This window comes from Tenacibaculum sediminilitoris (genome assembly GCF_964513795.1).
Classification (GTDB): Bacteria; Bacteroidota; Bacteroidia; order Flavobacteriales; family Flavobacteriaceae; genus Polaribacter; species Polaribacter sediminilitoris.
On the sequence record NZ_CAZEQR010000049.1, the window covers coordinates 1 to 115343 of the forward strand.

At 31.3% G+C, this 115343-nt stretch carries 111 protein-coding genes, 1 tRNA gene and 3 pseudogenes (1 of these 115 running past the window's edge); 67 read left to right on the top strand and 48 right to left on the bottom strand.

The genetic code is table 11. The features are described from left to right. The 5 genes and pseudogenes from ACKTSW_RS12120 to ACKTSW_RS12140 all read right to left on the bottom strand — a co-directional run. A pseudogene (locus ACKTSW_RS12120) lies at positions 1–149 on the bottom strand (IS3 family transposase); the annotation flags it as partial. An 83-nt stretch (positions 150–232) separates the two neighbouring features. Continuing rightward, positions 233–1750 carry a glutamate--tRNA ligase gene (gene gltX, locus ACKTSW_RS12125; RefSeq protein ID WP_408025510.1) on the bottom strand — a complete coding sequence of 506 codons (1518 nt, stop codon included), beginning with the start codon at positions 1748–1750 and terminating at the stop codon, positions 233–235. Between the two features lie 268 nt (positions 1751–2018). After that, positions 2019–2204, bottom strand: coding sequence for a hypothetical protein (locus tag ACKTSW_RS12130; RefSeq protein ID WP_408025511.1), 186 nt, complete (start codon positions 2202–2204; stop codon positions 2019–2021). Between the two features lie 96 nt (positions 2205–2300). Beyond that, positions 2301–3146, bottom strand: coding sequence for a hypothetical protein (locus ACKTSW_RS12135; protein WP_408025512.1), 846 nt, complete (start codon positions 3144–3146; stop codon positions 2301–2303). Positions 3147–3286: 140 nt separating this feature from the next. Continuing rightward, a complete protein-coding gene (locus ACKTSW_RS12140) occupies positions 3287–3520 on the bottom strand; it encodes a hypothetical protein (protein ID WP_408025513.1) in 234 nt (77 codons plus the stop codon). A gap of 211 nt (positions 3521–3731) precedes the next feature. On the opposite strand from ACKTSW_RS12140, the gene ACKTSW_RS12145 reads away from it, so the two are divergent. The 4 genes from ACKTSW_RS12145 to ACKTSW_RS12160 all read left to right on the top strand — a co-directional run bounded on the left by ACKTSW_RS12145 (position 3732) and on the right by ACKTSW_RS12160 (position 10414). After that, positions 3732–7025, top strand: a complete 3294-nt coding sequence (locus ACKTSW_RS12145; protein ID WP_408025514.1) for a DUF4175 family protein — start codon at positions 3732–3734, stop codon at positions 7023–7025. Positions 7026–7114: 89 nt separating this feature from the next. Continuing rightward, positions 7115–7531, top strand: coding sequence for an rRNA maturation RNase YbeY (ybeY, locus tag ACKTSW_RS12150; protein ID WP_408025515.1), 417 nt, complete (start codon positions 7115–7117; stop codon positions 7529–7531). Positions 7532–7561: 30 nt separating this feature from the next. Then, positions 7562–9439, top strand: a complete 1878-nt coding sequence (mnmG, locus tag ACKTSW_RS12155) for a tRNA uridine-5-carboxymethylaminomethyl(34) synthesis enzyme MnmG (protein ID WP_408025516.1) — start codon at positions 7562–7564, stop codon at positions 9437–9439. A gap of 117 nt (positions 9440–9556) precedes the next feature. Next, a complete protein-coding gene (locus ACKTSW_RS12160) occupies positions 9557–10414 on the top strand; it encodes a class I SAM-dependent methyltransferase (protein WP_408025517.1) in 858 nt (285 codons plus the stop codon). 143 nt (positions 10415–10557) lie between these two features. Here the strand turns inward: ACKTSW_RS12160 and ACKTSW_RS12165 are convergent, their stop codons facing one another. Continuing rightward, positions 10558–10956, bottom strand: coding sequence for a DoxX family protein (locus ACKTSW_RS12165; protein WP_408025518.1), 399 nt, complete (start codon positions 10954–10956; stop codon positions 10558–10560). A gap of 136 nt (positions 10957–11092) precedes the next feature. Between ACKTSW_RS12165 and ACKTSW_RS12170 the strand changes: the two genes are divergently transcribed. Together ACKTSW_RS12170 and ACKTSW_RS12175 are read left to right on the top strand one after the other, a co-directional pair. Further along, positions 11093–12028, top strand: a complete 936-nt coding sequence (locus ACKTSW_RS12170) for an SPFH domain-containing protein (RefSeq protein WP_408025519.1) — start codon at positions 11093–11095, stop codon at positions 12026–12028. Between the two features lie 2 nt (positions 12029–12030). Then, entirely contained in the window at positions 12031–12348 is a 318-nt protein-coding gene (locus ACKTSW_RS12175) for a heavy metal-binding domain-containing protein (RefSeq protein WP_408025520.1), read from the top strand. 51 nt (positions 12349–12399) lie between these two features. Here ACKTSW_RS12175 and ACKTSW_RS12180 read toward each other — a convergent pair whose 3' ends face one another. The 3 genes from ACKTSW_RS12180 to rnr form a co-directional block, all read right to left on the bottom strand. After that, the gene (locus ACKTSW_RS12180) at positions 12400–12603 is read right to left on the bottom strand and encodes a Sec-independent protein translocase subunit TatA/TatB (protein ID WP_408025521.1); all 204 of its coding nucleotides are present in this window, start codon (positions 12601–12603) and stop codon (positions 12400–12402) included. Positions 12604–12637: 34 nt separating this feature from the next. Next, on the bottom strand, positions 12638–13315 hold the full coding sequence (locus tag ACKTSW_RS12185) for a head GIN domain-containing protein (protein WP_408025522.1): 678 nt from the start codon (positions 13313–13315) through the stop codon (positions 12638–12640). 91 nt (positions 13316–13406) lie between these two features. Further along, positions 13407–15602, bottom strand: coding sequence for a ribonuclease R (gene rnr, locus ACKTSW_RS12190; protein ID WP_408025523.1), 2196 nt, complete (start codon positions 15600–15602; stop codon positions 13407–13409). 119 nt (positions 15603–15721) lie between these two features. Between rnr and ACKTSW_RS12195 the strand changes: the two genes are divergently transcribed. The 4 genes from ACKTSW_RS12195 (at position 15722) to ACKTSW_RS12210 (ending at position 18459) form a co-directional block, all read left to right on the top strand. Then, entirely contained in the window at positions 15722–16633 is a 912-nt protein-coding gene (locus tag ACKTSW_RS12195; protein WP_408025524.1) for a diacylglycerol/lipid kinase family protein, read from the top strand. 72 nt (positions 16634–16705) lie between these two features. After that, positions 16706–16873, top strand: a complete 168-nt coding sequence (locus tag ACKTSW_RS12200) for a hypothetical protein (RefSeq protein ID WP_408025525.1) — start codon at positions 16706–16708, stop codon at positions 16871–16873. 714 nt (positions 16874–17587) lie between these two features. Beyond that, positions 17588–18019: a ribose 5-phosphate isomerase B gene (gene rpiB / locus ACKTSW_RS12205; protein WP_408025526.1), complete on the top strand. Its 432-nt coding sequence runs from the start codon at positions 17588–17590 to the stop codon at positions 18017–18019. Then, positions 18019–18459: a GNAT family N-acetyltransferase gene (locus tag ACKTSW_RS12210; RefSeq protein ID WP_408025527.1), complete on the top strand. Its 441-nt coding sequence runs from the start codon at positions 18019–18021 to the stop codon at positions 18457–18459. The genes rpiB and ACKTSW_RS12210 overlap by 1 nt, the downstream gene beginning before the upstream one ends. Positions 18460–18643: 184 nt before the next feature. On the opposite strand, the gene ACKTSW_RS12215 is transcribed toward ACKTSW_RS12210, so the two are convergent. Continuing rightward, positions 18644–19219, bottom strand: a complete 576-nt coding sequence (locus ACKTSW_RS12215; protein ID WP_408025528.1) for a pseudouridine synthase — start codon at positions 19217–19219, stop codon at positions 18644–18646. A gap of 114 nt (positions 19220–19333) precedes the next feature. Between ACKTSW_RS12215 and recA the strand changes: the two genes are divergently transcribed. Both recA and ACKTSW_RS12225 read left to right on the top strand, forming a co-directional pair. Beyond that, on the top strand, positions 19334–20341 hold the full coding sequence (recA, locus tag ACKTSW_RS12220; RefSeq protein WP_408025529.1) for a recombinase RecA: 1008 nt from the start codon (positions 19334–19336) through the stop codon (positions 20339–20341). A gap of 86 nt (positions 20342–20427) precedes the next feature. After that, a complete protein-coding gene (locus ACKTSW_RS12225; protein WP_408025530.1) occupies positions 20428–20967 on the top strand; it encodes a GNAT family N-acetyltransferase in 540 nt (179 codons plus the stop codon). Here ACKTSW_RS12225 and dut read toward each other — a convergent pair. After that, positions 20964–21395, bottom strand: coding sequence for a dUTP diphosphatase (dut, locus tag ACKTSW_RS12230; RefSeq protein WP_408025531.1), 432 nt, complete (start codon positions 21393–21395; stop codon positions 20964–20966). The genes ACKTSW_RS12225 and dut overlap by 4 nt on opposite strands. A gap of 94 nt (positions 21396–21489) precedes the next feature. Here dut and ACKTSW_RS12235 point away from each other — a divergent pair, with 94 nt between their 5' ends. The 3 genes from ACKTSW_RS12235 to ACKTSW_RS12245 all read left to right on the top strand — a co-directional run bounded on the left by ACKTSW_RS12235 (position 21490) and on the right by ACKTSW_RS12245 (position 24646). Next, on the top strand, positions 21490–22485 hold the full coding sequence (locus tag ACKTSW_RS12235; protein ID WP_408025532.1) for an NAD(P)H-dependent glycerol-3-phosphate dehydrogenase: 996 nt from the start codon (positions 21490–21492) through the stop codon (positions 22483–22485). Positions 22486–22714: 229 nt separating this feature from the next. Next, the gene (locus tag ACKTSW_RS12240; protein WP_408025533.1) at positions 22715–23374 is read left to right on the top strand and encodes a hypothetical protein; all 660 of its coding nucleotides are present in this window, start codon (positions 22715–22717) and stop codon (positions 23372–23374) included. A gap of 3 nt (positions 23375–23377) precedes the next feature. Beyond that, complete coding sequence (locus ACKTSW_RS12245; RefSeq protein WP_408025534.1) at positions 23378–24646, top strand: MFS transporter; 1269 nt, start codon at positions 23378–23380, stop codon at positions 24644–24646. 21 nt (positions 24647–24667) lie between these two features. Here ACKTSW_RS12245 and ACKTSW_RS12250 read toward each other — a convergent pair whose 3' ends face one another. The 7 genes from ACKTSW_RS12250 to ACKTSW_RS12280 all read right to left on the bottom strand — a co-directional run bounded on the left by ACKTSW_RS12250 (position 24668) and on the right by ACKTSW_RS12280 (position 31459). Further along, positions 24668–25159: a hypothetical protein gene (locus ACKTSW_RS12250; protein ID WP_408025535.1), complete on the bottom strand. Its 492-nt coding sequence runs from the start codon at positions 25157–25159 to the stop codon at positions 24668–24670. 91 nt (positions 25160–25250) lie between these two features. Then, positions 25251–26897, bottom strand: coding sequence for a glycerol-3-phosphate dehydrogenase/oxidase (locus tag ACKTSW_RS12255; RefSeq protein ID WP_408025536.1), 1647 nt, complete (start codon positions 26895–26897; stop codon positions 25251–25253). A gap of 113 nt (positions 26898–27010) precedes the next feature. Further along, a complete protein-coding gene (locus ACKTSW_RS12260; RefSeq protein ID WP_408025537.1) occupies positions 27011–27445 on the bottom strand; it encodes a YHS domain-containing (seleno)protein in 435 nt (144 codons plus the stop codon). Between the two features lies 1 nt (position 27446). Then, complete coding sequence (locus ACKTSW_RS12265) at positions 27447–27902, bottom strand: YHS domain-containing (seleno)protein (RefSeq protein WP_408025538.1); 456 nt, start codon at positions 27900–27902, stop codon at positions 27447–27449. A 54-nt stretch (positions 27903–27956) separates the two neighbouring features. Continuing rightward, positions 27957–29147, bottom strand: coding sequence for an alanine racemase (locus tag ACKTSW_RS12270; protein WP_408025539.1), 1191 nt, complete (start codon positions 29145–29147; stop codon positions 27957–27959). After that, the gene (locus ACKTSW_RS12275) at positions 29140–30426 is read right to left on the bottom strand and encodes a D-arabinono-1,4-lactone oxidase (protein WP_408025540.1); all 1287 of its coding nucleotides are present in this window, start codon (positions 30424–30426) and stop codon (positions 29140–29142) included. Before ACKTSW_RS12275 ends, ACKTSW_RS12270 begins: the two co-directional genes overlap by 8 nt. Positions 30427–30484: 58 nt before the next feature. Continuing rightward, on the bottom strand, positions 30485–31459 hold the full coding sequence (locus ACKTSW_RS12280) for a LuxE/PaaK family acyltransferase (RefSeq protein ID WP_408025541.1): 975 nt from the start codon (positions 31457–31459) through the stop codon (positions 30485–30487). A gap of 108 nt (positions 31460–31567) precedes the next feature. On the opposite strand from ACKTSW_RS12280, the pseudogene ACKTSW_RS14345 reads away from it, so the two are divergent. Next, positions 31568–32223: pseudogene (locus ACKTSW_RS14345) on the top strand (transposase); the annotation flags it as partial. A gap of 75 nt (positions 32224–32298) precedes the next feature. Here ACKTSW_RS14345 and ACKTSW_RS14350 read toward each other — a convergent pair. The 5 genes and pseudogenes from ACKTSW_RS14350 to ACKTSW_RS12305 all read right to left on the bottom strand — a co-directional run. After that, positions 32299–32532 (bottom strand): annotated as a pseudogene (locus tag ACKTSW_RS14350) (transposase); the annotation flags it as partial. Positions 32533–32667: 135 nt separating this feature from the next. Continuing rightward, positions 32668–32901 carry a hypothetical protein gene (locus ACKTSW_RS12290; protein WP_408025543.1) on the bottom strand — a complete coding sequence of 78 codons (234 nt, stop codon included), beginning with the start codon at positions 32899–32901 and terminating at the stop codon, positions 32668–32670. Next, on the bottom strand, positions 32891–33265 hold the full coding sequence (locus ACKTSW_RS12295; RefSeq protein WP_408025544.1) for a hypothetical protein: 375 nt from the start codon (positions 33263–33265) through the stop codon (positions 32891–32893). The genes ACKTSW_RS12290 and ACKTSW_RS12295 overlap by 11 nt, the downstream gene beginning before the upstream one ends. Before the next feature lie 35 nt (positions 33266–33300). Next, positions 33301–33633, bottom strand: coding sequence for a roadblock/LC7 domain-containing protein (locus ACKTSW_RS12300; protein WP_408025545.1), 333 nt, complete (start codon positions 33631–33633; stop codon positions 33301–33303). Positions 33634–33738: 105 nt separating this feature from the next. Further along, a complete protein-coding gene (locus ACKTSW_RS12305; RefSeq protein WP_408025546.1) occupies positions 33739–34788 on the bottom strand; it encodes an isoaspartyl peptidase/L-asparaginase family protein in 1050 nt (349 codons plus the stop codon). Between the two features lie 111 nt (positions 34789–34899). Here ACKTSW_RS12305 and amaB point away from each other — a divergent pair, with 111 nt between their 5' ends. Both amaB and ACKTSW_RS12315 read left to right on the top strand, forming a co-directional pair. After that, positions 34900–36441, top strand: coding sequence for an L-piperidine-6-carboxylate dehydrogenase (gene amaB, locus ACKTSW_RS12310; protein ID WP_408025547.1), 1542 nt, complete (start codon positions 34900–34902; stop codon positions 36439–36441). A 99-nt stretch (positions 36442–36540) separates the two neighbouring features. Continuing rightward, entirely contained in the window at positions 36541–37449 is a 909-nt protein-coding gene (locus ACKTSW_RS12315) for an OmpA family protein (protein WP_408025548.1), read from the top strand. Positions 37450–37526: 77 nt separating this feature from the next. Here the strand turns inward: ACKTSW_RS12315 and ACKTSW_RS12320 are convergent, their stop codons facing one another. Beyond that, positions 37527–37913: an ankyrin repeat domain-containing protein gene (locus ACKTSW_RS12320; RefSeq protein ID WP_408025549.1), complete on the bottom strand. Its 387-nt coding sequence runs from the start codon at positions 37911–37913 to the stop codon at positions 37527–37529. Between the two features lie 497 nt (positions 37914–38410). Between ACKTSW_RS12320 and ACKTSW_RS12325 the strand changes: the two genes are divergently transcribed. Together ACKTSW_RS12325 and ACKTSW_RS12330 are read left to right on the top strand one after the other, a co-directional pair. Beyond that, complete coding sequence (locus ACKTSW_RS12325) at positions 38411–39172, top strand: cyclase family protein (RefSeq protein ID WP_408025550.1); 762 nt, start codon at positions 38411–38413, stop codon at positions 39170–39172. A 5-nt stretch (positions 39173–39177) separates the two neighbouring features. After that, on the top strand, positions 39178–39909 hold the full coding sequence (locus tag ACKTSW_RS12330; RefSeq protein ID WP_408025551.1) for a sulfite exporter TauE/SafE family protein: 732 nt from the start codon (positions 39178–39180) through the stop codon (positions 39907–39909). A 23-nt stretch (positions 39910–39932) separates the two neighbouring features. On the opposite strand, the gene ACKTSW_RS12335 is transcribed toward ACKTSW_RS12330, so the two are convergent. The 4 genes from ACKTSW_RS12335 to ACKTSW_RS12350 form a co-directional block, all read right to left on the bottom strand. Beyond that, the gene (locus ACKTSW_RS12335; RefSeq protein WP_408025552.1) at positions 39933–41072 is read right to left on the bottom strand and encodes an ATP-binding protein; all 1140 of its coding nucleotides are present in this window, start codon (positions 41070–41072) and stop codon (positions 39933–39935) included. Positions 41073–41075: 3 nt separating this feature from the next. Beyond that, positions 41076–41831: an SDR family NAD(P)-dependent oxidoreductase gene (locus tag ACKTSW_RS12340; RefSeq protein WP_408025553.1), complete on the bottom strand. Its 756-nt coding sequence runs from the start codon at positions 41829–41831 to the stop codon at positions 41076–41078. A gap of 134 nt (positions 41832–41965) precedes the next feature. Beyond that, the gene (locus ACKTSW_RS12345) at positions 41966–42883 is read right to left on the bottom strand and encodes a hypothetical protein (protein WP_408025554.1); all 918 of its coding nucleotides are present in this window, start codon (positions 42881–42883) and stop codon (positions 41966–41968) included. A gap of 99 nt (positions 42884–42982) precedes the next feature. Continuing rightward, on the bottom strand, positions 42983–43447 hold the full coding sequence (locus ACKTSW_RS12350; protein WP_408025555.1) for a hypothetical protein: 465 nt from the start codon (positions 43445–43447) through the stop codon (positions 42983–42985). A gap of 78 nt (positions 43448–43525) precedes the next feature. Here ACKTSW_RS12350 and ACKTSW_RS12355 point away from each other — a divergent pair, with 78 nt between their 5' ends. Both ACKTSW_RS12355 and ACKTSW_RS12360 read left to right on the top strand, forming a co-directional pair. Then, positions 43526–44635 (top strand): NAD(P)/FAD-dependent oxidoreductase, encoded by a 1110-nt coding sequence (locus tag ACKTSW_RS12355; protein WP_408025661.1) that lies wholly within the window; start codon positions 43526–43528, stop codon positions 44633–44635. Between the two features lie 26 nt (positions 44636–44661). Then, positions 44662–45111 carry a 3-oxoacyl-ACP synthase gene (locus tag ACKTSW_RS12360; protein ID WP_408025556.1) on the top strand — a complete coding sequence of 150 codons (450 nt, stop codon included), beginning with the start codon at positions 44662–44664 and terminating at the stop codon, positions 45109–45111. A gap of 177 nt (positions 45112–45288) precedes the next feature. Here ACKTSW_RS12360 and ACKTSW_RS12365 read toward each other — a convergent pair whose 3' ends face one another. The 5 genes from ACKTSW_RS12365 to ACKTSW_RS12385 all read right to left on the bottom strand — a co-directional run bounded on the left by ACKTSW_RS12365 (position 45289) and on the right by ACKTSW_RS12385 (position 52060). Further along, a complete protein-coding gene (locus tag ACKTSW_RS12365; RefSeq protein ID WP_408025557.1) occupies positions 45289–46233 on the bottom strand; it encodes an ABC transporter ATP-binding protein in 945 nt (314 codons plus the stop codon). A gap of 62 nt (positions 46234–46295) precedes the next feature. Then, positions 46296–47168: a 30S ribosomal protein S6--L-glutamate ligase gene (rimK, locus tag ACKTSW_RS12370; protein WP_408025558.1), complete on the bottom strand. Its 873-nt coding sequence runs from the start codon at positions 47166–47168 to the stop codon at positions 46296–46298. 3 nt (positions 47169–47171) lie between these two features. Beyond that, positions 47172–47585: an ATP-dependent zinc protease family protein gene (locus ACKTSW_RS12375; RefSeq protein WP_408025559.1), complete on the bottom strand. Its 414-nt coding sequence runs from the start codon at positions 47583–47585 to the stop codon at positions 47172–47174. A 123-nt stretch (positions 47586–47708) separates the two neighbouring features. Then, positions 47709–49787 carry a M13 family metallopeptidase gene (locus tag ACKTSW_RS12380; RefSeq protein WP_408025560.1) on the bottom strand — a complete coding sequence of 693 codons (2079 nt, stop codon included), beginning with the start codon at positions 49785–49787 and terminating at the stop codon, positions 47709–47711. Between the two features lie 113 nt (positions 49788–49900). Next, on the bottom strand, positions 49901–52060 hold the full coding sequence (locus tag ACKTSW_RS12385; RefSeq protein WP_408025561.1) for a prolyl oligopeptidase family serine peptidase: 2160 nt from the start codon (positions 52058–52060) through the stop codon (positions 49901–49903). 146 nt (positions 52061–52206) lie between these two features. On the opposite strand from ACKTSW_RS12385, the gene trxA reads away from it, so the two are divergent. The 6 genes from trxA (at position 52207) to ACKTSW_RS12415 (ending at position 62647) form a co-directional block, all read left to right on the top strand. Next, positions 52207–52566: a thioredoxin gene (trxA, locus tag ACKTSW_RS12390; protein WP_408025562.1), complete on the top strand. Its 360-nt coding sequence runs from the start codon at positions 52207–52209 to the stop codon at positions 52564–52566. A gap of 304 nt (positions 52567–52870) precedes the next feature. After that, positions 52871–53842: a ribonucleotide-diphosphate reductase subunit beta gene (locus tag ACKTSW_RS12395; protein ID WP_408025563.1), complete on the top strand. Its 972-nt coding sequence runs from the start codon at positions 52871–52873 to the stop codon at positions 53840–53842. Positions 53843–54012: 170 nt separating this feature from the next. Beyond that, on the top strand, positions 54013–56397 hold the full coding sequence (locus tag ACKTSW_RS12400) for a ribonucleoside-diphosphate reductase subunit alpha (RefSeq protein ID WP_408025564.1): 2385 nt from the start codon (positions 54013–54015) through the stop codon (positions 56395–56397). A 158-nt stretch (positions 56398–56555) separates the two neighbouring features. After that, a complete protein-coding gene (locus ACKTSW_RS12405; protein ID WP_408025662.1) occupies positions 56556–57893 on the top strand; it encodes a deoxyguanosinetriphosphate triphosphohydrolase in 1338 nt (445 codons plus the stop codon). A gap of 120 nt (positions 57894–58013) precedes the next feature. Then, positions 58014–61943: a thrombospondin type 3 repeat-containing protein gene (locus ACKTSW_RS12410; RefSeq protein ID WP_408025565.1), complete on the top strand. Its 3930-nt coding sequence runs from the start codon at positions 58014–58016 to the stop codon at positions 61941–61943. Next, positions 61943–62647: a fibronectin type III domain-containing protein gene (locus tag ACKTSW_RS12415; protein ID WP_408025566.1), complete on the top strand. Its 705-nt coding sequence runs from the start codon at positions 61943–61945 to the stop codon at positions 62645–62647. The genes ACKTSW_RS12410 and ACKTSW_RS12415 overlap by 1 nt, the downstream gene beginning before the upstream one ends. Positions 62648–62709: 62 nt before the next feature. On the opposite strand, the gene ACKTSW_RS12420 is transcribed toward ACKTSW_RS12415, so the two are convergent. Further along, the gene (locus ACKTSW_RS12420; protein WP_408025567.1) at positions 62710–63282 is read right to left on the bottom strand and encodes a DUF3109 family protein; all 573 of its coding nucleotides are present in this window, start codon (positions 63280–63282) and stop codon (positions 62710–62712) included. Positions 63283–63392: 110 nt separating this feature from the next. Between ACKTSW_RS12420 and ACKTSW_RS12425 the strand changes: the two genes are divergently transcribed. From ACKTSW_RS12425 to ACKTSW_RS12435, 3 genes are read left to right on the top strand one after another with little or no spacing between them, the layout of a single operon-like run. Then, entirely contained in the window at positions 63393–63974 is a 582-nt protein-coding gene (locus ACKTSW_RS12425; protein ID WP_408025568.1) for a MarC family protein, read from the top strand. Positions 63975–63976: 2 nt separating this feature from the next. Next, complete coding sequence (locus ACKTSW_RS12430) at positions 63977–64591, top strand: FAD-dependent oxidoreductase (protein ID WP_408025569.1); 615 nt, start codon at positions 63977–63979, stop codon at positions 64589–64591. An 18-nt stretch (positions 64592–64609) separates the two neighbouring features. Continuing rightward, a complete protein-coding gene (locus tag ACKTSW_RS12435; RefSeq protein WP_408025570.1) occupies positions 64610–65749 on the top strand; it encodes an endonuclease in 1140 nt (379 codons plus the stop codon). Between the two features lie 65 nt (positions 65750–65814). Here the strand turns inward: ACKTSW_RS12435 and ACKTSW_RS12440 are convergent, their stop codons facing one another. The 3 genes from ACKTSW_RS12440 to ACKTSW_RS12450 are packed head-to-tail and all read right to left on the bottom strand — an operon-like array spanning position 65815 to position 69276. After that, positions 65815–66561 (bottom strand): succinate dehydrogenase/fumarate reductase iron-sulfur subunit, encoded by a 747-nt coding sequence (locus ACKTSW_RS12440; RefSeq protein ID WP_408025663.1) that lies wholly within the window; start codon positions 66559–66561, stop codon positions 65815–65817. 9 nt (positions 66562–66570) lie between these two features. Then, entirely contained in the window at positions 66571–68586 is a 2016-nt protein-coding gene (locus ACKTSW_RS12445; RefSeq protein ID WP_408025571.1) for a fumarate reductase/succinate dehydrogenase flavoprotein subunit, read from the bottom strand. Between the two features lie 12 nt (positions 68587–68598). Continuing rightward, positions 68599–69276, bottom strand: coding sequence for a succinate dehydrogenase cytochrome b subunit (locus tag ACKTSW_RS12450; RefSeq protein ID WP_408025572.1), 678 nt, complete (start codon positions 69274–69276; stop codon positions 68599–68601). 266 nt (positions 69277–69542) lie between these two features. Between ACKTSW_RS12450 and ACKTSW_RS12455 the strand changes: the two genes are divergently transcribed. Beyond that, positions 69543–69899, top strand: coding sequence for a hypothetical protein (locus tag ACKTSW_RS12455; RefSeq protein WP_408025573.1), 357 nt, complete (start codon positions 69543–69545; stop codon positions 69897–69899). 110 nt (positions 69900–70009) lie between these two features. On the opposite strand, the gene ACKTSW_RS12460 is transcribed toward ACKTSW_RS12455, so the two are convergent. From ACKTSW_RS12460 to ACKTSW_RS12470, 3 genes are read right to left on the bottom strand one after another with little or no spacing between them, the layout of a single operon-like run. After that, a complete protein-coding gene (locus tag ACKTSW_RS12460) occupies positions 70010–70594 on the bottom strand; it encodes an alpha-ketoglutarate-dependent dioxygenase AlkB (protein ID WP_408025574.1) in 585 nt (194 codons plus the stop codon). 9 nt (positions 70595–70603) lie between these two features. After that, a complete protein-coding gene (locus tag ACKTSW_RS12465) occupies positions 70604–71290 on the bottom strand; it encodes an alpha/beta fold hydrolase (RefSeq protein ID WP_408025575.1) in 687 nt (228 codons plus the stop codon). Continuing rightward, positions 71291–71911: a DUF6973 domain-containing protein gene (locus ACKTSW_RS12470; RefSeq protein WP_408025576.1), complete on the bottom strand. Its 621-nt coding sequence runs from the start codon at positions 71909–71911 to the stop codon at positions 71291–71293. Between the two features lie 82 nt (positions 71912–71993). Between ACKTSW_RS12470 and ACKTSW_RS12475 the strand changes: the two genes are divergently transcribed. From ACKTSW_RS12475 to ACKTSW_RS12485, 3 genes are all read left to right on the top strand, one after another. After that, positions 71994–72839 (top strand): helix-turn-helix domain-containing protein, encoded by an 846-nt coding sequence (locus ACKTSW_RS12475; RefSeq protein ID WP_408025577.1) that lies wholly within the window; start codon positions 71994–71996, stop codon positions 72837–72839. A 395-nt stretch (positions 72840–73234) separates the two neighbouring features. Beyond that, positions 73235–73792: a carboxymuconolactone decarboxylase family protein gene (locus tag ACKTSW_RS12480; RefSeq protein WP_408025578.1), complete on the top strand. Its 558-nt coding sequence runs from the start codon at positions 73235–73237 to the stop codon at positions 73790–73792. Positions 73793–73895: 103 nt separating this feature from the next. Then, positions 73896–74258 carry a cupredoxin domain-containing protein gene (locus tag ACKTSW_RS12485; protein WP_408025579.1) on the top strand — a complete coding sequence of 121 codons (363 nt, stop codon included), beginning with the start codon at positions 73896–73898 and terminating at the stop codon, positions 74256–74258. A gap of 103 nt (positions 74259–74361) precedes the next feature. Here the strand turns inward: ACKTSW_RS12485 and ACKTSW_RS12490 are convergent, their stop codons facing one another. The 8 genes from ACKTSW_RS12490 to ACKTSW_RS12525 form a co-directional block, all read right to left on the bottom strand. Beyond that, positions 74362–74550, bottom strand: coding sequence for a PLD nuclease N-terminal domain-containing protein (locus tag ACKTSW_RS12490; RefSeq protein ID WP_408025580.1), 189 nt, complete (start codon positions 74548–74550; stop codon positions 74362–74364). A gap of 163 nt (positions 74551–74713) precedes the next feature. After that, complete coding sequence (locus ACKTSW_RS12495; RefSeq protein WP_408025581.1) at positions 74714–76006, bottom strand: aminopeptidase P family protein; 1293 nt, start codon at positions 76004–76006, stop codon at positions 74714–74716. A gap of 73 nt (positions 76007–76079) precedes the next feature. After that, on the bottom strand, positions 76080–76664 hold the full coding sequence (locus ACKTSW_RS12500; RefSeq protein WP_408025582.1) for a Crp/Fnr family transcriptional regulator: 585 nt from the start codon (positions 76662–76664) through the stop codon (positions 76080–76082). Between the two features lie 80 nt (positions 76665–76744). Then, positions 76745–77524, bottom strand: a complete 780-nt coding sequence (locus tag ACKTSW_RS12505) for a DUF4382 domain-containing protein (protein WP_408025583.1) — start codon at positions 77522–77524, stop codon at positions 76745–76747. A gap of 109 nt (positions 77525–77633) precedes the next feature. Continuing rightward, positions 77634–78953 carry a DEAD/DEAH box helicase gene (locus ACKTSW_RS12510; protein ID WP_408025584.1) on the bottom strand — a complete coding sequence of 440 codons (1320 nt, stop codon included), beginning with the start codon at positions 78951–78953 and terminating at the stop codon, positions 77634–77636. Positions 78954–79084: 131 nt separating this feature from the next. Next, positions 79085–79339 carry a hypothetical protein gene (locus ACKTSW_RS12515; RefSeq protein ID WP_408025585.1) on the bottom strand — a complete coding sequence of 85 codons (255 nt, stop codon included), beginning with the start codon at positions 79337–79339 and terminating at the stop codon, positions 79085–79087. A 475-nt stretch (positions 79340–79814) separates the two neighbouring features. Next, positions 79815–80777: a succinylglutamate desuccinylase/aspartoacylase family protein gene (locus ACKTSW_RS12520; RefSeq protein WP_408025586.1), complete on the bottom strand. Its 963-nt coding sequence runs from the start codon at positions 80775–80777 to the stop codon at positions 79815–79817. Then, positions 80770–81645, bottom strand: a complete 876-nt coding sequence (locus tag ACKTSW_RS12525; RefSeq protein WP_408025587.1) for a RimK family alpha-L-glutamate ligase — start codon at positions 81643–81645, stop codon at positions 80770–80772. Before ACKTSW_RS12525 ends, ACKTSW_RS12520 begins: the two co-directional genes overlap by 8 nt. Positions 81646–81789: 144 nt before the next feature. On the opposite strand from ACKTSW_RS12525, the gene ACKTSW_RS12530 reads away from it, so the two are divergent. The 32 genes from ACKTSW_RS12530 to atpE all read left to right on the top strand — a co-directional run. Continuing rightward, positions 81790–84606 (top strand): VPS10 domain-containing protein, encoded by a 2817-nt coding sequence (locus ACKTSW_RS12530; RefSeq protein WP_408025588.1) that lies wholly within the window; start codon positions 81790–81792, stop codon positions 84604–84606. A 54-nt stretch (positions 84607–84660) separates the two neighbouring features. Next, positions 84661–84873 carry a zinc ribbon domain-containing protein gene (locus ACKTSW_RS12535; RefSeq protein ID WP_408025589.1) on the top strand — a complete coding sequence of 71 codons (213 nt, stop codon included), beginning with the start codon at positions 84661–84663 and terminating at the stop codon, positions 84871–84873. Between the two features lie 133 nt (positions 84874–85006). Further along, entirely contained in the window at positions 85007–85369 is a 363-nt protein-coding gene (gene folB / locus ACKTSW_RS12540; protein WP_408025590.1) for a dihydroneopterin aldolase, read from the top strand. Between the two features lie 55 nt (positions 85370–85424). After that, positions 85425–85495, top strand: a tRNA-Cys gene (locus tag ACKTSW_RS12545). A gap of 256 nt (positions 85496–85751) precedes the next feature. Next, positions 85752–86270: a helix-turn-helix domain-containing protein gene (locus ACKTSW_RS12550; RefSeq protein ID WP_408025591.1), complete on the top strand. Its 519-nt coding sequence runs from the start codon at positions 85752–85754 to the stop codon at positions 86268–86270. A gap of 143 nt (positions 86271–86413) precedes the next feature. Continuing rightward, the gene (locus ACKTSW_RS12555; RefSeq protein ID WP_408025592.1) at positions 86414–87259 is read left to right on the top strand and encodes an MBL fold metallo-hydrolase; all 846 of its coding nucleotides are present in this window, start codon (positions 86414–86416) and stop codon (positions 87257–87259) included. A gap of 11 nt (positions 87260–87270) precedes the next feature. After that, entirely contained in the window at positions 87271–88911 is a 1641-nt protein-coding gene (locus ACKTSW_RS12560) for a S8 family peptidase (protein ID WP_408025593.1), read from the top strand. 67 nt (positions 88912–88978) lie between these two features. Continuing rightward, positions 88979–89383, top strand: coding sequence for a hypothetical protein (locus ACKTSW_RS12565; protein WP_408025594.1), 405 nt, complete (start codon positions 88979–88981; stop codon positions 89381–89383). A gap of 1 nt (position 89384) precedes the next feature. Next, positions 89385–91235, top strand: coding sequence for a M1 family metallopeptidase (locus tag ACKTSW_RS12570; protein ID WP_408025595.1), 1851 nt, complete (start codon positions 89385–89387; stop codon positions 91233–91235). 215 nt (positions 91236–91450) lie between these two features. After that, positions 91451–93142: a glutamine--tRNA ligase/YqeY domain fusion protein gene (locus tag ACKTSW_RS12575; protein WP_408025596.1), complete on the top strand. Its 1692-nt coding sequence runs from the start codon at positions 91451–91453 to the stop codon at positions 93140–93142. Positions 93143–93490: 348 nt separating this feature from the next. Next, positions 93491–93715, top strand: coding sequence for a hypothetical protein (locus tag ACKTSW_RS12580; RefSeq protein ID WP_408025597.1), 225 nt, complete (start codon positions 93491–93493; stop codon positions 93713–93715). Between the two features lie 56 nt (positions 93716–93771). Then, positions 93772–94515, top strand: a complete 744-nt coding sequence (locus tag ACKTSW_RS12585) for a GLPGLI family protein (RefSeq protein WP_408025598.1) — start codon at positions 93772–93774, stop codon at positions 94513–94515. Positions 94516–94603: 88 nt separating this feature from the next. Beyond that, positions 94604–94921, top strand: a complete 318-nt coding sequence (locus tag ACKTSW_RS12590; RefSeq protein ID WP_408025664.1) for a carboxypeptidase-like regulatory domain-containing protein — start codon at positions 94604–94606, stop codon at positions 94919–94921. Positions 94922–94978: 57 nt separating this feature from the next. Further along, positions 94979–95701, top strand: coding sequence for a GLPGLI family protein (locus ACKTSW_RS12595; RefSeq protein WP_408025599.1), 723 nt, complete (start codon positions 94979–94981; stop codon positions 95699–95701). Between the two features lie 223 nt (positions 95702–95924). Continuing rightward, positions 95925–98594 carry a carboxypeptidase-like regulatory domain-containing protein gene (locus ACKTSW_RS12600; protein ID WP_408025600.1) on the top strand — a complete coding sequence of 890 codons (2670 nt, stop codon included), beginning with the start codon at positions 95925–95927 and terminating at the stop codon, positions 98592–98594. Positions 98595–98819: 225 nt separating this feature from the next. After that, a complete protein-coding gene (locus ACKTSW_RS12605; protein WP_408025601.1) occupies positions 98820–100244 on the top strand; it encodes a PSP1 domain-containing protein in 1425 nt (474 codons plus the stop codon). Then, positions 100234–100719, top strand: a complete 486-nt coding sequence (locus tag ACKTSW_RS12610; protein ID WP_408025602.1) for a gliding motility lipoprotein GldH — start codon at positions 100234–100236, stop codon at positions 100717–100719. The genes ACKTSW_RS12605 and ACKTSW_RS12610 overlap by 11 nt, the downstream gene beginning before the upstream one ends. Beyond that, entirely contained in the window at positions 100719–103001 is a 2283-nt protein-coding gene (locus tag ACKTSW_RS12615) for a penicillin-binding protein 1A (RefSeq protein ID WP_408025603.1), read from the top strand. Before ACKTSW_RS12610 ends, ACKTSW_RS12615 begins: the two co-directional genes overlap by 1 nt. 55 nt (positions 103002–103056) lie before the next feature. Next, positions 103057–103758, top strand: a complete 702-nt coding sequence (locus tag ACKTSW_RS12620; protein ID WP_408025604.1) for a CoA transferase subunit A — start codon at positions 103057–103059, stop codon at positions 103756–103758. A 2-nt stretch (positions 103759–103760) separates the two neighbouring features. Further along, positions 103761–104414 carry a 3-oxoacid CoA-transferase subunit B gene (locus ACKTSW_RS12625; RefSeq protein ID WP_408025605.1) on the top strand — a complete coding sequence of 218 codons (654 nt, stop codon included), beginning with the start codon at positions 103761–103763 and terminating at the stop codon, positions 104412–104414. A 66-nt stretch (positions 104415–104480) separates the two neighbouring features. Then, on the top strand, positions 104481–105242 hold the full coding sequence (locus tag ACKTSW_RS12630) for an exodeoxyribonuclease III (RefSeq protein WP_408025606.1): 762 nt from the start codon (positions 104481–104483) through the stop codon (positions 105240–105242). 6 nt (positions 105243–105248) lie between these two features. Continuing rightward, positions 105249–106760, top strand: a complete 1512-nt coding sequence (locus ACKTSW_RS12635) for a lytic transglycosylase domain-containing protein (RefSeq protein WP_408025607.1) — start codon at positions 105249–105251, stop codon at positions 106758–106760. A 25-nt stretch (positions 106761–106785) separates the two neighbouring features. Continuing rightward, entirely contained in the window at positions 106786–107778 is a 993-nt protein-coding gene (locus tag ACKTSW_RS12640; RefSeq protein WP_408025608.1) for a DUF4837 family protein, read from the top strand. Between the two features lie 94 nt (positions 107779–107872). Beyond that, a complete protein-coding gene (locus ACKTSW_RS12645; protein WP_408025609.1) occupies positions 107873–108373 on the top strand; it encodes a DUF1761 domain-containing protein in 501 nt (166 codons plus the stop codon). A 119-nt stretch (positions 108374–108492) separates the two neighbouring features. Beyond that, on the top strand, positions 108493–109965 hold the full coding sequence (locus ACKTSW_RS12650) for a DUF5687 family protein (RefSeq protein WP_408025610.1): 1473 nt from the start codon (positions 108493–108495) through the stop codon (positions 109963–109965). A gap of 17 nt (positions 109966–109982) precedes the next feature. Further along, positions 109983–110678: an ABC transporter ATP-binding protein gene (locus tag ACKTSW_RS12655; protein WP_408025611.1), complete on the top strand. Its 696-nt coding sequence runs from the start codon at positions 109983–109985 to the stop codon at positions 110676–110678. Between the two features lie 94 nt (positions 110679–110772). Next, complete coding sequence (porW, locus tag ACKTSW_RS12660) at positions 110773–113004, top strand: type IX secretion system periplasmic lipoprotein PorW/SprE (RefSeq protein WP_408025612.1); 2232 nt, start codon at positions 110773–110775, stop codon at positions 113002–113004. A 21-nt stretch (positions 113005–113025) separates the two neighbouring features. Further along, positions 113026–113433 (top strand): bactofilin family protein, encoded by a 408-nt coding sequence (locus tag ACKTSW_RS12665; protein WP_408025613.1) that lies wholly within the window; start codon positions 113026–113028, stop codon positions 113431–113433. After that, positions 113402–113629: an AtpZ/AtpI family protein gene (locus ACKTSW_RS12670; protein ID WP_408025614.1), complete on the top strand. Its 228-nt coding sequence runs from the start codon at positions 113402–113404 to the stop codon at positions 113627–113629. Before ACKTSW_RS12665 ends, ACKTSW_RS12670 begins: the two co-directional genes overlap by 32 nt. Continuing rightward, the gene (locus ACKTSW_RS12675) at positions 113622–114002 is read left to right on the top strand and encodes a DUF6168 family protein (RefSeq protein WP_408025615.1); all 381 of its coding nucleotides are present in this window, start codon (positions 113622–113624) and stop codon (positions 114000–114002) included. Before ACKTSW_RS12670 ends, ACKTSW_RS12675 begins: the two co-directional genes overlap by 8 nt. A gap of 130 nt (positions 114003–114132) precedes the next feature. Then, positions 114133–115284 (top strand): F0F1 ATP synthase subunit A, encoded by a 1152-nt coding sequence (atpB, locus tag ACKTSW_RS12680; RefSeq protein ID WP_408025616.1) that lies wholly within the window; start codon positions 114133–114135, stop codon positions 115282–115284. 44 nt (positions 115285–115328) lie between these two features. Then, positions 115329–115343 carry the beginning of an ATP synthase F0 subunit C gene (gene atpE, locus ACKTSW_RS12685; protein WP_136950250.1) on the top strand. It continues 174 nt past the right edge of the window, so 15 of the gene's 189 nt are visible here — the first part of the coding sequence; it begins with the start codon at positions 115329–115331; its stop codon lies off the right edge, out of view.

A 115343-nucleotide genomic window follows, 5' to 3' on the forward strand; every position in this document is an offset into this window, starting at 1 on the left:
ACAGTACTCCTACCTTGAATACCATAGACTTTTTGTACCTGCTTATAGGTGTAGTTGCCTTTTTCTACCTCGGCTACTAAGGCTAATTTAAAGCCTAAATTGTAATCGCGTTGGGTGCGCTTAACCCGCTTGTTTACTCCTTTACTCATAATAAGTCGATTTTGTGTCAACTTATTTCAGGACGGGACAAATTAATATCATAAAAAGCCGCTTTAAAAGCGGCTTTTTATTGTTATGATAGTGCTTTTATGGCATTTTGTATTCTTGTAATAGTGGTTTCTTTACCAATCATTGTCATAATATCAAACAAATCGGGTCCTGCTAATTTACCTACCAAACTTAAACGAAGAGGTTGCATTACTTTACCAAATCCTATTTCTTTTGAGGTAATCCATCCTTTGATTTCAATTTGTACATTTTCTATTGAAAAATCATCAATTTTAGAAATTACTTCGACTAATTCCTGCATTAATTCACCCGTATTATCTTTCCATTGCTTTTTAACTGCTTTTTCTTCATATACTGATGGATTTTCAAAGAAAAAGTTTGATAACTCCCAGAAATCAGCCACAAAAACAGCTCGTTCTTTAATTAACGAAACTACTTTTTCTGTAAAATTAACATCTGCATCAATTCCTTTTTCTGCTAAAATTGGAAGGTATAAATTGGTTAATTCTTTCTCTTCTTTTTGTTGTAAGTATTGCTGATTAAACCACTTGGCTTTATCTGGGCTAAACTTAGCTCCTGATTTACTTACTCGTGATAATTCAAATGCTGCAGTTAGCTCTTCTAAACTAAAAATTTCTTCTTCTGTTCCTGGGTTCCATCCTAAGAAAGCTAACATATTGATAAACGCATCAGCAAAATAACCATCTTCTTTGTATCCACGTGAAACATCACCTGTTTGCTCATTTGTGTATTCTAATGGAAATACTGGAAATCCTAATTTATCGCCATCACGCTTACTTAACTTTCCTTTTCCTACGGGTTTTAAGATTAGTGGTAAATGCGCAAATTTTGGTGCTTTCCAATCAAATGCACGATATAATAACTCATGGAGTGGGAGAGAAGGTAACCACTCTTCTCCACGAATTACATGTGAAATTTCCATTAAATGATCATCTACAATATTTGCTAAATGATACGTTGGCATTCCATCAGACTTAAATAATACTTTATCATCTAATGTATTTGTTTCTACTTTAATTGTACCACGAATTTCGTCTTGTAGAATTAAGGTTTCGTCTTGTGGAGTTTTAAAGCGGATTACGTATTTTTCTCCTGCACTAATCTTAGCCGCAACTTCATCAGCAGAAAGAGCCAACGAATTGTTTAACTTTAATCGATTGTGCCAGTTATAAATAAAGGTTTTTCCTTTTTCTTCATGATCTTTTCGGTGTGCATCTAGTTCTTCAGCTGTATCAAAAGCATAATATGCCCAACCGGTTTCAATTAATTGATCTGCATATTTTTTATACAAATCTTTACGTTCTGACTGACGATATGGTCCGAATTTTTCGTTTTTACCTGGGCCTTCATCAAACGGAATATTACACCATTCTAATGAATTGATGATATATTGTTCTGCATTGGCTACATAACGTGTTTGATCTGTATCTTCAATACGTAAAACAAAGGTTCCGTTATGTTTTTTAGCAAATAAATAATTGAATAAAGCAGTTCTTACACCGCCTATGTGTAAAGGTCCTGTTGGACTCGGAGCAAAGCGTACTCTTACGTTCTCAGTCATTTTTTTATTGATTTGAAAGCGCAAAGATAGTTGTATGTTAATAGAAAAGAAAAAAGAGGTAAGAGAAAAAAAGAAAAAAGCGAGTTAAACTCGCTTTCTTTAAATATTATTTATACTGGCAATAGCCATTGTAGCAAAAAGAATCCCAAGGTGGACAATCCTTGTCAGAGAAACATCTAATGTTTCTAAATCCTCCATTAATGTTTTTTTGCTCTTTTTTGTTCAGGGTAGTACCTAAGTTTGAAATGTTCTTTAACATAATATATTTTTAAGATATTTGACAATAACCCCAGAAACAAAAGAAACGTTCATTTTCCATCCCTGGGTAAGAATTAAGAATATCACAATCGCTATTTGAAGAGCATTGCATAGTTCCTCCGCCAAAACCACCATTAATATTTTTTTGTTCTTTTTTGTTTAGGGTAGCACCTAAATTTGAAATGTTTTTTAACATCTTTAAAGTTTTTAAAATTAGTACGAGCAATTTAATTCAACTTTAAAAACTCTTCGTTTATTTCGCCTTACAAAAAGTAAGTAAAAACCTTACTTTTTAAAGTTTATGGTACAACCCGAAACTCAATGCGGGGGCTTTGGCTACATTTCTTCCTGCAAAGGCACCTCCAAGTCCTATATTTGCACCAAAAGATTTATTAAACTCTCCAATAAACTTTAGTCCAAAAGCAGCGTAGCTTTGATCGTTTACATATAAGCCTGTTGCTAAGTTTTCTTGAGGCAATATAACGTCGCCATTTTTTAAAGAGGCAACACCGTCTAAAAAACCTGCTATCCATAACCAATTTAAAGCCTTGTAACCTATTTCTCCTCCTAATTTATAGTTAGAACTATAATCATTTGTTCTAATATCAAATCCTGTAAAAGCTTGAATGTACCATGAATCAAAACCTTTACCTGTTAAAAATAATGGAGTAAATGTCCATGCATCATATCCACTACGTATTCCTGAATTTTCCTTATAAGTACTTGTATTTGCTTCAATCGAAAACTGTCCTGAAAACAACCATTTGCTATTAGAAAAGTTATGTTTTATTCCTAGTTGAATGTTTCCTAATAAGTTTTCTGAAGCTTCATCAATAATAAAAGATGGAAAAATTGCTGACATGTCTTCTGTAAAATCACCTGTTTTTAATATTTTAAAAGGAATATTAGCGAATACTGTTGTTTTATCTGTAACACCATATTCTCCATATACTTGTAACGTATTATCTGTGATTTTTCGTTGTGGGGTGTAAACTGGATTTCCATATATTTTATCATAGCTACCTATTGTGGTAAATGATAACTGAACGTATCCTTCGTTTTTATTTTTTGTCCACGGACTTTGTGAAAAAGCATTAAGTGTAATTAAAAATAGTGTCGGTAAAATTAGTTGTTTCATGCTAAAAATATTTTGTAATTAGTTTACTAAAACTTTAGTTCCTTACAAAAAACTTACTTTTTAAGTACTTTTATAGTTTAATTATACTTCACATAAAGGTAGCATTTAAATAAATACTATTCTAATACATTTCTTGGGTCTTAACTTATACAACATAAACCATCTTGTATAATTCCTGAACAACTCATACCATAAGGTGTATCGAATGCACATGGGTTTCCTTCACCACGACCAATATATCCACTTCCTCCAGGATAACTTTCATGACATCCTGTTATATCACATTCGTTATTTCCTAAGAAAAAACCTCCGTTAATGTGTTTTTGATCTACCTTATTAAGTAGTGTGCCTAAATTTGAAATGTTTTTTATCATCATTAAAGTTTTTAAAATTAGTACTAGCAATTTAATTTAACTTTAAAAACTCATACCCTTTTTTACCTTACAATAGGTAAGGAAAACACGTATTTTTTCTTTCGATGATCTTTATTTTTTTAAAAATATAGTAAGAATTAAGAAAATATAAACGTTTAAATAAATCTTTAACTAATATTTCTTCATAAAACACGTATTTTTATACTTAGATATGGAAGATTTTAATAGAATACAACAAAAATTAAAGCAGTTTAGTAAGAAATTTTATACTAATGAACTTATCAAAGGAAGCATCTTATTTGTTTCATTAGGATTAATCTATTTATTTTTTACGCTGTTTATTGAATATTTTTTATGGTTACAACCCACAGCTAGAACTATTTTGTTTTGGTTGTTTATTGTTGTGGAAATCTTCTTGTTATTTCGTTTTATTTGCTTTCCTATTTTTAAAATTGTTGGCTTACAAAAAGGGATTTCTTTTGAAGAATCTTCTAAAATCATCGGGAGTCATTTTCCGGAGGTAAAAGATAAATTATTAAACGTTTTACAATTACAACAAAACAACCAGCAATCTGATTTATTATCTGCTAGTATTGAGCAAAAATCAAAAGAATTACAGCCTGTTTCTTTTAACAAGGCTATCGATTTTAAGGGAAATAAAAAATATATAAAATATACTTTTGTTCCTTTACTTATTTGGGGTATTTCTATGCTTACTGGAACTTCAAATAAACTTTCGCAAAGTTTTAACCGCGTAGTGAATTATTCGGTAGCTTACAATCCTCCAGCTCCTTTTTATTTTAATTTAACTGCAAAAGATTTAGGTGTTATTAAAGGAAAAGATATAACCATATATATGCAAACAGAAGGGGAGGTGGTACCTGAAGAAACCAAAATTCATTTTAATAAGCAACAATATTTTATGGAGAATGAAGGAAATGGTTTGTTTTCATATACGTTTTCTGAAGTTCAAAACCCCATTACTTTTTATGCTAGTGCTAACGGTATAGAATCTAAAGAGTATAATATTACTATTATTAAAACTCCTTCTATTCAAAATATTGCATTAAACTTAACATATCCGTCATACATACAAAAAGCTTCTGAAACGATAAACAATACTGGAAACCTAAATGTTCCACAAGGAACAATTATAAAATGGGACATTAAAACTTCTGAAACCGATACAGTTACCTTCGTTGAAAAAGAAAAGAGAACAATTTTTAAACAAAAAGAAAACAACGAATTTGAGTTTACAAAACAGCTCTTAAACAATACAAATTATCAAATAACTACATCTAACAAAAATCTAACAGATTACGAACAATTACAGTTTTATATAAGTGTAATTAAGGATGAATACCCAACGATTAATGTAAATTCTAACATTGATAGTATTTCACGTGGGAATGCTCAATTTATAGGTCAAATCGCTGATGATTATGGTTTTAAAAAGTTACAATTAGTTTATTATGATAAAAACAATAATCAAAACACTAATTATCAATCAATTAAAATTAATAAAGAGACTATTCAAACCTTTTATTTTGAGTTTCCAGGAAGTTTAAATTTAAATAAAGGTGTAGACTACGAAATGTACTTTCAGGTATACGATAATGATATTGTAAATGGTAATAAAAAAGCCACGAGTAGAAAATTTAGCTATCGTCAAAAAACAGAAGAGGAAATAGAGGAGGAGTTATTACAAGAGCAAAAAAACTACATTGAAAACATTACAAATTCGTTAGATCAACAACAAAAAAGTAAAAAAGATTTAGAAAAAATTCAGTTCAATTTACAAAACAAAAAGAACATTAACTGGAATGATCAGAAGAAAATTCAGAATTTAATAAAGCGTCAAGAGCAATATAAGCAAATGATGCAACGTCAAACACAAAAATTACAAGAGAATTTTTCTGAAAAGAAAGAAGAAAATGAAACGCTTGAAGAGAAAAAAGAAAACTTAAAAAAGCGTATTGAAGAGCTCAAAAAGTTAGAAAAGCAACAAAAATTGTTAGATGAATTAAAGAAGTTGGCTGATAAGCTAAACAAAGAAGGTTTAATTAAAAAGACTAAGGAACTTGCAGAACAAAACAAACAACAAGAACGTAGTTTAGAACGCATTTTAGAAATGACCAAACGTTTTTATGTTGAACAAAAAATGAATCAGGTTGCTAATAAACTTGATGATTTATCAAAAAAACAAGAAGAGTTAAGTAACAAAGAAACTAACAAAGAAGAGCAACAACAGATTAATGAAGAGTTTAAAAAAGCAAAGAAAGAATTAGACGAATTACAAAAAGAGAACAAAGAGTTAAAACAACCCATGGAAATACCTTCTATGGATAAATTAGAAAAAGAAACTCAAGAAGAACTAAATAAAGCTGAAGAAAACTTAGAAAAGAATAACACTTCTGATACTAAAAAAAATCAGAAAGAAGCTGCTAAAAAGATGCAGCAAATGAGTCAGCAAATGCAACAAGCCATGCAATCGATGAGTGCCGAAATGGAAGAGGAAAATATGGAAGGGTTGCGTCAAATTTTAGAAAATCTTATTACGTTTTCTTTCGACCAAGAAGCCTTAATGGATGAGTTTTCTTCATCTAATTCATCACATCCTGATTTTGGTAAAAATCTACAAAAACAACATCAACTTAAAACCTATTTTGAACACATTGATGATAGTTTATTTGTGCTTTCTATGAGAGTTCCTAAGATATCTTCAAAAGTTCAAGATCATCTTGCACAGGCACATTATAATTTAAATCAGTCTTTAGAAAATTTTGCTGATAATTATTTTCAAAACGGTATTTCTAATCAGCAATACGTTATGACCTCTGCAAATACCTTAGCAGATATGTTAAGCAATACTTTAGATGCTATGCAAAATCCTAAACCTGGCAACGGGAAAGGTAAGGGGAAAGGAAAGTCGTTTAGCTTGCCAGACATTATTCAAAAACAAAATGAATTAATGGAAAAGATGAAACAAGGCATGCAAAAGAAAAACCAAGGAAAACCAAAGGATGGAAAAGATGGTGAAAAGAAAGGTGAAAAAGAAGGTCAAAATGGTGAGCAAAGTGATGATTTAGATGGCGAGTTGTATCAAATTTATAAAGAACAATCGCAATTAAGAGAACAGTTAAAAAATTCTATTAAAGAAGGTAAAGAGAGGAGTGGAGATGCTCAAAAAGCATTAAAGGAAATGGAGCAACTAGAAAATGAAATTTTAGAAAAAGGGTTTACACAAAAAAGTATAAATAGAATGCAACAGTTAAACTATGAATTACTAAAATTAGACAAAGCAACTTTTGAACAAAATAAAGATAAACAACGTAAATCGAATACCAATTTACAAGAATTCAATAACAATAGTTCTAAAGAATTGAAGTTTAAAAAGTTGTTTTATAACCAAACGGAGATATTAAATAGACAATCACTACCTTTGCGCCAAAATTACAAAAAGAAGGTACAAGAGTATTTTACCCTTCCGAAGGATAAAAAATAACACATTAAAAAGCCTTTAGATTATACAAATACAATCGCTTTTTAATTGAGTTTTTTTAAGATGTTAACAACAGTATTTGATATAAAGAAATGATTGCATTTAATTACGAAACCGAGTTTCAATTAAAGAATGAAGAAAACACTTCTAAATGGATACAAGAGTGTATTAAAAAAGAAGGCTTTGAACTAGGTGAAATCAACTATATTTTTTGTGATGATGAATATTTACACAAACTCAATATTGAGTTTCTACAACACAATACTTTAACCGACATTATTAGTTTTGACTATACTTTAGGTAAATTAGTTGGAGGAGATATTTTTATATCTGTACAAAGAGTAGAAGACAATGCGAAAGAGTTTACTACTTCATTTGAAAATGAGTTACACAGAGTAATTATCCACGGTGTTTTACATTATATGAAGTACAAAGATAAAACAGATGAAGAGAAGCAAATTATGCGTTCTAAGGAAAATGAATATTTAAAATTTTTAGATAAAAAATAAAAGGGTTCCACGTGGAACTGACTATAAAAAATGAGTTTAGTTAATACAACATACGATGTAATTGTAGTAGGAGGTGGACATGCTGGAAGCGAAGCAGCTGCAGCTAGTGCAAACATAGGAGCACATACTTTGTTAATTACAATGAACTTACAAAATATTGCTCAAATGAGTTGTAATCCTGCCATGGGTGGAATTGCAAAGGGGCAAATAGTTCGAGAGATTGATGCTTTAGGAGGTTATAGCGCTATTGTAACAGATAAGACCGCTATTCAGTTTAAAATGCTAAATAAATCTAAAGGACCTGCTATGTGGAGTCCAAGAGCACAATCGGATAGAATGCAATTTGCAGAATGCTGGAGAACAATGTTAGAGCAAACTGAAAACTTAGATTTTTATCAAGATGCTGTAAATGGATTGTTGTTTGATGAGAATACCATTACTGGCGTTAAAACTGCTTTAGGTTTAGAAATAAAAGCTAAGACAGTAATTATAACAGCAGGTACTTTTTTAAATGGATTAATACATATTGGTGAAAAAACTTTTGGTGGAGGTAGAGCAGGTGAAGGAGCTTCAACTGGTATTACTGAAGGTTTAGTTGAAAAAGGTTTTGAAGCTGGTAGAATGAAAACTGGAACTCCTCCTCGCGTTGATGGAAGATCATTAGATTATTCAAAAATGACTGAACAGCCTGGAGATGATTATCCTGAAAAATTCTCGTATTTACCCATTACTAAACCATTAACTAAACAACGTTCTTGCTACCTTACATATACCAACCCTGAAGTACATGATATACTTCGTGAGGGTTTTGAGCGTTCACCCATGTTTAATGGTAGAATTAAATCTACAGGGCCTCGTTATTGTCCTTCAGTAGAAGATAAAATTAATCGTTTTGCTGAAAAAGAACGTCATCAAATTTTTGTAGAACCAGAAGGGTGGAATACCGTTGAAATTTATGTGAATGGTTTTTCAACTTCGCTTCCTGAAGATATTCAAGACAAAGCTATTCGTTCTATCGCTGGTTTTGAAAATGTAAAATTTTTTAGATATGGTTATGCTATCGAATATGATTATTTTCCGCCAACACAATTAAAACACAACTTAGAAACTAAATTAATTAATAACCTATTTTTCGCTGGACAAATAAATGGTACAACAGGTTATGAAGAAGCAGCTGCACAAGGTTTAATGGCAGGTATAAATGCAGCCTTAAAAACTCAAAAAAAAGAACCATTTATTTTAAAAAGGAGTGAAGCTTATATAGGTGTTTTAATTGATGATTTAATTACAAAAGGAACAGAAGAACCCTATCGTATGTTTACTTCTCGTGCAGAGTATAGAACATTATTGCGACAAGATAATGCTGATTTACGCCTTACTGAAAGATCTTATAAATTAGGGTTAGCTTCTCAAGAAAGAATGGATAGAGTACTAGAGAAACAAAACAAAACTCAAAATTTAATAGATTTCATTACTAAACTAAGTGTTACTAAAGAAGAAGTTAATCCTATTTTAGAGCATAAGAGTTTAGCAACAATTAATCAATCTATGAAATTATATAAGATTGCTGCTAGACCACAATTATCTTTTTCTGATTTTAGATCTATAGAAAAGGTTGAAAGTTACATTCAAGAAAACACTATTGATCACGAGGTAATAGAACAAGTTGAAATACATTTAAAATATGCTGGTTATATAGAAAAAGAAAAGAATAATGCCGATAAATTGAATAGGTTAGAAAATGTTCCTATTCCATCTACATTTGATTATAGCAAGGTAAAGTCGTTATCATATGAAGCAAGGGAAAAATTATCTAAAATACAACCTACCTCAATTTCACAAGCAAGCAGAATAAGTGGTGTTTCACCAAGTGATATATCTGTCTTACTTGTTTACATGGGAAGATAAAATATAATTTATACATAAAAAAATAAAACGTTCCATGTGGAACGTTTTATTTTTTTATGTATAATTGTTCAACCAAAACCAATGTTCCTCGTGGAACAATGAACTTAATTTATTAGTTTGACTACAGAAAGAGAATTCTATATAGATCTGAATCCATTTTTAAATTGTATTGACTATACAGTGTCGAAAGAGAGTTATGAGGTAATGAGGAATGAAGAATATGATATGTTAGTAACTTCACCAGTACCAAGTAATTTGGAAAAATATTATTTAAGTGCAAATTATATTTCACATACAGATAGTAACTCTTCTATATTTGATAGAATTTACCAACTTGTAAAAAGTTTTACTTTAAAAAGAAAATTAAAGTTGATTAACTCTTTTAATACGGAAGAAAAAACAATTTTAGATATAGGTGCTGGTACAGGAGATTTTTTAAAAGTGTGCCAAAAGGGTGGTTGGGATATTAATGGTGTAGAACCATCATCAAAAGCTCGTGAGTTTGCCAAGAATAAAAACATTAACCTTTTAGAAGATTTATCTGAAATTGAAAATAAAAGATTTGATGTTATCACTTTATGGCATGTATTAGAACACATACCAAACTTGGTTAATTATATACAACAATTAAAATTGCTTTTAAAACCAAATGGTGTTTTGGTTATTGCTGTTCCTAACTATAAAAGTTTTGATGCAAAACACTACAAAGAGTTTTGGGCTGCTTATGATGTGCCAAGACATTTATGGCATTTTTCAAGAACAGCGATTTCAAAAATATTTTCTTTGGTTGAAATGAAAGTTGAAAAAACTATTCCAATGAAATTTGATTCGTTTTATGTTTCTTTGTTATCAGAACAAAACAAAAACAAAAAGAAGAAACCTATTCATGCTTTTTACATAGGATTAAAATCAAATATAAAAGCAAAACGATCTGGTGAGTATTCTTCTCTGACTTATATCTTAAAAAATTACTAAAATCAAATTTAAATAGTATTATGGTTAGTTTTAAATAAAAAGCATACAAATACCTAAAAGAATAAAAAAAACCTCTTAAAATCTATCTTTTAAGAGGTTTTAAAATTATTAAAAACTATTAACTATAATAAAATTAATAATTTTTATCTATTTAATAAATATACACCTAAAATAGCAACAATAAAGTAAACTGCTAATGTCATTGCCCCTGCATAGTCTTTTGCTAATCGCTGTCCAATTAATAAAAAAATTAATGTAAGTGCAGATAATTCTGCTCCTATTAAAGCAATGTTATGATTTCCTGTTGTTGATAAATGAAATATTCCAACAAACATTAAAGCACCAGCTAAAAGCTCAAGTACTAAAATAATTGCTAATAAAACAGGTACTGAATTTTTTAAAGGTGAATTTTCAAAATGTCCTTTAATAAAAGATAGGTTTCCTTTCCAATCACTCACTTTATCAATTCCAGATTGTAAAAAAGTAACGATTAAAAAAAGTAAGATTAAAATTTCTGTTATGCTTTGTTGTATAAGTTCCATGTAATTGATTTTTTACAAATATAAATTTTAAAAAAGAATTGTAACAATTCAAATAAAATTCGTCTTATAAATATCTACTGTTAATAAATAGTATCTTTATCAAAAAAAATTACTAACATTTTAAAAATTAAAAACTATGTCAATTTACATGTATCCGGTAATTGTTATCGGTATTTTAGTATTCTTATCATTGTTCTTTATTGTTAAGCAACAAACTGCTGCAATTGTTGAACGTTTTGGTCGTTTTCAGAGTATACGTCACTCAGGTTTACAATTAAAAATTCCTATTGTTGATAGAATAGCAGGTAAACTAAGCTTAAAGATTCAACAGTTAGATGTAATTGTGGAAACAAAAACATTAGATGATGTATTTGTGAAATTAAAAGTTTCTGTACAATACAAAGTAATTCGTGAAAAGGTGTATGACGCATTTTATAAGCTAGATTATCCGCACGATCAAATTACTTCTTATGTGTTTGATGTAGTACGTGCAGAAGTTCCTAAAATGCGTTTAGACGATGTTTTTGTTAAAAAGGATGATATTGCTATTGCCGTAAAGACTGAGTTAAATGATGCTATGATGGATTATGGGTATGATATTATAAAAACGTTAGTTACTGATATTGATCCTGATGCCCAAGTAAAAGCAGCAATGAACCGTATTAATGCGGCAGATAGAGAAAAAACAGCAGCTCAATATGAAGGGGATGCACAACGTATTTTAATTGTTGAAAAAGCTAAGGCAGAAGCAGAAAGTAAGCGCTTACAAGGACAAGGTATTGCTGATCAGCGTCGTGAGATTGCTCGTGGTTTAGAAGAATCAGTAGAAGTTTTAAATAAAGTAGGTATTAACAGTCAAGAAGCTTCAGCTTTGATTGTGGTTACACAACATTACGATACGCTACAGTCTATTGGTGAAGAAACAAACAGTAACTTAATTTTATTACCTAACTCACCTCAAGCAGGAAGTAATATGCTAAATGATATGGTTGCAAGTTTTGCTGCTAGTAATCAGATAGGGGAGGCTATGAAAAAGGCTAAAGAGGATAAGGAAAATAAAGAGAACCAATAATTATGATATTATCAACTACACCCTCTTTAGAAGGTAAACCAGCTAAAGAATATTTAGGAATTGTTACGGGTGAAACTATTATAGGAGCAAATATGTTTAAAGACTTTTTTGCAGGTATAAGAGATATTGTTGGGGGAAGATCTGGCTCGTATGAAAGGGTGCTTAGAGAGGCTAAAGATATAGCTATTAAGGAAATGACCGAAGAAGCTAAAAAAATAGGAGCAAGTGCTGTTGTAGGTATAGATTTAGATTATGAAACTGTAGGTGCTAAAGGTGGAATGCTGATGGTAACCGCATCTGGGACAGCAATAAAACTTTAGTAAAAAAAAACCGAAACTTATAAGTTTCGGTTTTTTTATTATAATGTGTAACTATTTTTTTTCTTCTACTTTGCTATCATTTTCACTTTCTTCGTCTTCATTCTTAGTAGCATCTTTGAATTCTTTAATACCGGTTCCTAAACCTCTCATTAATTCTGGAATTTTTCTACCTCCAAATAATAATAATACTAAGGCAACTACGATAGCTATTTGCCATGGTCCAACCATTCCTAAAAATATAGTAAGTAAATTCATTTTTAATTAAATTTTGCGCTACAAAGATACAAAATTAACTTCGGTGTTCAATTACTCCACCAATTACTTTTTTATCTTTAAAAACTTCTGGTTTTCCTTTGTAAAATATAGAGCCGCCAAACGATACCTTAGCATCTAATGTTTTCCCAGACTGAACCTCTACTTTAGATCCAGATCCAGCTTTTACAGTAGTCATTTCTTTTACTGATAATTTGTATCCGTGATACATTCCTCCTAAATCAGCATTTATATTTTGATTCTTAGTTACACCTGAAAGCCTAATAACAGCTCCTGAAGAGCTTTTTACCTCCAAATACTTAACATTAACTACAATATTAATAAAAGCTCCTTCTTGAGCTCTTATTTCAACTTTTTGTTGATTAATATCTTTACCTGTAATTGTTGCTCCTTCATTTGCATCAATAATTGATAAAGTTTTATTGTAATATAATGTTGCTTTAACTTTACCATCGGCAGTAGTTTCTGGAAATCTCAATAATATTTTTAGAGTAGTTCCATCCAACTTAATTTTAACTTTATCTGTTTTTTCACCTGTAACTATAATTTTAGAATCATCAGATTTTACGAGTTTTAAATCTATACCGTTATACACTTTTACAATTGAAAAGTCTCCTAAATTTTTAGTTATGGTTGTTTGAGCTGATGCTAAAACGGTCATCAAAAACAAACTTAATATTGCTAACTTCTTCATAATAAATTCCATTAGTTAATTGAGTATAACCAATAATTATACCAATACTATAAAGCAAAATCTTAATTTTTATTGTTTAAAACTATACAAATTAGTGTGAAATTAAATTAAAATCAAGGTGTTTGCGTTCCAAATCGGTGTGTTTTACTTTTACTACTACTTCATCACCTAATTGAATCATATTCTTGGTTGATTGTCCAATCACAGCATATTGTTTTTCGTCAAATATATAATAATCATCTTTTATATCTTTAATACGAACCATTCCTTCACATTTATTAGATATTATTTCTACATAAATTCCCCATTCTGTAACTCCAGATATAACACCTTCAAACTCTTCATCTTTATGATCTTGCATATATTTTACCTGCATATACTTAATAGAATCTCTTTCCGCTTTCGAAGCCAATTCTTCCATCTTAGATGAGTGTTTACACTTCTCTTCATACACATCTGCTTTTGGTGAGTTTCCTCCATCTAAATAATGTTGTAATAGACGATGTGTCATAACATCAGGATAGCGACGGATTGGTGAGGTAAAGTGACTGTAATAATCAAATGCTAATCCGTAGTGACCAATATTTTGTGTTGTATATTCAGCTTTACTCATAGAACGTATCGCTAAGGTTTCTACCATATTAGCTTCTCCTTTTCCATGTACATCTGATAATAATTTATTTAAACTGTCTGATGTTTTTTGACGTGTTTCGGTATTTATTTTATACCCAAATTTACTAACAATATTTTGTAATGATGCTAGCTTTTCAACATCTGGTTCGTCATGTACACGATATACAAAGGTCTTATTGCTAGGTTTTCCACCAGATGAACCTATAAATTCAGCTACTTTTTTATTAGCTAATAACATAAATTCTTCAATCAACTTATTAGCATCTTTGGCTTCTTTAAAGAAAACTCCTGTTGGATTTGCATTTTCATCTAAATCAAACTTTACTTCAACTCTATCGAAAGAAATTGCTCCTGATTTCATGCGTTTTTTTCGCATTTTTTTAGCTAATTCATCTAATTTTAAAGTAGCTTCTACGATTCGTTCATCAACTTCATAAGCTTCGCCTGTTAAAGAAATATCAGTAGGAATTATGTTGTTTTTACTTTCAATAATTACTTGTGCTTCTTCATATGCAAAACGTTTGTCAGAATAAGTAACCGTTCTACCAAACCATTGGTTAATAACTTGTGCTTTCTCATTCATTTCAAATACAGCAGAAAAAGTTAGTTTTTCTTCATTTGGCCTTAAAGAACAAACTCCATTACTTAACATTTCTGGTAGCATTGGTACTACTCTGTCAACTAAATATACAGAAGTTGCTCGATCGTAAGCTTCGTTATCTAAAACTGTTTTTGGTTGTAAATAATGAGAAACATCAGCAATATGTATTCCTATTTCATAATTACCATTTTCTAGTTTGGTAAATGAGAGGGCATCATCAAAATCTTTAGCATCTTTAGGGTCTATAGTGAAAGTTAAATCACTTCGCATATCTCTACGTTTAGCAATCTCTTCTTTGGTAATTTCTATGGGTAATTCTGATGCTTCTTTTTCTACTTCTTTAGGAAATTCATACGGCAAACCATATTCTAATAAAATAGAGTGAATTTCTGTATCGTGATCTCCTGGTCTTCCTAAGACTTGAGTAATTTTACCAAATGGGTTTTTAGAATTTTCTGGCCAATCAGTCATTTCAGCAACGACTTTGTCTCCATCTTTAGCACCGTTAAGTTTGCTTTGTGAAATAAAAATATCGGCATACATTTTATTATTATCAGGTATTACAAATCCGAAATTTTTATTCATTTGTAAAACACCAACAAATTCTGTTTTAGCTCTTTTTATAATTTCAACTACATCGGCTTCAGATTTATTACTTCTTCGTTTTTTATAAACATAAGCTTTCACTATATCATTATGTAATCCCTTTCCTAAATTTACTGAAGGTACAAAAATATCGTGTTCAAAATCGTCACAAATAAAATAAGCGTTTCCGTTAGAGGTAGCATCTAGTGTACCAGTATGGTACTTTCTATCTTCATTAATTTGGTATTTACCTCTATCTACTTCTTTAATTTTTTTATTTACAGTAAGTTCTGCTAATTTCTTAATAATTTGGTTTTTTCCATCTGTATCAGAAACTTTCAATTTAGCAGCAATTTGCTTGTAATTATAGTTTTTATTACTGTCTTCGTTAAGTATTTTGAAAATATTTCGGGTAAGATCTTTAATAATTTTTCCCTTTTTTTTGTAGATTTTTTTCTTTCTAGTCATTAATCTTTCGTCTTATTTAATTTTCAACCAAAGTACGAATAAATTTAATGTTACTTATTTTAAATAACTATTATAAATTCATTTTGTACTTTTCACTTCTTGATTCAAAAGTATTTACTATGAATAATACATGGTTTTTGATTGTTAATCCTATAGCTGGTAATGGTAATTTTAATAAACATTGGAGTGAAATTCAACAGGAATTAAAGCTAAATAATATTATTTATAAATATACTAAGACAGAATATTCAAATCATGAAAGTACACTTGTTAGGCAAGCTATTAACAAAGGTTATAGAAAAATAATTTCTGTTGGCGGTGATGGAACTTTGCATCACGTTGTTAATGGAATTATGTTTCAAGATGTTGTTAATTCAAAAGAAATTACTGTTGCAGTTATTCCTTTAGGTACTGGTAATGATTGGATTAAAACTTATAATATACCTAAAAATAAAAAAAGAGCTGTTAATTTAATAAAAAATGAAAATACTATTTTTCAAGATATTGGCTGTTTAGAATTGGCTAATACCACTTCTTATTTTAATAATGTTGCTGGTATTGGCTATGACGGATATGTGGTTAGTAAGTTGAATACATTAAAAAGATTTGGATCTATTGCATACTTATTGAGTGGTATAGCAGGTTTGTTACTCTATAAAAAGACAACTTTTAATATAGCTATTAACAATAAATTTATTAAAACTAAGTGTTTAATGACTTTGTTTGGTATTTGCAAGTATTCTGGTGGTGGAATGCAATTAACTGATTTTAAAGATTCTAACAATGGTTTATTTGATATAACAATAGCTAAAAATCTATCTTTTTGGGATTTATTATTTTCAATAAGGAAATTATATAACGGTGAAATTCTTAAGCATAGAAAAGTAGAAACACATTTGGCTAACTCATTGTTAATAACTCCACAAAACAATAAATATCTTCCTTACATACAGGCAGATGGAGAGTTAATAGGTAGAGGACGAGTGAGAGTGAGTATTATAGAGAGTGCTCTTAAAATAGTAATTCCATAAAAAGTTAAAAAAATCTTAATTTAATTGTAACATTTCATAAAATCATACGTCTTTATTATAAAGTCGTTAATAATGAAAAACTTACGAAAGATAATAGCTTTATTTATTTTTATATTTATTACGGGAATAATTGTAACTGTGGTAAGTATAAACATGACTTTGAACAAAAAAACACAATCTGATGTAGTGAAAGCTAAAGATTCTGTTTATCTCATTAGAGCAGCAAAAAAAACAGTATAAACCTGTTTTTCTTCACTTATTAGCAGCTTCAACAAGAATAGCTTTTTTTAGCTAATTTTTAGAAAGTTACACTTATCTAAAATCTTCTTTTTTGTTTATCTATTTTTTTACGTTACTAATTTAATAAAGAACCTTATTAAAGTTACAATAATTGAACTTCTAAAAATTTAGAAAGGAAATAAAAAAAACAGTTATTAACATATTATATTATTACTAAAAAAGATTTTTAAATTTTAAAAAAGAAATGATTGTTATAATAGTGTGTTAACATATAGCATAAAAAAGAGGTTTAATTTTTGGTAGTCTGACTTATTAAAATGAATAAACAAGTTATTAGCTAAATAAAATATTAAAAATCAACTATAAAATAGAGTTATTAACAAAAATTATAAACAGTAGTTCACTAAGAATTATGAATAGTTTATTTAAATTACAATGTAAAAAAAGAGTTAATTTTATGTTGATAAATGTTCATTAAAATCTTAAAAAAAAAGTTGTGTAATTAGTTTATGTTCTTGTATTGTAAAAATTATGTAGAAAATCAAATTTTCTTTTCAGAATATACAATTAGTTCTTAACATTTAGGTAACATCATTTAAGTCGTTAATTTTAAAGAGGTTATTAAGAATACTAAAAAAAGCATTGTTAATTACTGTTGATAACCGTGAATAAATGTATTTTTGTAATTCACAACTGAATTAAAATCAACATATTATGACAATTGCTGTAGGAAATGATCACGCAGGTACCGAATACAAATTTGAAATAGTTAACCTTTTAGAAGAATTAGGACATAAGGTTATAAACTTTGGTACAAATGAAACCGACAGTATGGATTACCCAGACACCATTCACCCCACAGCTGAAGCAGTAGAAACAGGTCAAGCAGAAATGGGTATCATTTTGTGTGGAAGTGGTAACGGAGCACAAATGACTGCTAATAAACATCAAGGAATTCGTGCAGCTTTATGTTGGAATAACGAATTGGTAGAATTAACACGTCAACATAATGATGCTAATATTTTAACGATTCCTGCTCGTTTCGTGTCGTTACAACAAGCTTTAGGTTTTGTTAAGATTTTTTTATCTACTAAATTTGAAGGTGGACGTCATGCTAACAGAGTAGAAAAAATAGCTTGTAGTTAATGAAATTTATAGTAAAAAAATTTCAAGAATTAACAACTTCTGAATTATATAAGTTACTTCAATTACGTTCTGAAGTTTTTGTTGTTGAACAAGATTGTGTATATCAAGATATTGACGGTAAAGATCAAAAAGCGTTACATGTTATAGGAGAAAAAGAAGGTGAAATAATTGCGTACACTCGTTTGTTTAATAGTGGTGAATATTTTGATACACCCAGTATTGGTAGAGTAGTAGTTAGGTATGATGAGCGTAAATATGGTTACGGACACGATTTAATTAAAGCATCTATAAAAGCTATTGTTGATAACTACAATGAAACTACTATAACGATTTCTGCACAAACCTATTTGCAAAAATTTTATGAATCTCACGACTTTAAACAAGTAGGAGAAGACTATTTAGAAGATGGTATTCCACATATAAGAATGGTTAGAAATTAATGAAATTAAAAAGAAATTATAAAATATTTATTTCTTTATTAATTATTATAATAAGTTGGTTAATGATAGGTATAGGTTATACTTCTAAATATGGAAGTATAATAAATACAGTACTATTTTTTGGAGGAATTATATTTAGTTTTTTTGGATTTATTATGTTTCTATTATCAGTTAATATTAAAAACTAAATAAATTCCTTAACTTCTTTAACTTCACCAACTTGCATATTACCTAATAAAATATCACCTACCCGAACACGTACTAAACGAAGTGTAGGAAAACCAACAGCAGAAGTCATTTTACGAACCTGTCTAAATTTACCTTCCGTTAAGGTAACTGATATCCAAGGAGTAGGACCATGACGAGCATCACGAATTTTTTTAGAACGTTCAGGTAAATCAGGAGTATCAATTAATTCAACTTTACAAGGTTTTGTCATGTATTTTTTTCCATCAAAACCAATTTCAACTCCGTTTTGTAATTGTTCAATAGCTTTAGATGTGATTGCTCCATCTAATTGAACATAATACTCTTTTTCAACACCACCTCTTGTAGTAATAAAATCACTTATTTTTCCATCAGTTGTTAATAATAATAAACCTTCCGATTTTACATCCAATCTACCCACAGCCATAGTTCCTTCAGGAAAGTTAAATAACTCTCCTAACAATTTATGTTTACCACCTTTTTTTTGATTAGTAATAAATTGTGATAAAAAACCATAAGGTTTATAAATCATGAAGTGACGATGGGTTGGCATCTTTTCTTTTTTAAGAAGCACAATATTACAAAATGTAACATAAAAAGATAGGATATTAAAGCTAGTTTTTCATAACTTAGCCGTTCTTATTACTTAAAATAATTAGCACGATTTATGGCAGCAGATAAAGAAAAAGAAGCGAAATTAAAAGCGCTTCAACTTACACTAGATAAGTTAGATAAAACGTACGGTAAAGGAACCGTAATGAAGTTAGGAGATAGCCAAGTAGAAGATGTAGATGCAATATCGTCGGGTTCTTTAGGATTAGATTTAGCCTTAGGAGTAGGAGGATACCCTCGTGGAAGAATTATAGAAATTTATGGACCAGAATCATCAGGTAAAACTACCTTAACTATACATGCTATTGCAGAAGCACAAAAAGCAGGAGGAATTGCAGCTTTTATTGATGCTGAGCATGCTTTTGATCGTTTTTATGCTGAAAGCTTAGGCGTTGATGTTGATAATTTAATTATTTCTCAACCAGACCACGGAGAACAAGCTTTAGAAATTACTGATAATTTAATTCGTTCTGGAGCTATTGATATTGTGGTAATTGACTCGGTTGCAGCCTTAACACCAAAATCTGAGATTGAAGGTGAAATGGGAGATTCTAAAATGGGACTTCATGCACGCTTAATGTCGCAAGCTTTACGTAAATTAACTGGTACTATTAGTAAAACAAACTGTACAGTATTTTTTATTAATCAGTTACGTGAAAAGATTGGAGTTATGTTTGGTAACCCTGAAACAACGACTGGTGGTAATGCCTTAAAATTCTATGCATCAGTTCGTTTAGATATTCGTCGTAGAACACAAATTAAAGACGGTGATAAAGTAATTGGTAATAGTACCAAAGTTAAGATTGTAAAAAATAAAGTAGCACCACCATTTCAAATGGCTGAGTTTGATATTATGTATGGAGCAGGAATATCAAAAGTAGGTGAGGTATTAGATATTGGTGTAGATTATGGAATTATAAAGAAAAGTGGTTCGTGGTTTAGCTACGGAGATACCAAATTAGGTCAGGGTAGAGACGCTGTTAAAGGTGTTATTAAAGACAATCCTGAATTAATGGAAGAACTTGAAAATAAAATAAAAGAAGCTATTGAAAATCAAGAATAAGTAATTTAAATTAAAGTTCAAACTATTACTATTTTAAAAGCTGTTCTGATTATTAGAACAGCTTTTTTTTATAAGAAAGTTTAGATATGATTAAAATCTCAAAATTCATACAACTTAAAGAAATTAAGGTTGAAGATTTTAAAATTCTTAGAACCTTAATGGATGAAATATACAAAGCAGCATACAGTCATTTTTGGAAAGATGAAGGAGCATGGTATATACAAACTCAATTCTGTAAAAGTAATTTAGAAAAAGAATTATTAGAAGATAAAACAAGCTACTATTTTATTTTTTATAAGAGAGAAATAGTAGGAATCTTCAGAATACTTTGGAATAAAAAAATATTAGGGTTTGAAAATAAAAAATCGTTAAAAATTCATCGAATATATTTACATGAAGATACTCAAGGTAAGGGAGTTGGTAAAAAAATAGTAGCTTGGTTAGAAAACAAAGCAAGAAAAAAACAATATGAATTGATATGGTTAGATACTATGAATGAGCAACTGCAAGCCTTTGAATTTTATAAAAAAATAGGCTACCAGTATCATTCACATTGTTTTTTAGATTTTGAATTAATGTTTATTAAAAAAAGAAAAATAAGTCAAATATATAAAAAACTTACTTAAACTCCAGTACTTCCAAACCCACCAGCACCACGTGCAGTTTCATCTAATAGCTCTACCTCTTTCCATTGTACACGTTCGTGTTTAGCAATTATTAATTGAGCAATACGTTCTCCATCATTTACAATAAACTCTTCATTAGATAAGTTTACTAGAATAACTCCAATTTCACCACGGTAATCAGCATCCACAGTACCAGGAGAATTTAGTACGGTAATTCCTTTTTTGGCTGCAAGTCCACTTCGTGGTCTAACTTGAGCTTCATACCCAACTGGAAGTGCAATAAATAACCCAGTTTTTATAATAGCTCTTTCTAAAGGCTTTAAAGTTATAGCAGTATTTATATTTGCACGTAAGTCCATACCTGCTGAACCTTCGGTTTCATAAGCAGGAGTTTGATGTTTTGATTTGTTTATGATTTGTACATTCATAATTTTAGGTTTTCAATTTTCAAATATAATAAGCTTTAAGTTTAGAGAGTCATTTATAGATTTCTTAATTTTGTAACACAAACAAATATTATTTATGAGTAATCAAACCAAAATAGCAGTTTTAGGAGGTGGAAGTTGGGCAACTGCTATTGTTAAAATGTTGTCTGAAAATTTAGAAACCATAGGTTGGTATATGCGTAGTATATATGTTATAGAACATATTAAACGTAATAAACATAATCCTAGTTATTTAAGTTCTGCTGAACTACACTCAGAACAATTAGATTTATCTGATAATATAAATTATATTGTTAAAAACTACGATATATTAATTTTTGCAATACCATCGGCATTCTTAAGTACTGAATTAGAAAAACTAAAAACTTCTTTAGAAGGAAAAATTATTTTTTCAGCCATTAAAGGAATTGTTCCTGAGTCAGGATTAATTGTTGGTGAACATTTTCATACATCTTATAATGTACCTTATGAAAATATAGGGGTAATTTCTGGACCTTGTCATGCAGAAGAAGTAGCCATGGAACGCTTATCATATTTAACGTTGGCTTGTCAAGATGAAGCAAAAGCAAAAGAATTAAGTAAAGCCATTGAGGGTCGCTACATTAAAACAAAAATTTCTGATGATATTATTGGTACTGAATATGCAGCCATGTTAAAAAATATTTATGCTATAGCAGCTGGAATTGCTCATGGTTTAGGATATGGAGATAATTTTCAAGCAGTATTAATGAGTAATGGAATACGTGAAATGAAACGCTTTATTAAAAAAATACATAAAATGAAGCGTAATATTAATAATTCAGCATACCTAGGTGATTTATTAGTTACTGGATATTCTACATTTAGTAGAAACAGAATGTTTGGAAACATGATAGGAAAAGGCTATACCGTGAAATCTGCAATGTTAGAAATGAGTATGGTTGCAGAAGGATACTACGCAACAAAGAGTGCCTATAAGATTAATCAAAAAAACAAAGCTAAAACTCCAATTATTGACACTGTTTACAACATTTTATACGACAAAAAAGAAGCGAAAGATGAGTTTTTAAAGTTAACAAATAGATTAGATTAGTTGTTTGCATTTGTACAAATAATCCTTCTTAATAAAAATTAAGAAGCCCCATCAATCGCTTCTAGATTTAGGTTGTGTTTAGGTCTTGTAACAAGATACAATAGTGACAAATTTAATTTAAAAATCTGATTAACAAAGTTTTTAATTAAATATATTATATATTTATAAAAACAGTATAATTTTACTTTTAGTTGTATTTTTGTTACTTTTAGTTTAAAACTAAACAAATATGAAAACAATTCAAGAAGCTGTTGAAATTACCATCAGAAAAACTCCTTTTATAGAAGAAGCTTTAAATGAGAAGCTAATTAATGTATCATCTTTAGCAAGAGAAATTTTACCGGAAGTTTCTAAATTGTTAAAAAAGGATGTAAAAGTAGGTGCAGTTATGATGGCAATTAATAGGTTATCTCCAGCTAATGAACTAAGAGTTCGTAAAAATATTAAGCGACTTGCTTTAAACCTAGGAGATGTAATTGTACGTTCAGATTTGTGTGACTTCACTTTTAAGAATACAACATCTTTACTAAAAGAAATAGCAAAAATTTTAAGTAAATCTGCTGATAGTAAAGATTATTTTCTAACAGTTTCTCAAGGTATATTCGAAACAAATATTGTAACCAGTAAAAATTTACAACCATTTGTAGAAGAAATTTTTAAAAAGGAAGCATTAATTAACAATGTCAATGATTTAGCGTCTATAACGATAAAACTACCAAAAGGGAATTTAGATCAATCAGGTATATACTATTTCATTTTAAAACAATTTGCTTGGGCAAATATTGCGGTACAAGAAGTTATTTCTACTACACATGAAATGACTATAGTAGTAAAAGAAAGAGATGTTAATGAAACGTTTGCTATTCTAATGGATTTGAAACTAAATTAATTTATGAAGAAAAAAGACCCTTACGCTTCTCTTAGAATCAAAGAGTTTAATATTTTTCTTTTAGTTCGTTTTGCTTTAGTTTTTGCATGGTCAATGCAGTTTATTATTATTGAATGGCAGGTATATAGTATTACAAAAAATCCTTTATTATTAGGAATTATAGGTTTAATGGAAGTTATTCCAGCAGTGTCAATGGCATTGTTTGCAGGTCATATTGTAGATCAAAAAGAAAAAAGAAACTTATTAGCCCTATGTATAGGACTATTTTCACTTATTAGTTTAGGATTATTCTTTTTAACATTACCAAGTCTTATTATGGGATGGAATAAGAATACTGTATTATATGCTATTTATGTGCTGGTATTTTTTGGTGGTTTATTACGTTCGTTTTTTGGACCCACTATATTTTCTTTAATTGCTTTAATTGTACCCAAAAAATTATATCCAAATGCAGCAACATGGAGCAGTTCAACATGGCAAATAGCCTCAGTGTTAGGACCAGCTTTTGCAGGATTAACTATTTCATGGATTGGAGTACACTGGTCTTTATGCATAGTATTTGGCCTAGTATTTATATCATTTTTTACAGTATTTTTTATTAAGAAGAAACCAATTTTAAATCCGAAAATAGGTGAACCAGTAATGAAAAGTTTAAAAGAAGGAGTGAACTTTGTTTATAAAACTAAAGCTATTTTAGGAGCGCTTACATTAGACATGATTTCGGTATTATTTGGAGGAGCTGTAGCATTACTACCAATATATGCTCAAGATATATTAAAAGTGGGACCAGAAGGTTTTGGTGCTTTACGTGCAGCACCTGCTATAGGAGCTTTTTTAACGATGTTGGTAACAGCCTATATACCTATTAGTAGAAATGCTGGAATCAAGCTTATGGCGGCCATTTTTGGGTTTGGAATATGTATTATAGTGTTTGGATTGTCTACTATTTTTTGGATTTCGATTGTAGCTTTATTTTTTAGTGGTGTTACCGATGGAGTTTCTATGGTAATTCGTCAAACAATTTTGCAATTAAAAACACCTGATCATATGCGTGGCAGAGTAGCCTCGGTAAACTCAATGTTTGTTGGTTCTTCTAACGAATTAGGTGCTTTTGAAAGTGGTGTTACTGCAAAATTAATGGGAACGGTAACCGCAGTTGTTTTCGGAGGCACTATGACTTTAATTACCGTTGTTACTACGGGAATTATAAATCCAACACTTAGAAAGTTAGATTTAACAAAAGACTTGGAAGAGCATGAAAACGAAGAATAATAAATTAACTAAAAAGTAAATCTAAGACATATCAAAATAATTAATTTTTGTAATAATTTTTGTTGTTTGATCAAAGTCTATGTTAATAAATACATTACACTCATCACATTCAGCAAATAAAACACTTTCAGAACCATTTCTACCTTTACTAAAGGTAACGTTACCTAATTTACTAATAGGGTCTCCTACGGAAATTGTAACTCCTTTAATTGTAAAAGTAGCTTGATTACTTAAAACGTCTAAAGATTCAATATAAGGCTTACTACCAGAAGTTGAAAAATCAAGCTTTAAACCATTAAACTTAAAATAATAATAAAAACCATTATCTTCAAAAGAGGTAGTAGTACCTAATAAAGATTCTACTTTTGCTTGTTTTCCAAAGGTCTTTTTTATCTCAGCTAAAGCAACATTATTTATTTTAATATTATCAAAATCAGAATTAGATATAATGTTAGTTTGACTTTTAGCTATAAGAGTGGTTAACAGAAAAAAAACGATTACTAGTTGTTTCATATTACTTAAAAATTAATTGTACAAACCTTTAGTAGCTAACTTTTTATAAAGTGGTAAAGATATAATATAACAGTTTTTATTTCTTAAAAAACTAGTTAAAATTTACTGTTAAGTTAATTTTCTCATTTAACGCCCTTTTTTGGTTTAAGGTAATTTCATCATTCCAACTAAAACGATTAGCAAACTCTTGTATAACAAAGTCTTTATAAAGGTCAACGCTAGGCTTATCAAAAAATAAACGACCTGTTCTTCGCATAAAAAAATCGGTAGGAGTACATGTCATTTCATGTTTTACAGTAAACCATACCTCAGCTTTTAACAAACGCTTTTCTATATTTTCTTCATTTAGCTCATCAAACTTATCTAAAATAAGTTCAGTTTGCTTACCATAGTTATGTACTAAATAGTTAGCATCTTTTTCAGAAAAACCGAATGATTTTATACGTTTATAAACCTGATTACTATATAATTTTACAGATTTATAGTTTTGAAAAGGACCTCCTGCTAAAATAATTTCTTCAGTTTGAATAGAATCAAACTCTACCTCAAAACGACGTTTCATTTTTTTAGCAACAATATCCACGATACGTTCAGCCATTTTTCGATAACCTGTTAGTTTACCTCCTGCAATAGAAATTAACTTGGTATCAGACACAAAAATTTCATCTTTACGAGATAATTCTGAAGCCAATTTTCCTTCTTCATGAATTAACGGACGTAATCCTGCCCAAGATGATTGAATGTCATCTATAGTTAATTGAATGGTTGGAAACATGTTATTTACCGCTTCAATTAAATACAAAGCGTCTACCATTGAGGTTTCAACAGCGTTTTTATCTTGTTGATAATTGGTATCTGTAGTTCCAAAATAGGTTACTTTACCACGAGGAATAGCAAACATCATACGACCATCAGGAATATCAAAATATACCGATTGTTTTACAGGTAATTTTTCATACGGAACAACTAAATGAACTCCTTTGGTTAAATGCAAACGCTTTCCAATTTTCGAATTGTTAATTTGACGTAACTCATCTACCCAAGGACCTGCTGCGTTTACTACATATTTAGCTTTAATGTCATAATTTTCATTAGTAAAAGCATCAGTTACTTTAGCACCTACGACACGCTTATTTTCGTAAATAAATTCGTCTGCACGTGTATAGTTAAGTATTTGTGCATCATATTGGCTAGCTGTTTTTAAAACTTCTATCGTTAAACGAGCATCATCAGTACGATATTCAGCATAAAAACCAGCACCATTTAAAATATTTTTTGGTAACAAAGGTTCTTTTTCTAACGCTTCTTTTTTATCAAGCATTTTACGTTTATCATCTCCTTCAACAGAAGCTAATACATCGTATACTTTTAACCCGATAGATGTTAACCACGAACCGTAAGTACCACCCTCAATTAATGGTAGAATCATTTTTTCAGGAACTACCAAGTGTGGAGCTAGTTTATGAACAATGGCACGTTCGGTACCTACTTCTTTTACCAACCAAAAATCAAATTGTTTTAAATAACGTAACCCTCCGTGAATTAGTTTGGTAGATTTACTTGAAGTCCCCGAAGCAAAATCATTTTTTTCTATTAAAGCGACTTTCATTCCACGTGAGGCAGCATCCAAAGCGATGCCTGCACCAGTAATACCTCCGCCAATTACCAGAATATCAAATTCGGTAGTTTGTAATTCTTGTTGAATGTTTTTTCTATTGAAAGAAGAGAAATTATTCATAGGGCTATTTTATTTACCAAAAATAAGAATAAAAAGAAATGCTAGGTATAAAAAAAGAGCTGAAAAATTTTCAGCTCTTTTTTGAAGTCGCTCCCACAACTTTTATATCAAAACTATTGATTTAATTTTTTCCAATTTATGTCTGCCTTTTTTTTAAGATTTTCAGGATTTTCTTTTACCCACATTTTTAAAGTATTGGTTCCCCATGAGTTATAAAATAAATAGAGTTTACCATCTCGTATTTCAAAAGTTTTTGGATTAATATCAACTTTCTCTCCAGTTTTTCCAATAGCATAGGCGCAATAACCACCATATTGTGGATTATATTTTTGAGGGGCTTTAATAAAAGCAGCAAGGTTTTCCTTTGATGAAAAACGAAAGGAAACACCGTTGTATTTAGTCGTAAATTTTTTATTTCCTTTTTCAGCTTTATTATAAAAATAACTTACCACATCATATCCTTTGGCAACGACTCCGTTTTTAGTATTGTATTCTTGTGAAAAGGTAATAGTTGAAAAAAATAGAAAGAAGATGAATACATGTTTCATTTTAATCTTTTTTATGTTTTAATTCTTCCCAGTTTACATCACCCTGAGCTTGTAACTTTTTAGTATCTCCATTTTTCCAATCATCAAGTTTACTAGAAATCCAAGAACTATAAAAAAGGTATAGTTTACCATCTCTAATTTCATAAGCTTCAGCGTCAATGTACATTTTTGTTTTTTTGGCAGCCACAGCGTAAGCGCAATATCCTCCATATTGAGGAATGTATTTTGTTGGATTTTCTTTAAAAAGAGATAAGTTTTTTTCTGAGGAAAACTTGAATTTTGCTCCGTCATATGTTGTTTGAAACTTCTTTTTTCCTTCTACAGGTTCATTATTTGTAAAGTAAGAAACAACGTCATAACCTTCGGCTACGTAGCCTTTTTTGGTATTATAATCTGTTTTTTGAGCACATAATGCAGTAGAAAATACTATTAAAAGTAGTGTAAAAAAGCTTTTCATTGTTTGTAGATTTTGATAATAGTCGATAAAAAGCAATGAACATTACAATTCTAGTTAAGAATTATTTAATAATTGCCAAGGCTGTTGAATTTTACCTTTTCTAATAGGTAAAATTTCTCCGAATTGTAAAAAAACAAACTCGCTTTGGTGTGGTCTTAAAAAGATAAAATCATCTACTTTCAAAGTTTCATTTTTTGGAATACTAATCATGGTTTGATTGGTAGATGCTCCAAACAAATTATTCTGTTTTATTCCTTTTGGATAGTAATAATTAGCTTTCCAAAAACCACCATAAATAAAGGCTGATTTTTTAGTGAATATACTCTTTAAAGCTTCTAAGCCTGGTAGTGTAGAGTTTAAAAAGGTTTTTAAAACAGGTGTGGCAATAAAGGTAGCAGGTTTATAATTTTTTAAAGAAGGTATGTCAAAAGCTGCAGGCTTTACAAAACATGAGCCAATAGCAATATCGTTTATTGGAGAATTTTGTTTTTTATGTAAGTTTAAGGTGGGGCTTCCGGCACCGTTAAAAGTTAAACGTTCATTCCATAATACAGAGAACTCCTTTTGAAGCAAATTTTTACACTTCTCATAAAACTGATTAGCTAATTGCATAGCTTTTTTTTCTGAACGAATAACCCATGGAAGCTTTACCACATGTGGATCGTAGCCCATAAATCCTGAAAACTCAACAAACTCTTGATTGTTTTCAATCAATAATAATCCTTTTCTTAAGTTTTCTAGAGAAGCAAACCCACCACGATGTAATCCTACATCAATTTCAATGTTTAATCGTAATTTTTGATTTAGTTGTTTGGCTAAATTAATGTATTCCTCAACTCTTTTTTCGGTATCTACCAACCATTGAATTTGAGTAAACGAATTAAATTCGTTGTGTTGCTGAGGTAAGTTTTTATAAAAATAGTCCGCAGTTTTTATTGGCATGGGTTTACCCAATAAAACATCAGCTTTGTTATCTAATAGAGAAGCTAAATCAGTTAAAAAAGGTTGATGAAATATCATCAACTTATTTGAGTTGGTTTGTTGTAAAATATATTCAATTAATTGAACAGAAGGTAATGATTTTACTACAATTCTGAGTGAAGCATCTCTTCTAAAATTAGAAATTGCTTCTGTAATATTTTCATCTAAAATATCCAAATCTACTAACAAACAAGGAATCGCTCGTTGGTAGTTTTTTAGTTCTTTATTTAGGGTTTTAAAATAAGCATCCATATGATTAAACACTTAACAGTTTTTGAAGATACGGATTCACAAATTTATTTTCTGGATCATGTTCTTTTCTGAAAGCCATAAAATTGATAAATTTTGGATATGCCTTTGTAATTTCTTCTGTGTTAAACGTGTTCATTTTTCCCCAATGAGGTCTTCCGTCATAGGCTTTAAAAACCTCTTCTAAAGCAGTAAAATAAGCACTACTATCTTTTTTATTATATACGTGACAAGCAATATATGCCGAATCCCTTCCGTAGGCAGGACTCATAAAAACGTCATCTCCTTTTACCCAGCGATTTTCAACAGGAAAATGAATATTGAATTTTTTAGAATTGACAATTTTTTGCACATCTTTAAATACATCCTGATAAGTTTCAGCAGGAATATTGTATTCCATTTCATAAAACTTTACCATTCGTTGTGTTGCATATACTTTATGACTATGATATACTTTTTTTACATTACTAATACTTGCGGCTGTAATATTAGCAACCGTTTTGTTTTGCGAAGGAAAAACTTTAGCAAATTCACACATCAGTTTAAAAACATAGTTTTCGAGTACATATTCAGTCCAATAATTGAAAAAATTAACTTTATCTGGCTCAGAATTTTCTACAATGTTTGAAGTTTTTGTCCAAGCAGCATTGGTATAAGGAATCCAGTAAAATTCAAAATTCCTATTTTGAGAGTTTCTTTCATTTAAAGTTGCTAATACATCGCTTAATTTCTCTTTTTTGTTTTGAAGTTTTAGTTTGTAAGTTGGTACACATTGCAAGGTAATTTCTGTAATAATTCCTAAGCACCCCAAAGATACTTGAGCAGCTTTGAATAGTTCAGTATTTTTTATGGTGGAACACTCAATTATTTCACCTTTTCCATTCACAAACCTTAATCCGATTACCTGGTTACTGATAGATTTAAGCCCGACACCTGTTCCATGGGTTCCTGTACTTATTGCTCCTGCAATTGATTGAACGTTAATATCACCCATATTTTCCATAGCAAGACCTTCATTAAATAATAAGTCTCCTAATAAAGAAAGTTTTGTTCCTGCTTTTATGGTAGCTTGATTTTTTTCTTTATCAATTGAAATGAGTCCTTGAAAATTATCGAGAGTTACCAATATTTCACCAGTACTACATAAAGAAGTAAAAGAATGCCCAGAACCAATAACCCTAATTTTTTGGTTAAAACGAATGGCTTTTAAAACAAGTTGCTGAATGTCTTTTTCCGAATGAGGAAATGCAACAGTTGATGGATTCCATTGTACATTTTCTGCCCAGTTTTTCATAATACCTTGAAGTAATAGGAATTAATAACAGGGAAAGATAGTAAAAAATAAAAAATGATTACAAAACCATTAAATTACAACCTCTAATATCAGAATTATCAAAACGACCCATAATTTCAAAACTATTGTCTTGGTGTACTTTTCCTAAATCTTGTGTAGCGATAAAAGAGCAAGAGTTATAGTTTGCTAAGTCAATTACATTAATTCCGCCTAATTTTCCTTTAGGTAAGATAGTTAAGGCATCATCAGTATCACGGGTTAAGATTTTCATCCAAGGCGGGCAGTTAAAAACACCATTTCCTTTTGAATACCCTTGACTTAACAACTCCGTCATTCCATATTCAGAATGAATTTCATTTACTCCAAAACCATTGTGTAAAATCGCATGTAATTCGTTACGTATAAGCTCTTTTCTCCTTCCTTTCATTCCACCAGTTTCCATTATGATGGTGTTGGATAGGTTGAACTCATATTGTTCCACTAAATTTAGCAAAGCAAAAGAAACACCAATTAATAATACTTTTTTGTTTTGTCTATCTAATTGTATGAGTTTTTCAGCCAGTTCACTAAGATTGTTGAGGTAAAATCCACTTTCTGGATGTTGGGAACGTTTAATTAGATCGTCAACCATATAAACTAAAGAAGATCCTTTACGTTCAAGATAATTAGGTAACAAAGCTAGTACTACATAATCTTCTATATTTCCATAAAAATATTCAAAACCTTTTAAATAACTGGTTTCATACCAAGATAAATCGGTAACTAAATGCTTACTAGTTGTACTTCCAGTAGTTCCAGAACTCGTAAAAATTTCTTGAATTTTATCTGTAGAAGAAAGTACTTCTCGAGTTTTAAAAAACTGAATTGGTAAAAACGGTATTTGTTCAATAGTGTTTACATCAGATGGATGAACGTATATTAAATCGCAAAAAGAACGATAAACCTTATTGTTTAAAAACTGGTGTTTGAAAACATGTAAGGCAGTTTTATTGAAATCTTCTGTTGACTGTATGTTAAAAATGTTGTTTTTCATAAACTTTTACAAAAGTAAGAGTATTGAAGGCAACCTTTTTAATTTTTTTTATCTAGTATATAAATGACCTGAGTTTGATTAATATTTTGTTGCAACAAAAATATATCTATGATATTCTGCTCTAAAATTATCGAAATGCTTTGTGTTATTGATGAATTTTGCAAAGAAGCTGACCAAATAGTTGATAAAGCTCTTTTAGGCAACTCCCCAAGCGTCCACCAAAGATGTCTAAGAGTAAATTATGACTATCGTAGTACTGTTTAGGCAGTTTTAGAGCCTTTAAACACCTTTATTATGTTCAGGGCAGATACAGGAAGAATTTCCTTAAACAGGCTCTTATAATAGGCTTACAGAACTTATGCAAAGTAATCTGATGCCTAGATATCATTTTTAAAGAGTTTCTGTTTGGGTGAATGTACTGAGATTTCTTTTGTGGATTTACTCCTATAAGGGGTTTGCATGAACAAACGTATTAAGTGTAATCATCATAACGGCTATGTTGGAAAAGATTTAGCAAAAAAGCTGTTTATAGGTAGTGTACAACTTATCGCACATATTAAAAACAATATGAAAAACTGTTTAATGACTGTATCTGATAAGACTCTATTGAGAAAACGATTTGTTATTGAAACTGTAAACGATGAGCTAAAAAATATTTATCAAATAGAACATTTTAGATATATAATTTTCTTAGTAATATAATATCAGGATTAATTGCATATAGTTTCCGGCCTAAAAAAACACAAATTAAATTTCAAACCAAATATGTCAGTTTTAATAATCTAACTCAGGTTATAGGTGCGCTTATGAACCAGCATAGGGTTAAAGGAGACCTCTCAATTTCTGGGAACTTTTATGTGGTTTCTCCTAAAACTGTTTTTATCTTTTTAAATCCGTAGCCGTTATGATGATTACTCTTATTAGATGGTTGGTTTTTTATCATAACCTAGATATGCATCCAGCTCTCCTTCGAGCCTCTTTTCAACGCCTCTTTTTTGAAAACCATTCAAAAAAGAGGTGAGTTCTTCACCTGTCTTGAAATGTTTTAAAAACCTTCTTCGTTCATTATGTATAAAACTTAAAATTAATAAAAAAAATATCGAGGGTTGAAACCCTCGATATTTTAAACTTTACACACTTGTTGAGATACTATCATCAATTTTAGTTAAGAAAATTTAATTTTTAAAAAATCTAAATACTTTTAACATTTAGCTCTTTTTTTTATTTCCATTTTCCTTAAAAAAATCTAAAATACTGTCATATTTAGGTTCAAATAATATATCATAAAAAGAACGTTTAGGTTCTTCATTTGAATCCGTACGTTCTAAATCATTATTGTTAATAATATGAAAATCATTGTTAACAAGTGATTTATACTCATTTTGATAACCTTCTAATTTTTTCACAAAGTCTTTATGAGAAATATTTGACTTATATGGCATTATTTAACTCTAATTTATACTTATTTAATAAAGCTTTAGTAACACCTAAATTAGCTTTGTCTGAATCTACAGCAAGGTAAATAAAATATCCACCACTAGGGGCAACATTAATAATGTGAACTTGAGAAGATAAAGTAATTGTAATATCTTTAATTTCTTCTTTTAAATCTAAGGCATTAATTGCATTTAATTTAGCTTTTACAACTTCTAGATTGTAAGCAGAAGCTAATACAGGATCGAAACTTGAGTCTGAAGTATCAGAAGCAAGTGCTTCACCAGTTTCTATTTCTGTAACACATATAGCAATGTAACCAGGGATGTTTTTACTTACATTTGATACTAAGTCATTAAGGATTTCTGTCATTTTTGGAGGTTTTAAATATTAATAAATGGGTTAAATTATTCGTTTTTCATTTTTTTCTTTAGCGATAATGATATTAAGCTTATATTAACTAATCCTTCGGCTAGCACACATAATACATGCTCTTGATTATATTTTAAAACATAAAAAAAATGATTGCCAGACTTAACAATGATTTCATTAGAATAATCTAAATCAAGTATTTGAGTAAAAAAATCATCTACCATGTCAACCATAATTTTAGTTAAAGCAGAAAAATTTTTTAAGTCATATATGTTGTCTTCATGAAAAGAGTCAACAATATCACCATTACTATTAATTAATACCAAAGCCTTAGCTTTAATAAGCTTGTAAAGTTCTTCTAAATTCATAAACATTTTAAAATTAAGTACGTTTGTTACGACAATATAATGTTTTTTTTTACAAGATTTTGGTAAATAATAGTTTTTTTCCTACAAATTAACCTACTCTGCTACTTATTTGTAAATTTTTATTATTAAATGAGCTTTGTTATTCATTGAAGCTCTGTACATTCCAGCAGTATTAAATTCAAAAGACATATTACCATTTTTATCAAGTGCTACAACACCACCAGTTCCACCAAGTTTGGTTAATTTGTTTTGAATAACATCTTTAGTAGCTTCTTTTAATGATTTTTGTTGGTACTCCATCTGTGCAGAAATATCGTAAGCTACCTGTAATCGTATAAAATATTCACCCCAACCAGTGGAAGAAACACCACAAGTTTTGTTATTTGCATACGTACCAGAGCCAATAATAGGAGAGTCTCCAATACGTCCCCAACGTTTATTAGTCATACCACCAGTAGAGGTTCCAGCAGTAATATTTCCTTCTTTATCTAAAGCAACACAACCTACAGTACCAAACTTATTATTTTTAATATCAGCATCATAAAAAGCAGCTTCTTTATCATTATGATCTAATACTGCTTTTTCTTTATTTTTTATTCTTTGTAAAGAGTTGAAACGGTTTTCAGTATAAAAATAACTTGGGTCTACAATTTCTAACCCTTGTTCTTTAGCAAATTGAGAAGCTCCATTTCCAGATAACATTACATGGTTAGAGTTAGTCATTACTGTTCTAGCAGCTTCAATAGGACTTTTGATATTACTTACACCTGCTACTGCTCCTGCATTCAATGTTTTTCCATCCATAAAAGAAGCATCTAGCTCATTAGTTTCATCATGAGTAAACACAGCTCCTTTTCCGGCATTAAATAAAGGAGACTCTTCCATTACTTGAATAGTTTTTACAACCGCATCACCACTAGAACCACCATTTTTTAAAATTTCATATCCTGTTTTTATTGCTTCTTCTAGTTTAGTTTTATAAGCAATCTCTTTTTCAGGAGTCATGTTCTTTTTTAGAATAGTCCCAGCTCCTCCATGAATAATAATAGCGAACTCATTTATAGTAGTATCATTTTGTTTATTTAATGATGTTTTAGGCGAATTACAGGCTGATAGAACTAATATCAGAGAAAGTACGTAATAGATGTTTTTCATTTTTTGTTAATTTTTAAACAAAGAAGGTTGTTTTTGTTTAATTTATTAATTTGTAAAATTATTCGTAGTTTTGAGCTTTAAATTTAAACAACTAAAATTAGAATATAAAATATGGCAGATTTTGGTATCAAAGAAGCATTAGCTACTTTAGGATTAAAAGAGATAAATGAAGGAACTTCAACAGGTTCAATAAACTTTTCAAATGGTGAAATTATTGAATCATACTCACCAGTAGATGGAAAGTTAATAGGAAAAGTAAAAGCTTCTACCAAAGAAGATTACGAGAAGGTAATGGATGCTGCTACCTTAGCATTTAAAACATGGAGAACAATGCCTGCGCCCCAACGTGGAGAAATTGTTCGTCAATTTGGAAACAAATTAAGAGAATTAAAAGAACCGTTAGGTAAATTAGTTTCTTATGAAATGGGTAAATCTTACCAAGAAGGTTTAGGTGAGGTTCAAGAAATGATTGATATCTGTGATTTTGCTGTAGGTTTATCTCGTCAGTTAAACGGACAAGTAATTCCATCAGAAAGACCAGAACATGTAATGAGAGAGCAGTGGCACCCAATTGGTGTTGTTGGTATTATATCAGCATTTAACTTTCCTGTGGCAGTTTGGGCTTGGAATACTGCTTTAGCTTGGATTTGTGGAGATGTATGTGTATGGAAAGGTTCAGAAAAAGCTCCTTTATGTTCAGTAGCATGTCAGAATATTATTGCTGAAGTATTAAAAGATAATAATTTACCAGAAGGTATTTCTTGTATTGTTAATGGTGATTATAAAGTAGGTGAATACATTACTGAAGATACACGTATTCCTTTAGTTTCGGCTACTGGTTCTACAAGAATGGGACGTATTGTTGGTGCTAAAGTTGCTGAGCGTTTTGGTAAATCTTTATTAGAATTAGGAGGAAACAATGCAATTATCATTACTCCAACTGCTGATTTAAAGGTAGTAGTTCCTGGAGCTGTATTTGGAGCGGTAGGCACATGTGGTCAACGCTGTACTTCAACACGTCGTTTAATCATCCATGAATCTGTGTATGATACAGTACGAGATGCTATTGTTGGTGCTTATGGTCAAATTAAAATTGGTAACCCATTAGATGAAAATAATCACGTTGGACCATTAATTGATAAAGATTCAGTGAATACTTATTTAGCTGCTATTGAAAAAGCAAAAGCTGAAGGAGGAAACGTATTAGTTGAAGGAGGCGTTTTAGAAGGAGAAGGCTATGAAAGTGGTTGCTATGTGAAGCCAGCAATTATTGAAGCTGAAAACCATTTTGAAATCGTTCAACATGAAACATTTGCTCCAATTTTATACTTAATGAAGTATTCAGGTGGTGTTGAAAACGCTATTGAATTACAAAACGGAGTTGCACAAGGATTATCTTCTTCAATTATGACAAATGAAATGAAAGAAGCTGAAAAATTCTTATCATATGCAGGGTCTGATTGTGGTATAGCTAACGTAAACATTGGTACTTCTGGTGCTGAAATTGGTGGAGCTTTTGGTGGTGAAAAAGAAACAGGTGGTGGACGTGAGTCTGGATCTGATGCTTGGAAAGTATACATGCGCCGTCAAACAAATACAGTAAACTATTCTGATGAGCTACCTTTAGCACAAGGAATTAAATTTGATTTATAAGAAGGAAAGTCTTCAAAAAAAAAGAGAGTCACATTATCAAAATGTGACTTTTTTTTTGTTTTGGTTTCAAAATAGCTGTAACTATTTAACTTCTTAAAAATGAAAAGAATAATTTATTTATTAGCTATTTTTTTAATTATACTCATAGGGACCTATTTATACTGGAAATTTTGTTATAATCAAAAAGTAGTTGAAAATATTGAGAAAAAAGAAATTAAAATAATCTCAAAGGAGGAAACAAAACCAACGATAAATTTTGGAGTAATAGATGCAGATGGAAATATTTCTGTACCATTAAATGGGGGGCTAAAATTTCAAAAATCGAGTATAAACTTTTCTTCTCCTGTATCAGAAGAATTGGATAAAAAAATAAATCAATTAAAAGAATATTTAACTTCAGAAGAAGAAAAATCATTATCAATTACATCATATTATATGAGTGATGAAAAGAATAGTTCTGTATTCCCAAATATAGGGTATGCTAGAGCTGTTTCATTTAAAAATTTTGTTTCTAACAAAGGAATACCAACAAAATTAATTGATATTAAAGGAGAATTAAATGATAATATTGAGGTAGATGAGGAAAATAACATAAAGAAGCCAATGAAGTTAAACGTTGGTAAGTTAAAAAATTACTCAAAATTATTAGAAAGTATTATAAAAGATATAGAATCTAATCCATTAATTCTGAATTTTGATACAGGAAAAACAGAACTTAACTTTACTCACGATCAACGAAGAAAAATCGTAAATATATCAACATATCTAGACAAAGTAGAAAAGACTTTTTGTTTAGTTACTGGTCATACAGATAATACTGGAAGTGAGCAGAGAAACATGATTATAGGAAAACAAAGAGCAGAATTTATAAAAGAATATTTTATAAAAAGTGGAATTTTAAGTACTAGGGTAAATACTCTTTCTAAAGGAGAAACAGAGCCAATTGCAAGTAATAATACAAAGGAAGGAAGAGCAAAAAATAGACGTTCTAAAGTAACAATTAATTAATAGAATTATTACAAATAAAAAAGGTGAGTGTATGCGGCACTCACCTTTTTTATTTGTAATAATTTTTAATAGAGGTTTTATTTTTTGTTGAGAGCTTCTTTTAATACTACATATGCGTCATTTGCTTTTGACATTTTAGCATAGTCTAATGCTGTATATCCTCTATCTGATTTAACTTTTAACTTAGCTCCTTTCTCAATTAAAAGTTTAACGATATCCGTTTTGTTATGTCTAGCAGCAAACATTAATGGAGTTAGTCCTGTAGATTTTCTATTTATATCCGTTCCGTTTTCAGCCATAGCTTTTACAGCTTCATAGTTACCAGCTCTAATTAACTTACAAAAAGTACTTATTTTAGAATATTCTAGGTTGGTTTTAATTAGGGCTTCGTATGATGTTGAGGCAGCGGTAATAGTTCCAAAAGATAATGCGATTGCTAAAGCAGTTAATACAAGTTTTTTCATGATGTTAAGTTTAATATTTTAGATTAGGTTACAGTTAAAAGACGTTAGCCAAAACGAAATGTTTCAAGAAACACACATACTTAACAGTTATTTAAGACAAGCTCTTAAAAATATCTTAATTGATTAAGTAGTTTTTCAATGAATTTAAAATCAATTATTTAATAACATATTAACTAGAATAAAAGAGTTATGAATTAGTGCATATCAATTATAGAATACCCACGATCTAGTATTTATTGAAGAGGATGCGTAGAACTATGGGTTGTACGTGCCTCAATATATTGATATGATGACTGATGATGGGAGGTAGAAAATATCAGCAAAAAATTAGATAAGTTACTTGCTACTAAAATAGACAACAAATGCATCTATCAGTAATAAGATATAGCTAACAGAGATGGAGTTATTTTTGATAATGAGTAATTTGTAAACAATATAAGTCCCTTACAAAAAATAAGGGGTTTTCTTTTATCTTTGTTTGCAATAACGAACCTACTATGAAAATTATAGACCTATCTAAACCTATTCAATACAATAAACAAGATCCATGGTTTATGAAAGTTAAAATAAAACATAAACCACACCATAAGGCAAAATGGTTAATTCGAATATTGGGATTGCCATTCAAACTTTTTCCTAAAAACTTTACAGGTTGGGCAGATGATACGATTCAAAAAATGGGCGTGCATTCTACAACTCATATCGATGCCCCTTGGCATTATTCACCTACTGTAAATGGAGAAAAGGCAAAAACAATAGATGAGGTTCCGTTAAATTGGTGTTTTGGAGAAGGTATTGTGATTGATATGAAACATAAGGTAGATTTTGACCCGATTACTGTAGAAGATATTCAACAGTTTTTAAAAGAAAACCAGTTAGAAATTCAACCTAATATGATTGTGTTGATTAAAACGGGACGCGATAAATTGAATGGAACAAAAGATTTTCATAAAAAAGGTACAGGAGTAAGTGCAAAAGCTACTGAGTGGTTGATTGACCAAGGAATTAAAGTGATGGGAATTGATGCTTGGGGTTGGGATCTACCACTTCCGTACATGATTAAAAAAGCAAAAGAAACCAACAATTCTGAATTGTTTTGGGAGGGACATTTGGTGGGACAAAACAAGGAATATTGCCATATGGAGCAATTAGTAAATCTAGATGCATTACCATTAACAGGGTTTAAAGTAGCGGTATTTCCGTTAAAAATTGTAGGAGCATCAGCTGCACCAGCAAGAGTGGTTGCTTTGTTAAAATAAAAAAGATGAAAGATATTAACTTCATATTTTTACTATTAGCTTTTATTGCTGAAGTTATTGGTACAATAGGTGGTTTTGGATCATCTGTTTTCTTTGTGCCTCTAGGAAATTTTTACTTTGATTTTTATTCTGTTTTAGGGCTTACAGCTATTTTTCATTTGTCTAGTAATATGAGTAAAATCTTCTTATTTAAAAAAGGCTTGGATAAAAAATTGCTGATAAACATCGGAGTTCCTTCTGTTGTTTTTGTGATTTTAGGAGGTGTATTATCAAAATATGTGAACAGTGCCTATTTAGAAATATTTTTAGGAGTCTTTTTAGTTGCTTTTAGTGCTTTCTTTTTAATTAAAAGTAAATTTACAATTTCTCCAAACAGAAAAAATGCTATTGTTGGAGGTTCTTTCTCTGGGTTTTCTGCTGGGTTGCTAGGAACAGGAGGAGCCATAAGAGGTTTAACTATGGCAGCTTTTAATTTAGAAAAGAGTGTGTTTATAGCAACCTCTGCTTTTATAGACTTTATGATAGATTTTTCAAGAACATTTGTCTATTATAGCAATGGTTATATCCACGATCACGACTTGAAATATGTACCTTTTTTATTCGTAATAGGGTTAGTAGGATCATTTATAGGAAAAAAAATATTAGCATACATACCACAGTCTAAATTTAGAAAACTGTCTTTATCCTTTATTCTGTTAATTGGGATCGTTACAATTATACAATTAGTGTTGAGGTAGAAAAAATAAACCTTCTAGATTGTTTAATTATACTTCACCTTACGTATTACTCGCATCGCTTCTTTATATTTAATATAGGTAGTTTTATCTTCGAGGTTTTTAATATAGTTTTTTGCTTTTTTTAGTTGCAGAGGAGCACTTTCAAAACCGTTTAAATAACAGATTAAGTAGGAGGTAGGTAATCGATACACATCTTCGTGTTCAATAACCGAAAGCGACTTTTTTCTCACAATCTTAGAAACAATACTATTGTTGTTGTCATAAATGAGTTGTAAAATATCGTTATGATATTGAGGAGCTTCAAATAAAAACTCCGTAACAATGTCATGCTTTCCGTTATCTTTAAAATTGATAATGGTTTTTTCTAACGGATAACGTTTTTCACTCTTATCAATTCCTAAAACGATATATTCAGTAATAATAAACGATTGTTCGTTATGATTAATTTGTACATCATCTAATGAGGAGAAAAATAAACGAACTTGCTCGTTTATCAATTCAATGTCAACTCGCGTAAAAAACTCTTCGTTATTTATAATCTTCTTTTTTCCAGCCCAACAAAGCACAAATTGTTCGTTAAACACCTTGTACTGCGGATTGTATTCTGGTTTGTGTTTTTCAATAAAATCAAAGACTCCATCAAGAGTAAGCTGAATATTGTTACGAGCATTTTTTTCAATAGCTTCAACAATCGCTTTGTTGTTGTTTTTAATAATAAAACTTTCTTCGGTAGGCATAGAGTTACTACCTCTGCGATAAAACATAGTTCCCCTACGGTACTTCCACATATTTTTAGCTAAAGAAGTAATTAATTTTGTAGGGTAAATAGTTACTAAACCAATTACTTTATGACGTTGTAAACGCGGAAAAGGAACATTCTCATACTCTATTTTTGGAGGGTTTTTCAGGTAAGCATTTACCAGGTTTTGGATTTTACTATCATCATAAAAGTCGACTCCAATAATTTTATTTTCTTCATCTTCAATACCAATAACGATATATGAATTGTTGTTAGGGTTTGAATTAGAAAGTGCACAAACGTGTTTTATAAACTTAGCTTTTCCTTCTTTTGAACCTAAAGATAGCTTTTGTTTTTTATCATAAAAACTATTCTCATCATTATGAGATAGTAAGTTTTTAATTAAAAGACGTTTGTTAATCACAACTTAAGCATTTTTATTCACAATAGTTGCACTGGCTTGCGCTGTAGGGTATACAATTAAATCTTCAATATTTACATGGTATGGGCGTGTAACTACAAAATGAATGATATCTGCAATATCTTCAGGTTGTAGTGCTTTATAGCCTTGATATATGGTTTTAGCTCTTTCAGAATCTCCTTTAAAACGAACATCAGAGAATTCTGTTTCTACCAATCCTGGATGAATAGCACATACACGAATGTTATGTTGATTCAAATCAATACGCATTCCTTTATTTAAAGCGTTTACAGCAAACTTTGATGCACAATACACATTTCCGTTAGGATATACATCTTTTCCTGCAATAGAACCGATATTTAAGATAAATCCATTGTTACGCTGTACCATTTGAGGAATAATTGCTTTTGAAACGTATAAGAGTCCTTTAACATTTCCATCTATCATAGCATCCCAATCATCAATATTTCCGTTTTGAATGCTATCTAACCCATGAGCATTTCCAGCATTGTTAATAAGAATGTCGATATGTTTAAAGTTGTTAGGCAAGCTATTAATTGCTGTTTGAACTTCTTTATTGTAACGAACGTCAAACTGAAGTATGTGTACTTTGGTAAACTGTACTAGTTCTTGTTGTAGTTTTTGTAGCTTTTCAATACGCCTACCACAAATAATTAAGTTGATGTTGTTCTTAGCAAAAAGTTGAGCGGTTGCCTTACCAATACCTGAGGTTGCTCCAGTAATTAAAGCAGTTTGTTGCATGGTTTTCTGTTTTGTATAAAGGTATAATTTTTTACGTTAAGCCACTATTATAAAATGAAAAACCGCCCCTTACGGAGCGGTTTCTTTTAGTTGGCTACTACACCAACCAAAAATCAACTAACCAAACTTTATTTTTATTTCCTTTTCGGAACTGTTTCTCTTTCTATTTTAGTACGTTTTCTACTGCTATTTCTTACAGCTGGTTTTGTAGTACTTGTTTTTTCTCCTTTTAAATATTGTATAAATCCTCTTCCTGAAAAAACATATGTTGTTTGAGAACTAACATGAAATAACTCTATCGTCTCGTCATTTATAACGGTTAAATCGAACTCTTCAGTATCTCCATTATCATAATTAAGTGTTAAATATTTTAGGTTTTCAACACCTTGAACGTTACGAACTATATAGCCTCCCACATAATCCCATTTAATATAATCAATATCTGTGCCAAAAGGATCGTGTGAAGAGTAGAAAGTTACATCATTTTCAGGAGTAAATTGTAAGTAATGCTCATCATCAAAAGCATTAGGGTTACCTCCAGAAGCATCAGTTCTTTCCCAAGCAACAAACTCTTGTAAAAAATACTCAATATTGTCATAAAACAACATGTCATAATCAAAATTATTTCTTTGATAACCAATTAAATAATAGCTTACATTTTGCGATAAATCATCAATTCTAATTTCGTTACTAGAAAGTTGCACTACATCAAATTCATAATAACCATCAACATCATGGCGAGTTTCTAAAATGGTTCCATAAGTACCATAACTTCCAACAGCAATTCCTAAACCATTTCCTGTTTTACCAATATCTACGATATTGTTATTTGCATACATAGTTCCGTTTAAAAAAGAAATAGTAAAAGCTCTAGATAAAAAAGGAACTTCGCCACTACCTGTTGTTTTGTGATAATCTATATACCATAAGTCATAACTTGAAATGTATTGGTGTAATGAAGAACCATTATCTATAATATCATTTCTTACAACACACGACATAAGTGTTGCACCACTAATAAGTAGTAATAAGAGTAATTTTATACGTTTCATAAGCACTCGTTTTATGGTTATGTTTAAAAGTTTTCAAATTACGTGCCAAAAATAAAAAACACCTCTTAAGAGGTGTTTTTTATTTTTATATAGGAGGCTTTATTGCATAAAAACCTTCTTTTCTTTTTTTATATTTTCTACTTTTACATAGTGTATTTTTTCTCCTATGGAATAAGAAATAACTGCTTCATTTTCTTTTAATTCGAAAGGAAAGTTTTCTTTAGAAGTGTTTCCGTATTCCTCTTTAGAGTTAGCATGTAAGACAAGGTCTTTTTGAGCTTTACTAGACGAAGTCTTATAGCGCGCAGCAATATATTGTTTATCACCATGTTGCTCAACAACAGCTTTGGTAATTCTACTTTGAAAATATACGTTTTTGAAATTAACAGACTCTTTTGTAGTAAAATTAATAATTAAGTTAGTAGAGTTATAGCTACCTTTTACACCACCAGTTATATAAGAATAGTTTGCAGACCCTATTTTAAAAGGTGGATTGTTTTCCATTTTTACACTTGCACATTGTGTAAAACTTAAAGACAGTATTAAGATTCCTAATAGTTTCATAGAATTACTTTTTTATTGTTTATTTTTAAACACTCAAGGAGTGTACCAAGTAGCAAATATAAAAAGATTTATATGAAGTTGAGTTTCAGTTATTGGGAATTAAAAGAATGGTTTACAAATATTGATTTTACTATAGTAGGAAGTGGAATTGTAGGATTAAACTGTGCGTTACAATTACGAGAAAAGTATCCAAAAGCAAAAATTCTAGTTTTAGAAAAAGGAATGTTACCACAAGGAGCAAGTACTAAGAATGCAGGATTTGCCTGTTTCGGAAGCTTATCAGAATTAATTGATGATTTACAAACACATACCGAAGAGGAGGTTTTTAACTTGGTAAAAAAACGATGGCAAGGTTTACAACTTTTAAGAACAACATTGGGTGATAAAAATATTGATTTTCAACAAAACAAAGGGTATGAACTCTTTTTAACAACAGAATTCTACGAATTGTGTTTAGATAAAAAGAATGCTATAAATAAGCTTCTAGAACCATTATTTTCTTCAGATGTTTTTACCGTTGATGATAACAAGTTTCATTTTAAAAGCATCCATCAAAACTATATTACTAATCTATTTGAAGGACAGATAGATACAGGTAAAATGGCAGCAAAATTGCTAGAAAAAGTCTTGTCTTCAGGAATAAAAATCATCAATAATATTCAAGTTAAAGAGTTTTCTGAAAATAATGAACATGTAGCCATACAAACAAATCAAATAACATTTAAGACTAAAAAGTTATTTATGGCTACCAATGGTTTTGCAAACCAGTTATTAAATGAAAAAGTACAACCAGCAAGAGCACAAGTTTTAATTACCAAACCAATAAGAAACCTACACATCAAAGGAACCTTTCATTTAGATAAAGGCTATTATTACTTTAGAAATATTGATGATAGAATTTTGTTTGGAGGAGGAAGAAATCTAGACTTTAAAGGTGAAGAAACCACTAATTTTGGAGAGACAGCACTTATTCAAAACAAATTAGAAGAAATTTTGAAAACTACAATTTTACCAAACTCAGAAATAGAAATAGACCACTGTTGGAGTGGAATTATGGGTGTTGGAAATCGAAAAAAAGCGATCTTAAAACAGCTTTCAAATAATGTGTTTTGTGGTGTACGGCTAGGTGGAATGGGAGTCGCTATAGGAAGTTTAGTAGGAAAAGAGTTAGCAGAACTTATTAATTAACGTCCTTTTACAGTGTAAAGAGAAATATGAATATAAAAGAAGAATTATATAAACTATGTGAGTTGTATATAAGCAAGCGTTTAAAAACAGTAGAAGAAATCATTATTTCTCATCAAAAAGATTTGCAATCAGAAACAAAAAGCTCTGCTGGAGATAAGCATGAAACGGGTAGAGCAATGCTACAGTTAGAAATGGAAAAAGCAAGTCAGCAGCTTAGTGGAATTTCTCAAATGAAAGAAACTCTTGCTAAAATTAACACAGAAACAGTTTCAACTATTGCTCACTTAGGAAGTATAGTAACTACCTCAACAATTAGTTATTTTATAAGTGTAAGTGTGGGGCTATTAACTGTTGATAATAAAAAGTATTTTGCTATTTCTTCATCTTCACCCATTGGAAAGTTAATTTTGGGTAAAAAAGAAGGAGATTTTTTCGAGTTTAATGGAGTAAAAAACACGATTAAAGAAATTTTTTAAAAAAGGTAGGGTAAAATAAAAGTTATTTGTTTTACATGCAGGAAAGGTTGTTATAACCATTTAGAAAAAGAACCTACAATACACTTTTATCTTTTGGTGTTTAGACGATAAGGGTGTATTTTTTTTAGAAAATAATTTATTTTAAGATAGTTGTAGTAATAATTATTGAGATAGTTATTATTGGTTTAAACAGTCTTTTTTTAATTTAAAATTGACTGTTTTTTTATGCTCAATATTTTCAAAGTGATTTATAAAAATTGATTGGTTATTATAAGCAACTTCGATTAACCAATATTCTCCTTTAAAATAAGTGTTTAAGACATTTCCTTCTAAGTTTGAAGGTGCTTCAATAATTTTTAGTTGATTAGGGTATAATAATAGAGTTTGTTTGTTAATAATAAGCTCATTTACATCATCAAACAAAGATGCAACGTATTTTTCTTTTGGGTATTTATATAGGTTTGATGGACTATCGTACGCAATAATTTGACAGTTTCGAATTACCATCATTGTATCAGCAAAAGAAAGAGTATCATTTCCGTCGTGTGTTGCAACGATACAAGCAATATTTTTCTTTTTCAAATAGGTAAATAATCGTCTTCTTAATGAGTTCTTTTTAAAATTATCTATTTGGCTAAAAGGCTCATCTAATAATAGTAACTCAGGTTCTTTGGCTAATGCTCTAGCAATAGCTACTCGTTGTTGCTGTCCTCCGCTTAAGTTTTTAACTTTTTCGCCAGCTAATTTAGTCATTTCAATAACCTCAAGTAATTCTTGAGTTCTATTTTCTGCTTCTTCTGGATAGAATCGTGACAAGAACTTTTTTATATTCTCACTTACTGAAGTAAACGGCATTAAATCGAAATCTTGTGCTACATATTTAAAAAAATCCATACCAGGAACAAGGTAGTGTTTGGGGCCTAAAATTTGTGTCTTATCCCAGTACAAATTACCGTTGTCAACATCAAGCAAACCATAAACTATTTTTAAAAGTGTAGATTTTCCACAACCACTTTCACCCATAACGCATAGATGTTCACCTTTTTGAAGTGTAAAATGGATGTTTTCTAAGGTTTTTTCTTTTGACGAATAAGTAAAAGAAATATTATTTACTTGTAGCATGGCAACAAATGTAACTGTTTAGTTACAAACAAAAAACCGATACTCTATGCATCGGTTTTGTTTTAAGCGCTTCTTTCTACGTAGCGAATAATGCTTTTAGCCACATCTTTTCCTGTGGCCTTTTCTATACCTTCTAAACCAGGTGAAGAATTCACTTCTAAAATTAACGGACCTCTATCTGATTGTAACATATCTACACCAGCAACACCTAACTTCATTACCTTAACAGCTTTTAAAGCAGCATTTTCTTCTTCATCTGTTAACTCTATAATTTCTGAAGTTCCTCCTCTATGTAGGTTTGATCTAAATTCACCTTCTTTTCCTTGACGTTTCATGGCTCCAACAACAACACCATCAACCACAAAAACACGAATATCTGCCCCTTTAGCTTCTTTAATATACTCTTGAACAATTACACGAGCTTGTAAGCCATTAAATGCTTCTATAACAGATTCTGCGGCTTTTTTGGTTTCAGCTAAAACTACACCTAAACCTTGTGTTCCTTCTAAAAGTTTAACAATTAAAGGTGCTCCACCTACTTTTTTAATAATTTCAGAAGTGTCTTTTGAGTAGTTCGTAAAAACGGTTTTAGGTAGCCCTAAATTTGCTCTTGAAAGCACTTGTAAGCTACTCAATTTGTCTCTAGACCTAACCAAAGCTTGAGATTCTACAGCAGAAAATACTTTCATCATTTCAAATTGACGTACCACAGCAGTACCGTAAAAAGTAACTGAAGCCCCAATACGAGGTATAATAGCATCAACATCAGTTACAAGTTCATGGTTATATACTATAGCAGGCTTTCTTTTTTCGATAATTAAATCACATTTGGTATGATCTAACACTAGTATTTCATGGCCTCTTTTTTCGCCTGCTTCTACTAAACGTTTTGTTGAATATAATTTTGAATTTCTAGAAAGGATAACGATTTTCATTTTTTATATTTCTTTTGATGCAATGTTTTTCTGTGAAACATCAACTATAAATTTCTTGTTTAAAAATTTTCTACCAATTAAAACTGGATAATTCATTTTACCCCTATTAGATAGAGATAGTTTTATTTTGTATTTTTTCCCGTAAAAAACGGCTGAGGTAGATACAACATACCTTTTTTGTTTTTTACCGTTAGAACTTCTTATGTTTTTTACCTGATACTTGGTCGTTTGCAGCAATTTATTGTTGTACTTTTCTGTTTTAGGGCATAGGAGTATAAATTTCAATAGTCCATCTTTTTCTTCAATATGCTTACAATGTATTGCAGAAGTATATGCCCCAGTATCTATTTTTGCAGGTAAATCTTCAATATCCCATTTTATAAAGGATATTTTTTCAACTCTTCCAATTAATTTCATTTTTACTTAAAAAGTTAAGGAGGACGAATTACTTACTATTTTTTGAAATATACAACACCTACATTAAAAATAAAAAAACCAGTGTATATACACTGGTTTAAAGGTACTTGTTTTTTATTGAATTTACCAAATTCTAACGCGATCTTCTGGCTTTAAGTACATTTGATCACCTTCTTTAACCTCAAATGCTTCATAGAAAGCATCTACATTTTTAAGAGGCATGTAAGCTCTGTACATTCCAGGAGCGTGTGTATCTGTCATAATGCGGTTTTTCAATGCTTCATCACGCATTTTAGTTCTCCATATAGTTCCCCAAGAAAGGAAAAAACGTTGTTCTGGTGTAAATCCGTCAATTTTTTCTGGACGACCATTCTTTTCTAAGAAAATTTGTAATCCTTCATAAGCAGCTTGTACACCGCCTAAATCACCAATGTTTTCACCTAATGTAAACTCCCCGTTTAAGTGCATGCTATCAATAGCAACAATATCACTGTATTGTTTTATTAATTTAGCACCTGCTTCTTTGAATTTTTTAGAATCTTCCTCAGTCCACCAGTTTTTAAGATTTCCATCACCGTCGAAACGAGCACCAGAGTCATCAAAACTATGTGAAATTTCGTGACCAATAACAGCTCCAATTCCTCCATAATTTACAGCTTCATCTGCTTTATAGTTATAGAAAGGAGGTTGTAAAATTGCTGCTGGGAATACAATTTCATTATTTACAGGGTTAAAGTAAGCATTTACCGTTTGAGGAGACATTCCCCACTCAGTTCTATCTACTTCCTTACCTAATTTAGCCATATCTTTTTCAAAATTCCATTTACGAATATTTACAGCATTATCATAGTATGTACCTCCTTGATCTAACCCATTAACTAATAGAGTTGAATAATCTTTCCATTTATCAGGGTATGCAATCTTCACAGTTAATTTGTGTAACTTTTCTAAAGCTTTTTCTTTGGTTTCAGCACTCATCCAAGGTAATTGTGCAATACGCTTTTCAAAACCTAACATTACATTGTCAATCATTTCCTTAGCCTTTTTCTTTGCTTCAGGAGGAAACTTCTCATCTACATACAATTTACCTAAGGCTTCACCAATAGCTCCGTTTAAGCTTGCTAAAGCACGTTCATCTCTTGGGCGTTGTTGCTTAGCTCCACGCATTTCTTTGCTGTAAAACTCCCAAGCAGCTTTTTCTAAGTCAGTAGATAATAAACCTAACGAGTTATTAATAGAATTCCAACGTAATGATAATTTAATAGTTTCGATAGGACTATTTTTAAGTACGTCATTCATTGCTTTGAAATACCCAGGGTCTGTAACAATAATCTTATCAATACTATCAACACCAATTCCTTTTAAATGAGACTCCCAATCAATTATTGGAGCTAATTCAGTTAATTCAGCAACCGTCATTGGATTGTAAATTTTACGAGTATCTCTACGCTCTTCTTTTGTCATCTTAGGTTCAGCTAAACTTCTTTCAAAAGCAACAATTGTAGCAGCGTTCTTTTTAGCTGTAGCTTCATCGTCACCAAACTCTTGGAACATTTTAGCGACAAACACTTCGTATTTTTCTAGCTTATCTTTTACCTTTTCATCTACATAGTAGTCTCTTGACAAACCAAGTCCACCAGCTCCCATGTAACCAGCATTCATACTGCTGTTTTTAAGATCGTTAAATACACCAAAATCATAAAACCCAGCACCTCCATAAGGAGCCATGTTGGTAATAAAAGTTTGTACGTCGTTTAAGTCTTTAATTTCTTCAATTTTTTGAAGGAATGGTTGTATAGGCGCTTTACCAGTTTTATTTCTAGCTACGGTATCCATAATAGTTTCGTAGTAGTTTACAGCCTTTTTTTGGTCAGAGTCTATTTCATTTCCTTCAGCATCTTTTATTTTTGGAAAATTACCTTCTTCAATAGCTTTGTTTAAGATATTTAATACATCAGCTGTTGTTGTTTTTCTTAATTGATTAAACCCCCCCCAAGAAGTTTCATCAGCAGGAATATCAGTATTATCAATCCAAGAACCGTTAACATATCTAAAGAAATCATCGGTAGGTTTAACCGAAGTATCCATATTTTCTAAAACAATTGCCTGTACTTTTTCTTCAGGCTTTTTGTCTGTTTTACATGCAATAACTCCTAAAGAAGCAACGGCAGTAGTAAACAGCATTTTGTGAATGGTTTTCATTTTTAATGTTTTTTGAATAAGTTTTAATTTTAACAAACTACCTCGAGATTTTGTCCCCGAGGTAGTAAATTTACTTTAAATAAGAGTCTGTTTTTATAAAAATGTTACAGTTTTTAACTTTTAATTTTTGATTTTGGAGCATTTGGTAATGTTTCAAAACCCATATTAAACAGCGTGAAACCGAAAATATCAGCGTATTGCTCAATAGTTTTTGCTACAGGAGTTCCTGCTCCGTGACCAGCGTTTGTTTCAATTCTAATTAAAACAGGATTATTTCCTTGTTGTTTGTCTTGCAACTCAGCTGCAAATTTAAAACTATGTGCTGGTACAACACGATCATCATGATCTCCTGTTGTTACCATGGTTGCGGGGTATAGAGTACCTTCTTTTACATTATGCACAGGTGAATATCCTTTTAAATATTCAAACATTTCTTTGCTTTGTTCTGAAGTTCCATAATCGTATGCCCAACCAGCTCCTGCTGTAAAGGTGTGGTAACGTAACATATCTAGTACTCCAACAGCTGGTAAAGCTACCTTCATTAAATCAGGACGTTGAGTCATCGTAGCTCCTACTAATAAACCACCGTTAGAACCTCCTCTAATTGCTAAATAATCTGATGAAGTATAGTTTTCTTTAATCAAGTATTCAGCAGCAGCAATAAAATCGTCAAATACATTTTGTTTTTTTAATTGTGTACCTGCATTGTGCCACTTTTTACCATATTCTCCACCACCACGTAGGTTAGGTACAGCATAAACACCACCTTGCTCCATCCAAACTGCATTAGCAATACTAAAATTAGGGGTTAAACTTACATTGAATCCTCCATAACCATATAAAATAGTTGGGTTTTTACCGTTTAACTCTAACCCTTTTTTATAAGTGATAATCATAGGAACTTTAGTTCCGTCTTTTGAAGTATAAAATACTTGTTTACTTTCGTAATCATCTGCATTAAATGAAATAGCCGGTTTCCAGTATAACTCATAGGTTCCATCTTCCGGATTGAACTTGTATGAAGAACTCGGTGTGTTGTAGTTGGTAAAAGAGAAATACAAATCTTTAGCATCAGTTTTCCCTCCAAAACCACTTGCAGAACCTACACCTGGCAACTTTACTTCACGGATTAATTTTCCGTCAAAATCGTATTGTACTACTTTTGATACTGCATCAACCATGTATTTAGCAAAGAAATATCCAGCTCCTGTTGAAGGAGATAGTACATTTTCTGTTTCAGGAATAAAATCTACCCAATTTTCTGGAGTTGGATTAGAAGCGTCTACTGTAACTACTTTTTTGTTTGGTGCATTTAAGTTTGTAACTAAGTACAACTTACTATCTCTATTATCAATTACATAGGTATCACTATCGAAATTATCGATAATAGGCATTAATTTACTATTAGCATTGGTTAAGTCTTTTATAAATAATTTGTTTCCAGAAGTAGATGTAGAAGCAGATACTAATAAGTAGTTATTATCTTCAGTTAAATATCCACCTACATAACGATGTTTTTCTTCTGGAGTAGCGCCAAAAATAATTTCATCAGAACTTTGTGAGGTTCCTAGTTTATGAAAGTATAACTTATGTTGATCTGTCTTTGCCGATAATTGACTTCCTTTAGGTTTGTCATAACTAGAGTAATAAAAACCTTCGTTTCCTTTCCAAGCAATTCCTGAGAATTTTACATCTACTAAAGTATCTTCTTTAATTTCTTTAGTTTCTGCATCCATAATAATAACCTTTCTCCAATCACTTCCTCCTTCAGAAATAGTATAAGCAACTGTTTTTCCATCTTTAGTAAAGTTTACAGAACCTAATGAGGTGGTTCCGTCTTCAGCAAATGTATTTGGATCTAAAAAAACCTCTTTTTTACCATCTTTGTCTTTTCTATATAAAAGATACTGATTTTGTAACCCGTTGTTTTTATAAAAATAAGTATAATCTCCTTCTTTAAAAGGAGTTCCTACTTTTTCATAATTCCATAATTCTGATAAACGTTCTTTTAATTGTTCACGATATGGAATTTTGTCTAAATAATTAAAAGTAACTTCGTTTTCAGCTTTTACCCAAGCTCCAGTTTCGTCACTTTTATCGTCTTCTAACCAACGATAATTATCGGTTACTTTTGTACCAAAATAGTCGTCTACAACAGGTTTTTTAGTTGTTTCAGGATAGTTCACACTAATATTATTTTTAGGTTGTTTTTCTTCTTTACAAGAAACAAAAATAGTTCCTGCACAGATAATAGGAAGAAGGATTTTTCTCATGATTAAAAAATTGGTTAATTAAGCCCAAAGTTAGAAGAAAAACGATCATAACTATTTATTTTAAGATGAATTTAACAAAAACACCGTGTAAATCAAATGAAATAAAAACGACTACCTTTGCATAATTATAATATATTTAGATAAAGATGACTGAGAATTTAAACAAAGAAATTTTTTTAAAAAAGGTTTTTAACTATGAAGAAAATAAAGAATGGAAGTTTGAAGGAGAGTTACCAGCATTAATCGATTTTTATGCTGATTGGTGTGGGCCTTGCAAAGCACTTGCTCCTGTTTTAGAAGAATTGAGCCAAGAGTATAAAGGAAAAATTAATATTTATAAAATAGATACAGAAGCAGAACAAGAATTATCAGCAGCTTTTGGAATTAGAAGTATACCTTCTATGTTATTTTGTCCTGCCAATGAAGACCCTCAAATGGCTCATGGAGCTTTACCAAAAAAACAGATTGAACAAATAATTTTAGATGTCTTGAAGGTTCAAAAATAACTCTACAGAATAAGAAAATAAATTTTTAAAAAGTGATACATTTTGTGTCACTTTTTTTTTGTTGAAACACAAAATAAGAAACTCAGTGAGTATCACTTATCAAGCGTTTTTTTTATTTTTAAAGTATTGATTTTTAAGTTTTTGTAAAAACTTAAAAATGTTGTAAATTGAAGAATAAAAAGAAATTTGTTAAAAACTTCAAGGGATTTGTGAATAAGTATAGCTTTCAGAATTTAGCAAATTTTCCAATCTTTGTTTCTCCCTCGAGTAAGAAAAAATAACAGACTAAAATAGCTTTAAAAGCATGGCATCAATTGAACCAATTTTACAAGAAAATAAAGACAGATTTGTAATTTTTCCAATCCAACATAATGACTTGTGGGAATGGTATAAAAAACAACAAGCTTGTTTTTGGACTGCTGAAGAAATTGATTTGCATTCAGACCTAATAGATTGGAATTCTAAGTTAACAGATGATGAACGTTATTTTATAAAGCATATTTTAGCATTTTTTGCTGCATCTGATGGAATTGTAAATGAAAATCTAGCAGAAAATTTTGTAAATGAAGTTCAGTACTCAGAAGCAAAATTTTTTTACGGTTTTCAAATAATGATGGAGAATATTCATTCTGAAACGTATTCTTTATTAATAGATACTTATATTAAGAACGAAGAGGAGAAGTCAAGACTGTTTCAAGCAATTGATAATTTTCCTGCTATAAAAAAGAAAGCAGATTGGGCATTAAAGTGGATTGAATCTGACTCGTTTGCAGAGCGTTTAATTGCTTTTGCAGCAGTAGAAGGAATTTTCTTTTCAGGTTCTTTCTGTTCAATTTTCTGGTTAAAGAAGCGTGGATTATTACCTGGGTTAACTTTTTCTAATGAGTTAATTTCTCGTGATGAAGGAATGCACTGTGATTTTGCAGTACATTTACATAATAACCACTTGGTAAATAAAGTGCCAAAAGAAAGAATAAAAGAAATTATTATTTCAGCTTTAAATATTGAAAGAGAGTTTATTACTGAGTCGTTACCTGTAAGTTTAATAGGTATGAATGCGATATTGATGACCCAATATTTAGAATATGTTACCGATAGACTACTTTTAGAATTCGGATGTGAAAAAGAGTATGGGTCTACCAATCCATTTGATTTTATGGAAATGATATCATTGGAAGGGAAAACTAACTTCTTTGAAAAAAGAGTATCAGAGTACCAAAAAGCTGGAGTTAAATCTGGTGGTACAGGAAGCATAAGCTTCGATGCTGATTTTTAAACCTAAAAACTGCTACTCCCCCTACATGCAGTATTTCAACTAGAGCACTTTGTAGTGTTTTACTGTTATAAAACGTTTCAAAAGGAAGCAAAAAAAGTATTAACATTTTTGTGTTGTTATAAAAAGTTATGTTTTAACAATGCTGTCAACCAATAAAAACCAATATCAATATGTATGTAGTAAAAAGAGACGGTAGAAAAGAGCCTGTGATGTTCGATAAAATCACAGCAAGGGTTAGAAAAATGTGCTATGGATTAAACAATATTGTTGATCCAGTAAAAGTAGCAATGCGTGTTATTGAAGGGTTATACGATGGAGTAACAACTTCTGAATTAGATAATTTAGCTGCAGAAATAGCTGCAACAATGACAACAGCACACCCTGACTATGCGAAATTAGCAGCAAGAATTGCCGTGTCTAACCTACATAAAAACACCAAAAAATCGTTTTCTGAAACGATGATTGATTTATATGAGTATGTTAACCCAAGAACAGAAAAAAAATCACCATTATTAGCAGATGATGTATATAAAATTATCATGGATAATGCTGATAAACTAGATTCAACTATTATTTATAGTCGTGATTTTAACTATGATTATTTTGGTTTTAAAACATTAGAACGCTCTTATTTACTAAAGCTAAATGGAAACATTGTTGAGCGTCCACAACAAATGTTAATGCGTGTTGCTATAGGGATTCATAAAGAAGATATTGACGAGGCAATTGCTACATACGAGTTAATGAGTAAGAAATACTTTACACATGCTACACCAACGTTATTTAATTCAGGTACGCCAAAACCGCAAATGTCATCTTGCTTCTTACTACAAATGCAAGACGATAGTATTGATGGTATTTATGATACGTTAAAACAAACAGCTAAAATTTCACAGTCAGCAGGAGGTATCGGTTTGTCTATTCATAATATTCGTGCTACAGGTAGTTATATTGCAGGCACTAATGGAACATCAAACGGAATTGTGCCTATGTTACGTGTATTCAACGATACAGCACGTTACGTAGATCAAGGAGGAGGAAAACGTAAAGGTTCTTTTGCTATGTATTTAGAGCCATGGCATGCTGATATTTATGATTTTTTAGACTTGAAGAAAAACCATGGTAAAGAAGAAATGCGTGCGCGTGATTTATTTTATGCTATGTGGATTTCAGACTTATTCATGAAACGGGTACAAGAAGATGCTGACTGGACTTTGATGTGCCCACACGAGTGTCCTCATTTATACGATACATATGGTGAAGAATTTGAGCGTTTATATACAAGCTATGAAGCTGCTGGTAAAGGAAGAAAAACCATTAAAGCACGTGATTTATGGGAGAAAATCTTAGAATCACAAATAGAAACAGGTACTCCGTACATGTTATATAAAGATGCAGCAAACCGTAAATCAAACCAAAAAAACTTAGGAACCATTCGTTCTTCAAACTTATGCACTGAAATTATGGAGTATACTGCTGAAGATGAAGTAGCAGTATGTAACTTAGCCTCTATTGCAATACCAATGTTTGTTGGCGAAGATGAAAATGGAAATAAGTTTTTTGATCATAAAAAACTATTTAAAGTAACTAAAAAGGTTATTAGAAACTTAGATACGGTAATTGACCGTAACTATTATCCAGTAAAAGAAGCAGAGAACTCAAATTTCCGTCACCGTCCAGTAGGGTTAGGAATTCAAGGGTTGGCAGATGCTTTTATTATGTTACGCTTACCATTTACATCAGAAGAAGCAAAAAAACTAAATCAAGAGATTTTTGAAACGCTGTATTTTGCTGCTGTAACCTCATCAATGGAAGTTGCTAAAGTAAAAGGGGCATATTCAACCTTTAAAGGTTCACCAATGTCAGAAGGAGAGTTTCAATACAATATGTGGGGGATTAAAGATGATGAATTAAGTGGTCGTTGGGACTGGGATAAACTACGTAAAAATGTTAAAAAACATGGAGTCCGTAACTCACTATTAGTAGCACCAATGCCTACAGCATCTACGTCTCAAATTTTAGGAAATAATGAAGCATTTGAACCATATACTTCTAATATTTATACACGTAGAGTATTATCAGGAGAGTTTATTGTAGTAAACAAACATTTACTAGAAGATTTAGTTGAATTAAACTTATGGGACAACAATATGAAAGAAGATATTATGCGTGCTAACGGATCTATCCAACATATTGAAGCAATTCCACAAGAGTTAAAAGACTTATACAAAACGGTTTGGGAAATGAGTATGAAAGATATTATTGATATGGCACGCCATAGAGGGTACTTTATTGATCAATCTCAATCGTTAAATTTATTTATGAAAGATCCTGACTATGGGAAGCTAACTTCTATGCATTTTTATGCCTGGAAGTCTGGATTAAAGACAGGGATGTATTATTTACGTACAAAATCTGCCGTAAATGCGAAGCAATTCACATTAAACGTAGAAAAGAAAGAAGAAGATAAACCAATGAGCCCAGAAGAATTTAAGGCTATGGTAGAAGCTTCTAAAGATGCTGGTCCAGACGATTGTTTAATGTGTGGATCTTAAAAAAAATGTTATTGCGAACAAAGTGAAGCAATCTTTACAAGAGAAAACTTTCATTTTTTTGCTCACAATGAATAATTACCAATTAAATTAAAAGTGATAAAAGAGAGGCCGATAGGCTTCTCTTTTTTGTATTTTCGACAAAATTTTATTTACGGATGATGAACTGGGAACAACTCCTTTCTTTAAAACGTTTCGGCGATGCCCAAAAGCGTTTACGTGCACAACAAGACGAAACTCGTTTGGGTTTTGAGGTAGATTTTGATAGAATTATATTTTCATCAGCTTTTCGAAGTTTACAAGATAAAACACAAGTAATTCCGTTGTCAAAAACCGATTTTGTTCACACGCGTTTAACACATAGTTTAGAAGTATCAGTAGTTGGTAGAACCCTAGGAAGACGTGTAGGTAAAGTATTGTTAGAGCGTCATCCGAAGTTACAAGACTTGGGCTACACTTTTAATGATTTTGGAGCTATTGTCGCTTCGGCATCAGTAATGCACGATATTGGAAACCCACCATTTGGACATTCAGGAGAGAAAGCTATTGGAGAATACTTTAAAACAGGAAAAGGGCTTCAGTATAAAAGTCAATTAACCGATTTAGAGTATCAAGATATAATCGATTTTGAAGGAAATGCAAATGGGTTTAGAATTCTCACAGAAAATAGAGAAGGAATTCAAGGAGGTTTACGTTTGTCGTATGCAACTCTAGGTGCTTTTTTAAAATATCCTAAAGAAAGTCTTCCCAAAAAACCAACCAACCATATAGTTGATAAAAAATACGGCTTTTTTCAATCAGAAAAAGAAGCTTTTTTAGATCTTGTTAAAGATTTAGGGTTGTGTAAAAAAGAAAGTGAAGGAATATCGTTTTATCGCCACCCCTTAGCTTATTTGGTAGAAGCAGCAGATGATATTTGTTATACAATTATTGATTTTGAAGATGGTATTAATCTGGGATTAATAGATGAAGATTATGCGTTAGAGTATATGATTAAATTAGTAAAAGATGTAATTGATAGTAAAAAATATCACTCATTAAAGCACACAAAAGATAGAGTAAGTTATTTACGCGCATTAGCTATAGGAGTGTTAATTAATGAAGCAGTAGCTATATTTTTAGATAATGAAGAAGCTATTTTAAATGGAACATTTGATAAAGGATTATTAGATAAGTGCCAGTATGAAGCACAAATTAATGATATAATAAAAATAAGTGTAGATAAAATTTACAAGAGTAAAGAGGTTGTAGAAAAAGAAGTTGCTGGATATAAGATTATAGCTGATTTACTAGATGCTTTTGTAATAGCATTAAATAATAAGTTTGAAGGAAAGCAGTCTAATTACGATAAGTTAGTATTAAATTTAATTCCAGAAGAATTTCAACAAGAAAGAGACAAATTATATAATAGAATTATGCAAATATGTAGTTACATAGCTGGTTTATCAGATGGGTATGCTATTCGTTTACATAAAAAAATTATGGGAAATATTAGTTAGAAAGTGTTAAATAGCTGTTATTTTTATTAAAAAACAAGTTGCTTGGTGTATTTTTGCTAATACAATAATTAGGGTAAAATACAAATTATCTGTTATAGTATTCATCAACCAGTTTTTATTATGAATAAAAAAATACTTTTTTTTAGCTTTTTAATTATAGCTATTTGCAGTGTTATTTTTAAGATTTCAGTTAGTAATGAAACAAATACTGATAACTTAAGAAAACAGCATGTAACATTTTTACAAGAACACCCTTTTCAGAAAACAGGAAAACTTCCTAAGAAAAATAGGAAGGCACTAGGGTTACCACCAAATGCTTATTTTGAACAAAAGTACCTGAGTGAAATTAATCCTAGTACGGGAAGAACACACAAAGAAAATGTTTATAAGCTTCAAGAGGATTTAAACAAACGAAAAGCAGGACAAAAAGTGCCTGGAGATGCAGATAATGCATGGGTAGAAAGAGGACCTGATAATGTTGGAGGTAGAACAAGAGCACTTTTATTTGACCCAAACGATGCTACCAATGAAACTGTTTTTGCAGGAGGTGTTAGTGGTGGTTTATGGAAGAACACAAACATATCAAACTCAGATTCTAAATGGGTTCGTATAGGAATCCCTGAGAATTTAGCAGTATCTTGTATAGCAGTAGACCCAAATAATTCAAAAACTTTTTATGTAGGAACAGGAGAGTCTTATGTAAATGGAGATGTAAACGGAAATGGTTTATGGAAATCTACTGATGGAGGTAATTCATGGACGAAAATACTAGGGGGAGTTACAGGAGAAAGCTTTTTAGATACAAATTCTAAATTAACAATTAATTTACCTGCAGAAATAGCTGGAGATTACATTTCTGTATTAACAACTGCTTTTGGGGGTGATATTACAACACCAATTACAAAAGATTTAGTTTTAGTTAATGATGGAACAGTTCCAACCGAAGACGGTTGTGAAGCTATTACAAATGCAGCTGAACTAAATGGAAAAATAGCAGTTATCAGAAGAGGAACTTGTAACTTCTCAGCAAAGGCTAAAAATGCTCAAGATGCAGGAGCTGTTGCTGTTATTATAGTAAATAATCAAAGCACACCTCCTTTTAATATGGCAGCAGGTGACGGAGCAGATGCAGTTACTATTCCTTCATTAATGATAAACCAAGACATAGGAGATACTATTATTGATAAATTATCTTCAACATCTGTTAATGGAACACTAACAAAATTAAACGATGAGGCTACTAACTCAACTATAGTTCCAGGTATACAACATATAAATGATATAGTGATAAGAAATAATGCTGGTGTTTCAGAGGTGTATGTTGCAGTTGGAGAAGCAGGATATACAGGAGGAGTTTCATTAGGAGGAGATAGTTTAGGTGTTTATAAATCTATTGATGGTACAAATTTCACCAAAATAAACCTTCCAAAAACTTCAGGAGGAAATCCATATGAACCAAATAATTTAGAAGTTGCTTCAGACAATTCTATTTATTTAAGTACATCAAGTAGCTACACTTTTTCAGATGGAGGAGGAGCTATTTTTAAATCTACAGACGGTAATGACTTTAACTTAGTTCATTCAATTGTAAATGGAAGTAGAACAGAAATTGCAGTATCACCTACTAATGCAGAAACTGTATATGTTTTGGCTGAAATAAATGATTCAGATACACCAGTTAAGATTTTGAAAACAACCAATAGTTTTACTACAGTGAATGAAATGGCATTACCAAACGATGCAGATACAGGTACAGATGCTAATGACTTTACAAGAGGACAAGCTTTTTATGACCTGCTGATTAAGGTAGATCCAAATGATGAAAACACGTTATATGTAGGTGGGATAGATTTATTTAAATCAACTGATGGGGCAGCTAGCTGGAATCAATTATCTCATTGGTATGGAGGTTTTGGGTATCAAAACGTTCATGCAGATCAACATGGTTTAGCATTTGCTTCTTCTAGCAGAATGGTGTTTGGTAATGATGGAGGGGTTTATTTTTCTAATAACTCGGGAGGAAATATTGATGCAAGAAACAATAATTATAATACATTACAATTTTATACTTTAGGAGTTGCTCCAACAACAGCTTTTGGAGGAAAAGAATATTTTATAGCAGGAGCACAAGACAACGGTACTCAGTTAGTAGAAGAAGCTATAGAAGGAATTAATAGCTCAGTTAGAGCATCAGGAGGAGACGGAGCAGCAAGCTTTTTTGATACAGATGGAACCGATAAATATTTTATAACAAACTATGTTTATAATCGATCAATTTCATTGTACAACTATACAACTGATAAATGGATTACTATTAATGATGAGAACTCATCTAATGGAGATTTTATTAACCAAGAAGAATTAGATTCAAACCTTAATATTTTATACTCAAACTACTCATCTTCATCTTTTAGTTCAGCAATTAGAAGGTATTCAAACATTTTAATAGATGGTTTAGTAGAAAAAGCATTATTAACAAATGTATTAATGGATGCTGATCCATCAGCATTAAAAGTCTCACCTTATACAACTGAATCAAGTAAATTATTTGTAGGGTTAAAAAACGGGAGACTACTTAAAGTAGAAAATGCTGAAGCTGGAACAGGAGTATGGTCTAATATTACAGGACCTGATTTTATTGGTTCGATATCTGATATTGAGTTTGGAGAAACAGAAAATCAAATTTTTGTTACCATGCATAATTACGGTGTAAATAATGTTTGGTATTCTACTGATGGAGGAGCAAATTGGGTAACCAAAGAAGGAGATTTACCTGATATCCCAGTAAAAGCAATATTACAAAATCCATTGAGTAAAAATGAAGTAATTGTAGGAACAGATTTAGGTGTTTGGAAGACAAGTAATTTTACTGATGCCTCACCTACTTGGACTCAGTCTTATAATGGTATGAGCAATGTACCTGTATTAGATTTAGACTTAAGAGATGATAATACTGTATTTGCTGCTACCTATGGAAGAGGTGTTTTCTCTGGAAAATTTACATTTGATTCAGACGGAGACGAAGATGGAGATGGTGTTTTAAATGGAGTAGATAACTGCCCAAACACTGCAAATGCAGACCAAGCAGATGCTGATAATAATGGAATAGGAGATGTTTGTCAAGATACTGATGGAGATGGTATTTTAGATATTAATGATAACTGTCCAAACACTGCAAATGCAAACCAAACAGATGCTGATAATAATGGAATAGGAGATGCTTGTCAAGATATTGATGGAGACGGTGTAATGGATAATGTAGACAACTGTCCAAATATCGCAAATGCAAACCAAGCAGATGGAAACAATGATGGAGTAGGTGACGTTTGTGATACTAGCTACGAAAACCCAGATAATATTTCTATCAAAACTACATCAGAAACTTGTGCAGATGAAAATGATGGAAAAATAACAGTTAATGTTAAACAAACTTTTGTAAGCTACACAGTTACAGTAAAAGGAACTTCAACAGATTTATCAAAAGAATTAACAACAGAATCAACAACATTCTCAGATTTAGTACCAGGGGCATATGAAGTATGTGTTAAAGTTAATGACAGAGACGATTATGTACAATGTTTCGAAGTTACTATTGAAGAAACAAGTCCAGTTTCATTAAAAGTTGCTAAAAATAATTCATCTAAAGGATATACAGTAAATGTTACCTCAGGTACAGCACCTTATAACGTATATTTAAATGGAAACCTTATTAATACGTTTAATAGCTCAACATTTGATATCAATGTTCAAGGAAGTGGTATTTTAGAGGTTAAAACAGCTAAAGAATGTGAAGGAAAATTCAAAACGGTTATTGATAATATTTTCCTTAAGAATAACCCTGTTTCAGAATCTATTGACCTATTGGTTCCTGATGATGCGGCATCAAGTATAGATGTTATGGTGTATGACCTTACAGGAAAAGTTATAATAAAAGATAAGATTAACAAACAAGGTAATGAGTTATCTATTCCTTTTAGTAAATTCAAATCAGGAATTTATATCTTGAAATTAGGAACAGATCAAACAAACACCTTTAAAATAATAAAATAATGAAAAGAGTACTAAAAACACTAGGATTGTTTTCAACGACATTACTTTTATTTAGTTGTGGAGGAGGAAGCAGTAGTGGAGGCGGTGATGAAGTTGTTAATGAACCACCAACTAAGGTTAGTTTAACATACCCTACACAAAATTTATTATGCATTGATAATAGTATTCCTTTTGATTGGAGTGATGCTACAGACCCTAATAGCGATAATATAAATTATAAAATTGAGATAGCTACTAATAGAGAATTAACGAATATCATTAAAACTCAAACAACAGTTGTATCGAATATAACCATTGCTTTAGATAAAGGAGTAGCTCACTACTGGAGAGTTACCTCTGTAGATAGTAAAGGTAAAGAAGGTGAACCGTCAGATGTATTTGCTTTTTATACTAAAGGAGAAGGAGAAACAAATACAGCACCATTTACAGCTGAATTATTGAAGCCTGAAGATGAAGGAGCTGTATCTGGAACTATAGCAACTCTTGAATGGAAAGGAGCTGACTCAAATGCAGCTGATACGTTGACTTACGATGTGTATTTTGGTGAAGATGCTAATCCAACCACTTTAAAAGAAGAAAACTTAAGTACTAGTAAACTTGAAGTAAGTATTGAAAGTGGTAAAACTTATTACTGGAAGGTTAACACCAAAGACAACTCTGGGGCTAAATCAATAGGTCAAATTTGGAGTTTTACCGTAAATTAAACTTCAGTATCATAAAAACAAAAAAAACGCTTTTAAAGCGTTTTTTTTGTTTTTATGATACTCTATTCGTTTAAATGTTTTTCAGCCACTTTCTCAAGTTCATCATACCAATTTTGACCAAATCTCCTAATTAAAGCATGTTTAACAAACTTAAAAACAGGAACTTGTAATTCTTTACCTAAAGAACAAGCATCGTCGCAAATTTCCCATTTATGATAGTTTACAGCAGCGAACTCACTATAATCTTTCACACGAACAGGGTATAGGTGACAAGAAATAGGCTTTTTCCAATCAATAATCCCTTTGTTATAAGCTTCTTCAATAGCACATAAAGCAGTTCCTTTATCATCAAAAATAACATAGGCACAATCAGCATCATGAATTAAAGGAGTTTCTAATTCACCAAAATCACTAGTAACCCAAGTGCCTTGTTTCTCAATAGCCTTTATACCTTCCTTTCTTAAAAAAGGTTTAATTTTTGGATAAATATCTTCTAAAATCTTTGTTTCCTCTTTTTCAAGAGGAGCACCCGCATCTCCATCAATACAGCAAGCACCTTTACAAGCCGATAAATTACAAACAAACTCTTTTTCTATAAGCTCTTCAGAAACTATGGTTTTTCCTAATTGAAACATAAATTATATTTAAAATTGGAAGTTTACTGTAACTTCACGTAAATTTAAGGGCAAAAATACTAGATTGTAACATTACTTACATAATTTTGCATGCGAAAAATATAGCAATTATGGACTTTAACTTCAAAGAAATTTTTACAGCCTTTATGGTATTGTTTGCGGTAATCGATATTGTTGGTAATATCCCTATCATTATTGATTTACGAAAAAAAGTAGGACACATTCAATCAGAAAAAGCCTCTGTAATAGCAGGGTTTATAATGATTTTATTTTTGTTTTTAGGGCAACGTTTACTAAACTTAATAGGAATTGATGTACATTCCTTTGCGGTAGCTGGTGCTTTTATCTTATTTTTTCTAGCCTTAGAGATGATTTTAGGAATAACATTATATAAAGAAGATGATGAAGAAGCTTTAAGTGCCACAGTTTTTCCACTAGCTTTCCCGTTAATAGCTGGTCCAGGTAGTTTAACTACATTACTATCAATACGTGCTGAATTTAACCTTGAAAATATTATTGTAGCTGTTTTGTTAAATGTGATTGTAATTTACATTGTGTTAAAAACATCTTCTAAAATTGAAAAAGTAATTGGACCTAACGGAATTAAAATTATTAGAAAAATATTTGGTGTAATTCTATTAGCAATCGCAGTTAAGTTATTTGCAGCAAATTTTAAAATGTTAATAGCATAAGAATGATCTTTGACGTATTTATTGTTGGAGCAGGTGTTTCTGGTATGCAATGTGCATTAGTTTTAGGTTCGGCACTTACCAAAGATTATGCAAAAGGTAAAAAAGTAGCTATAATAACACATCAACGTTCCTCTCATTTACAAGAGGCATTATTTAATAATGTTTTAGGGTTGTCTCCAGAAACACTAGGAAAAGATATTTTAGAAGAAGGTAAAAAACAACTAAAGGAACTTTACCCTGAAGTAGCACAAATAGAAAATGAAAAAGTTATGATGGTTACAGAAGAAGAGGGTAGTTATAAAGTTGTAACAAATAAAAAGGAATACTATAGTAAAAATGTCGTCATAGCACTAAACTATTCTAAACCCTTTGAAATTGTTGGCTTAGAACAATATGTAGAACGACATATTAGAGCAAATGCAGTAAAAGATAGAATCCAATTACGTAATTTTAATCATTTAATTAAAGAAGGGTTATACGTTTGTGGAACTTTGGCTGGATGGAGAAGTCAGTTTGCAATTGCGGCAGGAAGCGGTGCAAGTGTAGCTACAGATATTTTAACTATATGGAATGATAATGTACCAACTAAAGTACATGATAAATATAAAAAAGAGTAATTATCAATAGAGAGAGTCATGAGGAAAGTAGTAGGAATAATAACAATTCTAACATTGTTTATTAATTGTGGAGGTAATGATAGTGAGGTGGTGAAGCCATCAGAAGAGGATAAAGTAGTTGCTGTTGACGATTCTTTTCAAGCAGAAGAGAATAAAGAGACTTTATTACCTAGTTTTTTAACTAATGACACCTATACATCAGGAAACGTAAAAGTAACGTTTGAAACTACCTCAGCGAGAAATGGTGCTATTGTTGAGAGCAACAATGTTTTTAAATATACTCCAGCACAAGATTTTGTTGGTACAGATTCTTTTAAATATACTATTTGTAGCACAATTACTCCGAGTAGTTGCTCTACTGCTACAGTAATAATAAATGTTAGTGCTTCAACAAATGGCAATACAGGAAGTTTTAATATTCCTTCTGAATTATTAGAATATTATAAAAATGTTGATTTTACATTAACAGGAACATCTTTAAAAGATGATTTAGCCACTGAAATTATTGATAGTCATAATACTTTTTTAGATTATACACCAGGTGTTTGGAATGTTTTAAAACAATCAGATTTAGACCTTACCAATGATAGTAAAGTTGTTTTAATCTATGGTTATGATGATAATGACGCTAACTATGTAACAGATAGAACTCGTAGTAAAGATGCCAATGGTGGTACTGCTGGGACACAATGGAATAGAGAACATGTATACCCAAAATCATTAGGAAGCCCTAATTTAGGAACATCTGGACCAGGAGCAGACGCACATCACCTAAGACCATGTGATATTACGTTTAATTCTCAAAGAGGAAGTAAATTATTTGCATCTGGATTAGGAAATGCAGGGGATGTTTCAGGAAACTGGTACCCAGGAGATGAATGGAAAGGAGATGTAGCTCGTATGATGATGTATATGTACCTTCGCTATGGTAATCAATGTTTGCCAAAAAATGTTGCTATAGGATCAGTTACAGATTATGATAGTAATATGGTTACTATTTTACTAGAATGGAATGCAGAAGACCCAGTATCTAACTTAGAAAAGCAACGTAATAATGTTGTTGCTAACGAACAAGGAAACAGAAACCCTTTTATTGATAACCCTTATTTAGCAACTGTAATATGGAATGGTACAGAAGCTGAAAATACTTGGAAATAAAGTATAGAAAAAGTAAAAAACCGAAGCATTTGCTTCGGTTTTTTTATTCGTATAATATTTTATTTTTATCCTTTAAAACTTGCCTTTAAGAACTCAGAGTTCATACGAGCAATGTTTTCTAAAGAAATTCCCTTAGGACATTCAACTTCACAAGCTCCGGTGTTTGTACAGTTACCAAAACCTTCTAAGTCCATTTGAGCAACCATATTTTTAACACGTTCAGTAGCTTCTACTTGCCCTTGAGGTAATAATGCATATTGAGATACTTTAGCTCCTACAAATAGCATTGCAGATGAGTTTTTACAAGTAGCAACACAAGCACCACAACCAATACAAGTTGCTGCATCCATTGCTTTATCAGCATTTTCCTTAGGAACTAAAATAGCATTTGCATCTGTAGTATTTCCAGAAGTATTTACTGAAATATAACCTCCAGCTTGTTGAATTCTTTCAAAAGAACCTCTATCAACAACTAAATCTTTAATTACTGGGAATGCAGCAGCCCTAAATGGCTCAATTGTAATAGTATCACCATCGTTAAACATACGCATATGTAACTGACAAGTAGTTACTCCACGGTCTGGTCCGTGTGCTTCCCCATTAATATACATTGAACACATACCGCAAATCCCTTCACGACAGTCATGGTCAAATGCTACAGGTTCTTCACCAGTGTTTACTAATTGTTCGTTTAATACGTCCATCATTTCTAAGAAAGACATGTGCTCAGAAATATCGGTCACCTTATATTCGACCATTTTTCCTTTATCACTTGCATTTTTTTGACGCCAAATTTTAAGTGTTAAATTCATCATTTTCTCTTATTTGTATGAACGTTGTTTTAATTCAATATCGTTAAACTCTAATTCTTCTTTATGTAAAACAGCATCAGCCGGTTCACCTTTATATTCCCAGGCAGCAACATAAGCATAATCTTTATCATTACGTTTTGCTTCTCCTTTTTGAGGGCCGTCTAATTCAACAGACTCTTCTCTAAAGTGACCACCACAAGATTCAGTTCTGTCTAAAGCATCCTTAGCAAATAACTCCCCTAGTTCTAAGAAGTCAGCAACTCTACCTGCTTTTTCTAGCTCTGGATTCATTTCATTTGCAGCTCCAGGAACGGTTACGTTCTTCCAGAAGTCTTTACGTAAAGCTTTAATTTCAGCCATAGCTTCTTTTAAACCTTGTTCGTTACGTGCCATTCCACATTTTTCCCACATGATTTTTCCTAATTTTTTGTGGTAGTAATCTACAGAATGTTCTCCTTTATTGTTGATAAAGAAATCGATGCGATCTTTAACCGATTTTTCAGCTTCTTCAAACTCTTTAGTGTCCGTTGAAATTTTACCTGTACGGATGTCGTTAGACAAATAATTACCAATTGTATAAGGTAACACGAAGTATCCGTCAGCTAAGCCTTGCATTAATGCAGAAGCACCTAAACGGTTAGCACCGTGATCAGAGAAGTTTGCTTCACCAATAGCATAACAACCATCAATGGTAGTCATTAAGTTATAATCTACCCAAATTCCACCCATTGTATAATGAGTTGCAGGATAAATCATCATAGGGGTTTTGTAAGGATTGTTATCAACAATCTTCTCATACATTTGGAATAAGTTTCCGTATTTAGCCTCTACTATTTTTTCTCCTTCAGCAATAATTTTCTCATGTGAAGGGTTTTTAATTCCGTGTAATTTACATTGCTCTTTACCGTAACGCTCAATTGCTGATTTAAAATCTAAATATACAGCTTCACCAGTAGCATTTACACCGTAACCAGCATCACAACGTTCTTTTGCAGCACGAGATGCTACATCACGCGGTACTAAGTTACCAAAGGCAGGATATCTTCTTTCTAAGTAATAATCTCTATCTTCTTCAGCAATTTGAGTTGGTTTTAATTTTCCTTCTCTAATTGCCAATACATCTTCCATTTTCTTCGGAACCCAAATACGACCATCATTACGTAACGATTCAGACATTAAGGTTAATTTAGACTGATAGTCTCCTGAACGCGGAATACATGTTGGGTGAATTTGTGTATAACAAGGGTTCGCAAAGAAAGCTCCCTTTTTATGAATTTTCCATGCTGCAGTTGCGTTAGATCCCATTGCGTTAGTAGATAAGAAATATACATTTCCGTATCCACCAGAAGCAATTACTACGGCATGTGCTGAGTGACGTTCGATTTCACCAGTAACTAAGTTACGAGCAATAATACCACGAGCTTTTCCATCAACAATAACTAAATCTAGCATTTCATGACGATTGAACATTTCAATCTTACCACGAGCAATTTGACGGTTCATTGCTGAGTAAGCTCCTAATAATAACTGTTGACCTGTTTGCCCTTTCGCATAGAAGGTACGAGATACTAATACCCCACCAAACGAACGGTTATCTAGTTGTCCACCATAATCACGTGCAAAAGGTACCCCTTGTGCCACACATTGGTCGATAATATTTGCAGAAACCTCAGCTAAACGATATACGTTTGCTTCACGAGAACGATAATCTCCACCTTTTACTGTATCGTAAAATAAACGGTAAAAAGAATCACCATCTCCTTGATAGTTCTTTGCTGCGTTAATACCTCCTTGCGCAGCAATAGAGTGTGCACGTCGAGGAGAATCTTGATAAGCAAATGCCTTAACATTGTAGCCTAATTCTGCTAATGTTGCAGAAGCAGAACCACCTGCTAAACCAGTTCCTACTACAATTACGTCAATTAAACGCTTGTTAGCAGGGTTTACCAAGTCAATTTTATCTTTATAAGTTGTCCATTTATCCTTTAATGGACCTTTTGGAATTTTTGAATCTAAAGTTGCCATACTTGTTGCGTATTAATGATTGAAATGATGAAATAATGCAATAATTACGAACCCTAACGGGATTAAGATTGCGTAAAGCTTACCAAAAGTTTTCAATCCTTTAGTGTATTTATTGTTTGCACCAACTGATTGGAATGCAGAATTAAACCCATGTAATAGGTGTAGTGCTAAGAACCCAAAAGCAATTATATAGACAGCAACCCTAATTGGGCTTAAGAACTTATGTTGTAATTCATGGAAGTATCTAAACTCACCATCGTGTAACCCACTCCAATCTCCTTGAATAAACTTAGTGTTGATTTCTGGAAACCAAAAATCAATAAAATGTAATACAATAAAAGCTAAAATAGCAGCTCCACTGTAAATCATGTTTCTACTCATCCAAGTAGAGTTTGCAGCTCCATTATTTTTAGCATAGCTAACTTCTCGAGCACTCTTGTTTTTAATTTCTAAGATGAATCCCATTACAAAGTGAAATACTACACCAAAAATTAAAATGGGTTGCATTACGAATTGAATTAACGGATTTGTACCCATAAAGTGCGACAGTTTGTTAAATGTAGCTCCGTTATCTGGAAAAATCGAAGTTATGTTAATTGCAAAATGTTGTAATAAGAAAAACATCAAGAAGAATGCCGAAAGTGCCATGGCAAACTTTCTTCCGATAGAAGATTTTAGTAATCCGCTCATTATTTTGTTTATTGATTAAATAATAACACAAATTTAAGGGGAAGACAGTACTTGAACAAACTTTACGAATTGTTTTCTTAAATATTTAGAATGGGTTTAAATAGAGGTGTGTTTTGGTGTTAGAATTAAGTTTGAGATTTAGATGTAAGTTAATGCATTAAGTTAGTTAAGTTATCTGATTTTTGAATAAAATCACCCTTAATGGGTGAAATAATAAAAGTAATAAGTCAATAGTTTTGTGATATAATTATTAAAAAATCATTTATATGAAAAAAGTATTGTTTTTATTAGGGTTTTGTTTAGCTATTAACAGTTTTGGACAAACTTCACCGACTGGGCAAACATGGAAATTAGGTTACCAAAATGGTTGTAGTGAAGGAACTAGAACAGCCTACAACTCTACTTCATTTACTCATTCTTTAAATACTGTGTTAAGCTCGTCAGTTTCTGCAGAGTATAAAGAAGGGTATAGAGAAGGGATGTTTAAATGTTCTGATAAAGAAAGAAGCGGAACCAATATTGGTGATGCCATTACTAAGTTTGCGAAATGCCATATTTTTAACGACCCAAAAGCTTGTAAAACAGTTAATGTAGAAGTGGGTTCTAATGATAACGAAAAATAGCTATTAGTAGATTACACTCTAAAAATTAGCATGTGCTAATTTTAAAATCATTGAGATAACCTAAAAAAGAATAACTTTCAACTTCTATTATTTTTAGGTTATCTCATGTTTTAAAAACCATATCTTCTAAAGGTTAAGTTGACTCTTGGTTTAAAGTACTTAGGGTTCTCAGGTAAACTATGCTCATAATGTTCTTGACATCCATCTTTCATAACTAGTAAGCTTCCATGTTCTAGAAGCACTTTACTTTCAATCATTGTGTTGTTTTCTCGGATATAAAATACCCGTTCTTCCCCTAAACTAACTGAAGGAATAATATTAGTATTACCAAAAGCCATTTTATCTGAATGATAATCGATACCAGAGTTACCATCAGGATAATAAATACAGACACATGTTTGAAATTCATAGCCCGTATGTTTCTCAATTTGTTTTTTTAATGGAAGTATATATTTTGGCCATTCCACAACGTTTCCCCAAGCCGATTTTGGAAAAACATTTTTCTCCAGCAAGTCAGAGTCAACAAACATTACTTTACCAAAGTTGTATTTAATTACCTCATCAGATGGAAGTTTCATTTCCATCATATTTGTTAGTTCAGACAAATTTGTTAATTGTTGAAATAATTCTGTAGCTTCTTTTTTAGTTAAAAAATTAGAACTGTAACTAATAACGTTGTTAAGGCTAGTTGACATTTTATATTGTTAGTTGACGGTTAAGTTTAATATTGATGCCAATTCTTGAGGTTTTTCAAGAGGAATCATATGACCACAATTTTTAACCATTACATATGTTCCTTTTTGAGCTTTGTTGGCAAACTCTTTTAGTTTTTTTGGATTGACAAGCGCATCATTTTCAGCACCAATAAAAAATATCGGAATGTTTAGTTTTAAAACTTTTTGTGAAATACCTAGTCTAGTTGAAGTTGCTTTTACTTGACGAAGTAATACATCTTTTCCTAAATCAGCATCCATTTTTTTTATGATAGAAACAATCTCAGAATTATTGTAATTATCAGGGTGTAGAAATTGTTGAATTCTCGCTTGTGAAATACCTTTGTAGTTATGCTTTTCTAGAAAATCAATCGTACTTCTTCGTAATTGAATTTCTGAATCGCTTAATCCATCAGAATTGGCGGCTACTATCACCAATTTTTTTACTTTTTTTGGATAATGAATAGTAAAGTTCATAGCAGAAAATCCACCTAAAGAAAACCCGAGAATAGTAGCAGGCTCTTCAATATAATTAAGTATAATTTGGTTGATTTCCTCAAAAGAATTAGCAGGAGTAATATCGATATGAACAGGTTGTATATCTTTAAATTTGGGAAAAACAAACTGCCATAAATCTATTGTACACATAGTGCCTGAAATTACATATATTTTTTCCATTTACCTTTTGTAATTTGAGTTCACTAAACATTTGTTATTCTCCCACTTACCAGTAAGTGTTTTTTTAGGAATAATCTCATTGCTACATGTTAGAAAATTACCATTCTTATCTTTTTTGATAATTTTTAACTTTCCTTGATGTATAGCATTGATTACTCTATAAATTAATCCTTTTTTAGGAAGATTACCACCTTTTATAGAAAGTGTTAAGCCAACTTTGTTGTTAAATAAATCCATTTCAGAAGAAATTTTATCAGGAATAACACCGTCTTCTAGTTTTTGCTCTTTGTATGTTTTATAGTTATCTTTTTCGTGAGCTTTGCCAAGTGAACGAGCGGCGTTTTCTCCAATCGATTGTTGTAATAAAGCCATCCAAAAAGCATGACGAAATGCATCTACTTGTCCGCCTGCATGATCGCCATCTAGTAGGGGAGAAACTCTTAGAGAGTCACTTACTCTTGATGCTTCACGTGAAACAATAAAAGCTTTTTTTGCTTTAAAAGGGTGGAGTAGTGCCCATGTTTTTTGAGCTCCTTGTAGTTTTTTAAATTGTTGCCAGTTGGATTGGGCAGTGGTAGTTAAACAAAAAAACAGAAACACTATGATAAACGTTTTTTGCATTAAAAATTATTTTTAAGTCAAAGATACATTGCTTTTGTCAGCTCTTCCAGTTTTTTTCGACGAACGATAAAACTATGTATAAATGGCGGTACAAGATATTCAAAACTATTCCTATCAAAATATTTTTTCGTTACAAACAGTTCAGTTCGAAGAGCTATGTGTAGTAAACTCACCACAGCAAATAGATCAATACAAGGTGTTTTGGATAAAAGAAGGAAAAGGTAGGTATAATATTGATTTTAAAAGTTACTCTTTTGAAGATGGAGTATTGTTTTTTTTATCACCAGGACAAGTATTTTCAGTAGATTCCGAAAAAATTAAAGAAGCTTATCAACTTAGTTTTACAAGAGATTTTTATTGTATTCAAACACACGATGCTGAGGTGTCATGTAACGGGGTATTGTTTAATAATATATACGAAACACCTTTTGTAGTACCTTCAGAAAAAGAAACGCAAAAATTAGATTTTATCCTTCAAAACCTAACAGAAGAGTTTGAGCTGGAAGAAACAGCCCAATACGATATGCTACAATCTCTTTTAAAACAGTTTATTGTATATTCTGTACGTATAAAAAAAGAAAAAGATGTTGTAAAGGAGAGTGTAGAAACCAAGCTTTTTAAAGATTTTAGCTTATTGGTAGAACAAAACTTCAAAAAAATACACCAAGTTACAGGGTATGCTTATCGGTTAGGGTTATCACCAAAATCACTAACAAAACACCTTCAAAAAATAGGAACGCAAACTCCAAGCGACTTTATAAAAAATAGAATTATTACCGAAGCAAAAAGATTGTTGTTGTACACAGATGATTCTATTAAACAAGTAGCTTTTGATTTAGGATTCAATGATCCTGCGTATTTTTCTCGATTTTTTACCAAAGCCACTGGGCAATCGCCAAAACAGTTTAAAAGAAGCTATAGCTTATAAAAGAAAAAACCACGCAACGCGTGGTAAACAACACAACTAATAAAGTTTTTTGTTACACTAATACAAATAACCTTTTCGACGCCTTAAAAGTACTGCTATAAATGTGTTGTTATGTTACCTGTATTTTACGATACCATGAATAAAAAGCTAGTTTTTTGTAAGAAAAATGTTAGCAAAAATAGCATGTCCAAGTTTTAAGAACCTTTGTCCATTTTTTAAGGCCTATTCCTGTCGCACCTTTGTATCAGAATTCAAAAACAACGAATTATGAGAACAGAAATTAACCAATGCCCTAATTGTTGGGGATATCAAGAATATGATGAGCAGTTTCCTGAAAGAGAATTATGTAACTGTGAAAAAACAAACTAAAAAGACAACTTTAAAATAGTAAAATTATGAGTACAAGAATTGAAACTTTAAATCCAGAAACCACAACAGGAAAATCAAAAGAATTGTTTGATGCAGTTCAAAATAAGTTAGGGTTTATTCCAAACCTAATTAAAGTAATGGGAAATTCACCAGCACTTTTACAAAGTTATTTAAGCTTGGGAGAATTAAACGGAAGCGGGAATTTTTCAAACAAATTTAGAGAGCAATTAGCATTAGTTATAGCAGAAGAAAATGAATGTAACTATTGTTTATCAGCACACACGGCAATAGGAAAGAGCAATGGTTTATCAGAAGAAGAAATTGAACAAAACCGACAAGCGGAGGCTTCTGATGCTAAAACCAAAGCAGGTTTACAATTTGCACAAAGTGTTACAAAAAACAAAGGAAATGTAAGTTCAGCAGAAATAGATGAGGTAAAAGCAGCAGGATATAACGACGGAGATATTTTAGAAATCGTATTAAATGTTGTAGCCAACACTTTAACAAATTATGTAAACCATATTGCAGAAACTGAAGTTGATTTTCCAAAAGTAGAAGCAGGAAAATTCACACAAAATGCATAAAAAATGAATAGTTCTTGTTGCCTTATTAACAAAGTGTAATTACGGGGTTTTAGGTTACAGAGCTATTCATTTATAAAAAGTAAAATCATAAAAATCAATAAAAATGAAAAAAGTAGTAGCTATTTTAGTGTTATTCGTAGGCTTTGCATTTACAGCAAATGCGCAAAAAGCAAAAACTATTTCTTTAGAACAAACAAAAGGAAAGTTTACACAAAAATCATTGAACCTTTCTGAAGGAACTTATGTTTTTGAAATTTCAAACAACAATGTAGGACACGATGTAGGGTTTGTATTAGCACCAAAAGGAAAAACAGATGAAAAGTACCATATAAAAAACGCATATGTTACTTCTTTGGTAAAAAACAATAGTAAGTCGAATTCTAAAAAAGTAACCTTAGCTAAAGGAGAGTACGTATATTTTTGTCCGTTAAATCCAACACCACAATATACGTTAACTGTTAAGTAATTGGTATATTAAATAATTGATTAATAACATAAGAAAGCCTTTAATTAGGGCTTTCTTATGTTTTTTTATGAGGAAGGGCTTGGGTTTATTTTTTTATTTTTTGCTATCTTCCAATTAAAAAGTATAAAACTGCTCCTAAAAAATTAGCTAATAAGACAACAAAAAACCAAATGATTTTATTGTTTCCTTTGAATTCACTTTTTAAAATATCAATAAGAGCAATAATTGTAGGTACAATTCCAATAAGTACAGTTAAAACTATTAACAGTAGTTGCCATGCCCAATCATTCATAAATAATTTTTCATAATAACAATTTTTAAATACTAAAAAATAACAGAAATAAAGTAAAAGTATTTTCTTTCTAATTCTACTTGGGATAACAAAAATAAAAACGCCATTAAAATTTCCAAAAAAAGGAGTTTTAATGACGTTTTTTTAAAGTATATGAATGATACTATTTATTCATAATATCTTCTATTTCGTCAGCTTCAATAGGTATGTTGCGCATTAAATTAAATGGCTCACCTGTTTCTTGAATTACTACATCGTCTTCTAAACGAATACCAAAACCTTCATTAGGAATATAAATACCAGGTTCTACTGTAAATACCTGGTTTGCTTGCATTGGCTCATGTAATAATCCGTAGTCATGCGTATCTAGTCCCATGTGGTGAGAAGTACCATGCATAAAGTACTTTTTATATGCTGGCCAGTTTGGGTCTTCGTTTTGAACATCAGCTTTGTCTAATAACCCTAAACCTAATAATTCTGAAGTCATTAATTTACCAACTTCAACATGATACTCAGCCCAAAGAGTTCCTGGAACTAACATTTTTGTCGCGTCATTTTTTACACGATTTACAGCATTATATACCTCTTTTTGTCTGTCAGTAAAACGTCCAGAAACAGGAATTGTACGAGACATGTCTGATGAATAATTAGCATACTCAGCACCAACATCCATTAAAATTAAATCACCTGCTTTACATTGTTGGTTGTTTTCAATGTAGTGTAACACGTTAGCATTATTACCAGAAGCAATAATAGGTGTATAAGCAAATTTTTTAGATCGGTTTCTGATGAACTCGTGAATGTACTCTGCCTCTATTTCGTATTCCCAAACACCTGGTTTTACGAAGTCTAACACACGTCTAAACCCTTTTTCGGTAATATCACAAGCCTTTTGAATTAAATCAATTTCAATAGGATCTTTTACTGAACGTAAACGTTGTAAAATAGGATTACTTTTTGCTACTGAATGAGCAGGATATTTGTTTAATAACCACTTAGTAAAACGTGCTTCACGAGTTTCGGTTTCAACATTAGCACGATAGTGTTCGTTAGTGTTAATATAAACAGTATCGGCTAAAGCCATCATTTCAGCTAATACTTTTTCTAAGTCTTGTAACCAGTGTACGTTTTTAATACCGTTAGTTTCTAACGCTTTTTCTTTGGTTAGCTTTTCTCCTTCCCAAACAGCAATATGTTCGTTAGTTTCACGTAAAAACAATACTTCACGTAAACTTTCTTTCGGACAATCAGGAAATAAAATTAATATACTTTCTTCTTGATCAACTCCACTTAAAAAGAAGATATCACGATGTTGTTCAAAAGGTAGAGTGCTATCTGCACTTACAGGATAAATATCGTTTGAGTTAAAAACAGCTAAACTATTAGGCTTCATTTGTGCCATAAAGTTTTTGCGATTTTTTATAAATAACTGACTGTTTATTGCGTCGTACTTCATAATGATTCAATTAAATTGATAAGATTTTCTCAAAAATACGGAAACAAACTGTGCAAATATTAGCCATTTGGCGCTAATTTATGTTTTTACGAATCCTACTCATATGCCGGGTAGAAATACCTAAAAAAGAAGCTAAATAATGTAGTGGAACTTCTTGTAGTAATTTAGGTTCGTTTTCCAATAATTTCTTGTAGCGTTCTTCAGGAGTCAGTGTAAGTAAATCAATACGATAATCATCAATTAAAAAGATTTGGTGTTCAACCAAGTTATAGTAAAATTGATGAAAAGCTTTATTGTATTTTATTAGGCGCCTAAAATCATCTATTGTCATAATCCAAAGTTTGCAAGTACTGAGTGCTTTGATGTTTTTTGGGGAAGGGGTTTGCTGTAAAAAGCTTTTTAATGATGTGGTAAAGCTATTTTTTAAAGCTAAATAGGTGGTTTTTTCTTCTCCAGAAACGGGTACAGCATGTTGTAAAATACCGCTTTCTACAAAGCAGAAATAGGAGCAAACCTCTCCTTTTTCAACAAAATATTGATTTTTTGAAAGTGAAAATTCTTTAAAATGGTTAACAATCTCAGGAATGAGGTCGTTTAATATATCATCATTTACAATTTCTTGAAGGTGTAGTGCTACTATTTTTTTTGAAGCTTCCATTTTACGGAATAAATTTTAGCTTAAAAGTAAAAAAAAAGATGCTTTTTACAGCATCCTTTGAAATAATTTATGTTGGTGAGTTATTCTAACTCAACTGTCCCCATATTTGTGTTTTCACCTAATACTACGGTAACTTCTTCAACCGTTTTAGCAGTTAATCCAGAAGCTTCGTCAGGAGTAAAGGTTACGCTATAAGAACCAGCAGGTACTCCGTGTAACATAAACTTACCTTCTTCATTTGTTAAGGTAGTTATAGCCTCTTCAGTACCAGAAACAGCACTAACCTCTACTTGATACTCAAACGGGTTTACCACTCCAGAAATAGCTCCAGAAGCAGCTTCAGTAGTCACTCTAATAGTTGGTTTTAAACTATAATCACCGTTGCCCTGAACTACGATTGATTTGTCAACCATAAAGTCTAAGATAAAGGTGTACTTTACACCACCTACTAAATCTTGGTGTACATTTAGTTTTAATCCTGATTGTTGTGCGCTAGGGGTTGCTAATGGATACGTTTCTCCATCTACTACAACAGAATTGTTTTCACCTAAAACTAAACGAATTTGACTAATTTTACCAGCAGGAATTTCAGTGTCTACTAATAAAGCGTCAATTCCACCAGTTAACTCAAGTAAGTTGTATACTTGTGGAGTAAGGTTTCCAAGGCTTTGCCAACCATTTTCTTTGTCTCCAGCGTTAATCATTATGTCCTGTACGTCGATGTTTACTTCATCGTAATCTCCAGGAGCGTCTACTAAGCGAACTGCCACTTGAGACGTTTTTGGGTCGTCACTAGAACAGCTAACAAATGCGGTAAAAAAAGTTGCCAATGCAACTAGTAATAAAACATGTTTTTTCATAATTATTGGTTTTTGTAATACACAGTAATTATAACAATATTTATACCAAAATATTGCTTTGCTTAACTAGTAAAATTCTGAAAAACTGATAACTAATAAGATAAAATGGTTATTGAGGTGTTTTGTTATTATTTCTTCTATTACGACTATTTCGTTTTTTAGGAGTTTGTTTTTTAGTGTTTTCTGCTGAAGTTTTTTTTGCTTTTTTCTTTAATTCAGAAGAGGCTTTAAACGATTTTTTTGCTGGTTTTTTTTCAGTACGCTTTGGTCGTTCAGTTTTAACTTCATCTTTTATGGTAGATAAATCAAACCCTTCTAATTGAGAAGCAATTATTTTTTGTCCTAATAACTTCTCAATACTTTTTAAGTATGCTTCCTCTTCTTGCGATACCAATGAGATTGCTTCTCCACTAGCACCAGCTCTTCCTGTTCTACCTATTCGGTGTACATAATCTTCAGGAATATTTGGAAGTTCAAAATTAATTACATGTGGTAATAATGGAATGTCTAATCCACGTGCAGCGATATCGGTAGCTACCATTACTCTAATAGAGTTGTCTTTAAACCCTTTTAAAGCTTTGGTTCTTGCCCCTTGGCTTTTGTTTCCGTGAATAGCAGCAGCAGAAATTCCTCGTTTAACCAACTTTTCAGTTAATCTATTAGCACCGTGTTTGGTTCGAGTAAAAATTAAGACTTGACTCCAGTTTCCTTTAGAAATTAACTGACTTACCAATTCAGTTTTCTTACTCTTAGGAACTTTATATAGTTTCTGATTCACTTTTTCAGCAGTAGTATTTTCTGGAGTAGCTTCAACCATTACAGGATTGTGTAAAATACCTTGCGCCAATTTTTTTATTTCTTTCGAAAAAGTTGCTGAAAACAATAAGTTTTGACGTTTTTGAGGTAAAAAAGAGATTATTTTTTTAATATCTCGTAAAAACCCCATGTCTAGCATTCTATCAGCTTCATCTAAAACTAAAACATCTACACGTTTTAACGATAGTTGATTTTGTTCATGCAAATCAATTAACCTACCAGGGGTAGCTACTAAAACGTCGATTCCGTTTTTGAGAGTGGCTATTTGAGAACTTGGTTTTACACCACCAAAAATGGCGGTAGATTTAATATTTAAATGTGTGCTATATTCGCGTACATTGTCATATACTTGAGCAGCTAATTCTCTTGTAGGAGTTAGTACTAATGCTTTGATTGGACGATGTTTAGGATTCTTTTTTTCTGATATGTTTTGTAAAATAGGCAAGGTAAACCCTGCAGTTTTTCCTGTTCCGGTTTGTGCAGAAGCTAATACGTCTTTGCCTTCTAAAATAACTGGAATTGCTTTTTCTTGAATAGGAGAGGGGGTTTCGTACCCTTTTTCGGTTACAGCTTTCACTAAAGCTTTTGATAAACCTAACGATGTAAATGTCATATATAATTCTTCAGTAGTATCTAAATTATGCACTACTATGAGCCAACAAAGGTACTGCTATTTATTGGGCTTCGCCTATAAATAAAAAAGACGCCTTAATTTAAGGCGTCTTTTTTTAAAATATTATGTGTTTAGCTTTTTCCCATGGCACTTTTAATAACGCCTACAATAATCAGTAAAACAGCCCCGCCAACACCACTACCAACAATGTTACCAATAATACCAGCAATATCAATATTTAACATTCCTAACAATTGGGCTCCCAAACCTCCACCAAGAATTCCTACAACAGAATTCCAAAGTGTACCTAACGAAAACTTTTTTAACAATGCACCAGCTAAGTTACCACCAAGGGCACCACTTAATAAGCTAATAATTAATTCCATAATTTGATTTTTTGAATAGTTAATAGAACATAAAGAAAGTGAAAATTATTGAATAATACAAATAAGAGTTTGGTATAAGTTTAATAAAATCAATAAATTAAATAATCATTTTATTGAAAAAAGAATTATATAAAATTAATTGAATTTACTTTTTTAATAAAGAAATACTATATATAAGTATACACCGAAACATAGAATAACAGAAAGCTGTATATAAAAAAGCAATACTCTACTACTTCTAAAGTGTCTTTTTGATAAATTAATTAGTTTAGTAAAAAAAAGAGACGCAAAGGTGATAAAGTAAATGAGTTTAGTATACATAAAGTAAAAACTCTTGATAGTAGTGATGAAATAGCTGTAGTTAAAGTTACCACAGTATGTTCTATAGACTATCTAAACACGAAAGCAAGTTAGAAAGTTATTAACATACCAAGGAAGCTCAGATTGAAAAAAAGAATAAGAAATACGCAACATCCTAATTACCAATATGAAATAATGCGTCTCCCATATTCACAATAGGAAAGTTGTTTTTAGCAATAATATAACCATTAGAAGGGGACTTTACAGAAAAGTTTGTTTCTCCATACGTATCCATAATATGACCTAAAGTTTGTCCTTTTTTTATTTCATTACCATTGTGTACCACTGGCGTAAATAATCCTGCAACTTTAGCTCGAATCCATTTTCGCTTATTAATGTGTATTGAAGTAGTATTTTTAGCAATTTCTACATTATCATTTATCATTTTAAAATGTTTTAAAACACGAAGAGTTCCGTTGATTCCTTGTTGAATGGCTTTTTCTTCAAGGCGTAATGATTCTCCCCCTTCATACACAATTACAGGGATATTGTTTTTATAACACTGGTTTCTAAAAGACCTTGGAATAAGTTTGGAGCTAAACATAAATGGAGCGTTAAAAATAGCAGCTAATGCAACTCCTCTTTCATCTTCAGGAGTATATCGTATTTGTGGAAAGTTATTACGTTGTTCTCCTCCCGTATGAAAATCGATAGCAAAATCTACGTTATTAATAATTTCTTTCATTAAATAATGAGCCATTCTACTTGCTAAAGAGCCAGTTTTTGAACCCGGAAAACTGCGGTTTACGTCTTTACCATGCATGTCTCTAGACATATTTAAGAAGCCAAAAACATTTAATAAAGGAACTACGATAACACAACCACGATAAATTTTATACGATTTATCAATTAACATTCTTCGTACCAATTCAACGCTATTTACTTCATCACCGTGTAAACCACCTTGTAATAAAACAGTAGGGCCTAATTCATCACCATTAAAAACATATATAGGAATTTCTATTAGTGTACCAGTAGGTAATCGATCAACCGGAATTTTAATTAGCTTAGATTCACCTAAACCAATTTTTTGTCCACGAATTTCTATGATTTTGTTTTTAAAGTTTTGTTTAAACATTTTTTTCTAAAAATTTAACAATAGTTTTAGCAATATTGTCTTTGGTATATGCTTCGATTCCCTGCAATCCAGGGGTAGAGTTCACTTCAATTAATAAAGAACCTCGTTTAGAGCGTATCATATCAACTCCGGCAATAGGAAGTTCTAAGTATTGAGCTGCTTTGATAGCTATTTCTTCTTCTTCAGGAGTTAAAGTTACCTTACGCCCGCTTCCTCCTTTGTGAATGTTGGAGCGAAAATCTTCTTCCAATCCTTTACGTTTCATAGAAGATACCACTTCCCCATTTATAACAAAAGCACGAATATCTTCACTATTACTTTCTTTAATAAATTCTTGTAATAAAATACTTGTGTTGGTTCCATGCATGGTATCAATAATAGACATAGCAGACTTTTTACTTTCAGCTAAAATTACTCCAGAGCCGTGTGTTCCTTCTTGTAATTTAATAATGATAGGAGCCCCCCCTAGTAAATCTATCTGTTCACTAACATTCTCACTATCTACTGAAAAAACAGTTTGCGGAATAGGAAGTTTATTTCGACTCATTATTTGTAAGGTACGAGCTTTATTTTGTGCATGAACAATACCTAAATAACTAGCGGTACTGTAAACATTATTCATTTCAAACTCTTTAACAACTGTTGTTCCGTGTTTCATAGCAGAAACACCTATTCGAGGAATAATTACATCGGGAATATCAATAATATTTTCTCCTTGATATATAATAGCAGGCTTACCATTTCCTAGTTTTATAGAACATTTTAAATGGTTTATAATATGAACTTTATGTCCACGACGACGAGCTTCTTTGTATATTCTTTGTGTTGAATAAATTTGGTCGCTAACAGAAAGAATAAAAATAGTCATCACCTAAAAATTTGAGGATAAACAAAACTAATAATTTTTTACTTCACAAAAACTCCTAGAAAAAGAAGTATCTCAATATTCTGTTAATTTTTTTGAAATAGTATTTACTTGGAGTATTTTCACTTCTTCTAAATCAAACTAATCATGAAAACGTTTACAAGAATTTTTATAACTTTATTTCCACTTACAATAGTTGCTCAGGAGCCAACTTCTTCAGAAAAAATTCAACAAGCACTACAACAAAAAGAAATTCTAACAGAAAATTCAACCGTAAAAAACATTGCTTTTGAAAGTATGGGGCCTACGGTGATGAGTGGTCGTGTGGTAGATGTTGATGTGAATCCTGAAAATTCAACTGAATTTTATGTAGGATATGCTTCAGGAGGTGTATGGTACACCAATAACAATGGAACAACATTTACTACTATTCTTGATAACTCTCCAACACAAAATGTAGGAGACATTGCAGTTGACTGGAAAAATGGAACGATTTGGGTAGGAACAGGAGAAAATAACTCTTCGCGTTCATCGTATGCAGGAATTGGAATTTTAAAATCTAATGATAAAGGAAAAACATGGATGAATGTAGGATTATCAGATTCGCATCATATAGGTCGAATATTAATCAACCCTAAGAACCCTGATGAGGTAATAATTGGAGTAGCGGGACATTTGTATTCTTCAAATACAGAAAGAGGAATTTTTAAAACTACTGATGGAGGAAAAACGTGGAAAAAAACCTTATTTATTAATAAAGATACAGGAATAATAGATATACAACAAGCACCAAATAATTTTAAGGTGTTGTACGCAGCTGCTTGGGAACGTAATCGTAAAGCTTGGAATTTTGATGGAGACGGAAAAAATTCAGCAATATACAAATCTACCGATGCAGGAAGTACATGGGTAAAGATTTCTGAGAATAATGGTTTTCCAAATGGAGATGGTGTAGGTAGAATAGGGTTAGCAGTGTATGATGAAAATACAGTGTATGCTTTTCACGATAGTCAATTCCGAAGAAAAAAAGACATCAAAAAAGAGGGAGATTCTAATGCATTAACGAAGGAAGATTTTAAAACGATGTCGGTTACTGAGTTTTTAAAATTAAAAGACAAAAAACTGAACAGCTATTTAAAACTGAATGGTTTTCAGGAAAAATATCGCGCAGAAAATGTAAAACAAATGGTACGTTCAGGTTCGGTAAAACCTATCGATTTAGCAAAATATTTAGAAGATGCAAATACGCTATTGTTTGATACTCCGGTAGTAGGTGCTGAGGTTTTTAAAACTACCAATGGAGGAAAAACATGGAAAAAAACACACCAAGGTTATTTAGATGATTTATATTATTCATATGGATATTATTTTGGAGAAATTCGAGTAGACCCTCAAGATGAAAATGGAATTTATGTGTTGGGAGTCCCTATTTTAAAATCGAAAGACGGGGGAAAAACTTTTACCTCAATTAGTAAAGAAAATGTTCATGCCGACCATCAAGCTTTATGGGTAAATCCTAAAAAACAGGGACATTTAATTGATGGGAACGATGGAGGGTTAAATATTTCGTATGATGATGGCGAAAGCTGGACAAAATTAAATCAACCAGCCGTAGGGCAGTTTTATACAGTGTATGCTGATAATCAAGAAAACTATAAGGTGTATGGTGGTTTGCAAGACAATGGGGTATGGGTAGCAAACCATAATGCTAAGATTGATAAAAGTTGGCAACAAAAAGGAAAAAACCCATACCAAAGCTTAATGGGAGGCGATGGTATGCAGATAGCAGTTGATGATAGAAACCCAAACATCGTGTATACAGGGTATCAATTTGGAAACTATTATCGAATAAATAGAGAAACAGAACAAAATAAATATATCCAGCCAAAACATGAATTAGGTGAAAACCCGTACAGGTTTAATTGGCAAACACCTATTCATTTATCGAAACATAATCAAGACATTTTATATTTAGGAGGAAATAAATTACACCGTTCTTTAAACCAAGGAGATGATTGGGAAACTATTTCAGAAGATTTAACTAAAGGCGGAAAGAAAGGAAATGTAGCTTACGGAACCTTAACCACTATTTCTGAAAGCCCGTTCCAATTTGGGTTGATTTATGTGGGTTCTGATGATGGATTGATACAGGTAACTAAAAATGGCGGTGGAAGCTGGGAGAAAATTTCAAACTCATTGCCTCAGAATTTATGGGTAAGCAGAGTAATTGCTTCAAAACATAAAAAAGAACGTGTATATGTTACGTTAAACGGTTACCGTTTTGATGATTTTACACCATATGTGTATAGGTCTGATGATTATGGAAAAACATGGAACAACATAAGTAGTAACATTGCTATGTCACCTGTAAATGTAATCAAAGAAGACCCTTTAAAAGAAAATATTTTATATGTAGGAACTGATAATGGACTGTATGTTTCTTTTAATCAAGGTTCAACATGGGAGCCATTTAAAAACGGATTACCAAATGTTGCTGTACACGATTTAGTAATTCAACCAAAGGCGAAACATTTAATTGTAGGTACGCATGGTAGAAGTTTATACAAAGCGAATATAGCTCCGCTACAAGAGTTTGATACTAAAGAAATGCTCTTTAGTATTAAAAATATTAAAAAACGAAATTCTTGGGGAAGTACTTGGAGTAAATGGCTACAACCAAACACCCCAAAACTTACGATTCCGTTTTATGTAAACAGTAATAAAGAGCTTACTGTTGCTATTTATTCTGATGATATTTTGGTTAATACTATAAAAGCAAAGGCTCAAAAAGGATTTAATGAATTGACTTACGATGTTTCTTTTTCTAAGAAAGGAAGAAAAAAATATATAAAAAAACACAAAGAGGCTGTAATAAAAAAAGCAAAAAACGATATATATTATTTACCTAAAGGAACCTATAAAGTAGTGATTGAAGAATTAAGTAAAACATTTGAAGTGAAGTAAATTGTAACATTTTTTAGTTTTCAGACTCTTATAAGTAAATAATAAAGAGTCATTATGAATAAAGCATTAAACTATACTTGTCCGAAATGTAACAACAAAACCTACGAAGTAGCAGAAATGAGAGCTACAGGAGGTACATTGTCTAAAATTTTTGATGTTCAAAATAAAAAATTTACAAGTGTAACCTGCAAAAGATGTAGTTACACAGAGTTTTATAAAGCTAAAACAGGTGCATTAAGTAATATTTTCGATTTCTTCACGAATTAATAAACATGTCATTTCGAACGAAGTGAGAAATCTTATTATCTTAAGAAATGAATAATATTGTTAAGGTCTTTTACGGTTATTGAAAAAATACGAAGTATGTTTTTAAATAAGTAAACATTGTTATTTTTGCGACATGGGAATTATACGTGTAAACGACATTCGTGTTTTTACAAACCACGGATGTTTAGAGGAAGAAGCTAGAATAGGTTCGGAATATAGAGTTGATATTGAGGTAAAAGCCAATTTAAAAAAGTCAGCACAAAGTGATGAGTTAGTTGATACGGTAGATTATGTGCACTTAAATCAAATTGTAAAAGAAGAAATGGCGATTCGTTCTAAATTATTAGAACATGTTGCTCAACGAATTTTAGATAGAGTTTTTAAAGAGATACAACTCGTTGATGAAGTGGAGATTAACGTAGCAAAAATTAACCCACCCATTGGAGGAAATGTTGCTGAGGTAGTGATAGTTTTATCAGATGTACGTAAAAAGTAAAAAAAGCTTGCAAAAAACGATAAAAGCTGTAAATTTGCAGTCCTTATCAATATAAGGTGTCGTGGCCGAGTGGCTAGGCAGTGGTCTGCAACACCATCTACAGCGGTTCGAATCCGCTCGACACCTCAAAAAGCTCATCAATTATTGATGAGCTTTTTTATTTTAATTTAATTGAGGCATTTGTTGCTATTATAGTTTTTAGTATTCTTATTTAAAATGATATAAAAAGGATAATGATTTAAAAAGCCAACTCTTATATATTAATAAACTTATTAAGTATGATAGTATTATTAATCATAATGAAAGGTATTTGAATAGGAAAATTTATAGAGAGTATGATATTCCAAAATTAAAATCCGAAAAAGAAATGGTGATAAAACAGATGAAGAAAAACAACTTTTTTTTTCATTCTATTATTGCAGGAATTTCGATAGTATTATTTTTATTATTAATTCTATTTATTTATCAATATCACAAGAAGAGAGTTTACAAACAAAGATTTGAGGAAGTAATTAATTTTAAGGAAAAGGAAACTGTAAAAGTTGTAAAAACAAAAAAAGAAAACATTAACATACCGAAACAAATTAGAGAGTTTATTTTAGAAGGGTTAGATGAGTTTGAAAAAGAACAGAAATTTATCACGAGTAACATTACATTAAGTTCTCTAGCAAAAGATTTAAACACCAATACTCAATACTTGTCCAAGGTAGTCAATCACTATAAGGATAAATCTTTTTCGGCATACCTGAGTGATTTAAGAATCTCGTATATCATAGAGAGATTAAAAAAAGATGTTGTTTTAAGAAAGTATACAGTAAAAGCGATTGCAATAGAAGCTGGATTTAATAATGCCGAATCCTTTTCTAAAGCATTTTTTAAAAGAATTAGAAAAAAGAGATAATAATCCTTTATGATTTTATAAAATCACTTGGAAAGTCTAAACGCATACAATGCTTTAATCATGGCAGATAGCATTTCTAGAAACTAAACACTTTTTATTTTCCTTAACAAAATAATTCGTTAAAATTCTGCATCTTTGTAGCTATGCGAATTTATCCGATAGAAACAGGAAATTTTAAATTAGACGGAGGCGCTATGTTTGGCGTAGTTCCGAAAACGATTTGGCAAAAGACAAACCCAGCCGATGAAAAAAACATGATTTCAATGGGTATGCGTTGTATGCTTATTGAAGATGGTGATCGTTTAACACTTATAGATACGGGTATCGGAAACAAACAATCCGATAAGTTTTTTGGATATTATTATTTATATGGAGACTTTTCATTAGATACTTCTTTAGCAAAATATGGCTTCCATAGAGATGATATTACCGATGTGTTTTTAACACACCTACATTTTGATCATTGTGGAGGAGCAATTCAATGGAATAAAGATAGAACAGGCTATGAACCAGCCTTTAAAAATGCACGTTTTTGGAGTAACCAACGTCATTGGGACTGGGCGGTACACCCAAACGCACGAGAGAAAGCATCTTTTTTAAAAGAAAATATCTTACCCATTGAAGAAAGCGGACAACTAAACTTCTTGCACTTAAATGCAAAAGACTATGTTGGGTTTGACGTGTTGTTTAAAGATGGCCATACAGAAAAGCAAATGCTACCAAAAATAAAATACCAAGAAAAAACATTGGTCTTTATGGCAGATTTACTACCTACCGCAGGTCATATTCCATTACCCTATGTGATGGGCTATGATACAAGACCATTACTTACCTTAAAAGAAAAAGAAGCCTTTTTAAACGAAGCAGCCGATAAAGAATTTTACCTGTTTTTAGAACACGATGCTTACAACGAAGTAATAACAGTAAAGCATACAGAAAAAGGAGTTCGTTTAAACGAGACATTTAAATTTACAGATATTTTTAATTAAGAATTGAGATTATGAGAGTTTTAAAGCCCGTATTTTACTCGGCAGTTGCAGTGGCTACCTTAGCTAGCTGTAAAACAGTAAGCAAAATCCCTGTGCCAGCAGGAAGTAATATCGTAGTGAATATTCCAGCAAAAAAAGCGGAATTAACCGATTACGAACAAAAAAACTGGCAACATTTAGATTTAGCTACTGATACAATCCCTGGAATGAGCGTAAATAAAGCGTATGATTTCTTAAAAGGGAAAAAAAGTGTTCAGGTTGTAGTAGGGGTAGTTGATTCGGGTACCGATTTAAAACATGAAGATTTAATGGATGTTGCTTGGGTAAACACCAAAGAAGTAGCAGGAGATGGAATTGACAATGACAAAAATGGTTATGTTGATGATATCAACGGATGGAACTTCTTAGGAGACTCATACAAAGAGCACTTAGAATACGAGCGTATTTTAATGAAACCAGAAGTTGCAGATGCTGAAACCTTAGCAGAAGTTAAAGCTTATCAAGCAGAGAAAATAGCAGAAGCTAAAATGACAGTTAGTCGTTACAAAAACTTAGAAACAGGAGCTGTTGAGTCAGATAAAGCATTGACGAAATATTTCGGAAAATCGTCGTATACAAAAGATGAGGTTGCTGCTATTAATACAAGTGACGAAATGTTAGGAAAAGCAAAGGCTTTTGCAACTCAAATGTTCGGATACTTTGAAACATTAACAGAAGCTAAAGAGTATTTTGAAAAAGGGATTAAAAATGCTCAAAAGACTATTGATGGAGACAACTTAAAAACAGATTATCGTACAGTAGTTGGTGATAATGCATACGATATTAATGATAAGCCAGGGTATGGAAACGGTAATACAGGTCACTCTGTGAAAGATGAAGCACACGGTTCTCACGTTTCAGGAATTGTGGCAGCAAAAAGAAATAATGGAAAAGGAATGAATGGGGTTGCTGATAATGTAAAAATTATGGCAGTGCGTTCAGTTTCTGATGGCGATGAGTACGATAAAGATGTTGCTTTGGGTATTCGTTATGCAGTTGATAACGGAGCAAAAGTAATAAATGGTAGTTTTGGTAAAGGGTTTTCACCTAATAAAGAATGGGTTTACGATGCAATTAAGTACGCAGCATCAAAAGATGTCTTGTTTGTTATTGCAGCAGGAAATAGTGGTAAAAATATCGATGTAGAAAAAACTTTTCCTAATGATACTCCAGATTTAGAGAATGAAATTGCAGACAATGTATTAACAATTGGAGCAATGAGTGCAAAGTATACTAAAGAATTACCAGCACCTTTTTCAAACTATGGTAAAAAGAATGTAGATGTGTTTGCACCAGGAGTACAAGTGTATTCAACAACTCCGGATAATGAATACAAGAAATTAGATGGAACATCATTTGCTTCACCAGCAACAGCAGGAGTTGCAGCATTAGTGCGTTCTTACTACCCTGAGTTAACAGCAAGTCAAGTAAAGCACATTTTAATGAACTCTGGAACTAAAATAGATTTAGAAGTTGTTAAACCAGGAACAGGAGCTAGATATGGTACTGCGCCTGTAAAAGTTCCTTTCTCAGAATTATCAGTATCAGGACGTGTTGTAAATGCATACAATGCAGTTAGAATGGCTGATAGAATGGTAAACGGAAGAAAATAAAGCTATTATAAACAAGCTAGAAAAGAGCATTATTATTTGATGCTCTTTTTTTGTTATAGGAAAACACATGCAACTAGAATTCAACAAAAAAACACAAGAACTAACAATTAAAGATGAAGTACCAATGCATTCATGGTTAATTATCTCTTTGATGTTAATTAATGGAATTAATATGGGAGTTCAGTTGTATTTAATGAGTTATAAAAACAATGAAACCCTTTTTGTTTTTATGTTTTTACTTGCAGTAGTTTCTGTAGTAGTAATATTTTATTACGTGGTAAAAAGATCATGGAAATCTAAATACCTACTTAATGAAATTGAAGGAATAGAAACTAGAAAAACCTACGGAAGAGAACGAGTTTTTCTAAAATTACGTAATGGAAAAAGACGTAGTTTTCCAGTATTAAAAAATGAAAAAGAACTAAGAGATTTTAAGAAAACACTAACCTCAATGGGAATCAAACAAGTTTAATATGAAGAAAATAATTTTAAGTCTTTTATTGTTACCAATTATTTCTTGTGCTACGGTAAACAGCGCAAAAAACAAGACTGTAACACAAACAAAAGTACACAAACAATCGAACCAAGCATATTGGCAACAACATGTTGATTATACGATGGATGTTGATATGGATGTTAAAACATATCAATACAAAGGAACGCAAAAACTAGTATACACAAACAACTCACCAGATGTGTTAAACAAAGTATTCTATCATTTATACTTTAATGCATTCCAGCCAAACTCTCAAATGGATGTTCGTTCAAGAAACATTAAAGATCCAGACAGAAGAGTAGGAGATCGCATTAGTAAATTATCACCATCAGAAATAGGTTATATTAAAGTAAACTCTTTAAAACAAAACGGATCAGTTGTACAACACGAAACTGTTGGAACGATTTTAGAAGTAACATTAAATAAATCTATTCAACCTGGAGAGAGTGTGACATTTGATATGGTTTTTGATGCGCAAGTACCAAAACAAATACGTCGTACGGGCCGTAATAATGCAGAAGGAGTAGCATTGTCGATGACACAATGGTATCCTAAAATGGCAGAATACGATTTTGAAGGTTGGCACACACCACCATATTTAGGGAGAGAATTCCATGGAGTTTGGGGTAATTTTGATGTAACACTTCACATAGACAAAAATTATGTAGTAGGAGGAACAGGGTATGTGCAAAATCCGCAAGAAGTAGGTCACGGTTATGAAGATAAAGCAAAGCCGCTAAACCGTCCTTCAGGAAATAAGTTAACTTGGAAATTTACAGCACCTAATGTACACGATTTTACTTGGGGAGCAGATCCAGAGTTTATCCACGACACCTATAAAATGAACAATGGAATCGATTTACACTTCCTGTACAAAAAAACTTTAGATGCTGAGTACTTAGAGAATTGGAAGAAATTACAGTCTAAAACAGCAGAGTTAATGGAGTACTTTAGTAAACATATAGGTCAATACCCTTATAAGCAATACTCAGTTATTCAAGGAGGAGATGGTGGTATGGAATACGCAATGTGTACATTAATTACTGGACAACGTAAGTGGGGAAGTCTGTTTGGTGTAACTGCTCATGAAATGGCACATACATGGTTTCAGTTCTTATTAGCAACTAACGAGAGTAAACATCCATGGATGGACGAAGGGTTTACTACCTATATTTCAAACAAAGCAGAAAATGAAATCTTAGGAGAAGGAAAAGAAAATCCACATGCAGGCTCATACAGAGGATATAATTATGTAGTAAGTAAAAATTTAGAAGAGCCTTTAACAACACACGCCGATAGATATAATACGAATACAGCATACGGGATTGCTAGTTATTCAAAAGGAAATATTTTCTTATCTCAGTTAGAGTATGTTATAGGAAAGGAAAATGTAGCGAAAACGTTACAGAAGTATTTTAAAGATTTTTCTTTTAAACATCCAGTACCCAATGATATCAAACGTACAGCAGAAAAAGTTTCAGGACTTCAGTTAGATTGGTATTTGAATGAATGGACGCAAACAACACATACTATTGATTACGGAATTAAATCAGTAAACGGAAAAGAAGTCACATTAGAACGTATTGGTCAAATGCCAATGCCAATTGATGTTGAGGTAACCTATACCGACGGTTCAAAACAATCATTCAATATTCCCTTACGTATGATGCGTGGAGAAAAACCAACCAATGCAACCATTATTACCGATTGGACATTTGCGCACCCAACGTATACATTTACAGCTAAAAAAGAGGTAAAAACAGTTGAAATTGATCCATCAAAACTAATGGCAGACGTAAATCAAGAAAACAACTCGTACGGGAAGTAAGTTTAAGTGATGTAAAAAATACTAAAAACGGAAAATCTATAAAGGTTTTCCGTTTTTTATTATAAAAAACCTAATCCATAATTTTCTTTGTGTAATTATCTCATAGATTCTATGTAATTTTGTTGCTTAAACCTTTTAGGTAGCTCTTAATTGATTCTCTTTTAAAAGTGAACCACATAGGTTGAAAGATAGAACACCGTACATAATTTATAAAGATGTCAGAAGAAAAGAAATCATTGAATTTTTTAGAGCAAATTGTTGAAGAAGATTTGGCAAATGGAATGTCAAAAGAAAACTTACGTTTTCGTTTTCCACCAGAACCAAATGGATATTTACACATTGGGCACACAAAAGCTATTGGTATTAGTTTTGGTTTAGGAGAAAAATACAATGCTCCTGTAAACTTACGTTTTGATGATACAAATCCAGCAAAAGAAGAACAAGAGTATGTAGATGCTATTAAGCGAGATGTAGCTTGGTTAGGATATCAATGGGAAAACGAATGTTATTCTTCTGATTATTTTCAGCAATTATACGATTGGGCGGTTCAATTGATTAAAGATGGAAAAGCATATGTAGATAATCAGTCTTCTGAAGCAATGGCAGAACAAAAAGGAACGCCAACACAACCAGGAGTAGCAGGACCGAATAGAGATAGAAGTGTTGAAGAAAATTTAGATTTATTCACACGTATGAAAAGCGGTGAGTTTGAAGAAGGATCTCATGTGTTACGTGCTAAAATAGATATGGCGTCACCAAACATGTTAATGCGTGACCCTATTATGTATCGTATTTTAAAAAAGGCACACCACCGTACAGGAAATGATTGGGTAATTTATCCAATGTACGACTGGACACACGGAGAAAGTGATTATATAGAACAAATCTCTCATTCACTATGTTCATTAGAGTTTAAACCTCACCGTGAATTATACAATTGGTTTAGAGATAATGTGTATGAATATAGTCAATCAGAATACCCATTACCACCAAAACAAAGAGAATTCTCACGTTTAAACTTAAGCTATACAGTAATGAGCAAACGTAAGTTAATGAAATTGGTGGAAGAAGGAATCGTTTCAGGATGGGATGATCCACGTATGCCAACTATTTCAGGATTACGTCGCCGTGGTTATACCCCTGCTTCTATTCGTAGTTTTGTTGAAACGGTAGGAGTTTCTAAACGTGAAAACGTAATCGATGTGGCGTTGTTAGAGTTTAAAATTCGTGAAGACCTAAACAAAACAGCGAATCGTGTGATGGGAGTTTTAGACCCAGTAAAAGTGGTAATAGATAATTATCCAGAAGACCAAGAAGAGATTTTAATTGCTGAAAACAATCCAGAAGATGAAAACTCTGGTACAAGAGAAGTTCCATTTTCAAGAGAAATTTATATAGAACGTGAAGACTTTAGAGAAGAAGCAAACAAAAAGTTCTTCCGTTTAAAATTAGGAAAAGAAGTACGTTTAAAGAATGCGTATTTTATCACGGCTAATAGCGTAGAAAAAGATGAAAATGGAAACATTACGGTAATTCACTGTACATATGATCCATTAACAAAATCAGGAAGCGGAACAGAAGAAAGTAAGCGTAAGGTAAAAGGAACTTTACACTGGGTTTCTATAAAACATGCCGTAAAAGCTGAGGTAAGAGCGTATGACAGATTGTTTTCAGATGAAGCACCAGACAGTCATAAAGATAAAGACTTTATGGAGTTTTTAAATCCGAATTCATTAGAAAAAATTACGGCTTACGTTGAACCAAGCTTACAAGAAGCAAAAATTGGAGACCGTTTTCAGTTTCAACGTTTAGGGTATTTTAATGTAGATGATGATTCAACAGCAGAAAATTTAGTATTCAATAAAACTGTTGGATTAAGAGATAACTGGGCAAAAAAGAATAATTAGAACCCAAAAACATAAAACAAATAAAAACGCCGCTTTTAATTAAAAGTGGCGTTTTTAGTATGTGATAAAAACTCTTTTTTACATGTTTCTAAAAAAACATTATAGTTTTTCTGCTTTTTAACATTTTATAAGAAAATAATTTTATAAATTCAAGGCGATAATAAAAAGTGATCAATTTTTATTATTAGCTAGCTAGTGGAAAAGGAAAAATGTTTATAAAATTGCGCACATTTTTCTTTTAATTTTTTTGGACGTGTTACCTCATTCACTTTATGTTTATGAGGAGGGCTATCTTCTTTTATAAATAGAGAGGAAATAAAAATTAATTAAAACTTAAAAAATTTAAAAATGAAAAAAGTAATTTTAGTAGTAGGAATGGTTTTTGCTACTAGTAGTTTAGTGAATGCTAATACAAATGGTATTATAAATAATAAAGCAGAAATTATAGAGACAGACAGATGTGCATCTATGGCTGATGAAGCGGCAACCTATGTTTCACTTATGGGAGGTGATTATTGGACAGCATGGTTTGGAGCATATGGAAGTTGTATAGAGCTTGAAAGAGCACAATAACAATAAAACATGATGGTATTTAAATATCATCATGTTTTTTAAATATCATTATTAATATGTTAAAGTTAAAAAACACTCTAATAATTATAGGTTTCTTATTTTTGAGTTTTAATTTGTTGAGTCAGAATTCTTTACAATCAGGTTGTGTGGTTTATAATATTAAAATGAACCCGAAACAATCAGTAAAAAATATTCAAGGGTCAAGGGGATTTCATCAGATGCGAAAAAAAATGGAAAATGTTTTTCCTAAACTAAAATTTACTTTAAGATTTGATAGGAATGAGTCTATTTTTTTTATGAATCCTAATTTAGAAATTGATGGTAAAGAATTCTTAAATAAGTTAGCTATTATCGCTACTCGTGGTGAGAGTAAATTTTTTATTAACAAAAATGAAAAATTAGTCTTAGAACAAAAATCTTATTTTGGAGAAGACTTTTTGGTAAAGTTTTCTACAGATGATTTGAAGTGGACGTTGATTAATGAAAAAAAGATAATAGGTAAATATACTTGTTATAAAGCTGCTGTAAAAAGGGTAAATAGTGGGCCTTTAAAGAAAGGAGAAAAGTTTTCAACATATATAGCTTGGTATTGTCCTGACATTCCATTTAATTTTGGTCCTTATGAGTTTACAGCTTTACCAGGTTTGATTTTAGAACTCTCTAATGACCATATAATTTATACAGCTTCGATAATTAAATTGAGTAAAGAAGAAACAAAAATAGAAAGACCTAGTCAAGGTAAGTTGATAACAAAAGAAGAATTTGAGGGTATTGGGAAGAAAGCTTTCGAGAATAGATAAAAAAATATTGAAAAAGAAAATACTATTCATTTTCTTCTTTTCACTTGTAGCTTTTTCTAACGCCTAGACTATAATTTTTAAAGGCGGGATAAAAGACAACTTGCAAAACCCATTATCGTTTGCTAATGTCATTGCAAAACCTCAAAAAACAACAGAAAACATGCGTTTTGCTATTTCTGATGAAGAAGGAAAATACCGTTTAGATCTAAAAAAGAATAACAGTTATACTATTAGTGTTAGTTATTTAGGGTATGAAACAACGAGTTTTGTAATAACACCTGCTGAAAATATAATTAAAGATATTATTCTAGTTGAGGCTAAAAACCAGTTAGATGAAGTAGTTATAGAGCTCCCTGTTACCGTAAAAAAAGACACTATTATTTACAGCGACTGCATAAGTGATTAACTTTGATTAAATTCTAATAAGCCAATTTCAAATTGGCTTATTTTTAAAATAAAAAATATGATGAAAAAAATAAACCTTTTTATCTTTTTGGCTTTGTTTTCTATACAAATATTTTCTCAAAATAACAATGGAAAATTAGTATACAGTGCTTATTTAAACCAAGCTAGTTTTAACAAAAACATAAGTAAATCTAAAAACAATAAAGTTAAAGAACTTATTGAATCACAAGGGAAAAGGAAGTATTTGTTATTGTTCAATCAATTTGAATCAATATTTAAACAAGATGAAAAACTAAAAAACGAGAATTATAAAGGTAAGATAGACTTAGTTTCAATATTTGTAGGCAAGGGAAGTTATTACTATAACTTAAAGACCAAAGAACTTTTGAATCAAAAAGAAGTAATGGGAGAAAATTTTGTGGTAGAATGTGATAGTGATTATAATTGGGTATTTATACAGGAGACAAGAAAAATTGGAAATTTTTTATGTCACAAAGCTGTTACAACAAAAACAATAAAAACAAAGAAAGGAGATTACAAGGAGAAACCAATCGTGGCGTGGTATACCTATGATGTACCTATTTCATTTGGAATAAAGGATTTTCAAGGCTTGCCTGGTGCAACAGTACTTTTAAATGGGTACACCATTACTTATTCATTAATAGAAGTCAAACTTAATTCTTTAGATAAAGTAGATATTAAAAAGCCTAATAGAGGTAAAAAGATAACAGAAAAAGAATTAGATCAGCATCTCAGAGAAAATAGTTTTAAAGGTTTTTAACCAAATGATTTTTACGAGTTTTGGAGTATTTAATTACCATCTCGAAAGACTTTTATGTAAAATAAAGCATACTTTAAACCCTCCTTTTTGAAGTAGTGTTTTTGAGTATAAAGTTCAATGGTTTAAGGAAGTAAAATCATAATAAAAAAGTACTATTTAGCTAACTGATTTTAAATATCCTAGAAAATAGAAAAGAATGTAAAGAAATGAGTAAGCAGGTTTTATGAAAGAAAAAATAGCAGTTATTTTTTTTACGTTATTTGTTAGTGCTTTTTCTAGTGCGCAAACTATTGTTCTTAAAGGGATTGTACAAGATAGCTTACAAAAGCCCTTATCTTTTACCAATGTTATTGCAAAACCTAAAGAATTATCCCAAAATATGCGTTTTGTGGTTTCGGATGAAGAAGGAAAGTATCGGTTAGAACTAAAAAAAAATCATAGTTATACTATTAGTGCTAGTTATTTAGGGTATGAAACAACGAGCTTTTTAATAACACCTGATGAAAATATAATTAAAGATATTATTCTGGTTGAATCTAAAAACCAGTTAGATGAAGTTATCATAGAGCTACCTGTTACCATAAAAAAAGACACTATTATTTATAATGCCGATAAGTTTGTAGACGGAAGTGAACGGAAGCTAAAAAACATACTTAAAAAGCTACCAGGGGTTGAGGTAGATAAAAACGGAGGAGTTACTGTTCAAGGAAAAAAAGTAACCAAATTATTGGTTGACGGTAAAAAGTTTTTTGGAGGCGGTACCAAATTAGGAGTGGAAAATATTCCTGCTGGTGCAGTTGATAAAGTAGAGGTTATTGACAACTATAATGAAGTTGCCTTTTTAAAAAATATCTCAGATTCTGATGATATGGCAATGAACATTCAGTTAAAAGAAGATAAAAAACGTTTTCTATTCGGAGATGTTGAGGCTGGAACTAATGTTGGTTATGATTCTTATCATAAAGCTAGTGCTAATTTATTTTATTATTCACCAAAAACGAATGTAAATTTTATAGGAAACCTAAATAATATAGGAGAAAAAACTTTTACGTTTAAAGATTATATGAATTTTCAAGGAGGGGTTAATGCTGTATTTAATGGTAACTTTAACTGGAAAGGTGGTGATTTTTCTCAATTTTTAGAAAATAGTGATGTTTTAAGTAGCAACCAACGCTTTGGAGCCTTAAATATTACTAAAACGGTAGCAAGTAAGTTAGATGTTTCTGGGTATGTGATTTTTTCACAGAGTAATAATGTTAGTTTTAGTGAAACACTTAATGAGTATACTACGTTTAGTGAAGATAAAAGTAATAAATCAAGTAGCGAAAATTTGCTAGGTATTGGTAAATTAAATATGGAGTACGCTCCAAATAACAAAGAGCAATGGTATGCAAGAAGTCAAGTGAAAAAATTGAACGTCTCTAATGAAAATAATATTCTATCTATAATTAGTACAGAAAATAATAATATTGCTACCAAAAGGAAAAATGATACATGGTATATAAATCAAAATATCGAGTGGCATAAAGAGCATTCTTATAAACACACTTTTTCTGCAATAGCTGATTATACGTTTGATAAAAACACACCTACTTCGAATTGGCTAGCATCAGACACCTACGCAAAAACTATACAAAATATTGTACAGCCTGTAGATACTACGCAAAGTCAGTTGCGCTTATTTCAAAATAAATTTACGGAGAGGCACCATTTACATACCGTTTTTAAAGATTTTTGGGTGTTAAATAATAATAACCACATTTATTCGACAATTGGAAACACCCATCAACAAGAAAAATTTTCAAGTAATGATTTTCAGCTATTAGATGATAATAGTAGGAATGATTTTAAATCAGGCGGATTTAATAACAACACTGTTTTTAAACACAACGATTTTTTTGCAGGGATTCATTATAAATTCCGAACGGGAATATTTACCTTTAAACAAGGAGTATACTTACACAACTATCATTGGAAAGTAAATCAGGAAGAGCTTATTGATAAAGAGAAGTGGGTATTACTACCCGATTTTCTACTAAAAATTGAATTCAATAAGTCAAAGAAAATTCAATTGAATTACAATTTAAAAACAAATTTTTCAAATGCTTCACAATTAACAAACCGTTTTTATTTACAATCGTATAACTCAGTGTTTAAAGGAAACCCAATCTTAGAAAATGAATTATACCATTCGGCACGTATACGTTACAGTCGTTTTAGCTTATATAGAGGTTTAATGTTGCATGCAAGTGCAAACTATACAAAAAAAGTAAAAGGCTTTAGAAGTGCTGTAAATTTTGATGGGGTAAATCGTTTTTTAACGACGCAATTACTAGAAAACCCAAATGAAAATTGGGGGATTAGGGGTTCTTTAAGAAAGAAAATAAAAAAAATACGCTACAAACTCAGTGGGGCTTATAATAATTCAAAATATTTACAAAGTGTGAATAATACCTTTGTGAATAATAAAAATACCAACTACAATTTTGAAGTGGGTGCTGAAACCTTGTTTGATAAATTCCCTACGATAGAAGTTGGTTACAAACGAACCATAGGTAATTACACCTCAAACAATTCTACCTCGAATTTTATAACGAATGAACCTTTTGCAACAGTAGATTATGATTTTTTAAAAGGTTTCGTTTTTAATTTTGATTATAGACATTACGATTACCAAAATAAATCGTTAGGAGCTCAAAACAAATATGATATTGCCAATGCAATGTTGTCGTATCAAAAAGAAGACAGTCCTTGGTTATTTAAAATAACTACCCAAAACCTATTTAATACAACTTTTAAACAAAATAACAGCTTTTCAGATTACTTAATTTCGGATACTAGAACTTATATAATGCCTAGAGTAGTGTTGTTTAGTATTGGGTACAAATTATAGTTTTTCTAAAAAACTATTTTTATCTACTGTTTTAGAGTAAAAAAAGAGCGCCCTCTTTTAACAAAAAAATCAATTTTCACTTTTCATTAGAATATGTATCTTTACGGATTAAGGATAGTTGTGATAAAGAAAATTTTATACAACTGAAAATCAAATAATAAAAATGTTTTTTGATACTGTAAACATTACAGGTTTAAAAAATATTTCAAAAAAATATACTATCGTATGAGTTGTAGCAGTTGCACAACTGACAAAAGCGGCACACCAAAAGGTTGTAAAAGTAACGGAAATTGTGCTACAGGCACGTGTGGAAGTGGAAATAAGCTTGCTGTTTTTGATTGGTTATCAAATATGACTTTACCTACGGGTGAAGCGCCATTTAATATTTTTGAAGTCCGTTTTAAAAATGGGCGAAAACACTTTTATAAAAACCCTGAAAACTTAACCCTTTCAATGGGAGATGTCGTTGCAGTTGAAGGATCTTCAGGGCACGATGTCGGTATCGTTTCTTTAGCAGGAGAACTTGTAAAAGTTCAAATGAAAAAAAGAAAAGTTACTGCCGATAGTGAAGAAGTAAAAAAGATATATAGAAAAGCATCACAAAAAGACATTGATGCTTGGCAAGAAGCTCGAGATAGAGAATTAGAAACACAGCGAAAAGGAAGAGAAATTATAAGCCGTTTAGGGTTAAAAATGAAACTTTCTGATGTTGAATATCAAGGAGACGGAACCAAAGCTACTTTTTACTACACAGCAGATGAACGAGTAGATTTTCGTCAGCTAATTCGTGATTTAGCAAGTGCTTTTTCTATCAGAGTAGAAATGCGTCAGGTAGGAATGCGTCAAGAAGCAGCCCGTTTAGGAGGAATTGGTTCTTGCGGTAGAGAACTGTGTTGTTCTACTTGGCTAACCGATTTTAGAAAAGTAAATACCGCAGCAGCTCGTTATCAACAGTTATCATTAAATCCATTAAAACTAGCAGGACAGTGTGGTAAGCTAAAATGCTGTTTAAACTACGAATTAGACACATATTTAGACGCATTACAGAGTTTTCCTAAACAAGACAAAGTATTAAAAACAGAAAAAGGAGATGCTGTCTTTGTTAAGATGGATATCTTTAAAAAATTACTTTGGTATACCTATAAAGAAGAAAGTTTTAAATGGTACAAGTTATCGTTAGACCAGGTTCAGGAAATTATAGAATTAAACAAAAATAATGAGCTTGCTTTACCGTTAGAAGAATATGAGTTAGAAATGGCAGAAGAAACTTCTGTCGACTTTGAAAATGTTGTTGGGCAAGATAGTTTAACACGTTTCGATGTACCTAAAAAAGGACGCAAAAACAACAGACGTAATAAAAGAAAACCAACAAGTAAGAAAGAAGTAATTCAAAAACCTTCTAACCAAAGACCTAAGAGAAAACCTCAAGGAAAAACAGTAAAAACGGAAGAAGGTCAAAAAGTAGAAAAAAAGAGAGTTGATAACAGGAAGCCAAAACCTAAAAATAACTCAAAAAACAGAAAACCAGAGGTAAAACAGGGAGATAAACAACAAGGTCAGAAAAAACCTAACAATCAACGTAGAAAGCCTAACAATCAACAGAAAAAAAACAACAACGACAACAAAAACAACACCAATAATGAGAAGTAAAGTTGGCATCTTTTTTTTAATAACTATGTTATTTGCTTCATGCGACTCAAGTAGTGATTTTGATGCCTATGTTGCACTTCCTAAAAGTTCATGGAATAAAAAGAATACAATACAATTTACATTCCCAATTAATGACTCTATTGGTAAGAAAAACCTTTTTATAAACTTAAGAAACAGTAAAGATTATGCATACAGCAATCTTTTTTTAATCACCCAAATGAATTTTCCTGACGGACAAGTAATTATAGATACCTTGGAGTATGATATGGCTGATGTTACAGGCAAGTTTTTAGGGCAAGGTTTTTCTGATATTAAAGAAAATAAACTTTTTTATAAAGAAAACATAACATTTCCTGCTACAGGAGAATATACTTTTAAAGTTCGACAAGCCATGCGAAAAAATGGAGCAGTTGAAGGCATTGAAGAATTAGAAGGAATTACCCATGTGGGATTTAGAATTGAAAAAATAAAATAATGACAGAGCAAATAACACCAAGTTTTGGCAAATATATTAAGTGGTTTTGGGGGATTATATTAGGAGCATTCCTTTTTATTTTTCTATTGTTTTTGTTGGCTTCGTGGGGGGTGTTTGGAGCACTACCAACCTTTGAAGAATTAGAAAACCCTGAAAATAATTTAGCTACTGAGATTATTTCAGCAGATGGTAAAACTTTAGGTAAATATGCCGTTGAAAATAGAACACCAATAAAATATAAAGACATTCCTGAAAATATGGTAAAAGCATTAGTAGCTACTGAAGATGAGCGCTTTTACGAACATTCGGGAATCGACTTTAGAGGAACAGCAAGAGCCATTTTAAAACCAGGTAGTGGAGGGGCAAGTACCATAACGCAACAATTGGCAAAAATGTTGTTTACAGGAAAAGCATCTCGAAATATTTTTAAAAGGGTGATGCAAAAAGTAAAAGAGTGGGTGGTAGCAGTAAAGCTAGAGCGTCAATATACCAAAGAAGAAATCATTACGATGTATTTAAACAAATATGATTTCTTAAATCAAGCCGTAGGTGTTCGTTCGGCAGCTCGAATTTATTTTGGAAAAGAACCAAAAGAACTAAACGCCGAAGAATCTGCTATGTTGGTAGGAATGCTTAAAAACTCATCCCTTTTCAATCCATTAAGAAGAGAAGAAATGGTAAAACAACGAAGAAATGTTGTTTTAAAACAAATGAATAGAAGCGACTTTATTACTACGCGACAAAAAGATTCATTACAGCAACTAGGGTTAGGGTTAAATATTAATAGAGAAGGACATAGCGATGGTTTAGCAACGTACTTTAGAGAGCACTTAAGGAACATTTTAAAAGAATGGGTAGAAAAGAATCCGAAGCCCAATGGAGAGCCCTATAATATTTACAGAGATGGGCTAAAAATTTATACAACGATAGATGCTCGTATGCAACAATATGCTGAAGAAGCTATGACTGAACATATGGCTAACCTTCAAACGTATTTTAATAAAGAGCAAAAAAGAAACAAAACAGCTCCTTTTTATGATCTTGATAAAAAAGAAATAGACAGAACTTTAAGAAGAGCTAAGCAAAACTCTGATCGTTACAAAAGTATGAAAGCTGCAGGAAAGTCAGAGAAAGAAATAGATAAAGTATTTAATACAGCCACTGATATGCGTGTTTTTACTTGGAAAGGAGAACGAGATACAGTAATGACGCCTTATGACTCTATACTGCATTATAAGTATTTCTTACGTTCAGGTTTGGTGTCTATTGAACCACAAACTGGTCACATTAAAGCATGGGTTGGAGGAATAAGCCACAAGTATTTTAAATATGATGCAGTTGAACAACAAAAACGTCAAGTAGGATCAACATTCAAACCTTTTGTTTATGCAACAGCAATTAACCAGTTAAAAATGTCACCGTGTGATAAATTACCGAATACACCATATACCATTCCAAAAGAAAAATATGGAATGCCAGAAGATTGGACGCCCAAAAATGCAGGGAATAAATACGGAGATGAGTTAACATTAAAAGAAGCTTTAGCAAAATCGGTAAATGTTATAACAGCTCAATTAATAGATAAAGTATCTCCAATAAATGTAGTTAGATTAGCAGAATCTGCAGGAATACAATCTAAATTAGAAGCCAATCCATCAATAGCGCTAGGAGCAATAGATTTATCGTTAATAGAAATGGTAAGTGCGTATTCAACCTTTGCAAATAAAGGGTTACGTGTAACTCCATTGATGATTACTCGTATAGAAGATAAAAACGGTACTGTTTTAGAAGAGTTTGTGCCAGAAACCAAAGAAGTGTTAAGTGAAGAATCTGCCTATGTAATATTAGATTTAATGAAAGGAGTAACTCAAGTAGGTTCAGGAGCAAGATTACGATCAACGTGGACCTCAGGAGGAGATGTAGTAACAGGTTTTCCTTATGGTTTTACAAACCCTATTGCTGGTAAAACAGGTACAACACAAAATCAGTCAGATGGTTGGTTCATAGGAATTGTTCCAAACTTGGTAACAGGCGTTTGGACAGGAGGTGAAGATAGAGCAACACACTTTGCCGGACTTAAATATGGTCAGGGAGCTACGATGTCATTACCAACTTGGGCGTTGTTTATGAGAAAATGTTATAACGATAAAACATTAGATGTTAGTAAAGAAAGTTTTGAAAAGCCTGAAGATATCAGCATTAATATAGATTGTTTAAAAACTGAAATAGATGAAGAAGGTGGAGAAAAAGAAGAACAGCAATCAGACGATACAGATTTTTAGTATTTTATAAGGTCTTTAATTACTTAGTAATCAAAGCTTAAAAACAACAACTATAATGATAAATAAAGAAGTAAATAATGTTCAAGAAGCATTAGAGGGAGTACAAGACGGTATGACTCTTATGTTAGGAGGGTTTGGTCTATGCGGAATACCAGAAAATGCTATTGCAGAGTTAGTAAAAATAGGTGTAAGAGAAGTTACTTGTATTTCTAACAATGCAGGAGTCGACGATTTTGGTCTAGGTTTGTTATTACAAAACCGTCAAATAAAAAAAATGATTTCTTCTTATGTAGGAGAAAATGATGAGTTTGAACGTCAAATGCTATCTGGAGAATTAGAAGTAGAATTAACACCACAAGGAACCTTAGCAGAAAAATGTAGGGCAGCACAAGCAGGTTTCCCTGCTTTCTATACACCAGCAGGTTATGGAACAGAAGTGGCTGAAGGAAAAGAAACACGTGAGTTTGATGGAAAAATGTATGTGTTAGAACCAGCATTTAAAGCAGACTTTGCTTTTGTAAAAGCATGGAAAGGAGATGCCGCAGGAAACTTAGTTTTTAAAGGAACTTCAAGAAACTTTAATCCAAATATGTGTGGAGCAGCTACGATAACAGTTGCTGAGGTTGAAGAGTTAGTTCCAGTGGGAGAATTAGACCCAAATCAAATTCATATTCCAGGAATTTTTGTACAACGTATTTTCCAAGGAGAAAAGTATGAGAAAAGAATAGAGCAACGAACTGTAAGACAAAGAAGCTAGTTATGTTAGATAAAAACGGAATAGCGAAAAGAATCGCAAAAGAAGTACAAGACGGTTATTATGTAAACTTAGGTATTGGTATACCTACGTTAGTTGCTAATTATGTTCGTGATGATATTGAGGTAGAATTTCAATCAGAAAACGGAGTGTTAGGTATGGGACCTTTTCCTTTTGAAGGAGAAGAAGATGCTGATATTATTAATGCAGGAAAACAAACCATAACTACCTTGCCAGGAGCTAGTTTTTTTGACTCTTCCACTAGCTTTTCAATGATTCGTGGTAAACACGTTCACCTAACTATTTTAGGAGCTATGGAAGTAGCTGAAAATGGAGATATAGCCAATTGGAAGATACCAGGAAAAATGGTAAAAGGTATGGGAGGAGCGATGGATTTAGTTGCTTCTGCTGATAATATTATTGTAGCAATGATGCATACTAATAAAAGAGGAGAATCGAAGCTACTTAAAAAATGTTCATTACCATTAACAGGGGTGGGGTGTGTAACAAAAATTGTAACTAACCTAGCAGTATTAGAAATCAAAGACAATAAATTTCACTTATTAGAAAGAGCCCCGGGAGTATCTGTAGAAGAAATTCAAGCAGCTACAGAAGGAACTTTAGTAGTCGAAGGAGACATTCCAGAAATGGATATTTAACAAAATTATAGGATTTAAAAAAGACGTAAAGCACTATGCTTTACGTTTTTGTATTTTAAAAAGTAGATGAAAATAATCTCATACAACGTAAACGGAATTAGAGCAGCATTAAAAAAAGGATTTATCGATTGGTTACAAGCAGCGAATCCTGATGTAATATGTATTCAAGAAACCAAAGCTCATAAAGAACAATTAGATGTAACTGAGTTTGAAAATGCAGGTTATCCACACCATTTTTGGTTTTCAGCAGAAAAAAAAGGCTATTCATCAGTAGCTATTTTTTGTAAGGAAGAACCAAACCATGTGGTGTATGGAACAGGAATCGAATCGATGGATTTTGAAGGGAGAAATCTTCGTGTAGATTTTGATGAGGTTTCTGTAATGAGTATGTATTTACCTTCAGGAACTAATAGTGCTCGATTAGACTATAAGTTTAACTACATGGATGAAATCTTAGCCTACGCTACAGAGTTAAGAAAAGAAATCCCTAACTTAGTTATTTGTGGAGATTACAACATCTGTCATGAAGAAATAGATATTCACAACCCAAAAATGAAAGGAGTATCTGGTTTTTTACCAGAAGAGCGTGAATGGTTAGGTAAATTTATAGATAGCGGATTTATAGATAGTTTCCGTCATTTACATCCAGAAAAACAAGAGTACTCTTGGTGGAGTTATCGAGCAAATGCAAGAGCAAATAATAAAGGTTGGCGTATCGATTACAACATGGTAACTGAACCGTTAAAAAATAAAATTTCAAGAGCCTATATTTTACCAGAAGCAAAACATTCAGATCATTGTCCAATTGCTGTTGAACTAGATTTATAAACCATCATGAAAAATATACTAACACTACTACTTTTTACAACTTCAATTATAGCACAACAACCTGTTGATAGTCTTTTTGTAGCAAAAGATACTACAAACATAGGCTTAACGGTAAATGATTCTATAAATCAACAACCTCAAGAATTATTTTCAACTGCCGATTTGAAAATGATTGATAGCTTATTAATAGAAGAAAAATTTAACTCATCGTTGTTTGACAGTATTCAATATGTAATTAATGATAAAGATATTCTTGGCAATACAACAACAATATTAACAACTGATTTATTAAAGAAAAGGCTACACGACTTAAATGTAAAAACACCATTTCATTTAGAATATAATCCAGCACTGGAGAAGGTAATTAATGGGTATTTAAAGTACAGAAAAAAATATTTTCCAGCACTAATGGCTCGTGCTCAATATTATTTTCCAATGTTTGAGCAGTATTTAGATCAGTATGACATTCCGTTAGAAATGAAATATTTGGCAATTGTTGAATCTGCACTTCGTCCAGACGCTCGTTCTAGAGTTGGAGCTACAGGTTTATGGCAATTTATGTACGGAACAGGAGTTCAATTTGACTTGAAGGTAAACTCGTATGTTGATGAGCGCCAAGACCCAGTAAAAGCAACCAAAGCAGCTTGTCAGTACTTAAGTCAGCTATATAAAATTTTTGGTGATTGGGATTTAGCTTTAGCCGCTTATAATTCGGGCCCAGGAAATGTGTCAAAAGCCATAAAAAGATCTGGAGGATATAAAAATTATTGGAATATTCGCCCGTTTTTACCTCGTGAAACAGCAGGATATGTACCAGCATTCTATGCAACGATGTATATTTTTGAATATGCAGATAAACACCATATTTATCCAGAAGCCCCAAAATTTTTTCATTTTGAAACCGATACTGTTCGTGTAAAAAGAACCATTAGTTTTGATCAGATTTCAGAAAAAACAGGAATCGATTCTGATTTATTAGCGTTTTTAAACCCATCATATAAATTAGACGTTATACCCTATATAAAAGAAAAAAAGTATGCAGTACGATTACCTCGAAGAAATTTAATGGATTTCTTAGAAAAAGAAAAAGAAATCTATGCTTTAGCAAACGAAGATGATGCGAAAAGAGAAAAACCATTGCCAAAATACTTCGAAATGGATAAACGTATTCGTTACCGAGTTAGAAGTGGAGATTATTTAGGTAAAATAGCTAATAAATTTGGAGTAAGAGTTAGTGATATTAAACGATGGAATGGCTTACGAACACACCACTTAAAAATAGGACAACGATTAAGTGTTTATCCTAAAAGAATGACTGTTCCAAAAAAAGTTTCAAGAACAAAACATAAAACACCAACAAGCAAGCACGAGGTGTATGTTGTTAAAGAAGGAGATTCATTATGGACTATTTCAAAAAAATATCCATCAGTTTCTATTGAAGAGATTAAAAAATGGAACAATATTTGGAGTGTTAAGAGTTTAAAACCAGGAATGAAACTTAAAATTTTTAAAAGTTAAAAACAACTACTAAACACCACTAACTATGAATAAACTAATAACCTTATTTGCACTTATTTTTATTACAATTTCATGTAAGAGAGAAGGAGGAAAAAGTGATTATGTTTTACCAACTTCAAATGGTAATACCAATAAAATATTGGTAGTTACTAAAGGAAATGACTGGGAAGGTAAAATAGGCGATGAAATACGTATCGTATTTGGAGAGCATCAAGTTGGGTTGCCACAACCAGAAACATTACTGTCTGTAGGGCAGATAGATCCAGTAGGATTCAAAGGTTTTATGAGGAATTCAAAAGCAGTTTTAATTGTTAGACAATCAGAAAAAGAAAGAATAGTAGTTGAAAGAAATAAATATGCACAACCTCAAATATTAATTTATGCTACCTCAAAAGACAAAGAAGGTTTGGTGAACCTAATTCGTAATAGAGGAAAAGAAATAATTAAGCTATTCAAAGATGAAGATATCAAGTTTACACAGAATATTTTTAATAAAGAAAAAGTTGACGAAAATCAGTTCAAAACAATCAAAAGTTTAGACATCACATTAACCATTCCTAAAAGGTTTAATGTTGTTGAAGATACAGGAGATTTTTTATGGTTACGTCAACATTTAAAAAGTGGAATAGCAAGAGGTGATGGAACTAATAATATTTTAGTATATAGTTATCCATTAGAAGATGAAAGTAAAGTAGCAGATAACATTACAACTATGAGAGATGTTATAGGTAAGAAGTATATACCAGGTAGCAAAGAAGGAATGTATATGATTACTGAACAAGCATACACACCATTTACATTTGATGCTGAAATAGACGGTAAAAAAGCCTATGAAACAAGAGGTAAATGGGAAGTGAAAAACGATTTCATGGCTGGCCCATTTGTTAATTACACAATCATAGATAAAGAAAATAAAAGAGTTATCGTTTTCGAAGGGTTTACTTATGCACCTTCGGTAAATAAAAGAGACTTTATCTTTGAATTAGAAGCAATAGCAAAGTCTTTAAAAATAAAATAAAAAGACAACTCATAAAGAAATAAGAGAAAGCATTAAACTTTTGTTTAATGCTTTTTTTGTTATATTTATCTGATAAACAAAACCTTACATTCTTATGAAATTTAATTTTTTAATTACAGTAATCGCTGCATTAATTCCTATGATAATGGGATTTGTTTGGTATGGACCTATGCTTTTTAAAAAAGTATGGATGAAGGAGGTAGGCTTTACTGATGAGTCTATCAAAGGTTCAAATATGGCACTCATTTTTGGATTAGCTTATGTATTTAGTTTTTTATTAGCTTTTGTGTTGCAAACATTAGTAATTCATCAATGGGGAGTACAATCAATCTTAATGGGTGAATCAGGTTTTGTAGAACAAACAGGAGAAGCTTTTACCTATTTCCAAGAATTTATGACGAATTATGGAGATAGGTTTAGAACATTTAAACATGGAGCCTTACACGGAACCATGATAGGTTTACTTATTGGTTTACCTATTTTAGCTACACAAGCATTATTTGAAAGAAAAAGTGTTAGGTATGTAGCAATTAATACAGGCTATTGGATTGTTACATTAGCTTTAATGGGAGGTGTAATTTGCCAGTGGGCGTAATAATAATATTGAAAACATAAATACAAAAGCATCAAATTTTAAATTGATGCTTTTTTTATGTAACAAATACTTGTAAAAAAAGACATATAAGATAGATAATCAACTAAAAACATAATCAAATGATTGCACATTTTTTTAAGTTAGAGTGGAAGCAGTTTTTTCGCTCCTCTTATTTCGGAAAAAGTATTGCATTAAAAATTATCATGGGCTTTTTCGCTTTATGGATGTTAATTACTTTTTTAATGATGGGTGTAGGGGTATATTTTATTATAGAAGATAAGTTTCCTGATATAAATCCATTTAATTTTGTGAACGGGGTGCTTATTTTTTTGCTAATAGCAGATTTAATTTTTCGTTATTTAATGCAAAAATTACCTGTATTAAACATCAAACCATACCTTAACTTACCTATAAAAAAAGATAAATTAGTTCATTTTGTGCTAAGAAAATCAGCTTTATCATTTTTCAATATAATGCCATTGTTTTTTTACGTGCCTTTTTCAATAGTATTAATTGGTCAAGGGTATGATATTTTAGGAGTTTTAGGATGGTTGTTTTTAATGTTTACGTTAGTATTAAGTGCTAATTATATTAACTTCTTAATTAATAAAAATAATTATGCATTAGGAATAATGGCAATGGTATTGGCAGTACTGTTTTTTGCAAATAAATACCAACTGTTTAATGTAACCGATGTATTTGCACCTATTTTTCAATCAGTATATAACTTGCCTGCTTTATCACTGATAGGAATCGTTTTACTTACAGGTTTATATTATATAAACTTTAAAATGTTAAAGCAAAAAGTGTATTTAGACGATGCGATAAAAAGTAAAGAAGAAGTAGCTACAGAGTCCAATCTGTCTTTTGTTGATAGATTAGGAGATGTGGCACCATTTATTAAGAATGATATCCGTCAAATTTGGAGGAATAAACGTACTAAAACAGTATTCTTTATGTCGTTTTTATTCCTTTTTTATGGAGCTATTTTTTTTGGGCAAGAAATGTATCGAGAAAAAATGCCTGCTTTTTTAGTATTTGCCGCAATTTTTGTTACAGGCGGTTTTACGCTAAACTATGGACAATTTATTCCTGCATGGGATAGTGAGTACTACAATATGATTATGAGTCAAAATATTCGTTATCGAAAATTTTTAGAGAGTAAATGGTATTTAATGGTTGTAGTATCAGGAGTTTTATACCTGTTAAGTATTCCTTATGTTTATTTCTACGGATTAGATATTTTTTTAATGATAACTGTTGGAGCAATCTTTAATATAGGTTTTAACTCTCTATTCTTGTTGTTTGCAGGCTCTTTTAATAGAAAACGAATAGACCTGAATAAAAGTGGTTTTTCAAATTATCAAGGCACTAGTGCAACTCAGTTTTTAATAATAATTCCAATTATGGGGGTTCCAATGTTCCTGTTTTGGGTTTTCAATAAGTTTGTTAGCTTTAATGCAGGAGTCACTGCAATTGCAATTGTAGGAGTATTAGCTTTTGCATTTAAAAATTACTTTATGAACTTAATAGAGAAAAAGTACATTAAAAACAAGTATGCAACAATACATGCATTCAGTCAAAAATCATAACCAAAAAAATAAACAAAATGATATCTATACATAATATTTCTAAAACATACGGTAAAACGCAAGTCTTAAGCTTAGAAGAGTTAAATATACCGAGTGGACAATCCTTTGGATTGGTAGGAAATAACGGAGCAGGAAAAACTACCTTATTTAATTTACTGTTAGATTTAATTAGACCTACAACAGGAGAAATTATAAATAATGAAGTTGTTGTAAATAAAAGTGAGAAATGGAAAACATTTACTGGATCGTTTATAGACGAGACTTTTTTAATAGGTTACTTAACACCCGAAGAGTATTTTGATTTTGTAGGTGATTTACGTGGAATGAATAAAGCAGATGTTAAAGAGTTCTTAGTTCAATTTGAAGAGTTTTTTAACGATGAAATTTTAGGAAAGAAAAAGTACTTACGAAGCTTAAGCAAAGGAAATCAAAAGAAAGTGGGTATTGTAGCTGCAATGATGGGGAATCCGCAAGTAGTGATTTTAGACGAGCCTTTTGCAAATTTAGATCCAACTACTCAAATTCGGTTAAAGAAAATCATTAAAAAATTAACAGAGAATAGCGAGGTAACGGTACTAGTATCTAGTCATGATTTGAGTCATGTAACTGAGGTTTGCGAACGTATTGTAGTTTTAGATAAAGGGAACGTTGTAAAAGACATAAACACATCACAAGAAACCTTACAAGAGTTAGAAACCTATTTTTCTGCATAAAACAAGGTTGAAATCATCATATAATTATTATTTTTACCTCTTTACGTACAAAAAACATAATTATAACGTTGTTGTACTGTAAATGTAGGATTATATGAAAAAAGTTTTTAAGATAATAGTATTCAGTATTTTAGCGACTATCGTGTACTCGTGTAGTGTAAAAAAAGATGCTTTTTTAAACAGAAGTTATCATGCTGTTACCACTAAATATAATGTGCTTTTTAACGGAGAACAAGCTTTTTTAGACGGGCTAGAAGAAATTAAAGATAAACATGAAGACAACTTCTGGAGACGTTTACAAATAGAGCCAATATCTTTTGATGAAAGTAAAATGACCACAAAAGTACTTAAGCCTGGTACAGGTTTTAGTGCTGATGAGGAAGAGGAGAATAAGAATTTAACACCATTCGAAAAAGCAGAAGAAAAGGCGATTAAGGCTGTTCAAATTCATTCAATGAATATTAATGGGTATGAGAAAAATAGCCAAATAGATAATGCCTATTTATTACTAGGTAAATCAAGATATTATACACAACGTTTTATTCCTGCATTAGAAGCTTTTAATTATGTAATAGTCAATTATCCAAAAGCTGATTTAAATTATGAAACAAAAATTTGGAGAGCTAAAACAAACATTCGTTTAGGTAATGAAAAAAGAGCTATTGAAACTTTACGGTTGTTATTAGATGTTTTAGATGAAACAGAAAAAATAGATAAATCTGTAAAAGAACAAGCTTATACAGCCATGGCCATGGCATACGAAAAAACAGACACCATTCAAAGAGTAGTAGATTATTTAAAATTAGCAACAAAAACAAGTTATAACAAAGAACAATCTGCTAGAAACATGTTTGTTTTAGGTCAAATTTATAGTGAATTAGACAGGAAAGATTCTGCAAGAATGATGTTTACAAAATTAGCTGATTATAAAAGAGCACCAGATAAATTTCGTATTAAAGCAGAGGTTGAACTTGCTAAGAATACTCCGAATGATTCAACATCTATCTTGATGTTAGCTAGGTTAAGAAAGTTAATTAAAAACTCAGATAATCGAAAGTTTTTAAACGAATTATATTATCAAGCAGGAGTTATTCAAGAAGGGAGAAATAACCCTAAAGCGGCAGCAGAATATTATAAAAAATCGTTAGAAGCTAAACACAATAATAATTACCAAAAAACCTATGCCTACGAACGTTTGGCAAATATGGCTTTTGAAAAAGAAAACTATTTATTAGCAGGCTCGTATTACGATAGTGTAGTGCAGTTGGTTTCTAAGGAGTTTGGTCAAGAAAAAAGAATCCGTAGAATTCGTAGAAAAAATAAAGGACTTAAAACTTTAAGGAAACACGAAGAGACAGTAAAGAGTAACGATAGCATACTTGAGTTGGTAGCTATGACACCAGATGAAAGAACTTCTTTTTTTGAAGCATATATTGAAAAAATAAAAAAAGAAGATGAAGAAAAAAGACAGCAATTATTAAATGCTCAAAACTTTGGAAGTAGTTTTGGGGGTGGAGCATCTATAAATAATAGAGCGAATAAAGGAAAGTGGTATTTTTATAATTCACAAGCACTAGGATTTGGTAGGGCAGAGTTTCAAAAAGCATGGGGAACACGCCCTTTAGAAGATAACTGGAGATTGTCAGATAAGTCTATTAGCGCTAGTAAAGATGTAGTGCTTGATAATGAAGGCAATAAAGTAAACGAGAGGTATGAATTATCAACATACCTTGATGCAATTCCAGAAGATAAAAAAGTAATTACTAATCTAGTTAGTGAACGAAACGACGCATTATATCAACTAGGATTAATTTACAAAGAACAGTTCACAAATTCAGCATTAGCTATTAAAAACTTAGAGCGCTTAACAGAGGTTAGTACAGACGATAAGCTTGAGCTTCCTTTGAGTTACCACCTCTATCAAATATATAAAAAGGAAGGAGAAGTTGCTAAAGCAAATAAATATAAAAATACGATACTACAAAAATACCCAGAAACGAGTTTTGCTCAAATTATATTAAATCCAGAAACAAAACTTGTAGAAGAGAAAAAAGAAGATGAGGTTTTAAATAAGTATAAAGAAATATACTATTTATATAAAGCAAATAAATTTGAAGACGCTGTTAATGAGATAGATAATTTTTCATTAACCCTTAAAAATTCGAATTTAATTCCTAAGTTTGCACTCCTAAAAGCCTTGGCAATAGGTAAATACCAAGATAAAGAAACATATAAAAAAGCCCTAGAATTTGTTGCTGTTAGTTATGCAACTACCGAAGAAGGAAAAAAAGCAAAAGAAATCATTGAACAATTAGATAAAACATAAACACCTTTAAATTCCCCGAATATGTTTGGTAAAGAAAATAAAAAAACAAACGAAAACAGAGTAGCAGAAAGAAACATTATTGGAAAAAACACTAAAATTACCGGAGAAATAATTTCAGATGGAGATTTTAGAATTGATGGAACTTTAGAAGGAACTATAGAAACAAAAGGTAGAGTAGTTGTAGGTAGTTCAGGCTTCATCAAAGGAAAAGTTGAATGTACAAATGCTGATGTAGAAGGTAAGTTTTCTGGAGAATTATTCGTCTCTAATACATTAACAGTTAAATCTTCTGCAAATATTAATGGAGATGTGGTTATAGGAAAACTTTCTGTAGAGCCAGGAGCAGCTTTTAATGCTACATGTGCAATGAAAGGAGCGGTAAAAGAATTAAATAAGAATGAGCAAAAACCCTCAGAAAAAACCGCTTAATAAATTTATACGATTTTCAGGAATCGCACTTCAAATGGGTTTAACTATTTACTTAGGAAGTTTACTAGGTGAATGGTTAGATCAAAAATACCCAAACGACAATCAACTTTACACAAAAATTTGTACACTTGTAGCAGTTTTCGGAGCAATGTTTTCCGTAATTATACAGGTAACCAAACTCACAAAAGATGATTAAGCGTATTTTATTTTTCACAGCTGCTATTTTACTTCTATTTGCAGTTAGTTTTTTTTTACATAATTATATGTTAGCTTCAAAAGAAACGCATTTATCATTTTCGTTGTTAAGAGTGTATACATTTCATGTAACTTCAGCTATAATAGTATACAGTATAGTTGAGTTAGTTGCTGAAAAATTACCAAACCAGGCAGGGTATGCATATTTAGCCTCTATTTTTTTAAAAATAGGGTTTTTTGTGTTGCTTTTTAAAGCATCAGTCTTTGTAAATGAAGAACTTACAAAGTTAGAAAGAATTTCACTTGTAATTCCATTATTCCTTTTTTTAATAACAGAAGCAATAGCAGTTTCAAAACTGCTGAATAGCAAATAGTTCATTTTTTTCTAGTGTTTTTTTATTTGAAATTGCTTTAAAAAACTAAGCTAAAAAAAGATTTGTAGTTTTAATTAATTGTGTACCTTTGCACGGAAATTTAGAGACCATAATTCTATATTTATAAGGTATGATGATAGCAAAAAAATCTATCAAGTTTTTTACAGTTTTAGCATTAGTTTTTGCTTCGTTTGGAGTATTTGCTAGTGGTGGAGATAAAAAATCTTCAGATAACGATGGTGGACAAGTAAACACCAAAGAAGAAATTAACGATTACATTAAGCATCACTTAGCAGATTCTCACGATTTTGCTTTTTATTCTTATACAAATGATGAGGGTGAGAGAAAACATTTTGGTTTTCCGTTGCCAGTAATCGTAAAAACAAGTAAAGGAATTAAAACTTTTATGTCTTCTAAATTCCACCATAATGACGATGGAACTGTTGTTGTTGATGCTGGTGATGTGAAGTTGGTGAAAATTCATAGTAAAATCTATGAATTAAACGAAGGAGAAAGTGCAGTTGCTTTTGATGAAACTCACCATGCTACAAATGCACACAAGGTATTAGACTTTTCAATTACTAAAAGTGTGTTTGGAATGTTGCTTGCTGGTTTGTTACTGTTGTTAGGTTTTGGTTCGTTAGCTAAAGGGTATAAAAAAGGAGCTATTCCAACAGGAGTTGGACGTGTTTTAGAACCTTTAGTATTATACGTAAGAGACGAAATAGCAAGACCAAATATTGGTGAAAAGAAGTATAAAAGATTTATGCCATATTTATTAACGGTGTTTTTCTTTATCTGGATCTTAAATTTATTAGGATTAACACCTTTAGGGTTTAATGTGACGGGGCAAATTGCCGTAACAGCATGTTTAGCTATATTTACAGCCATAATTTATTTAACAAGTGGAACAAAAGATTTCTGGGCACATACTTTATGGATGCCAGGTGTTCCTGTGATTTTAAGACCAGTATTAGCGATAATTGAATTAGTTGGTTTTGTGTTAATTAAACCATTCTCATTATTAGTGCGTTTATTTGCAAACATTACAGCAGGTCACTTTGTAGTAATGAGTTTAATAGCATTAATGATGACGCTAAAAGCACAATTTGGAGCTGTAGCTTCAACGGGAATTTCACTAGTGTTAACATTATTTATTTCGGTTATAGAAATATTAGTAGCGTTCTTACAAGCATTTATTTTTACAATGTTATCTGCATTATTCATAGGAATGGCAGTAGAAGAACACGACCATGATCATGCAGATGCTCATAGTCATTAAGAAATAGAATAAGAATTTGTTTAATTTAATATAAATCAATTAGTATGTATAATTTAATT

Excerpts from the sequence above, each read along its gene's own strand:
- gltX (WP_408025510.1), bottom strand. The coding sequence starts at position 1,750 with ATGACTGAGAACGTAAGAGTACGCTTTGCTCCGAGTCCAACAGGACCT.
- ACKTSW_RS12130 (WP_408025511.1), bottom strand. The coding sequence starts at position 2,204 with ATGTTAAAAAACATTTCAAATTTAGGTGCTACCCTAAACAAAAAAGAA.
- ACKTSW_RS12135 (WP_408025512.1), bottom strand. The coding sequence starts at position 3,146 with ATGAAACAACTAATTTTACCGACACTATTTTTAATTACACTTAATGCT.
- ACKTSW_RS12140 (WP_408025513.1), bottom strand. The coding sequence starts at position 3,520 with ATGATAAAAAACATTTCAAATTTAGGCACACTACTTAATAAGGTAGAT.
- ACKTSW_RS12145 (WP_408025514.1), top strand. The coding sequence starts at position 3,732 with ATGGAAGATTTTAATAGAATACAACAAAAATTAAAGCAGTTTAGTAAG.
- ybeY (WP_408025515.1), top strand. The coding sequence starts at position 7,115 with ATGATTGCATTTAATTACGAAACCGAGTTTCAATTAAAGAATGAAGAA.
- mnmG (WP_408025516.1), top strand. The coding sequence starts at position 7,562 with ATGAGTTTAGTTAATACAACATACGATGTAATTGTAGTAGGAGGTGGA.
- ACKTSW_RS12165 (WP_408025518.1), bottom strand. The coding sequence starts at position 10,956 with ATGGAACTTATACAACAAAGCATAACAGAAATTTTAATCTTACTTTTT.
- ACKTSW_RS12170 (WP_408025519.1), top strand. The coding sequence starts at position 11,093 with ATGTCAATTTACATGTATCCGGTAATTGTTATCGGTATTTTAGTATTC.
- ACKTSW_RS12175 (WP_408025520.1), top strand. The coding sequence starts at position 12,031 with ATGATATTATCAACTACACCCTCTTTAGAAGGTAAACCAGCTAAAGAA.
- ACKTSW_RS12180 (WP_408025521.1), bottom strand. The coding sequence starts at position 12,603 with ATGAATTTACTTACTATATTTTTAGGAATGGTTGGACCATGGCAAATA.
- ACKTSW_RS12185 (WP_408025522.1), bottom strand. The coding sequence starts at position 13,315 with ATGAAGAAGTTAGCAATATTAAGTTTGTTTTTGATGACCGTTTTAGCA.
- rnr (WP_408025523.1), bottom strand. The coding sequence starts at position 15,602 with ATGACTAGAAAGAAAAAAATCTACAAAAAAAAGGGAAAAATTATTAAA.
- ACKTSW_RS12195 (WP_408025524.1), top strand. The coding sequence starts at position 15,722 with ATGAATAATACATGGTTTTTGATTGTTAATCCTATAGCTGGTAATGGT.
- ACKTSW_RS12200 (WP_408025525.1), top strand. The coding sequence starts at position 16,706 with ATGAAAAACTTACGAAAGATAATAGCTTTATTTATTTTTATATTTATT.
- rpiB (WP_408025526.1), top strand. The coding sequence starts at position 17,588 with ATGACAATTGCTGTAGGAAATGATCACGCAGGTACCGAATACAAATTT.
- ACKTSW_RS12210 (WP_408025527.1), top strand. The coding sequence starts at position 18,019 with ATGAAATTTATAGTAAAAAAATTTCAAGAATTAACAACTTCTGAATTA.
- ACKTSW_RS12215 (WP_408025528.1), bottom strand. The coding sequence starts at position 19,219 with ATGCCAACCCATCGTCACTTCATGATTTATAAACCTTATGGTTTTTTA.
- recA (WP_408025529.1), top strand. The coding sequence starts at position 19,334 with ATGGCAGCAGATAAAGAAAAAGAAGCGAAATTAAAAGCGCTTCAACTT.
- ACKTSW_RS12225 (WP_408025530.1), top strand. The coding sequence starts at position 20,428 with ATGATTAAAATCTCAAAATTCATACAACTTAAAGAAATTAAGGTTGAA.
- dut (WP_408025531.1), bottom strand. The coding sequence starts at position 21,395 with ATGAATGTACAAATCATAAACAAATCAAAACATCAAACTCCTGCTTAT.
- ACKTSW_RS12235 (WP_408025532.1), top strand. The coding sequence starts at position 21,490 with ATGAGTAATCAAACCAAAATAGCAGTTTTAGGAGGTGGAAGTTGGGCA.
- ACKTSW_RS12240 (WP_408025533.1), top strand. The coding sequence starts at position 22,715 with ATGAAAACAATTCAAGAAGCTGTTGAAATTACCATCAGAAAAACTCCT.
- ACKTSW_RS12245 (WP_408025534.1), top strand. The coding sequence starts at position 23,378 with ATGAAGAAAAAAGACCCTTACGCTTCTCTTAGAATCAAAGAGTTTAAT.
- ACKTSW_RS12250 (WP_408025535.1), bottom strand. The coding sequence starts at position 25,159 with ATGAAACAACTAGTAATCGTTTTTTTTCTGTTAACCACTCTTATAGCT.
- ACKTSW_RS12255 (WP_408025536.1), bottom strand. The coding sequence starts at position 26,897 with ATGAATAATTTCTCTTCTTTCAATAGAAAAAACATTCAACAAGAATTA.
- ACKTSW_RS12260 (WP_408025537.1), bottom strand. The coding sequence starts at position 27,445 with ATGAAACATGTATTCATCTTCTTTCTATTTTTTTCAACTATTACCTTT.
- ACKTSW_RS12265 (WP_408025538.1), bottom strand. The coding sequence starts at position 27,902 with ATGAAAAGCTTTTTTACACTACTTTTAATAGTATTTTCTACTGCATTA.
- ACKTSW_RS12275 (WP_408025540.1), bottom strand. The coding sequence starts at position 30,426 with ATGAAAAACTGGGCAGAAAATGTACAATGGAATCCATCAACTGTTGCA.
- ACKTSW_RS12280 (WP_408025541.1), bottom strand. The coding sequence starts at position 31,459 with ATGAAAAACAACATTTTTAACATACAGTCAACAGAAGATTTCAATAAA.
- ACKTSW_RS12290 (WP_408025543.1), bottom strand. The coding sequence starts at position 32,901 with ATGCCATATAAGTCAAATATTTCTCATAAAGACTTTGTGAAAAAATTA.
- ACKTSW_RS12295 (WP_408025544.1), bottom strand. The coding sequence starts at position 33,265 with ATGACAGAAATCCTTAATGACTTAGTATCAAATGTAAGTAAAAACATC.
- ACKTSW_RS12300 (WP_408025545.1), bottom strand. The coding sequence starts at position 33,633 with ATGAATTTAGAAGAACTTTACAAGCTTATTAAAGCTAAGGCTTTGGTA.
- ACKTSW_RS12305 (WP_408025546.1), bottom strand. The coding sequence starts at position 34,788 with ATGAAAAACATCTATTACGTACTTTCTCTGATATTAGTTCTATCAGCC.
- amaB (WP_408025547.1), top strand. The coding sequence starts at position 34,900 with ATGGCAGATTTTGGTATCAAAGAAGCATTAGCTACTTTAGGATTAAAA.
- ACKTSW_RS12315 (WP_408025548.1), top strand. The coding sequence starts at position 36,541 with ATGAAAAGAATAATTTATTTATTAGCTATTTTTTTAATTATACTCATA.
- ACKTSW_RS12320 (WP_408025549.1), bottom strand. The coding sequence starts at position 37,913 with ATGAAAAAACTTGTATTAACTGCTTTAGCAATCGCATTATCTTTTGGA.
- ACKTSW_RS12325 (WP_408025550.1), top strand. The coding sequence starts at position 38,411 with ATGAAAATTATAGACCTATCTAAACCTATTCAATACAATAAACAAGAT.
- ACKTSW_RS12330 (WP_408025551.1), top strand. The coding sequence starts at position 39,178 with ATGAAAGATATTAACTTCATATTTTTACTATTAGCTTTTATTGCTGAA.
- ACKTSW_RS12340 (WP_408025553.1), bottom strand. The coding sequence starts at position 41,831 with ATGCAACAAACTGCTTTAATTACTGGAGCAACCTCAGGTATTGGTAAG.
- ACKTSW_RS12345 (WP_408025554.1), bottom strand. The coding sequence starts at position 42,883 with ATGAAACGTATAAAATTACTCTTATTACTACTTATTAGTGGTGCAACA.
- ACKTSW_RS12350 (WP_408025555.1), bottom strand. The coding sequence starts at position 43,447 with ATGAAACTATTAGGAATCTTAATACTGTCTTTAAGTTTTACACAATGT.
- ACKTSW_RS12360 (WP_408025556.1), top strand. The coding sequence starts at position 44,662 with ATGAATATAAAAGAAGAATTATATAAACTATGTGAGTTGTATATAAGC.
- ACKTSW_RS12365 (WP_408025557.1), bottom strand. The coding sequence starts at position 46,233 with ATGCTACAAGTAAATAATATTTCTTTTACTTATTCGTCAAAAGAAAAA.
- rimK (WP_408025558.1), bottom strand. The coding sequence starts at position 47,168 with ATGAAAATCGTTATCCTTTCTAGAAATTCAAAATTATATTCAACAAAA.
- ACKTSW_RS12375 (WP_408025559.1), bottom strand. The coding sequence starts at position 47,585 with ATGAAATTAATTGGAAGAGTTGAAAAAATATCCTTTATAAAATGGGAT.
- ACKTSW_RS12380 (WP_408025560.1), bottom strand. The coding sequence starts at position 49,787 with ATGAAAACCATTCACAAAATGCTGTTTACTACTGCCGTTGCTTCTTTA.
- ACKTSW_RS12385 (WP_408025561.1), bottom strand. The coding sequence starts at position 52,060 with ATGAGAAAAATCCTTCTTCCTATTATCTGTGCAGGAACTATTTTTGTT.
- trxA (WP_408025562.1), top strand. The coding sequence starts at position 52,207 with ATGACTGAGAATTTAAACAAAGAAATTTTTTTAAAAAAGGTTTTTAAC.
- ACKTSW_RS12395 (WP_408025563.1), top strand. The coding sequence starts at position 52,871 with ATGGCATCAATTGAACCAATTTTACAAGAAAATAAAGACAGATTTGTA.
- ACKTSW_RS12400 (WP_408025564.1), top strand. The coding sequence starts at position 54,013 with ATGTATGTAGTAAAAAGAGACGGTAGAAAAGAGCCTGTGATGTTCGAT.
- ACKTSW_RS12405 (WP_408025662.1), top strand. The coding sequence starts at position 56,556 with ATGAACTGGGAACAACTCCTTTCTTTAAAACGTTTCGGCGATGCCCAA.
- ACKTSW_RS12410 (WP_408025565.1), top strand. The coding sequence starts at position 58,014 with ATGAATAAAAAAATACTTTTTTTTAGCTTTTTAATTATAGCTATTTGC.
- ACKTSW_RS12415 (WP_408025566.1), top strand. The coding sequence starts at position 61,943 with ATGAAAAGAGTACTAAAAACACTAGGATTGTTTTCAACGACATTACTT.
- ACKTSW_RS12420 (WP_408025567.1), bottom strand. The coding sequence starts at position 63,282 with ATGTTTCAATTAGGAAAAACCATAGTTTCTGAAGAGCTTATAGAAAAA.
- ACKTSW_RS12425 (WP_408025568.1), top strand. The coding sequence starts at position 63,393 with ATGGACTTTAACTTCAAAGAAATTTTTACAGCCTTTATGGTATTGTTT.
- ACKTSW_RS12430 (WP_408025569.1), top strand. The coding sequence starts at position 63,977 with ATGATCTTTGACGTATTTATTGTTGGAGCAGGTGTTTCTGGTATGCAA.
- ACKTSW_RS12435 (WP_408025570.1), top strand. The coding sequence starts at position 64,610 with ATGAGGAAAGTAGTAGGAATAATAACAATTCTAACATTGTTTATTAAT.
- ACKTSW_RS12440 (WP_408025663.1), bottom strand. The coding sequence starts at position 66,561 with ATGAATTTAACACTTAAAATTTGGCGTCAAAAAAATGCAAGTGATAAA.
- ACKTSW_RS12445 (WP_408025571.1), bottom strand. The coding sequence starts at position 68,586 with ATGGCAACTTTAGATTCAAAAATTCCAAAAGGTCCATTAAAGGATAAA.
- ACKTSW_RS12450 (WP_408025572.1), bottom strand. The coding sequence starts at position 69,276 with ATGAGCGGATTACTAAAATCTTCTATCGGAAGAAAGTTTGCCATGGCA.
- ACKTSW_RS12455 (WP_408025573.1), top strand. The coding sequence starts at position 69,543 with ATGAAAAAAGTATTGTTTTTATTAGGGTTTTGTTTAGCTATTAACAGT.
- ACKTSW_RS12460 (WP_408025574.1), bottom strand. The coding sequence starts at position 70,594 with ATGTCAACTAGCCTTAACAACGTTATTAGTTACAGTTCTAATTTTTTA.
- ACKTSW_RS12465 (WP_408025575.1), bottom strand. The coding sequence starts at position 71,290 with ATGGAAAAAATATATGTAATTTCAGGCACTATGTGTACAATAGATTTA.
- ACKTSW_RS12470 (WP_408025576.1), bottom strand. The coding sequence starts at position 71,911 with ATGCAAAAAACGTTTATCATAGTGTTTCTGTTTTTTTGTTTAACTACC.
- ACKTSW_RS12475 (WP_408025577.1), top strand. The coding sequence starts at position 71,994 with ATGGCGGTACAAGATATTCAAAACTATTCCTATCAAAATATTTTTTCG.
- ACKTSW_RS12480 (WP_408025578.1), top strand. The coding sequence starts at position 73,235 with ATGAGTACAAGAATTGAAACTTTAAATCCAGAAACCACAACAGGAAAA.
- ACKTSW_RS12485 (WP_408025579.1), top strand. The coding sequence starts at position 73,896 with ATGAAAAAAGTAGTAGCTATTTTAGTGTTATTCGTAGGCTTTGCATTT.
- ACKTSW_RS12490 (WP_408025580.1), bottom strand. The coding sequence starts at position 74,550 with ATGAATGATTGGGCATGGCAACTACTGTTAATAGTTTTAACTGTACTT.
- ACKTSW_RS12495 (WP_408025581.1), bottom strand. The coding sequence starts at position 76,006 with ATGAAGTACGACGCAATAAACAGTCAGTTATTTATAAAAAATCGCAAA.
- ACKTSW_RS12500 (WP_408025582.1), bottom strand. The coding sequence starts at position 76,664 with ATGGAAGCTTCAAAAAAAATAGTAGCACTACACCTTCAAGAAATTGTA.
- ACKTSW_RS12505 (WP_408025583.1), bottom strand. The coding sequence starts at position 77,524 with ATGAAAAAACATGTTTTATTACTAGTTGCATTGGCAACTTTTTTTACC.
- ACKTSW_RS12510 (WP_408025584.1), bottom strand. The coding sequence starts at position 78,953 with ATGACATTTACATCGTTAGGTTTATCAAAAGCTTTAGTGAAAGCTGTA.
- ACKTSW_RS12515 (WP_408025585.1), bottom strand. The coding sequence starts at position 79,339 with ATGGAATTAATTATTAGCTTATTAAGTGGTGCCCTTGGTGGTAACTTA.
- ACKTSW_RS12520 (WP_408025586.1), bottom strand. The coding sequence starts at position 80,777 with ATGTTTAAACAAAACTTTAAAAACAAAATCATAGAAATTCGTGGACAA.
- ACKTSW_RS12525 (WP_408025587.1), bottom strand. The coding sequence starts at position 81,645 with ATGACTATTTTTATTCTTTCTGTTAGCGACCAAATTTATTCAACACAA.
- ACKTSW_RS12530 (WP_408025588.1), top strand. The coding sequence starts at position 81,790 with ATGAAAACGTTTACAAGAATTTTTATAACTTTATTTCCACTTACAATA.
- ACKTSW_RS12535 (WP_408025589.1), top strand. The coding sequence starts at position 84,661 with ATGAATAAAGCATTAAACTATACTTGTCCGAAATGTAACAACAAAACC.
- folB (WP_408025590.1), top strand. The coding sequence starts at position 85,007 with ATGGGAATTATACGTGTAAACGACATTCGTGTTTTTACAAACCACGGA.
- ACKTSW_RS12550 (WP_408025591.1), top strand. The coding sequence starts at position 85,752 with ATGAAGAAAAACAACTTTTTTTTTCATTCTATTATTGCAGGAATTTCG.
- ACKTSW_RS12555 (WP_408025592.1), top strand. The coding sequence starts at position 86,414 with ATGCGAATTTATCCGATAGAAACAGGAAATTTTAAATTAGACGGAGGC.
- ACKTSW_RS12560 (WP_408025593.1), top strand. The coding sequence starts at position 87,271 with ATGAGAGTTTTAAAGCCCGTATTTTACTCGGCAGTTGCAGTGGCTACC.
- ACKTSW_RS12565 (WP_408025594.1), top strand. The coding sequence starts at position 88,979 with ATGCAACTAGAATTCAACAAAAAAACACAAGAACTAACAATTAAAGAT.
- ACKTSW_RS12570 (WP_408025595.1), top strand. The coding sequence starts at position 89,385 with ATGAAGAAAATAATTTTAAGTCTTTTATTGTTACCAATTATTTCTTGT.
- ACKTSW_RS12575 (WP_408025596.1), top strand. The coding sequence starts at position 91,451 with ATGTCAGAAGAAAAGAAATCATTGAATTTTTTAGAGCAAATTGTTGAA.
- ACKTSW_RS12580 (WP_408025597.1), top strand. The coding sequence starts at position 93,491 with ATGAAAAAAGTAATTTTAGTAGTAGGAATGGTTTTTGCTACTAGTAGT.
- ACKTSW_RS12585 (WP_408025598.1), top strand. The coding sequence starts at position 93,772 with ATGTTAAAGTTAAAAAACACTCTAATAATTATAGGTTTCTTATTTTTG.
- ACKTSW_RS12595 (WP_408025599.1), top strand. The coding sequence starts at position 94,979 with ATGATGAAAAAAATAAACCTTTTTATCTTTTTGGCTTTGTTTTCTATA.
- ACKTSW_RS12600 (WP_408025600.1), top strand. The coding sequence starts at position 95,925 with ATGAAAGAAAAAATAGCAGTTATTTTTTTTACGTTATTTGTTAGTGCT.
- ACKTSW_RS12605 (WP_408025601.1), top strand. The coding sequence starts at position 98,820 with ATGAGTTGTAGCAGTTGCACAACTGACAAAAGCGGCACACCAAAAGGT.
- ACKTSW_RS12610 (WP_408025602.1), top strand. The coding sequence starts at position 100,234 with ATGAGAAGTAAAGTTGGCATCTTTTTTTTAATAACTATGTTATTTGCT.
- ACKTSW_RS12615 (WP_408025603.1), top strand. The coding sequence starts at position 100,719 with ATGACAGAGCAAATAACACCAAGTTTTGGCAAATATATTAAGTGGTTT.
- ACKTSW_RS12620 (WP_408025604.1), top strand. The coding sequence starts at position 103,057 with ATGATAAATAAAGAAGTAAATAATGTTCAAGAAGCATTAGAGGGAGTA.
- ACKTSW_RS12625 (WP_408025605.1), top strand. The coding sequence starts at position 103,761 with ATGTTAGATAAAAACGGAATAGCGAAAAGAATCGCAAAAGAAGTACAA.
- ACKTSW_RS12630 (WP_408025606.1), top strand. The coding sequence starts at position 104,481 with ATGAAAATAATCTCATACAACGTAAACGGAATTAGAGCAGCATTAAAA.
- ACKTSW_RS12635 (WP_408025607.1), top strand. The coding sequence starts at position 105,249 with ATGAAAAATATACTAACACTACTACTTTTTACAACTTCAATTATAGCA.
- ACKTSW_RS12640 (WP_408025608.1), top strand. The coding sequence starts at position 106,786 with ATGAATAAACTAATAACCTTATTTGCACTTATTTTTATTACAATTTCA.
- ACKTSW_RS12645 (WP_408025609.1), top strand. The coding sequence starts at position 107,873 with ATGAAATTTAATTTTTTAATTACAGTAATCGCTGCATTAATTCCTATG.
- ACKTSW_RS12650 (WP_408025610.1), top strand. The coding sequence starts at position 108,493 with ATGATTGCACATTTTTTTAAGTTAGAGTGGAAGCAGTTTTTTCGCTCC.
- ACKTSW_RS12655 (WP_408025611.1), top strand. The coding sequence starts at position 109,983 with ATGATATCTATACATAATATTTCTAAAACATACGGTAAAACGCAAGTC.
- porW (WP_408025612.1), top strand. The coding sequence starts at position 110,773 with ATGAAAAAAGTTTTTAAGATAATAGTATTCAGTATTTTAGCGACTATC.
- ACKTSW_RS12665 (WP_408025613.1), top strand. The coding sequence starts at position 113,026 with ATGTTTGGTAAAGAAAATAAAAAAACAAACGAAAACAGAGTAGCAGAA.
- ACKTSW_RS12670 (WP_408025614.1), top strand. The coding sequence starts at position 113,402 with ATGAGCAAAAACCCTCAGAAAAAACCGCTTAATAAATTTATACGATTT.
- ACKTSW_RS12675 (WP_408025615.1), top strand. The coding sequence starts at position 113,622 with ATGATTAAGCGTATTTTATTTTTCACAGCTGCTATTTTACTTCTATTT.
- atpB (WP_408025616.1), top strand. The coding sequence starts at position 114,133 with ATGATGATAGCAAAAAAATCTATCAAGTTTTTTACAGTTTTAGCATTA.